Annotated in this window: 81 protein-coding genes; 54 read left to right on the top strand and 27 right to left on the bottom strand. The window is 42.8% G+C overall.

Going from position 1 to position 85,738, the window contains the following annotated elements; all coding sequences use genetic code 11:
* The first annotated feature begins 431 nt into the window (after positions 1 to 431).
* Positions 432 to 968: a gamma carbonic anhydrase family protein gene (locus EES38_RS20425; protein WP_124939076.1), complete on the top strand. Its 537-nt coding sequence runs from the start codon at positions 432 to 434 to the stop codon at positions 966 to 968.
* Between the two features lie 14 nt (positions 969 to 982).
* On the opposite strand, the gene EES38_RS20420 is transcribed toward EES38_RS20425, so the two are convergent.
* The 4 genes from EES38_RS20420 to tsaC all read right to left on the bottom strand — a co-directional run bounded on the left by EES38_RS20420 (position 983) and on the right by tsaC (position 3,627).
* Positions 983 to 1,246: a DUF1488 family protein gene (locus EES38_RS20420; RefSeq protein ID WP_124939075.1), complete on the bottom strand. Its 264-nt coding sequence runs from the start codon at positions 1,244 to 1,246 to the stop codon at positions 983 to 985.
* The gene (aroE, locus tag EES38_RS20415; protein WP_124939074.1) at positions 1,246 to 2,079 is read right to left on the bottom strand and encodes a shikimate dehydrogenase; all 834 of its coding nucleotides are present in this window, start codon (positions 2,077 to 2,079) and stop codon (positions 1,246 to 1,248) included. The genes EES38_RS20420 and aroE overlap by 1 nt, the downstream gene beginning before the upstream one ends.
* Before the next feature lie 68 nt (positions 2,080 to 2,147).
* A complete protein-coding gene (gene hemF, locus EES38_RS20410) occupies positions 2,148 to 3,065 on the bottom strand; it encodes an oxygen-dependent coproporphyrinogen oxidase (protein ID WP_124939073.1) in 918 nt (305 codons plus the stop codon).
* 4 nt (positions 3,066 to 3,069) lie between these two features.
* On the bottom strand, positions 3,070 to 3,627 hold the full coding sequence (tsaC, locus tag EES38_RS20405; RefSeq protein ID WP_124939072.1) for an L-threonylcarbamoyladenylate synthase type 1 TsaC: 558 nt from the start codon (positions 3,625 to 3,627) through the stop codon (positions 3,070 to 3,072).
* Between the two features lie 199 nt (positions 3,628 to 3,826).
* On the opposite strand from tsaC, the gene purE reads away from it, so the two are divergent.
* Both purE and EES38_RS20395 read left to right on the top strand, forming a co-directional pair.
* Positions 3,827 to 4,312 (top strand): 5-(carboxyamino)imidazole ribonucleotide mutase, encoded by a 486-nt coding sequence (purE, locus tag EES38_RS20400; RefSeq protein WP_124939071.1) that lies wholly within the window; start codon positions 3,827 to 3,829, stop codon positions 4,310 to 4,312.
* Positions 4,313 to 4,315: 3 nt separating this feature from the next.
* Complete coding sequence (locus EES38_RS20395; protein ID WP_124939070.1) at positions 4,316 to 5,452, top strand: 5-(carboxyamino)imidazole ribonucleotide synthase; 1,137 nt, start codon at positions 4,316 to 4,318, stop codon at positions 5,450 to 5,452.
* 33 nt (positions 5,453 to 5,485) lie between these two features.
* Here EES38_RS20395 and EES38_RS20390 read toward each other — a convergent pair whose 3' ends face one another.
* Genes EES38_RS20390 through dprA form a run of 3 tightly spaced genes read right to left on the bottom strand, consistent with a single transcriptional unit; the run spans position 5,486 to position 7,685 of the window.
* Positions 5,486 to 6,085, bottom strand: a complete 600-nt coding sequence (locus tag EES38_RS20390) for a DNA topoisomerase family protein (RefSeq protein WP_124939069.1) — start codon at positions 6,083 to 6,085, stop codon at positions 5,486 to 5,488.
* A 5-nt stretch (positions 6,086 to 6,090) separates the two neighbouring features.
* Positions 6,091 to 6,567: a DUF494 family protein gene (locus EES38_RS20385; protein WP_124939068.1), complete on the bottom strand. Its 477-nt coding sequence runs from the start codon at positions 6,565 to 6,567 to the stop codon at positions 6,091 to 6,093.
* Between the two features lie 2 nt (positions 6,568 to 6,569).
* Positions 6,570 to 7,685 (bottom strand): DNA-processing protein DprA, encoded by a 1,116-nt coding sequence (gene dprA, locus EES38_RS20380; RefSeq protein ID WP_124939067.1) that lies wholly within the window; start codon positions 7,683 to 7,685, stop codon positions 6,570 to 6,572.
* A gap of 253 nt (positions 7,686 to 7,938) precedes the next feature.
* On the opposite strand from dprA, the gene def reads away from it, so the two are divergent.
* The 5 genes from def (at position 7,939) to EES38_RS20355 (ending at position 13,645) form a co-directional block, all read left to right on the top strand.
* Entirely contained in the window at positions 7,939 to 8,451 is a 513-nt protein-coding gene (def, locus tag EES38_RS20375) for a peptide deformylase (RefSeq protein WP_124939066.1), read from the top strand.
* Between the two features lie 15 nt (positions 8,452 to 8,466).
* The gene (gene fmt / locus EES38_RS20370) at positions 8,467 to 9,414 is read left to right on the top strand and encodes a methionyl-tRNA formyltransferase (RefSeq protein ID WP_124939065.1); all 948 of its coding nucleotides are present in this window, start codon (positions 8,467 to 8,469) and stop codon (positions 9,412 to 9,414) included.
* A 63-nt stretch (positions 9,415 to 9,477) separates the two neighbouring features.
* Positions 9,478 to 10,758, top strand: coding sequence for a 16S rRNA (cytosine(967)-C(5))-methyltransferase RsmB (gene rsmB, locus EES38_RS20365; RefSeq protein ID WP_124939064.1), 1,281 nt, complete (start codon positions 9,478 to 9,480; stop codon positions 10,756 to 10,758).
* Positions 10,759 to 10,808: 50 nt separating this feature from the next.
* The gene (gene trkA, locus EES38_RS20360) at positions 10,809 to 12,185 is read left to right on the top strand and encodes a Trk system potassium transporter TrkA (protein ID WP_124939063.1); all 1,377 of its coding nucleotides are present in this window, start codon (positions 10,809 to 10,811) and stop codon (positions 12,183 to 12,185) included.
* Positions 12,186 to 12,199: 14 nt separating this feature from the next.
* Positions 12,200 to 13,645, top strand: coding sequence for a TrkH family potassium uptake protein (locus tag EES38_RS20355; RefSeq protein ID WP_124939062.1), 1,446 nt, complete (start codon positions 12,200 to 12,202; stop codon positions 13,643 to 13,645).
* 51 nt (positions 13,646 to 13,696) lie between these two features.
* Here the strand turns inward: EES38_RS20355 and EES38_RS20350 are convergent, their stop codons facing one another.
* A complete protein-coding gene (locus EES38_RS20350) occupies positions 13,697 to 14,488 on the bottom strand; it encodes a sporulation protein (protein ID WP_124939061.1) in 792 nt (263 codons plus the stop codon).
* A 588-nt stretch (positions 14,489 to 15,076) separates the two neighbouring features.
* Here EES38_RS20350 and EES38_RS20345 point away from each other — a divergent pair.
* From EES38_RS20345 to EES38_RS20335, 3 genes are all read left to right on the top strand, one after another.
* A complete protein-coding gene (locus EES38_RS20345; RefSeq protein WP_124939060.1) occupies positions 15,077 to 15,343 on the top strand; it encodes a YihD family protein in 267 nt (88 codons plus the stop codon).
* Between the two features lie 103 nt (positions 15,344 to 15,446).
* Positions 15,447 to 16,430 (top strand): serine/threonine protein kinase, encoded by a 984-nt coding sequence (locus EES38_RS20340; RefSeq protein ID WP_124939059.1) that lies wholly within the window; start codon positions 15,447 to 15,449, stop codon positions 16,428 to 16,430.
* 29 nt (positions 16,431 to 16,459) lie between these two features.
* Positions 16,460 to 17,059: a thiol:disulfide interchange protein DsbA/DsbL gene (locus EES38_RS20335; RefSeq protein WP_124939058.1), complete on the top strand. Its 600-nt coding sequence runs from the start codon at positions 16,460 to 16,462 to the stop codon at positions 17,057 to 17,059.
* 35 nt (positions 17,060 to 17,094) lie between these two features.
* Here the strand turns inward: EES38_RS20335 and yihG are convergent, their stop codons facing one another.
* Together yihG and EES38_RS20325 are read right to left on the bottom strand one after the other, a co-directional pair.
* Positions 17,095 to 17,982: a 1-acylglycerol-3-phosphate O-acyltransferase, YihG family gene (gene yihG / locus EES38_RS20330; protein ID WP_124939080.1), complete on the bottom strand. Its 888-nt coding sequence runs from the start codon at positions 17,980 to 17,982 to the stop codon at positions 17,095 to 17,097.
* A gap of 93 nt (positions 17,983 to 18,075) precedes the next feature.
* Entirely contained in the window at positions 18,076 to 19,602 is a 1,527-nt protein-coding gene (locus EES38_RS20325) for a YifB family Mg chelatase-like AAA ATPase (protein WP_124939057.1), read from the bottom strand.
* A 478-nt stretch (positions 19,603 to 20,080) separates the two neighbouring features.
* Here EES38_RS20325 and ilvG point away from each other — a divergent pair, with 478 nt between their 5' ends.
* The 4 genes from ilvG to ilvA are packed head-to-tail and all read left to right on the top strand — an operon-like array spanning position 20,081 to position 25,416.
* On the top strand, positions 20,081 to 21,727 hold the full coding sequence (ilvG, locus tag EES38_RS20320; RefSeq protein ID WP_124939056.1) for an acetolactate synthase 2 catalytic subunit: 1,647 nt from the start codon (positions 20,081 to 20,083) through the stop codon (positions 21,725 to 21,727).
* Between the two features lie 11 nt (positions 21,728 to 21,738).
* Positions 21,739 to 22,023, top strand: a complete 285-nt coding sequence (gene ilvM, locus EES38_RS20315; RefSeq protein ID WP_124939055.1) for an acetolactate synthase 2 small subunit — start codon at positions 21,739 to 21,741, stop codon at positions 22,021 to 22,023.
* Positions 22,024 to 22,041: 18 nt separating this feature from the next.
* On the top strand, positions 22,042 to 23,883 hold the full coding sequence (ilvD, locus tag EES38_RS20310; protein WP_124939054.1) for a dihydroxy-acid dehydratase: 1,842 nt from the start codon (positions 22,042 to 22,044) through the stop codon (positions 23,881 to 23,883).
* A gap of 3 nt (positions 23,884 to 23,886) precedes the next feature.
* Entirely contained in the window at positions 23,887 to 25,416 is a 1,530-nt protein-coding gene (gene ilvA / locus EES38_RS20305; RefSeq protein WP_124939053.1) for a threonine ammonia-lyase, biosynthetic, read from the top strand.
* 47 nt (positions 25,417 to 25,463) lie between these two features.
* Here the strand turns inward: ilvA and EES38_RS20300 are convergent, their stop codons facing one another.
* From EES38_RS20300 to EES38_RS20290, 3 genes are all read right to left on the bottom strand, one after another.
* Positions 25,464 to 26,177, bottom strand: a complete 714-nt coding sequence (locus EES38_RS20300) for a 3'-5' exonuclease (protein ID WP_124939052.1) — start codon at positions 26,175 to 26,177, stop codon at positions 25,464 to 25,466.
* Position 26,178: 1 nt separating this feature from the next.
* Positions 26,179 to 28,032 (bottom strand): DUF294 nucleotidyltransferase-like domain-containing protein, encoded by a 1,854-nt coding sequence (locus tag EES38_RS20295; RefSeq protein ID WP_124939051.1) that lies wholly within the window; start codon positions 28,030 to 28,032, stop codon positions 26,179 to 26,181.
* Positions 28,033 to 28,098: 66 nt separating this feature from the next.
* Positions 28,099 to 29,733: a sodium/sugar symporter gene (locus EES38_RS20290; protein ID WP_243694236.1), complete on the bottom strand. Its 1,635-nt coding sequence runs from the start codon at positions 29,731 to 29,733 to the stop codon at positions 28,099 to 28,101.
* Between the two features lie 452 nt (positions 29,734 to 30,185).
* Here EES38_RS20290 and EES38_RS20285 point away from each other — a divergent pair, with 452 nt between their 5' ends.
* The gene (locus tag EES38_RS20285) at positions 30,186 to 31,190 is read left to right on the top strand and encodes a substrate-binding domain-containing protein (RefSeq protein WP_124939050.1); all 1,005 of its coding nucleotides are present in this window, start codon (positions 30,186 to 30,188) and stop codon (positions 31,188 to 31,190) included.
* A 13-nt stretch (positions 31,191 to 31,203) separates the two neighbouring features.
* Here EES38_RS20285 and galM read toward each other — a convergent pair whose 3' ends face one another.
* From galM to galE, 4 genes are read right to left on the bottom strand one after another with little or no spacing between them, the layout of a single operon-like run.
* Positions 31,204 to 32,274, bottom strand: coding sequence for a galactose-1-epimerase (gene galM, locus EES38_RS20280; protein ID WP_243694235.1), 1,071 nt, complete (start codon positions 32,272 to 32,274; stop codon positions 31,204 to 31,206).
* Positions 32,275 to 32,291: 17 nt separating this feature from the next.
* A complete protein-coding gene (galK, locus tag EES38_RS20275; RefSeq protein WP_124939049.1) occupies positions 32,292 to 33,446 on the bottom strand; it encodes a galactokinase in 1,155 nt (384 codons plus the stop codon).
* A 33-nt stretch (positions 33,447 to 33,479) separates the two neighbouring features.
* On the bottom strand, positions 33,480 to 34,532 hold the full coding sequence (locus EES38_RS20270) for a UDP-glucose--hexose-1-phosphate uridylyltransferase (protein ID WP_124939048.1): 1,053 nt from the start codon (positions 34,530 to 34,532) through the stop codon (positions 33,480 to 33,482).
* Between the two features lie 23 nt (positions 34,533 to 34,555).
* Positions 34,556 to 35,575: a UDP-glucose 4-epimerase GalE gene (gene galE, locus EES38_RS20265; protein ID WP_124939077.1), complete on the bottom strand. Its 1,020-nt coding sequence runs from the start codon at positions 35,573 to 35,575 to the stop codon at positions 34,556 to 34,558.
* A 598-nt stretch (positions 35,576 to 36,173) separates the two neighbouring features.
* On the opposite strand from galE, the gene tusA reads away from it, so the two are divergent.
* Positions 36,174 to 36,428, top strand: coding sequence for a sulfurtransferase TusA (gene tusA, locus EES38_RS20255; protein ID WP_124939046.1), 255 nt, complete (start codon positions 36,174 to 36,176; stop codon positions 36,426 to 36,428).
* A gap of 10 nt (positions 36,429 to 36,438) precedes the next feature.
* Here the strand turns inward: tusA and EES38_RS20250 are convergent, their stop codons facing one another.
* Both EES38_RS20250 and EES38_RS20245 read right to left on the bottom strand, forming a co-directional pair.
* Positions 36,439 to 36,690 (bottom strand): hypothetical protein, encoded by a 252-nt coding sequence (locus EES38_RS20250; RefSeq protein WP_124939045.1) that lies wholly within the window; start codon positions 36,688 to 36,690, stop codon positions 36,439 to 36,441.
* 133 nt (positions 36,691 to 36,823) lie between these two features.
* Complete coding sequence (locus EES38_RS20245; protein ID WP_124939044.1) at positions 36,824 to 37,378, bottom strand: TMEM165/GDT1 family protein; 555 nt, start codon at positions 37,376 to 37,378, stop codon at positions 36,824 to 36,826.
* Positions 37,379 to 37,797: 419 nt separating this feature from the next.
* On the opposite strand from EES38_RS20245, the gene glyQ reads away from it, so the two are divergent.
* From glyQ to EES38_RS20230, 3 genes are all read left to right on the top strand, one after another.
* Positions 37,798 to 38,718 (top strand): glycine--tRNA ligase subunit alpha, encoded by a 921-nt coding sequence (glyQ, locus tag EES38_RS20240; protein ID WP_124939043.1) that lies wholly within the window; start codon positions 37,798 to 37,800, stop codon positions 38,716 to 38,718.
* Between the two features lie 12 nt (positions 38,719 to 38,730).
* Complete coding sequence (gene glyS / locus EES38_RS20235) at positions 38,731 to 40,797, top strand: glycine--tRNA ligase subunit beta (RefSeq protein ID WP_124939042.1); 2,067 nt, start codon at positions 38,731 to 38,733, stop codon at positions 40,795 to 40,797.
* 205 nt (positions 40,798 to 41,002) lie between these two features.
* Positions 41,003 to 42,256 (top strand): valine--pyruvate transaminase, encoded by a 1,254-nt coding sequence (locus EES38_RS20230; RefSeq protein ID WP_124939041.1) that lies wholly within the window; start codon positions 41,003 to 41,005, stop codon positions 42,254 to 42,256.
* A gap of 60 nt (positions 42,257 to 42,316) precedes the next feature.
* Here the strand turns inward: EES38_RS20230 and EES38_RS20225 are convergent, their stop codons facing one another.
* Complete coding sequence (locus EES38_RS20225) at positions 42,317 to 42,760, bottom strand: Hsp20 family protein (RefSeq protein WP_124939040.1); 444 nt, start codon at positions 42,758 to 42,760, stop codon at positions 42,317 to 42,319.
* 307 nt (positions 42,761 to 43,067) lie between these two features.
* On the opposite strand from EES38_RS20225, the gene EES38_RS20220 reads away from it, so the two are divergent.
* Entirely contained in the window at positions 43,068 to 43,916 is an 849-nt protein-coding gene (locus tag EES38_RS20220; RefSeq protein WP_124939039.1) for a helix-turn-helix domain-containing protein, read from the top strand.
* A gap of 26 nt (positions 43,917 to 43,942) precedes the next feature.
* Here EES38_RS20220 and EES38_RS20215 read toward each other — a convergent pair whose 3' ends face one another.
* The 6 genes from EES38_RS20215 to dnaA form a co-directional block, all read right to left on the bottom strand.
* Positions 43,943 to 45,055 (bottom strand): succinylglutamate desuccinylase/aspartoacylase family protein, encoded by a 1,113-nt coding sequence (locus EES38_RS20215; RefSeq protein ID WP_124939038.1) that lies wholly within the window; start codon positions 45,053 to 45,055, stop codon positions 43,943 to 43,945.
* A gap of 59 nt (positions 45,056 to 45,114) precedes the next feature.
* Positions 45,115 to 45,888 carry a transporter substrate-binding domain-containing protein gene (locus EES38_RS20210; RefSeq protein WP_124939037.1) on the bottom strand — a complete coding sequence of 258 codons (774 nt, stop codon included), beginning with the start codon at positions 45,886 to 45,888 and terminating at the stop codon, positions 45,115 to 45,117.
* Positions 45,889 to 46,077: 189 nt separating this feature from the next.
* Positions 46,078 to 48,495, bottom strand: a complete 2,418-nt coding sequence (gene gyrB, locus EES38_RS20205) for a DNA topoisomerase (ATP-hydrolyzing) subunit B (RefSeq protein ID WP_124939036.1) — start codon at positions 48,493 to 48,495, stop codon at positions 46,078 to 46,080.
* A gap of 18 nt (positions 48,496 to 48,513) precedes the next feature.
* Entirely contained in the window at positions 48,514 to 49,593 is a 1,080-nt protein-coding gene (gene recF / locus EES38_RS20200) for a DNA replication/repair protein RecF (protein WP_124939035.1), read from the bottom strand.
* Between the two features lie 7 nt (positions 49,594 to 49,600).
* Positions 49,601 to 50,701, bottom strand: a complete 1,101-nt coding sequence (gene dnaN, locus EES38_RS20195; RefSeq protein ID WP_124939034.1) for a DNA polymerase III subunit beta — start codon at positions 50,699 to 50,701, stop codon at positions 49,601 to 49,603.
* A gap of 52 nt (positions 50,702 to 50,753) precedes the next feature.
* Positions 50,754 to 52,163, bottom strand: a complete 1,410-nt coding sequence (gene dnaA, locus EES38_RS20190; protein WP_124939033.1) for a chromosomal replication initiator protein DnaA — start codon at positions 52,161 to 52,163, stop codon at positions 50,754 to 50,756.
* Positions 52,164 to 52,469: 306 nt separating this feature from the next.
* On the opposite strand from dnaA, the gene EES38_RS20185 reads away from it, so the two are divergent.
* The 30 genes from EES38_RS20185 to glmU all read left to right on the top strand — a co-directional run bounded on the left by EES38_RS20185 (position 52,470) and on the right by glmU (position 80,214).
* On the top strand, positions 52,470 to 53,219 hold the full coding sequence (locus EES38_RS20185) for an amino acid ABC transporter substrate-binding protein (protein ID WP_124939032.1): 750 nt from the start codon (positions 52,470 to 52,472) through the stop codon (positions 53,217 to 53,219).
* 92 nt (positions 53,220 to 53,311) lie between these two features.
* Positions 53,312 to 53,983: an amino acid ABC transporter permease gene (locus EES38_RS20180; protein WP_124939031.1), complete on the top strand. Its 672-nt coding sequence runs from the start codon at positions 53,312 to 53,314 to the stop codon at positions 53,981 to 53,983.
* Positions 53,980 to 54,720 carry an amino acid ABC transporter ATP-binding protein gene (locus tag EES38_RS20175; RefSeq protein WP_124939030.1) on the top strand — a complete coding sequence of 247 codons (741 nt, stop codon included), beginning with the start codon at positions 53,980 to 53,982 and terminating at the stop codon, positions 54,718 to 54,720. Before EES38_RS20180 ends, EES38_RS20175 begins: the two co-directional genes overlap by 4 nt.
* Positions 54,721 to 54,955: 235 nt before the next feature.
* The gene (gene rpmH / locus EES38_RS20170; protein ID WP_005378825.1) at positions 54,956 to 55,090 is read left to right on the top strand and encodes a 50S ribosomal protein L34; all 135 of its coding nucleotides are present in this window, start codon (positions 54,956 to 54,958) and stop codon (positions 55,088 to 55,090) included.
* Between the two features lie 46 nt (positions 55,091 to 55,136).
* Entirely contained in the window at positions 55,137 to 55,460 is a 324-nt protein-coding gene (gene rnpA / locus EES38_RS20165; protein WP_243694234.1) for a ribonuclease P protein component, read from the top strand.
* Positions 55,427 to 55,684, top strand: a complete 258-nt coding sequence (gene yidD, locus EES38_RS20160; RefSeq protein ID WP_124939028.1) for a membrane protein insertion efficiency factor YidD — start codon at positions 55,427 to 55,429, stop codon at positions 55,682 to 55,684. The genes rnpA and yidD overlap by 34 nt, the downstream gene beginning before the upstream one ends.
* A 2-nt stretch (positions 55,685 to 55,686) precedes the next feature.
* Entirely contained in the window at positions 55,687 to 57,315 is a 1,629-nt protein-coding gene (yidC, locus tag EES38_RS20155) for a membrane protein insertase YidC (RefSeq protein ID WP_124939027.1), read from the top strand.
* 92 nt (positions 57,316 to 57,407) lie between these two features.
* Entirely contained in the window at positions 57,408 to 58,769 is a 1,362-nt protein-coding gene (mnmE, locus tag EES38_RS20150; RefSeq protein ID WP_124939026.1) for a tRNA uridine-5-carboxymethylaminomethyl(34) synthesis GTPase MnmE, read from the top strand.
* 224 nt (positions 58,770 to 58,993) lie between these two features.
* A complete protein-coding gene (locus tag EES38_RS20145; protein ID WP_124939025.1) occupies positions 58,994 to 60,919 on the top strand; it encodes an FTR1 family iron permease in 1,926 nt (641 codons plus the stop codon).
* Positions 60,920 to 60,930: 11 nt separating this feature from the next.
* Positions 60,931 to 61,446 carry an iron transporter gene (locus tag EES38_RS20140; protein ID WP_124939024.1) on the top strand — a complete coding sequence of 172 codons (516 nt, stop codon included), beginning with the start codon at positions 60,931 to 60,933 and terminating at the stop codon, positions 61,444 to 61,446.
* Between the two features lie 59 nt (positions 61,447 to 61,505).
* Positions 61,506 to 62,888 carry a Fe-S-containing protein gene (locus tag EES38_RS20135; protein WP_166434315.1) on the top strand — a complete coding sequence of 461 codons (1,383 nt, stop codon included), beginning with the start codon at positions 61,506 to 61,508 and terminating at the stop codon, positions 62,886 to 62,888.
* Positions 62,888 to 64,159 carry an ABC transporter permease gene (locus EES38_RS20130; RefSeq protein ID WP_124939022.1) on the top strand — a complete coding sequence of 424 codons (1,272 nt, stop codon included), beginning with the start codon at positions 62,888 to 62,890 and terminating at the stop codon, positions 64,157 to 64,159. Before EES38_RS20135 ends, EES38_RS20130 begins: the two co-directional genes overlap by 1 nt.
* Positions 64,149 to 65,279, top strand: a complete 1,131-nt coding sequence (locus tag EES38_RS20125; protein WP_124939021.1) for an ABC transporter permease — start codon at positions 64,149 to 64,151, stop codon at positions 65,277 to 65,279. Before EES38_RS20130 ends, EES38_RS20125 begins: the two co-directional genes overlap by 11 nt.
* Before the next feature lie 2 nt (positions 65,280 to 65,281).
* On the top strand, positions 65,282 to 65,959 hold the full coding sequence (locus tag EES38_RS20120; RefSeq protein ID WP_124939020.1) for an ABC transporter ATP-binding protein: 678 nt from the start codon (positions 65,282 to 65,284) through the stop codon (positions 65,957 to 65,959).
* The gene (locus EES38_RS20115; RefSeq protein ID WP_166434314.1) at positions 65,943 to 66,440 is read left to right on the top strand and encodes a TlpA family protein disulfide reductase; all 498 of its coding nucleotides are present in this window, start codon (positions 65,943 to 65,945) and stop codon (positions 66,438 to 66,440) included. Before EES38_RS20120 ends, EES38_RS20115 begins: the two co-directional genes overlap by 17 nt.
* Positions 66,441 to 66,562: 122 nt before the next feature.
* Positions 66,563 to 67,003 (top strand): FMN-binding protein MioC, encoded by a 441-nt coding sequence (mioC, locus tag EES38_RS20110; RefSeq protein ID WP_124939018.1) that lies wholly within the window; start codon positions 66,563 to 66,565, stop codon positions 67,001 to 67,003.
* A gap of 436 nt (positions 67,004 to 67,439) precedes the next feature.
* Positions 67,440 to 69,335: a tRNA uridine-5-carboxymethylaminomethyl(34) synthesis enzyme MnmG gene (gene mnmG, locus EES38_RS20105; RefSeq protein ID WP_124939017.1), complete on the top strand. Its 1,896-nt coding sequence runs from the start codon at positions 67,440 to 67,442 to the stop codon at positions 69,333 to 69,335.
* Entirely contained in the window at positions 69,335 to 69,967 is a 633-nt protein-coding gene (rsmG, locus tag EES38_RS20100; protein WP_124939016.1) for a 16S rRNA (guanine(527)-N(7))-methyltransferase RsmG, read from the top strand. The genes mnmG and rsmG overlap by 1 nt, the downstream gene beginning before the upstream one ends.
* Positions 69,968 to 69,982: 15 nt before the next feature.
* Positions 69,983 to 70,756 (top strand): ParA family protein, encoded by a 774-nt coding sequence (locus tag EES38_RS20095; RefSeq protein ID WP_124939015.1) that lies wholly within the window; start codon positions 69,983 to 69,985, stop codon positions 70,754 to 70,756.
* Between the two features lie 26 nt (positions 70,757 to 70,782).
* A complete protein-coding gene (locus EES38_RS20090) occupies positions 70,783 to 71,676 on the top strand; it encodes a ParB/RepB/Spo0J family partition protein (RefSeq protein ID WP_124939014.1) in 894 nt (297 codons plus the stop codon).
* Between the two features lie 156 nt (positions 71,677 to 71,832).
* The gene (locus EES38_RS20085) at positions 71,833 to 72,198 is read left to right on the top strand and encodes an ATP synthase subunit I (protein ID WP_124939013.1); all 366 of its coding nucleotides are present in this window, start codon (positions 71,833 to 71,835) and stop codon (positions 72,196 to 72,198) included.
* A 12-nt stretch (positions 72,199 to 72,210) separates the two neighbouring features.
* Complete coding sequence (atpB, locus tag EES38_RS20080) at positions 72,211 to 72,984, top strand: F0F1 ATP synthase subunit A (RefSeq protein WP_124939012.1); 774 nt, start codon at positions 72,211 to 72,213, stop codon at positions 72,982 to 72,984.
* Positions 72,985 to 73,032: 48 nt separating this feature from the next.
* Complete coding sequence (gene atpE, locus EES38_RS20075; RefSeq protein ID WP_124939011.1) at positions 73,033 to 73,275, top strand: F0F1 ATP synthase subunit C; 243 nt, start codon at positions 73,033 to 73,035, stop codon at positions 73,273 to 73,275.
* A 63-nt stretch (positions 73,276 to 73,338) separates the two neighbouring features.
* Positions 73,339 to 73,809 carry a F0F1 ATP synthase subunit B gene (gene atpF, locus EES38_RS20070; RefSeq protein ID WP_124939010.1) on the top strand — a complete coding sequence of 157 codons (471 nt, stop codon included), beginning with the start codon at positions 73,339 to 73,341 and terminating at the stop codon, positions 73,807 to 73,809.
* A 12-nt stretch (positions 73,810 to 73,821) separates the two neighbouring features.
* The gene (atpH, locus tag EES38_RS20065) at positions 73,822 to 74,355 is read left to right on the top strand and encodes a F0F1 ATP synthase subunit delta (RefSeq protein WP_124939009.1); all 534 of its coding nucleotides are present in this window, start codon (positions 73,822 to 73,824) and stop codon (positions 74,353 to 74,355) included.
* A gap of 13 nt (positions 74,356 to 74,368) precedes the next feature.
* Positions 74,369 to 75,910, top strand: coding sequence for a F0F1 ATP synthase subunit alpha (atpA, locus tag EES38_RS20060; protein ID WP_124939008.1), 1,542 nt, complete (start codon positions 74,369 to 74,371; stop codon positions 75,908 to 75,910).
* A 43-nt stretch (positions 75,911 to 75,953) separates the two neighbouring features.
* Complete coding sequence (gene atpG, locus EES38_RS20055) at positions 75,954 to 76,823, top strand: F0F1 ATP synthase subunit gamma (RefSeq protein ID WP_124939007.1); 870 nt, start codon at positions 75,954 to 75,956, stop codon at positions 76,821 to 76,823.
* Between the two features lie 34 nt (positions 76,824 to 76,857).
* On the top strand, positions 76,858 to 78,261 hold the full coding sequence (gene atpD, locus EES38_RS20050; RefSeq protein ID WP_124939006.1) for a F0F1 ATP synthase subunit beta: 1,404 nt from the start codon (positions 76,858 to 76,860) through the stop codon (positions 78,259 to 78,261).
* 18 nt (positions 78,262 to 78,279) lie between these two features.
* The gene (locus EES38_RS20045; protein ID WP_124939005.1) at positions 78,280 to 78,702 is read left to right on the top strand and encodes a F0F1 ATP synthase subunit epsilon; all 423 of its coding nucleotides are present in this window, start codon (positions 78,280 to 78,282) and stop codon (positions 78,700 to 78,702) included.
* A gap of 147 nt (positions 78,703 to 78,849) precedes the next feature.
* The gene (glmU, locus tag EES38_RS20040; RefSeq protein ID WP_124939004.1) at positions 78,850 to 80,214 is read left to right on the top strand and encodes a bifunctional UDP-N-acetylglucosamine diphosphorylase/glucosamine-1-phosphate N-acetyltransferase GlmU; all 1,365 of its coding nucleotides are present in this window, start codon (positions 78,850 to 78,852) and stop codon (positions 80,212 to 80,214) included.
* Positions 80,215 to 80,248: 34 nt separating this feature from the next.
* On the opposite strand, the gene EES38_RS20035 is transcribed toward glmU, so the two are convergent.
* Complete coding sequence (locus EES38_RS20035) at positions 80,249 to 82,426, bottom strand: 3-hydroxyacyl-CoA dehydrogenase NAD-binding domain-containing protein (protein WP_124939003.1); 2,178 nt, start codon at positions 82,424 to 82,426, stop codon at positions 80,249 to 80,251.
* A 186-nt stretch (positions 82,427 to 82,612) separates the two neighbouring features.
* Between EES38_RS20035 and EES38_RS20030 the strand changes: the two genes are divergently transcribed.
* Genes EES38_RS20030 through hemG form a run of 3 tightly spaced genes read left to right on the top strand, consistent with a single transcriptional unit; the run spans position 82,613 to position 85,262 of the window.
* Positions 82,613 to 83,251 (top strand): YigZ family protein, encoded by a 639-nt coding sequence (locus EES38_RS20030; RefSeq protein WP_124939002.1) that lies wholly within the window; start codon positions 82,613 to 82,615, stop codon positions 83,249 to 83,251.
* Between the two features lie 16 nt (positions 83,252 to 83,267).
* Complete coding sequence (locus tag EES38_RS20025) at positions 83,268 to 84,725, top strand: TrkH family potassium uptake protein (protein WP_124939001.1); 1,458 nt, start codon at positions 83,268 to 83,270, stop codon at positions 84,723 to 84,725.
* Between the two features lie 9 nt (positions 84,726 to 84,734).
* Complete coding sequence (gene hemG, locus EES38_RS20020; protein WP_124939000.1) at positions 84,735 to 85,262, top strand: menaquinone-dependent protoporphyrinogen IX dehydrogenase; 528 nt, start codon at positions 84,735 to 84,737, stop codon at positions 85,260 to 85,262.
* Positions 85,263 to 85,738 lie beyond the last annotated feature (476 nt).

Raw genomic sequence — 85,738 nt, 5'->3', positions numbered from 1 at the left:
AATGTTGAATTGACTGTGCCAAATAATCTTTCTTAAAAAGAAATCTTATTCGATTTGGTCACTCGTATCATTGATAAAATCTTTTGGATGTTTATCCGACGAGTGCCCACACAGATTGATAGGTTTATATTGTTAAAGAGCTTCTCTTTAGTGATAACTCACTGAAGAGGCGGTCATTCTAGCGAGATAATTGTGAGTGTCAAACACTTTTTACAACTTTTAATTTCGCCTGAGACCTTGCTGATACTGCCTTCACGTTTCTTTCGAAGCGTTGCCGTGTCAGCGAGGGGGCATTATAGAGATCGATTTCACGTTGGCAAGCCCTTTTTGTTATTTTTTTGGATTTTTTTATCAATAGCTCGTTTTTTATGCGCCTTTTCCATTTTCGATCAAACTACGCTTTAATAATGAGCAAAAAACAAGGAAAACCAATGAACCAATTACGTCCTTATAAAGGAATTGCCCCGATACTAGGTGAACGAGTCTACGTTGACAGTACTTCTGTTCTGGTGGGAGATATTATCATCGGAGATGATTCTAGTATCTGGCCCCTTGTCGCAGCACGAGGTGATGTGAACCACATTCGAATTGGGACACGAACCAATGTTCAAGATGGTAGCGTTTTGCATGTCACCCACAAAAATGCTTCAAATCCTGATGGGTACCCTTTGATTATCGGAGACGATGTCACGATCGGGCATAAAGTTATGTTACATGGATGCACTATTAAAAATCGGGTACTCGTTGGAATGGGAGCAATAGTCTTAGACGGTGTAACGATAGAGGACGAAGTGATGGTTGGTGCTGGTAGTCTGGTTCCGCCAAACAAAACACTGGAAAGTGGTTATTTATATGTAGGTAGTCCCGCCAGAAAAGCACGTCCGTTAAGCGAGACAGAACGTGCTTTCCTCGCTAAGTCTGCAGATAACTACGTCAAGACAAAGAATGACTATATAGAAGAAGGTTAATCTTCAGACACTGATTATTTAATCTCAATCCGACCATCAGGGCTGAAGAGATCATCTTCAATCATGTCTTCAGCCAACTCTTCTAAATCAAATCGATGTTGCTCAAAAGCATTCAAGACGGAATCATCACCAGATAATGCCTTGTCTGACAACTTACCTAAATACTCAACCGAGACAGTACATTCGATCAAAGCTCCCTGACTCTGAGCAGAAAATATAACTAACTGATTTTCGGAATCGAAGTTCTGAATATCAGGAAATAAAATCGATTGATTCATTACAACCCTTCTAAATTACGTCTGAGCTCACTGAGAATTTGTTTCGTTCCAGGACGATATCCGCGCCAAACCATATAGCTTTCCGCCGCTTGCCCCACCAGCATACCCAAACCATCGTAAGCATGTGCACAACCATTTTTGACAGCCCACTGATTGAATACAGTCAAACCTTTGCCATACATCATGTCATAGGAGACACTACGGTCAGTAAAAATAGTCGGGCTCACTTTGGGTAACTCTCCACCTAAACTGGCTGACGTCGAATTAATGATTACATCATACTTATCGACTACTTCATCTAAAGGTAATGCAGCCACTTCACCAAATGACGTAAACAAAGACGCAACCTGTTGCGCTTTTGCAAAAGTACGGTTAGTTATAGTGATACTGCTTGGACCTTGATCCAACAGCGGCTTAATAACCCCACGAGCAGCACCTCCAGCACCGATAATAAGCACTTTGGCTCCTTTTAGCGGAACACGGTGCAGTAACAAGTCTTGAACCAAACCTTCACCATCCGTGTTATCCCCCAGCACACCGCCATCATCGAGTTTTTTTAGCGTGTTGACTGCTCCAGCCAGTTTCGCTCGCTCGGTAAGCTGATCAGCAAACTGAAATGCATCTTCTTTAAATGGAACCGTGACGTTACATCCCCGTCCACCTTGAGCAAAAAACTCTGTCACCGATTGACGAAATCCATCTATCGGTGCTAGCTCTGCTGTGTATTCCATATGTTGATTTGTCTGCCGCGCAAACAGTGTATGAATATAGGGCGATTTACTGTGACCGATTGGATTACCGAATACGGCATATTTATCAACTAACTCAGACATATCCTTGCCTCAAAACTTCTCTTTATGTTCTATTCCTGTATTGACCCTAACACCAGCAACTATGACTGTCACCAATCACGAGGGACTAAATAATCTTGCAATTTTGCCTCTGGACTTCCCGCTTCTGGCTGATATTGATATTCCCAGCGTACAAGAGGTGGCATAGACATTAAAATAGACTCCGTTCGCCCACCACTCTGCAGCCCAAACAATGTGCCACGGTCGTAGACAAGATTAAATTCAACGTATCGACCTCTTCGATATAGCTGAAACTCTCTTTCCCTCTCTCCATATTCCAGCGACTTACGCTTTTCAACGATTGGAGCATACGCTTCAATATATCCGTTTCCCACAGCCTTGATGTAGTCGAAACATGTAGAAAATTCCCATTGGTTCAAATCATCAAAAAATAAACCACCTACGCCACGAGTTTCTTCTCTATGAGGAAGATAAAAGTAGCTATCACACCATTCTTTATGTTCCTGATACACGCTCTCACCAAACGGCGCACAAAGTGCTTTCGCTTTTTCGTGCCAGAACGCACAGTCTTCATCAAAAGGATAAAATGGCGTTAAATCAAAACCACCGCCAAACCACCAGATGGGTTCTTCGCCTTCTTTTTCTGCGATGAAAAACCTTACATTGGCATGAGATGTCGGGACATAAGGATTTTTGGGATGAATAACTAGAGAGACGCCCATAGCTTCAAAAGAGCGCCCGGCTAATTCAGGTCGATGAGCTGTTGCCGAAGCTGGCATCGAACGTCCTGTAACGTGGGAGAAATTGACGCCGCCCTGTTCAAAGACATGACCATCTTTCAGAACACGAGAACGCCCACCACCACCTAAACGCTCTCCAGGTTCTCGATGCCATGCATCTTCAATAAAGGTGGCTTCACTACCATCTACTATTTCTAATTTGCTGCAAATACGATCTTGTAAATCTAGTAAAAAAGCTTTTACTGAGTTTTTATCTATTACTGTCATTAATCTATCCTTTTCTCAGTACTGCTAATGTTCGTGCATCACGAATTTCACTTGGTTTTAAACGTCCACCAGTCATACCATCTAAAACAACAGCGAGTTTATCCCCTAACTGATCCTGAACTTCTTTTGTAGTCATGCATGAAGGCTGCCCAGATAAATTCGCGCTGGTTGACGTAATCGGCTTACCAAAAGCATCGCAAAGCTCTTGTACCAAGGGATGATCTGTCACACGAACCGCTATCGTATCAAATTGACCACTCAACCATGAGGATACCTGGCAACTTGCGGGCATAATCCAAGTGACGGGGCCAGGCCAGCTTTGTTTAACATGAACAATCTGTTCCTCTGATAGCTGACTTTCATCGATGTAGGGTAATAACTGCTCATAGTGAGTTGCAATAAGAATCAGCCCTTTTTCAACCGGTCTTTGCTTGATGTGTAATAATTTCTCGATCGCGTCGGGATTATCGGGATCACACCCAACACCAAAAACGCCCTCGGTTGGATAACCAATGACTTCACCCCGCCTTAAAGCAGCGACCGCCTGTTCAAAATTATTCACAACACTTCCTCGGACTTTACTATTCTTGTGGGCATAGTTTACAAATTATCATTCATGAAACCTAAATCTATTTCAGCTTAAAAAGCATCAATACAATTTCAGGGCTGACGCAAACGTTTTTCTTTGCTAATTTTCCCCGTATAATGCGCCAAAAATTGAACATGAATACTACGAAACACTCAAGTGAAGGAGTTTGGAGATGAAAGTCGGAATCATTATGGGTTCTAAATCCGATTGGCCAACAATGAAACTTGCCGCCGAGATGCTAGACCAATTTGGCGTTGAGTACGAAACAAAAGTGGTTTCTGCGCACAGAACTCCTCAACTTCTCGCAGACTATGCTTCAAGTGCGAAAGAACGTGGAATCAGTGTCATTATTGCCGGTGCTGGAGGTGCAGCCCATCTACCAGGTATGACTGCAGCATTCACCAGTATTCCTGTTCTCGGTGTACCAGTGCAGTCACGAGCACTAAAAGGCATGGATTCTTTACTTTCGATAGTGCAGATGCCAAAAGGAATTGCAGTCGGTACCTTAGCTATTGGTGAAGCCGGTGCTGCAAATGCGGGTATTCTTGCTGCTCAAATCATTGGTATTCATGATCAGACTGTCATGGCTAAAGTAGAAGCATTCCGTACAGAACAAACCGACACTGTTCTGGCAAACCCAGATCCTTCTGAGGAGTAATACATGCACGTATTGGTACTCGGTGCAGGCCAATTGGCAAGAATGATGTCACTGGCGGGTGCACCTCTAAATATTACTACCAGCGCATTTGATGTCGTTTCGGGAAATGTCGTTCATCCGCTGACTCAAGTCGTTATCGGTCAAGGTCTTGAAAATGCCATTGCAGAAGCCGATGTTATTACCGCAGAGTTTGAACATATTCCTCATGATATTCTGGCGATCTGTGAAAAAAGTGGCAAGTTCCTACCTAGTACTGAAGCGATAAAAGCAGGTGGTGACCGTCGTTTAGAAAAAGCTCTTCTCGATAATGCCAATGTCAAAAACGCGAAATACTTTGTCATCAATACTCGCCAAGACTTCGATGATGCGATCCGCCACGTTGGTATTCCGATGGTGCTAAAGAGTGCTTTAGGCGGTTACGATGGGAAAGGTCAATGGCGACTTAAATCTCTCGACGATGTCAATAGTATTTGGAATGAGATGGAACAATGTATCGCCGCCTCTAACAACCAAGCAATTGTCGCCGAACAATTTGTTCCTTTTGACCGCGAAGTGTCTTTGGTTGGTGCCCGAGGTAAAAACGGTAGTGTCGTCGTTTACCCACTCGCAGAAAACATTCATGTGAATGGTGTGCTAAGCCTTTCAACCGCCATTGACGATACGGAACTTCAGTCACAGGCAAAAGAGATGTTTACTTCTGTCGCCAATAGTCTGGACTATGTTGGTGTTCTTGCTCTTGAGTTTTTTGATGTGGAAGGAACGCTTCTCGTCAATGAAATTGCACCACGAGTACATAATTCAGGTCACTGGACACAACAAGGTGCTGAGACTTGTCAATTTGAGAATCATCTTCGTGCGGTATGTGGTATGCCTCTTGGCAGTACCAAACTCATTCGTCCAACTTGCATGATCAATATTCTTGGTGAAGATACTCTACCTGACGCGATTTTAGCGACCGAAGGATGCCATGTGCACTGGTATGGTAAGAGTAAACGCCCGGGGCGGAAGATGGGACATATCAATGTGAGCGCCGATTACAGCGCAGAGCTGCAACGCCTGATGTGTTCCCTGGCAGAGGTGTTAGATGAAAGCGCTTATCCGGCAATTCATGAGTTTGCTGCTAACCTAAAAAAAGCCTAATTTAAAAATAGCGTGATAATTCACGCTATTTTTTCATTCCTTGTCGTCTAGATCTTGTTCGACTTCCTGCACATGACCACATTTGCGATTTGCACACACCACTTTGGTTCCTGAAGCGAGCTTCTTCTCATATAATAAAGGAAATCCACATAGCTCACATTGGCCAGTTTTTGGCATAAAATTAAGTGCAAACTTACATTTAGGATACTGATCACAAGCCCAAAATTGTTTACCAAATCTAGATTTTCGCTCGACTAAATGACCTTTTCCACACTCAGGGCAAACATGACTTTCCTGATTAGACGATTTCTCTTCTTTAGACTCCAGTGGTTCAATATGATGGCATTCAGGGTAGTGACTGCAACCAATAAACATACCGTACTTGCCTTGACGCAAAACAAGCTCATTACCACATTCAGGACAAGCAACGCCTAACTGTTTAATGATATGACCATCGTTTTGATGCAAAGGTTGCATAAAGTCGCAAGAGGGATAATTAATACATCCCAGAAAAGCACCACGCTTACCGTAGCGCATTTCAAGCTTACCACCGCATTTAGGGCAGTCAGAACGTGTATCGAGGGCATGTTCATGAGCCGAAAATAACGTTTTATCGATTTGCTTTTTACTCATGGAGATTAGTGGAGAATACCCTGCTCTTTAGTGTACAACCATTCTTCCATAACAGTGTAAGCACTCTCATTTCCAGGGACGTTGAATAGAACCATCAAGATAATCCATTTTAGATCGTCTAATTCAAACTGATTGGTTTCTAAACCCATGACTCGATCAATCACCATTTCACGCGTTTCTGGGGTTAACACTTTGATTTGCTCTAAAAAGAGGAGAAAACCACGACATTCCACATCAATACGATAAATTTCATCTTGCGTGTACATACGCATCGCAGTTGTCGCACTTGTTTCTAAAGCGGAGTGCGCATCCGCTTTTTGTAAGGCCGCTAACTCTTCAAGCCAATTGAGTGCTTTAAAGATATCTTTTTGATGGAAGCCGGCTCTTAACAGCTCATCTTCAAGTTCATCTTGATCAACTTGTAACTCAGCATCGCTATGGATGTAAGTTTCGAATAGATACATTAGGATATCCATCATCATAGCTAGCCCCTCCCATTACGAATATAGCCACCAGACACAGCAACAACGAGCCCTTTTAATTCCAGTTCCAGAAGTTGTACTGTGACTTCTTCCACTGGTATATGGGTCCGACTTGCTAAAATATCAACTGGTGTCGCCTCTTCTCCTACGTTAGCTAACAGTTGAGCAAATGGCAATTGTTCTTGACCATTATTTAGCGAGCTCGTTGCTATTTTCTCCATTTTATCGACATTATCTCGCCAAGTAAGCAAATGTTTTATTTCATCGATAATATGATCGGCATTTTGCACTAGACAGGCACCAGAACGAATCAACTCATTGCTCCCCCGAGCGTTTAGCTGATGGATGGGACCCGGTATGACAAACACGTCGCGGTTTTGCTCGAGAGCATATCGAGCAGAGATAAGAGAGCCACTTTTTTCCGCCGCTTCAACCACTAATACACCATAAGACAGTCCACTGATGATACGATTACGCCTTGGGAAATACTCGCTTCTCGCTTTCACGTCTGGTGCGAATTCAGAAACAACAGCGCCTTGGTGACGAATACGTTCGGCCAAATGGCGATGGCATTTAGGATAAAGGTGTTCAAATCCACACCCGAGTACAGCAATCGTTTCTCCATTTGCTTTTAATGCACCATCGTGTGCATAGCCATCAACCCCCATGGCGAGTCCACTTGTAACAACAAACTGCTTATGACACAAGGACTGAGCAAAATCAAAAGCATTTTGTTGTCCATAACGAGTCGCGTGTCGGCTACCGACAATCGCAATTTGTGGCTTGAGCAATGTTGTAACTTGCCCTTGAACAAATAATGTCGGAGGAGGAGAAGATATTTCTTTTAATAATGGCGGATAGACATCGTCTAGATAGGTAATGACTGAATGGTCAGAAGCTTGCTCTCGCCAACGTAAACATTTATCGACATAAAGATTATCAACTGAACTCAACCTAGCTGCTTGTTGTGCTGAAAATTTAAGCTGAATCCAATCATTAAGCTTAAATTCCTGTAGTTCTTTCAACGAATAATTCTGGAGTAACCGAGTAATCGTTTTGATACCAACCTTTGGTGTTGAGCATAACGTTAGCCAAAAAGATAAAGTGGAAGCATCCATAACTCGGTACTCGTGAACAGAAATGTTATTAACAACAAAATGAGGTTCCACAACACAGAAGAAAGTGGTAACCCACAGAAAGATAAAATAAAAAATCAGTATAAAGCCGTACTCAAGCCCCCCATTTTTCTGCCACGATTAAGAATCAATACTATTTATCGGTTCAGAATGCTGTCATTTAGGATCTAAAATGTCTAGAATTGACTCAATAACTGTTTTGTTGTTTCGACACATTTCAACATCTTGAGTGTATATGGCTGTTTTAGAAGTATTAACTTTCCCCGATGATCGCCTTCGTACAGTAGCAAAACCTGTAGAAGCCGTGACTCCTGAAATTCAAAAAATCGTTGATGACATGATTGATACTATGTACGACGAAGAAGGTATTGGCCTGGCGGCAACGCAGGTTGATATACACCAACGTATTGTCGTGATTGATATCTCTGATACACGTAATCAACCTTTGGTTCTGATTAATCCAGAAATCACAGAGAAGCGTGGAGAAGATGGTATTGAGGAAGGCTGTCTTTCTGTTCCTGGAGCTCGAGCGTTAGTACCTCGTGCTGCTGAAGTAACAGTAAAGGCGCTTAACCGTGATGGTAATGAGTACACATTTGAAGCGGATGACCTGCTGGCTATTTGCGTTCAACACGAGCTTGATCACCTTGAAGGAAAACTCTTCGTTGACTATTTATCGCCATTAAAGCGCAAGCGTATCAAAGATAAGCTCGAAAAAATAAAACGCTTTAACGAGAAAAGTAAATAGAAAGTGAGGTAAACCTTGAGTCAATCATTACGAATTGTCTTCGCAGGTACTCCAGATTTCGCCGCCCGACACTTGGCGGCGTTGTTGTCTTCGGAGCATGAAGTCATTGCAGTTTATACTCAACCAGATCGTCCCGCAGGACGAGGCAAAAAACTGACTGCGAGTCCGGTAAAGAACATTGCACTGGAGCACAACCTTCCTGTCTTCCAACCAGAGAATTTTAAATCTGATGAAGCGAAGCAAGCTTTGAAAGATCTAAATGCAGATATCATGGTTGTAGTCGCGTATGGATTGCTGTTACCTAAAGCCGTTTTAGATACACCCAAACTAGGTTGTATTAATGTGCACGGTTCAATCTTGCCTCGCTGGCGCGGTGCTGCTCCTATTCAGCGCTCAATTTGGGCTGGAGATAAAGAGACTGGTGTCACTATTATGCAGATGGATGTCGGCTTAGATACGGGAGACATGCTAAGTATAGCGAAAACACCAATAATGGCTGATGACACCAGTGATTCAATGTATCAGAAGTTAGCGGAACTCGGGCCTCAGGCTCTTATTCGCTGTCTTGATGATATCGCGAGTGGCAATATCTCCCCGGTAAAACAAGATGATGCTCACGCAAATTACGCACAGAAGCTAAGCAAACAGGAAGCTCAAATCGACTGGAATTCAGATGCTGCCTTTATCGAACGCTGTGTGAGAGCATTCAACCCATGGCCTATGAGTTATTTTCAGGTTGAAGACAATAACGTCAAGGTATGGAAAGCTCATATTGCGCCTGAAGACACAGATAAACAGCCAGGTACTGTTCTCAGAGCCGAAAAATCGGGTATTGCTGTTGCAACAGGTCAAGGTGTTTTGGTTCTAGAAACCTTACAAATACCAGGAAAGAAAGCGCTGTCTGTACAAGACATTTTAAATGCCCGGGCTGATTGGTTTTCTGTCGGAAAAGTACTTTCATAATACAACTTCTTACAAGGCCAAATTCGGCCTTGTTTACTTATTTATACTGTTTTAGGTTCAAACATGAATGTTCGCGCAGCCGCTGCAAATGTGATTTTTCAGGTCGTGGATAAAGGGTTGTCGTTATCTTCAGCTCTACCAGATGCTCAAAAGGATGTTTCTCCACGAGATCATGCTTTACTTCAGGAAATTTGCTTCGGCGTTCTTCGTTACCTTCCTCGACTAGAGTCCATCGTGCATGAACTAATGGACAAACCCTTAAAAGGTAAACAACGAGTTTTTCACCACCTTATTTTAGTAGGCCTTTATCAAATACTGTTCATGCGTATTCCTGATCATGCCGCGGTTGGGGAAACTGTTGAGGCAACTAAGGCACTAAAAGGACCGAAACTGCGTGGACTTATTAACGCGGTACTCCGTAATTTTCAACGTAACCAAGATCAGTTAGTTGAACAAGCCACTAGCCATGATGCAGGAAAATATGGCCATCCTAGCTGGCTACTCAAATTACTCAAGAGTGCCTATCCAGAGCAATGGATAAATATTGTTGAAGCGAATAATCAAAAAGCACCGATGTGGCTTAGGGTGAATCATCAACATACCAGTGCCTCTCAGTATCAGGCATTGTTAAGCGAGCAAAATGTTGACTCATATCTAAATGCTGAAACAGCTAACGCTTTAAAATTAGCCTCTCCCTGTGATGTGCAGGCTTTACCCGGGTTTACCGAGGGCAAAGTTTCTGTACAGGATGCAGCAGCGCAACTTTCTGTAGAGTATCTGGCACCTCAGGAAGGCGATTTGATTCTTGACTGCTGCGCAGCACCGGGTGGCAAAACGGCACATATTTTAGAACGACAACCCAAAGCTCGTGTTGTTGCCATTGACTTTGATGCTACTCGTTTGAAGCGCGTGAATGATAACCTACAACGTCTGAATCTAAAGGCTGAGGTGATTGAAGGCGACGCGCGCTATCCGGAGCAATGGTGGCACGGTGATAAATTTGATCGCATTCTTCTAGACGCCCCCTGTTCTGCAACAGGTGTGATTCGACGCCATCCAGATATTAAATGGCTACGCCGAGCAGAAGATATTGAACAGTTAGCCGTTCTGCAGAAAGAGATTCTTCAAGCAATGTGGTGTCAACTAAAAGCGGGCGGAACGCTGGTATACGCTACTTGTTCCATCACACCACAGGAAAATAAAGATCAGATTCTCCAATTTTTAGCTAATACTCCAGACGCTATATTGGTAGACTCAGACCCATCATCTCCTGGAAGGCAAATTCTTCCAGGAGAAAATGATATGGATGGGTTCTATTACGCGGTCTTAAAAAAGCAAGCATAGAAAGAGTAAGATCGAAAACGCAATTGTGAGTTCAATGTAGAGAAAATGGTATGAAAATCATCATTCTTGGTGCAGGTCAGGTTGGCGGTACGCTTGCAGAAAATCTCGTGGGTGAGAACAACGACATTACGATAGTCGATAAAAGTAGCGAGCGTTTAAGAGAGCTTCAGGACAAGTACGACCTTAGGGTGGTTACAGGTCATGCAAGCTACCCCGATGTGTTACGTGAAGCCGGTGCTCAAGATGCGGATATGTTGGTTGCCGTCACCAATACGGATGAAACAAATATGGCGGCTTGTCAGGTTGCCTATACCTTATTCAATACACCGAACCGCGTTGCCCGAATTCGATCCCCTCAATATCTGGCCGAGAAAGAAGCGCTATTTCAGACTGGCGCGATACCAGTTGACCACTTAATTGCGCCAGAAGAACTGGTTACCAGTTACATTGAACGCCTAATACACTACCCGGGCGCATTACAGGTAGTTAGCTTCGCTGATGAAAAAGTCAGCCTTGTGGCAGTAAAAGCCTATTATGGTGGACCATTAGTTGGAAACGCGTTATCAGCACTAAGCGAACATATGCCGCACATTGATACGCGAGTCGCGGCTATTTTCCGTCAGGGCAGACCGATTCGTCCTCAAGGTACAACGATCATTGAAGCTGATGATGAAGTTTTCTTCGTTGCCGCGAGTAATCATATCCGTTCAGTCATGAGTGAATTACAGAGACTGGAAAAACCTTACCGTCGTATCATGATTGTCGGTGGAGGTAACATCGGAGCCAGTTTAGCTAAACGCCTAGAACATTCTTATAGTGTTAAACTCATCGAGCGTAATTATCAAAGAGCTGAACAACTCTCAGAAGAACTTGAAAATACCATCGTATTTTGTGGTGATGCAGCAGACCAAGAGCTACTGACTGAAGAGAACATCGAACAGGTCGATGTGTTTATCTCTTTAACCAACGAAGATGAAACCAACATCATGTCAGCAATGTTGGCGAAACGTCTCGGTGCCAAAAAAGTGATGGTCCTCATCCAACGAGGAGCCTACGTTGATCTGGTTCAGGGCGGTGTTATTGATGTGGCAATATCTCCACAGCAAGCAACAATCTCAGAGCTTCTGACCCACGTACGCCGCGCAGATATTGTCAATGTATCTTCTCTTCGGCGCGGTGCTGCAGAGGCGATTGAAGCGATTGCTCACGGTGATGAAACAACCTCTAAAGTGGTTGGACGTTCCGTTGGAGAACTCAAACTGCCTCCCGGTACGACCATCGGTGCTATTGTCCGAGGTGATGAAGTGCTTATCGCGCATGATAAAACCGTTATTGCTCAGGATGACCACGTTGTTATGTTCCTAGTAAATAAAAAATATGTCCCTGACGTTGAAGCACTCTTTCAACCGAGCCCATTCTTTTTGTAGACGCCTCAGTTGTTATGTTAAACCTCAAACCTATCTTATTCGTTCTCGGACTCGTATTATCAAAGTTGGCCTTATTCATGTATGTGCCAACTCTGCTGTCTTTTTTTAGCGGCACACCCGGATTCCTCGATTTTGCCAAATCAGTCATTATCACTCATTTGGCGTCATTCATTCTTCTCTCTCTGGGACGCTCAGCTAAATTTAAACTTAACGTACGAGACATGTTTCTGATAACCAGCTTAGTCTGGAGTATCGCCAGTATTTTTGCCGCTTTGCCGTTCGTCTTTATCAATCATATCACCTTCACCGATGCCTACTTTGAAACCATGTCAGGTATTACCACTACTGGCTCAACGGTATTGAGTGGTCTCGATAATATGGCGCCAAGCATTTTACTGTGGCGTTCTATTTTACAATGGCTCGGGGGGGTGGGATTTATCGTGATGGCGGTAGCCATTCTACCGATGCTTAATGTTGGTGGTATGAAGCTGTTCCAAACTGAATCTTCTGATTGGTCAGATAAAAGTAGTCCCAGAGCCAAAACCGTCGCGAAAAACATCGTGGCTGTCTATTTTGTTTTGACCATGCTGTGCTGTATTGGCTACATGCTGACCGGCATGACCTTTTTTGAAGCAATAAACCACTCGTTTACTACACTCTCTACTGGCGGTTATTCAACCTCTGACGGTTCCATGAATCATTTCTCTAATGGTGCACATTGGGTAGCGATCGTATTTATGTTCCTTGGCGGACTGCCATTTCTCCTTTTCGTTACTGCGATTCGTAAAAAGAGAGCGAGAGAAATTTATCTTGATGCTCAGGTTCGTGGATTCTTCTTTATTTTCATTATCGCCAGTGGCGTGATTGCTGCGTGGCTGCATTTTCATAATGATTACGCAACAATAGATGCTCTGCGCGTGTCGATGTTCAATATCATCTCCGTTATCACAACCACTGGTTTTGGATTGGATGACTTTACTGCCTGGGGAGCACTGCCTAGCGTTATTTTTGCCTTTATAATGATGGTCGGAGCTTGTTCAGGTTCCACTGCTGGTGGGATCAAAATCTTCCGTTTCCAAATCGCAATCACACTACTCAACAAACAAATAATGAAGTTAATTCATCCCAACGGGGTCTTTGTTCATCGTTATAACCAACGTCCTGTCACCGATGACATTATTAGTTCAGTGGTTGCATTTGGCATCACTTTCTTCCTAACCATCATTGTCATTGCAGGCGCTCTGAGTGCAATGGGGCTGGATCCGATGACCAGCGTTTCTGGTGCCATTACTGCGGTTTCGAATGTAGGACCAGGAATGGGTAATATCATCGGCCCTACAGGGAACTTTGAGTCATTACCAACAGCGGCTAAATGGATATTAAGTTTTGGTATGTTGATGGGCAGGTTAGAAATATTGACGATTATCGTCCTCTTTTTCCCTGCATTCTGGCGACGCTAGTACTAAGAAAGACGATGACTGACTGAGAAAAGTCAGTCATGACGAATAACCTCAGGACGTCTCATCAAGGTAACTGAGCACCTTATCTCCGACTTCTCCAATTGGTGTAGAAAGTGGAATTTCTAAATACCGCTTCAACTCTCCTTTGCCTAACATGTTAGCCAACATTCCACCAACACCTTTTGCAGCTCGATCCACCTCAAACCAGAGTTTTAATTTATCCGCTTCCCGGCACGCAATAATTTCTAGCTCTCTCCATCGACCGTGAAATGGTCCAGTCGTAGGAACAAACTCGAATTCCTGAACGAACGGCAACGAGAAACCTTTCGCCTCTTCACATTCTACCTGACGCAGACGTAATCCCTGCTCTTCGAATGCAGAGAAAACCGCATCTAAAAGAGGATCGGGTCTCACGGTAAGAATATCGGTATCACGAGGATCAATTGCCAGAGAAATATCCAAACCGGTCTCAAGCCAAACTTTAGTATCGCCAACCGTGATCGGCATGTTCCACGGTAAATTGAATTCGACTGTAAAGTCTCTTGTTTCGCCCGGCTCAATCCTAAACGCATAAGGTAATGACCAACTGGCAAGTGTATGTGTTTTATGGACACGGCGCTTGTAGCCATTATCGCGATCTTTATTAGGAGGAAGCTCCTCACCAATATAACGAGCACACAACCGCATCTCAATATTATCAATATCTTGCATGGTGGAACCACCGTAAACATGTACGACAATACTCGCCTTTTCTCCAGGATAAAGCACTTCCTGCTGCAGAACCGAGTCTACCTTTGCAGAGCCAATGCCAAACGTAGAGAGGGTTTTTTTGATAAATGACATACACGCCTCCTTAGTGATTAATCTCATACTAAACAGGTTTATGAGATAAACTCAATTACCAGAGTGTCAGATTCGAAAAATTCTCGCAAAGATTGAACAGATCTCTATCGATTTTCATATATGTTGATGGTATTCTAACCATTGTGAGTATGAAACCATACTCTAGCCCTGGATGATTATTCGGAACGGCATATATGCCAATACGAGGCGCGCTTCAATAGAAGTTAAACTCAATAGTTATTCTAGGTCATGTATAAGGAAAGGGATTGGTTCGACCGTTAGGTAAACATAGAGAGTAAATGCACCCGACTGCAGTAAGATGTTCGCACACCCACGGGAGTGCTTCGCGCCGCCGTTGCAGCTTTGCAACACAAAAGTTACACAAAAAAACTGCAGCAGCAGAAAGCCCAGTTGAAAGACACGTTAATTCTACGTCGATTTCACATAAGACTTCCGAAGCTGCATAAACGACAAAGCGCAGTCTCAAACACTGCGCTTTTTCAATTCTTGCCGAAAGAAACTCATTGGTATTTGCCGCTCATTTTGGTAGCTTTATAAGAAACCATTATAAATGTGTGGAGAAAACCAATGAAATGTCATCGTGTAGAAGAGTTACTCGCCCTTCTCGAGCCGGAATGGCATAAAGATTCAGAACTGAATTTAATCCAGTTTATCATTAAGCTCGCTAATGAAGCTGGCTATCAAGGCCAATTAGAAGAACTTACCGACGATATCCTCATCTACCATCTTAAAATGCGCAATAGCGCCAAAGACGCCGTCATTCCCGGAATCAAAAAAGATTATGAGGAAGACTTCAAAACAGCTATTTTAAGAGCGCGTGGCATCATAGACTAATCGTCTCAGCCAGATTTCGTTCTGGCTGGATTACCATTCTGCTTCAATCCGTTATACTGTCGATTCTTAGCACTTAAATCCACTATTCCTGTTAAGGATCACTATGACTCAGTCTCATTTTCACTTTGATAGTCTGACCCCCGATCTCCTTTGGTATGCGTTAGAGAGTATCGGAATCAGAGCCGAATCAGGTTTTTTAGCTCTAAATAGCTATGAGAACCGAGTCTACCAATTTACCGATGAAGATAGACGCCGCTTTGTTACGAAGTTCTATCGACCAAATCGTTGGTCACGAGAGCAGATACTGGAGGAACACCAGTTTACGCAGGAATTGGCAGAGCAAGAAATCCCGGTAGTATCACCACTGAATATTAATGGCAGTACTCTTCACCACTATGGTGACTTCTTATTTGCGGTGTTCCCAAGTATGGGTGGACGTCAATTTGAAGTGGATAATTTTGATCACCTAGAATGGGTTGGACGATATCTTGGTCGTATTCATAAAGCAGGCCTGAGTAAATCATTTTCTCATCGACCAACGATTGCGCTTCAGGAATATCTTTACGACTCGAAAGCAACATTGGAAAACTCTTCGTTCATTCCTATGCATTTGGAGCGCAGTTTCTTTAGCGATTTGAACCTTCTGATCGAGCGAATCGAGCTAAACTGGACAAGTGACTATCAAACTATACGCCTTCACGGTGACTGCCATCCAGGGAATATTCTGTGGCGTGATGAGCCTATATTTGTCGATTTTGATGATTCCAGAAATGGTCCTGCAGTGCAAGATCTCTGGATGCTACTAAGCGGAGAACGCCATGAAAAGATCACTCAATTGGATGTTTTACTTGAAGGTTACCAAGAGTTTTGCGATTTTAATCACTCAGAATTGAAACTTATTGAGCCATTACGTGGTCTGAGAATGGTGCACTATATGGCATGGTTAGCGAAGCGCTGGAACGATCCAGCGTTTCCTATTGCTTTCCCATGGTTCAATGATCCGAAGTATTGGGAAGGACAAGTTCTGGCAATAAAAGAGCAAATAGCCGCTCTTAACGAACCACCCCTAACCCTAATGCCTTGTTGATAGTTAGGGATATCAAAACGGAGTTCATAATGAAAAAACTGTTGGCAATTTTTGCAACAATCTTAGTTAGCCTATCTGCTCATGCAGCCAATTTTAAAGAAGGTTCAGACTACAAAGTTCTGGATCGACCTCATTCAGAGCAACCAGTCGTTAACGAGTTCTTTTCTTTTTACTGCCCGCACTGCTACCAGTTTGAAGGCATCGCAAAACAGCTAAAGGAACATCTCGCAGGCAAAGCTGAGTTCACCAAAAGTCACGTGTCGTTTATGGGCGGCAATATGGGTGAAGAAATGGCCAAGGCATATGCAACTATGGTATCACTCAATATTGAAGATAAAATGATTCCGGTTATGTTCGACCAAATTCATGTTAAACGTGCTGCCCCTAAAAATGACGAAGAATTAAAACAAATCTTTGTCGCTCACGGAGTGGACGCGAAAGCATTTGATGATGCTTTCAACAGTTTCGCTGTAGATTCCATGGCTCGTCGTTTTAGTAAAGACTTTGAAGACAGTGGTCTAACAGGTGTGCCATCCGTTGTCGTCAATAATAAATATCTTGCGACGCCACAGAATGTCAAAACTATCGATGACTACTTTGAACTCATTGATTACTTACTGACTAAGTAATTCCTAATATAAAAAAGGAGCTTAAGGCTCCTTTTTTATTCACTCTTTTTATAGATAGTTGCCAGAAAGTCATCTTTCTCCTGCCAAACATCTCCCAGCCACTTTTGAAACTGGCGCTTATAAGGTTTGTCGTTGAAGTAATCGCCTGTCACCTGCTCGTTGACCGGGATCTCGCGAATATTAACGACGATTCGTCGCATACGTCCCATCAGCAAATCACGAAATGGTTTTTCTGCATTGTCCGGATAGGCAAGTGTTACATCGATAATACTATCGAATTGCTCTCCCATAGCCGCTAGCGTATACGCAATTCCACCCGATTTCGGTGATAAAAGATACTGATACGAAGAACGTCCTTTCTTTCGCTTTTCTACTGTAAATCTTGTGCCTTCAACGTAATTCACTACCGTCGTAGGATGGTCTTTGAATTTTGCACAGGAACGTCTGGTGGTAGCCAAGTCCTGACCTCGCTTCTCTGGATGACGGATAAGATACTCTCGCGAGTAACGTCGCATGAACGGCATATCTAACGCCCAACATCCCATTCCAACAAAAGGAACATACAAAAGCTGTTGCTTAAGGAAAAACTTTGGCATCGGCACACGATTTTTAAATACACAACAAAGCACAACGATATCAGTCCAACTAAGATGGTTACTGATCATCAGATACCATCCCCGCCGGTTTAAACCCTCGCCACCTCGAATATCCCACTGTACTCGATTAGTCAAAGTCAGAATGCCTAAGTTAATGGTTGCCCATACCCACATAAAGTAATTGGCACCACGAGTAGCGAAATCGCGCAAACCTTTAACGGGTAGCAGTACTTTAACGATGGCACACAAACATATCAGTAAAGAACAGAGTGCCGTATTCAATAGCACCAACACAATATTGAAAGGAAAAAGTAGATAACCGAGCATAACGAAAGTAGCAATATTCCAAGCAACCAAAACTGGGCTGCATTATACAAATAACATGAGGATATAACATAACCAGTTATCTCATTAGTTTATCTAAATCATCTGGTTTGTGATTTCCCTTAATAAACGATCCATTGCTCGATAGCCAAGAGCTTCCGCTAAATGACGTCGGGATATGTGTTCCTCACTCGCCAGATCAGCAATCGTGCGAGCGACTTTGATAATCCGGTGATACGCGCGAATAGACAAACCCAGAGTATGTAAGGCATTTTCGAGAAACTCTGCATCTTCTGGAACAAGGGGACAATAAGTTTCTATTTCTCGGCTTCCCAGTAACGCATTAATTTTCTTACTGCGTTGCAGCATCCGTTCTCGAGCGGAAAGCACTCTCGCTTTCACTTGCGCCGTGGTTTCTCCACGCTCCCCTCCCTGAGATAGCGTGCCCTTGGGTAAGGCTGGAATTTCTATCGACATATCGAATCGGTCCAACAATGGTCCTGATAGCCGTCCTAAATAACGTAGAATCATCTGTGGATTGGTTCTTGACTGCTCCCCTTCATAATATCCGGTAGGACTAGGATTCAAGGCACCAACTAGTTGAAATCGCGCGGGGAAACGGGTCTTACCCTGAGCTCTAGAAATAATGATTTCGCCTGACTCAAGCGGTTCACGTAGGGAATCGAGGACTTTTCTCTCAAATTCGGGCATTTCATCAAGAAACAATAAGCCATTGTGCGCCAGTGAGATCTCACCAGGCCTCGGGATTGACCCTCCACCAACAAGTGCCGCCATAGAACTTGAATGATGAGGTGCTCTGAACGGTCTATTTTTCCAATTTTTCTGATTGATATCTTGTTGAACGAGCGACGCAACAGCAGCTGTTTCCATCGCTTCATCGTCACTCATATCCGGTAATAGGTCGCACATTCTTGAAGCCAACATGGTTTTTCCTGTTCCTGGAGGTCCAAGAAATAGAACATTGTGTCCACCAGCAGCGGCAATTTCTAACGCTCTTTTTCCTTGCTGCTGCCCGATAATATCCTGAAGATCTCGCTCAGGGTTAACATCAGACTCAGCGACAGGAGGTTCACGATGAAGTCCAAGTGTATATTCTCCAAATAGGGCTCGACACACCTGAATCAGAGATTCAGCGGATTTGTGCTGCTCCGGCCCTACTAATGCTGACTGATCGCCATTCTCCTTCGGCACAATAAGACATCGCGATAACTTACTTGCCGCCAACGCAGCAGGGATGACACCTTTTACGGGGCGTAGTTCTCCTGACAATGCCAACTCACCGAGAAACTCATACTCTGACAGCTTATCTTCCGGAAGTTGTTCTGAGGCTGCTAATATGCCCAGAGCAATCGGTAAATCAAAACGCCCGCCTTCTTTAGGCAAATCAGCGGGAGCTAAGTTGACCGTGATACGTTTTGACGGGAATTCAAAGCCAGAGTGAATAATCGCACTTCTCACCCGATCTCTTGATTCCTTTACCGTTGTTTCGGGTAACCCAACTAGATTAAATCCCGGCATTCCCCGACTGATGTATACCTCGACAGTCACTTCCGGTGCTTCCACCCCAACCGTCGCCCGACTATGGACTATAGCTAAACTCATCTTTGACCTTTGTTATTGATTACAAAGCATTCACATGCGATATAAATGTGAGTTATTCGTTAGGTATACAGATATAACGGCTTGTTGGAATGCAATAATATGAAAAAAGAATGAGTTTTTACTTGTCATCTAACAGATATATGTGATACCACTAGGGACGGAGAATATTTCATCACATATAACACAATTTTCGTATTATGATTAAAAACGTCCTATCTCTGATTAGCCTGATTATCGTCGTGGTCATTATTGATTCCGCGCGGGGGCTAATGGACGAAAAATAAACAAAAGATTCTAAAAACCCCCGCACTGAAAAGTCCGGGGGTTTTTTTTACAGTAATACAAAATACAGACTATAAAAGCGCTAACCACTCTGAAAGAGTTAAAAGCAGGAAGAATGGGAGTAGCACATAATGTGCAAACACAACGCAACACAATATAATCGCAGCACGATGTATCGCTGCACGGGAGGGTTACGATGAATGGAGCACAGCTCGTCGTAGCAGCGCTGAAGCAACAAGGTATCAAAACAATTTTTGGTTATCCTGGTGGCGCTATCATGCCTATCTACGATGCCCTTTATGACGGCGGTGTAGAGCATATTTTATGTCGTCACGAACAAGGTGCTGCTATGGCGGCGATTGGTATGGCTAGAGCGACTCAGGATGTCGCGGTCTGTATGGCAACATCAGGTCCAGGTGCGACAAACTTAGTCACAGGTCTTGCAGATGCTTTCCTTGATTCAGTTCCACTAGTCGCGATAACAGGGCAGGTTGCCAGCCCACTGATCGGTACCGATGCATTTCAGGAAATGGACGTTATCGGTATGTCACTCTCCTGTACCAAACACAGTTACCTCGTTACCGATATTAACGAATTAGCACCCACACTTGCCGAAGCATTTGAAGTGGCAAAAACAGGTCGCCCAGGTCCGGTTATCGTTGATATCGCTAAAGATGTACAACTTGCCCAAGCTCCTGTTACCAATCTACCATCATTTACTCCACCAGCTATTCCAACCGTCAACTCGCAAGAACTTGAAAAAGCTCAGCAAATGTTGAGTGCCGCTAAACGCCCTGTTTTATACGTTGGTGGTGGTGTTCAACTGGCTCATGCAACGGATACTGTACGTGAATTTCTGCGTCTAAACCCAATGCCTTCGGTTAGTACCCTGAAAGGGCTTGGCACAATTGATCGACATAATCCGTACTATCTTGGCATGCTTGGAATGCACGGTACCAAAGCGGCAAACTTGGTTGTTCAGGAAAGCGATCTTCTGATCGCTGTAGGTGCTCGCTTTGATGACCGAGTAACAGGAAAGCTGGATACGTTTGCGCCACACGCAAAAATAATTCATATCGATATCGATGCGGCTGAATTTAATAAATTACGTCGAGCAAATGCGGCACTGCGTGGCGACGTGAATGTTATTCTTCCTCAGTTAGAGATGAATCATGATATTTCACCATGGAATCACCACAGTGAAAGCTTGAGAGATGGATTTAAATGGCGTTATGATCACCCGGGTCAACCTATCTACGCTCCATTACTGCTAAAACAACTCTCAGATATGATGCCTGACAGCTCAGTAGTATCGACAGATGTGGGTCAACACCAAATGTGGGCTGCGCAACATATACAGCCAAGAGATCCACAGAATTTTATTTCATCAGCAGGTCTGGGCACGATGGGATTCGGTTTACCTGCAGCGATGGGGGCAGCAGTTGCCCGCCCAGATGATCAGTCAATTCTGATCTCTGGTGATGGCTCGTTCATGATGAATGTTCAAGAACTTGGCACACTAAAACGTCGCCAAATCCCGGTTAAAATGGTGCTATTAAACAACCAAAGACTGGGCATGGTACGTCAATGGCAATCGTTGTTCTTTGATGGCCGCCATAGTGAGACCATTCTGGATGATAACCCCGACTTTGTGATGCTGGCACAGGCCTTTGGTATTCCAGGAAAAACCATCACAACGAAAGCTGAGGTGGAACCTGCACTAAAAGAGATGCTAGAAAGTAAAACTGCCTATATGCTTCACGTCGTTATCGATGAAGAAGAAAATGTATGGCCTCTCGTACCACCAGGCGCGTCAAATAATGACATGTTGGAAAACACCTAGGAGAAACAGTAATGGATAGATATCTTCTCGACATCAAAGCTGACGACAAGCCCGTTCTCCTAGAACGAGTACTTCGTGTTGTGAGACACCGCGGATTCGTAATCAAACAAGTTGCGGCGACCCAAAATCATGCCAGCAAAATCGCGAGTGTCGAAATTATCGTAGATAGTGACAGACCTATCTCGACATTAATTAATCAGATTGAAAAATTATGGGATGTTCAGACTGTTGATGTAACCAAAATCAATAGTAATGAATTACCCAACAATAATTTGCAGCAAAAAATTTGCGCTTAAGGATAAGGATTTAAAAGAATGCCTAAATATCGTTCGGCAACGACAACCCATGGACGCAACATGGCTGGTGCACGCGCATTGTGGCGTGCAACCGGCGTAAAAGATGATGACTTTGGTAAGCCAATCATCGCCGTAGTGAACTCATTCACACAGTTTGTTCCTGGTCACGTGCACCTTAAAGACCTCGGCCAGCTTGTCGCACAAGAAATTGAAGCGGCAGGTGGTATCGCAAAAGAATTCAATACCATCGCAGTAGATGATGGTATCGCCATGGGCCACGGCGGTATGCTTTACTCGCTTCCATCACGTGAGCTTATCGCGGACTCAGTTGAATACATGGTTAATGCCCACTGTGCAGATGCAATGGTATGTATTTCCAACTGTGACAAAATTACTCCGGGAATGCTGATGGCGTCTATGCGTCTGAATATCCCTGTCATTTTTGTTTCTGGTGGCCCAATGGAAGCAGGTAAAACCAAGCTTTCTGACCAAATCATCAAGCTAGACTTGGTTGATGCTATGATTCAGGGTGCGGATCCAAAAGTTTCTGATGAACAAAGTGAGCAAGTGGAACGTTCAGCATGTCCAACATGTGGTTCATGTTCAGGTATGTTTACCGCTAACTCAATGAACTGTCTAACAGAAGCTTTAGGTCTATCTCAACCAGGTAACGGTTCTTTACTAGCAACTCACGCCGATCGTAAAACCTTATTCGTTAACGCAGGTAAACGTATTGTTGAATTAACAAAACGCTACTATGAGCAAGATGATGCAACCGCTCTACCTCGCAACATAGCGACTAAAGATGCCTTCGAAAACGCGATGGCACTTGATATCGCTATGGGTGGCTCAACCAATACGGTTTTACACCTTCTTGCTGCGGCACAAGAAGGCGAAGTTGATTTTACGATGGAAGATATCGACCGCATGTCTCGTCGTGTTCCTCACCTATGTAAAGTGGCACCATCCACTCAGAAATACCACATGGAAGACGTGCACCGTGCCGGTGGCGTAATGGGGATTCTTGGTGAACTAAACCGTGCAGGCTTAATTCATAATGAGACTCGCACTGTGCTGGGTCTGTCTATGGATGAGCAGCTAGCGCAATACGATGTCACACTCACTGACTCTCAAGAAATCAAAGATTTCTACCGCGCAGGTCCTGCAGGTATCCGTACTACTCAGGCCTTCTCTCAAGACTGTCGCTGGGACACATTAGATGACGACCGTAAAGAAGGCTGTATCCGTACTAAAGAAAACGCTTATAGTCAGGACGGGGGACTTGCTGTTCTAACTGGTAATATCGCACTGGACGGATGTATCGTTAAAACCGCTGGCGTTGATGCAAGCATTCTTAAATTCCAAGGACCCGCAATTGTCTTTGAAAGTCAGGAAGATGCCGTCGACGGTATTCTCGGCGGCAAAGTAAAAGCTGGCCATGTCGTGATTATTCGTTATGAAGGACCAAAAGGTGGTCCGGGTATGCAAGAGATGCTCTACCCTACAACGTATCTAAAATCGATGGGCATTGGTAAAGAGTGTGCTCTATTAACCGATGGTCGCTTCTCTGGTGGTACATCCGGTCTATCTATCGGCCACGCGTCTCCTGAAGCCGCAAATGGTGGTGCGATTGGTCTGGTTAAAGACAATGATATCATCACTATTGATATCCCAGGACGCAGCATCACTCTTGATGTGTCCGACGAAGAACTCGCTCAGCGTCGCGCAAAACAAGACGAATTAGGCTGGAAACCAGCTAATCGCCAACGTGAAGTGTCATTCGCTCTGAAAGCGTATGCCAGCATGGCAACCAGTGCTGACAAAGGCGCAGTAAGAGATAAATCTAAGCTAGAGGGCTAGCTTATGACTGAACAAATCAAAACCGGCGCAGATTACCTGCGCCAGGTCTTACGAGCTCCCGTCTATGAAGTGGCTAACGTCACTCCACTACAAGATATGCCAACGCTGTCAGAACGCATTGGTAACCGAGTTCAATTGAAGCGCGAAGATCGCCAGCCAGTCCACTCTTTTAAACTAAGAGGGGCTTACAATATGGTTTCATCTTTGACGGAAGACCAGAAAAAAGCAGGTGTGATAGCAGCATCAGCTGGTAACCATGCTCAGGGTATGGCTCTGTCTGGTACACGTTTAGGTATTAAAACAACGATTGTAATGCCGAAAACAACCCCAGCAATCAAAGTCGATGCTGTACGTGGTTTTGGCGGCGAAGTGGTTCTGTATGGTTCCAACTTCGATGAAGCAAAAGCAGAAGCAGAGCGACTTGCGAAAGAATACAACTACACCTTCGTTCCCCCATTCGATCATCCTCTAGTCATTGCAGGTCAGGGGACGATTGGCATGGAAATGCTACAGCAAAATGGTCATCTGGATTACATATTTCTTCCTGTCGGCGGTGGCGGTCTCGCTGCTGGTGTCGCTGTACTGGTGAAACAACTGATGCCTGAAGTTCAGGTCATCGCGGTAGAACCAGAAGACTCTTGCTGCCTGAAAGCGGCTCTCGATGCTGGTGAACCTGTTGTTCTCGACCAAGTCAGTATGTTTGCAGATGGTGTTGCCGTAAAACGGATTGGTGATGAAACATTCCGTCTTTGCCAGCAGTATATTGATGGCCACATTTGTGTCTCCAGCGACGAAATCTGTGCCGCAGTAAAAGATATTTTTGAGGATACCCGCGCCATTGCTGAACCTTCAGGTGCATTAGCCTTAGCTGGTCTGAAAAAGTTTGCTCAGGTGAATGAACTTAAAGGCAAACAACTGGGTACCGTGCTGTCTGGTGCAAATACGAACTTCCATGGTTTGCGCTATGTATCTGAACGATGCGAGCTGGGTGAAAAGCGTGAAGGCTTATTGGCTGTCACTATCCCAGAACGTAAAGGTGCATTCTTCGAATTCTGTCAGATCGTTGGTGGTCGTGCGGTAACCGAGTTCAATTACCGTTACAACAGCGATGAGTTGGCCAATATTTTCGTTGGTCTACGGTTGATGGGTGGCAAGGAAGAGCTTAATCAGATCATTCAGGACCTGCGTAAAGCAGGCTATCCGGTAGTCGACCTCTCAGGTGACGAAATGGCGAAACAGCACATTCGTTATATGATTGGTGGTAAACCATCGAAGAAACTCAAAGAACGTTTGTATGCTTTTGAATTTCCTGAATATCCAGGTGCTCTGCTGAAATTCCTCAGCACACTAGGAACCCATTGGAATATCAGTCTCTTCAATTACCGTAACCACGGTGCAGACTACGGTCGAGTACTATGTGGTTTTGAATTGAATGATGATGATTTGTCTCGTTTCTCCGCTCACTTAGTCGAGCTTGGCTATAGCTACAAAGACGAAACCAACAACCCTGCGTATCAGTTTTTCCTTTCCTAACGCAAAATATCGAGTAAAGGCAATGTGTTCAGCATTGCCTTTCATTTTTAAGAAACCAAATCGTATACCTTACCAAAACAAGACGGATCCTTGCCAAACACAATCTTCATCTGCGCTAAAAACAGCTCCGCGGTTGCAATCGCATCGACGAGTGCATTGTGAGCTGTATACGTCGGTAATCCGTACCTTTCTCGGGTCGAGCTTAAGCGCCAATCATGCTCAGACAAAGAACGCTTTAATAGTTGGTAGCGGGCCTTTTCAATATGAAGCGTATCCAGCCACAATATAGGTAGCGGAGGGATTTGATAATGCTGCTGAATGTAGTGATTGAAAAATTGCTCTTCGATAACCGTTCCGTGGACCAATAGCAGTTTATTTTGCATGATGTGGCACAAGCGAGCAAAAGCGTCATCTTCAGAAATTCCGTTCTGAGACAGCTCCTGAGGAAGTAACTGATGAATTTTTATACTTTCGGAAACGGGTGAATGCCCATCAGGATTGATGAGTAGGTGACGTGCAGTTTCCAGCTTAATAACACCAGTTTCTATCACGACCCACCCCATACTTAAGATTCGATCTTGTTGTGCTGAAAAGCCAGTTGTCTCAAAATCCAGCGCCAAGATATCCAACTGCCAAATATCCGTATCCAGATCTAACTCAGGCTTGAGTGCCATAGGCTTAAGATAGTCAGGTAATGACTCATGTGGATACAGCTTACGTTGATTAAGCCATTTTTGGGTTGGAGATTGAAACCAAGCCATGCTAAACACCAAACTTCATTTTGATTGCATCTTGAAAGCCACTAATAATACGAAATGCATCTTTGAGATGCTGGCGGTCGAAACTGCTAATATCATTAGGATCCAGTTCGTTAGATACCTCTCTACCACTGCGCAGACAGTTAAGGTGATGTCCATATCGGAGCTGATTCAGAAAGCGGTAGGTGCCGAGTAAGTCCATCGCCGAATGCTCATTGATGGCATCGTTTTCTCTGGCAAAACGAATTCGATCCTCTGTGTTTAATGTATGACCGCCATTGAACAACGTATATATCCTGGCTAAATCGACTAAACTCCCAATTGCAGCCTTCTTAATGTTTAGGATGCGCTCATTATTCCCATTTTTAGACAGCACGACATTATTGAAAATGCCCAAAGGCGGTCGCACGCGCAGAGTATTCCTAACCAGAGCAACCATTAATCCACGATTACCAGTAACCTGCTTGAGTCGAAATGCGTCTAACTGCTGAAAAAGCGCTTCATCGCCATACACAGGTCGAATATCAAGAAAAACCGTCAGATTTAGCAACATTTCATACTCAGGATTCATAGCCCATTTTCGATAATATTGCTGCCAGACGTTAAGGCTCTGGCACCACCGAGGTACAGCAGCCATAAATCGACCACTGCATAAGCTGTACCCACAGCGATCCAACCCTTTACAGACATACATAGCAAAATGATGGAAATAGGCTTTATCGCTTTCTGTAGCATCATCTGCGAGCACTAACGCATTATCCTGATCCGAGCCAAGATGAATCTCATTTCGCGCATGAGAACCCGCAGCCATCCATAAATAAGAGCAGGGTGGAGTACCAAACACAAGCTCGGCTAACGCAATTAGCCTCTTAGTAAATGCATCGTAAATCATACTCATAACCTGACCAATAATTTGTGCAGGTATGTCGCTTTCCGCCATTGCTTCAAATATTGCCTGTCGCTCAAGGACTAAATCAGCTAGAGCATCAATATTCACGGCATGACTCACCTTTTCAATCAAGAAAACCGCCTGAATACTGTGTTTATGAATAAGCTGCTGTGGTGTAATCAGCCCTACAACGCGATCGTGGTTATCCAATACTGGGATATTTTGAATTTTATATTGCATCATCAACTGCATTGCTGCGAGAACCAACTCGTCATCGTGAACAGTATGAGGATTGTTTGTCATCACTGTTGTAATCGGTAATGAAGTATCAACTCCCAATGCCACAACGCGCTTGGTCATGTCTTTATCGGTCACCATTCCGAGTAGCTCATCTCCATCGACGATAACGCAACAGGAACATGCTTTTTCATGGCGCATAAGAAACGCCACCTCACGAATGGTCATATTCGCTGTAGCAATCGCAATATTATGGCTGGCGATGTTACCAATATTTTGAAAGAAAACGCCCTTTTCTCTTTGAGAGTACTTAACGGTTACGCTGGAGTTCAAACGCTGACTCGCACTAAGCGCAAGTTGCTCTGCCACAAGAGGAAAATCAGCCACACAACGAAGTACCGCAATATAATCCAGACGGTAGAGAAGAGTGTTTTCGATCGCATTGACCTGATAAGCATCCCCCTCAGGACTCCCCAAACTAAAACCAAAGATGTCATTGGCTCCCTGGCGTGAACGAAGAGTCCCATCCATCAGTCTTTGCTCTACGGCCCCGCTCCGGACTAGATATAAGTAATGTTTTTCATCTCTGTTGGTCTGTAAGCAGTCGCCATTGGCTAAATAAAGAATGTCACACTCTGCTGCTATCGCATCGAGAATGTCTTCCGAAAGCAGATGAAACGGTTCGATTAACTTTAAAAATGACACCACATTAGGGAGTAACGTATCGTCCATAGGTATGCTCCGCCTTTTTGAAAAACAAAAAAAGCCCCTCGAAGGGGCTTTTCACAGAATGGTCAATTACCAGAACAATGTATATAGCACCGCCAGAACAACCATGATGCCATAAGATGCAATATTAAAACCTTTATCTGTCGCAAACATCGTTGCCGTCAGGCTAATACCTTTAGGATCGTCATCATTCTCTGACGAGCTTAAACTGGTGAAAGCAATCACAGCCATGGTCACCAACAGGGTGTACAGCATCTGATCCATAAATGGCATATTCAGTGGCATAAACTTAAGGAATAGTGCGAACGGAATAGAAACAATCACACCCGTGATAGCCCCTTTACTGGTGGTTTTCTTCCAGAAAAGTCCCATCAGGAACACCGCCAGAATGCCAGGACTTACAAGCCCCGTATATTCTTGAATATATTGGAATGCCTGACCAATATTGCCGAGCATTGGCGCGACCAAACAAGCAATAACAAGCGCTGTAATTGCCGCAATACGACCGACATTAACTAGCTTGTAATCCCCCGCTTGTGGTGCAATGTATTCTTTGTAAATGTCCATCGTAAAGATCGTTGCCGTAGAGTTCAGCATAGATGCAAGTGACGATACGATCGCAGCCGCCAGCGCCGCAAACACTATACCTTTAATTCCAACAGGCAGGAATTGCGTCAACCAAGGGTACGCTTTATCAGCGTGAGCCGCACTTGGCATATTATTCATTGCCGCATCGCTTAATCCTGCCATCAAATCGGGATTAGAAGTGATGACATACGCAGCAATACCAGGTAAAACAACCAAAAACGGTACAATCATTTTTAGAAAAGCAGCAAACACGATTCCTTTCTGCGCTTCAGGTACCGACTTCGCCGCAAGCGTTCTCTGAATAATATATTGGTTAAAGCCCCAGTAATAAAGGTTAGCCACCCAAAGACCTCCAACTAAAACCGCAATCCCTGGTAGGTTCATATATTGAGGATTGCTCTGATCCAGAATCATTTCAAAGTGGTCAGGTGCCGCCGCAACCATTTTGGATAAACCCGAGAACCAACCATCCGTACCGCCGATAAAGTCCACAGCCATATAAGTCGTCAGGAAACCACCGAGAACAAGGAAAAATACCTGAATAACATCGGTCCATACCACAGCAGACAATCCACCATAGATAGAATAAACCAGTGCAAATAACGCTAAACCAATAATTGAGTACATCAGAGGAATACCCAAAATTGTTTGTAGCGCTAATCCACCGAGATACAGCACAGAAGTGAGATTGACAAAAATGTACAGTGCGATCCAAAAGACGGCTAAAATTGTTTTTAGTTTTTTGTTGAAACGTTTTTCGACAAACTCAGGAATAGTATAAATTCCTTTGTCGATAAAGATTGGTAGGAAGTATTTACCCACAATAATTAACGTAATTGCAGACATCCATTCATAAGAAGCAATGGCCAATCCAATAGAATAGCCAGAACCAGACATGCCAATAAATTGCTCAGCAGAGATATTCGCAGCAATTAGAGAAGCACCGACCGCCCACCAAGGCAATGATTTACCAGCGAGAAAGTAATCCTCGGTACTTTTTTGTGCGCCCTTTTTATCTCGAGAGACCCAGAGCCCTACCCCAATAATAATGGCGACATAAATGGCAAACACCATTATGTCTATCGCACCTAAACCGTGTTCTATATTCGACATCATTTTGTTCCCGTTGTTTTATGATTTTTGTCGCTCAATTGTAAACGTTTCCATTATTGGATAATGTAATCATGGTCACATCTCGATAAACGCGTTCTGATACACAACCTTTAATCGAGATATTTCCTTTAAAAATGAGAACACCATCGAAGTAATGAAGCAAACCAACATTTGTAAACGATTTCAATCAGATCTTAATCACTATAATTTGTACAACAAAAACATAAATTTATAATGAGTAATTTATTTAAAATTCTAGTTATTAAATGAAAATTGATGATTTTTTCAAAAATGAAACAAAAAAATGAAAACAATTACATTTTTATACGTTCTTTGAGGAGAATCCGACTAGAACAATCAGTATTTTTACGTTTTAGCGCACAGTTACACAATGGAAACGCAAACACTTACAGTAGATAGATTATACTGATGGCGATTCAGAAATGAGGTAGAGCATGTCGACAATTAAAGATGTTGCTAAAGAGGCTGGCGTCTCTATTGCAACAGTATCTCGCGTTATTAATAAGTCCCCACAAGCCAGTCAGGCAGCTATCAAATCGGTGACGGAAGCGATGGGTAAGTTAGGCTATCGCCCTAATGCAGCGGCAAAAGCTCTCGTGAGTCAAAATACCAATACCGTTGGTGTTCTGGTTGGCGACGTATCCGATCCCTTTTTCGGCTCGCTTATTAAAGCCATTGATACCGTTGCACACAAACATGGCAAACATACGTTAATCGGCAATGGTCATCATGATGAGAAACAAGAACGTGAAGCGATTGAGCTGTTGATAAATAACCGATGCGATGCGTTTGTCATTCATTCAAAAGCACTACCCGATGAAGAGTTAATTGCTTACGCCAACGAAGTTAAAAGTATGGTTCTGATTAACCGCCATATTGATGCTATCGCAGATCGCTGTATTTCTCTGGATAATTTTAAAGGAGCATACCTCGCCACTCAGTATTTAATTCGACATGGCCACACCAAGATTGCTTATGCGAGCTCTAATCATGATATTGAGGATACAGCAGAACGGATTGAAGGTTATAAAGCAGCCCTTAGGGATAATGGCATCGAGTTACCAGGAAGCTATATCGATTATGGTTCACCAAGTGGTGAAGGTGGTGAGGAAGCGATGACGAATCTTCTCACTAAATCCGTCGATATGACGGGTATTGTTTGTTACAACGATAATATGGCGGCAGGTATTCTATCCATGGCACATGACAATGGTATCGCAGTACCAGAAAAGCTATCGATCATTGGTTTTGATGATGTTCTGATTGCTCGCTATGTGTATCCTCGCCTGACAACCGTTCGCTATCCAATAGAAATGATGGCCGAAAAAGCGATTACGTTAGCGTTAAAACTGGCAAACGATGAATATGTAGAACCAGAACAGCTGCGATTCTCCCCCACTGTCGTTAGGAGAGAATCTGTGGTAAAGCTAGCCGAATAATAGGCTCGTAGATTTACTTGACGTTGAAAGTATACGTTGTTTTATGTTTATACGGCTCGTTAGCAGCCGTAACCCCCATCCACTCTCCCCACTCAGGATGATTAGGTCCATCAGGTAAATATTGTGTCTCTAACGCAACCGCTGAGTAATTTTCATATTCACCTTCAGGTCCAACGACGCCTTGTAGAAAATTGGCCGTATAAACCTGAACAGCAGGCTTGGTTGTCTTAACCGTCATTTCTAAGCATCCATCAGGGCTCAACAAGGAAATAGCAACGCTTTCTCCATCAGTTTTACTTGGCTCAAGAAGGAAAGCGTGATCAATTCCCCCCGCGATTTTCTGGTCGTCATCCTCCAGGAAACCTTCACCAATCTTTTTACCTGAAGAAAAGTCAAAAACGGTACCTTTGGTTACCTTCAGTTCTCCAGTCGGTAACATGTCGGACTCTGTAGGTAAATAATGAGTAGCATCCATTGTTAAAGAATGCTCAAGACAGCTGGTGAGCACATCAGTACCAGATAAATTAAAGTAGGCATGATTGGTTAAGTTGATCGGACAATCTTTATCAACTGATGCATTATAGTGAATCTCAACAGCGTTATTCTCAGTCAAAACATACTGAACAGTAGCAACAAGTTTACCTGGAAATCCTTGATCACCATCGGCAGAGGTTAAACCAAACGTCACTTTCTGATTCGCTTGATCAATCACTTCCCATCTACGTTTATCAAATCCTTCGATACCACCATGCAGTGCATTAGTGCCTTCATTTTTGGTAACCTGAAATGAAGCGTCATGAATAGAGAAGACTCCGTCTTTTAAACGGTTAGCGAATCGACCCACAACAGCACCTAAAAAAGCAGTCTGTTTTGTATGCTCATCCATATTTTTTGAACGCAGTAAGACTTCACGTTGAGTTCCATTAACGGGAACAGTACAACTTAGCCAAGTGGCACCAATATCCATAAAAGTGGCACTCATCCCATTCGAGTTGGTCAAGTGAATGACTTTTGCAATACCATCATCGTAAGATGGCGACTGTGTCATAGCCTTTGTAATAGATTCACATACAGAGAGGGTCATGTCTTCGCTTCCTTATATTATTTGACCAAGCCAGCTCCATCATGAGCGTGACAAACGTAAATGGTCTCTTTTAATCCGGTTAGTGACTGATATTTTTCGGTGACTGCGGCTTTTACATCATTCACCATGGCGTTTGGAACTAATGCAACGACACAACCACCGAAGCCGCCACCTGTCATTCTCACACCGCCCTGCACACCAATCACGTCTTTCACAATATCTACCAGCGTATCAATTTCTTTTACTGTAATCTCAAAGTCATCTCTCATAGATTGATGAGATTCAGCCATTAATTTTCCCATAACAATCATATCGCCACTACGTAGCGCATCAGCAGCTTCTAATGTTCTGGCATTTTCAGTGATGATGTGTCGTGCACGTTTCGCAACAACATCCGTTAACTCGTGATTACGCAACTCAAACTGTTCAATCGTCAGGTCACGCAAAGCTTTCACCCCAAAATGTAATGCAGCTTCTTCGCATTGAGCGCGTCGAACGTTGTACTCGCTGTCAACCAGACCGCGCTTTTTATTTGAGTTGATGATGACGACAGACATATCGGTAGGCATGCTTACCGCAGATGTTTCTAAACTACGACAATCAATCAGTAGTGCATGATTTTTCTGACCTTCTGCTGAAATTAACTGATCCATTATTCCGCAATTACAGCCAACGAACTGGTTTTCGGCTTGTTGCCCATTTAATGCTAATTCAGCCTGAGTCACTGGCAAGTCATAAAGTTCTTTAAGCGTCTGTCCAATAACGACTTCTAATGCAGCTGACGAACTTAGCCCTGCACCTTGAGGAACGTTACCACTGACCGAAATATCAGCACCGCCGAATTCAAATCCTCGAAGACGAAGAAACTTCACAACACCACGGATATAATTTGCCCACATGGCATCGGTCTTAAATTCGATCTCTTTAGTAAAATCAAATTCATCAATAGCGTTATCATAATCGGCTGCAACGACACGAATGATAGTATCATCGCGCTTTGCTGCAGCCACATTAACCTGATAATCGATCGCACAAGGCAGGACAAAACCATCGTTATAATCGGTATGTTCACCAATCAAGTTAACACGCCCCGGTGCCTGAACTAGATGAGTAGGCTGATAGCCAAGCGTATCAATAAAAGCAGTTTGGACTGTCTGTAAAAGATTCATCATTATGTTCTCATTATCTATGAGCCACAGGGGCTATTATTGTTCTTTGTAGTGGATATCACTTAAGCTGCGTAAACGCCCAGCCGCCTGTTCAGCAGTAAGGTCACGTTGCGTCTCTGCCAACATTTCATATCCAACCATGAATTTGCGTACCGTTGCGCTACGAAGTAATGGTGGATAGAACAGAGCATGCAACTGCCAATGCTCAATATCGGTATCATCTTGGAAAAATGGGGCGTAATGCCACCCCATTGAATACGGGAAAGAACACTGAAACAGATTGTCGTATCGGCTGGTCAACTTTTTCATTGCCACAGCAAGATCGGATTTTTGTTCTTCACTCAATTCACTCATTCTTCGGACATGAGCTTTAGGTAGTAGCATGGTTTCAAATGGCCAGGCCGCCCAATAAGGAACGACTGCCAGCCAATGTTTGGTTTCAACAACAGTCCGTTCACCGCTATTGAGTTCTTCATTAACATAATCAACCAGCAGATTAGTCCCTGACGTTTGGTAATAATCCCTTAAGTTGCGGTCTTTTCGCTCGATCTCGTTTGGAAGGAAGCTGTTAGCCCATATTTGGCCATGTGGGTGAGGCTGAGAACATCCCATTGCTTCCCCCTTATTTTCAAATGCCTGAACCCATATGTAATCTTTACCCAGTTCTTCGATTTGCTGATTCCAGGTATCAATCACGCCACGAATCTGACTGAGAGACAACTCGGGTAGCGTTTTACTGTGATCCGGTGAAAAGCAGATTACCCGGCTAAGACCACGAGCACTTTCACTACGAAATAACGAGCTTCGCAATGGTGGTGCGTCCGGAGTATCTGGTTTCAAAGCAGCAAAATCATTACTGAAAACGAATGTCCCTTGATAATCGGGATTCTTATCGCCAGAAATACGCGTATTAGTAGGACAGAGAAAACATTTTTCATCATATTGAGGAACGACATGCACGGACGGTTTCTCATCTTGGCCACTCCATGGCCGCTTAGCTCTATGAGGCGACACGAGAACCCACTGCCCGGTTAAGGGGTTAAAGCGACGATGAGGATCATCAATAGGATTAAAAGTACGGCTAGACATAATGACTTCACTCACTTAAAAATTTAATTAGCTACATATCCATTGGGATTATTCGATTGCCAATTCCAGCTATCACGAGCCATATCGGATAACGTTCGGGTCGCCTTCCAATCCAGTTCCTGTTCTGCTTTATCGGTACTGGCCCAACACTGTGCAATATCGCCAGGACGACGAGGACAGATTTCATAAGGGATGGGCTTATTACAGGCAGATGCGAAGGCATTAATCATTTCCAGCACACTGGTACCTTTACCTGTACCAAGATTAAATACATGCAGACCGTGCAGTTGGCTAATCTTTAGTAACGCAGCCACATGACCGTCAGCAAGGTCGAGTACATGGATGTAATCTCGTACACCTGTACCGTCATGTGTAGGATAATCTGCACCAAATACTGAGACTTTGTCTCTGCGCCCCACTGCAACCTGAGCAATAAATGGCATGAGATTATTAGGAGTGCCTTTTGGATCTTCGCCCATCGTTCCAGAAGGATGAGCCCCCACCGGATTAAAATAACGCAGTAGGGTTACACTCCAGCTAGCGTCTGATAACACAAGGTCGGACAGACATTTTTCAACCATCCATTTCGATGAGCCATAAGGGTTCGTTGTGTTTCCTGTTGGAGAATGTTCATAAAGAGGAACAGTAGCGGGATCACCGTAAACTGTGGCTGAAGAGCTGAAAATAATCGACTTAACCTGAGCTCGTTGCATGGCTCGTAGTAACACCAAGGTACCATTGACATTATTATCGTAGTACTCCACTGGCATTGAGACCGATTCCCCAACGGATTTCAAACCAGCAAAATGAATTACTGCCGATATAGATTGCGATCTAAACACGTTATCGAGAAAATCTTCATCCCGAATGTCACCCTCAAAAAAAACAGGACGAACCCCACAGAGCTGTTCGATTCGATTCAACACTTCAATATTGGCATTGCAAAGATTATCCACAATAACAGGCGTCATGCCAGACAGCACCATTTGTACACATGTATGGCTGCCGATGTAGCCCAATCCACCGGTCACTAAAATATTCACATTACGCCCCTGTTTTGTATAAAGCAGATCTCGATTAACGAATGCTCCAAGTCTAACAATCAAACGAGGTAATAATCTGTGATCAACAACCCACATTGTAAACGTTTCCATTTATATGAAAATATGAACCTTTCAATTAAAATCGATTAAATAGAGGAATAAAAAGAAAACGTTTACAGATAAAGATAAAAAAATCCCGCATACAAGTTGCGGGGAAGCCCAAGAAAATAGTAGGTGATATTGATTGGAGCGTAGTTAAAACAGAATGCTCAATTCAGTCAGTTTATTAAGGGTTCTGATTGTCTTCACAAACATCCCGCCAAAACTTAACCTCTAGAGCGATTCCTAAAATAGAAGCCAATAATCCAAAGATGGGAAGTAACGAGAGTACATGCTCAGTGCGAAAGAGAAGCGCACAGAGGCAGATAAAACTGAGACATGAATAAATAGTTACTCTATCTATTGATTGCATACCAGTCACTCCCGTTAACATCTTATTAACCAAATTAAAACAAAATGAAGTTAATTCCAAGAGGTTATTGAATATTTTTTCTTCGTAAGTATTATCTAGCTCTTGTTAGCAACAATGAGACGACTCATGAGCATTGATCCCAGTAAAGCGACTCAAACTTTAAATGCAGAAGGTTTGCGCTGCCCTGAACCGGTAATGATGGTAAGAAAAACTATCCGAGGTATGAACGATGGAGATGCGCTACTTGTCATTGCTGATGACCCATCAACTACCAGAGACATCCCCAGTTTCTGTCGTTTTATGGATCACCAACTGGCAGAGAGCCAGACCACTGAACTACCTTACGAATATTTAATCGTTAAAGGCGTTACAAAGTCTTAACATTTAGCCGTTATTCATTTTGATTAATTTTATGCTGGAGCGCCTCAACTTGTTTTTTGAGGGCTCTGATATCGTTGTGCATTGGAATTAAGTGTTGAGTACGGATCCAAGCTTCAACGGTTAAACCCGTGAGAATAATCGCTCCGACCACCATTGGTACCCACATATCAGTCAGGACCATACCGAGAACGGTTAAAGCCAGGCCAAACGTAAACAAATAACTTTGTTGTTTAGGTGTCATCCCCATGTAACGAGCTAACATAACGAGTTGCCTCCGGTCATTGACTACTAAAAAACTAGCATATTTTTCAGTGTGGAAGGCTGAATTTGGTCACGGAACTCAAGAAATAATAAAGCTGCTCAAAAATGAGCAGCTTTAATCATTGAAAGGGGCACTAGAATATAGCGGCACCAATAGCGAGAGCGAGGAACAATACCGCCGTAACTCGACGAATGAGAACTAATGGTAGTTTATCAGCGGACAGTTTGCCGATAATAACAACAGGAACATTGGCCAAAAGCATGCCAATTGTTGTACCTAATACAACCCATTCAAGTCCGTTAGAGTATTGGGCACCCAGAATCGATGTTGCGATCTGCGTTTTATCACCAACCTCTGCAATAAAGAAAGCGACAAAGCTAGCGATAAAAGGGCTTTTACTAACTAACTTATCATCGTCATCCATCTTATCAGGTATCAATACCCATCCCGCCATCAACAAAAAGCTGACGACAACAACCCACTTAAGAATTTCAGGAGAGAGATACTCTGCAACTTCAACGCCGATCCAGGCCGCTAACGCGTGGTTTACAATTGTTGCCAAAAATATAGCAAAAATAATAGGAACAGGGCGACGATACCGGCTCGCTAACATCAAAGATAAAAGTTGGGTTTTATCTCCAATTTCTGCCAGTGCCACTGTTGTAATTGAAATAGCTAAAATGCTCACGACATGCTTCTCTGAGGCGGGTTAATTATGACGATAGACAAACTCCACGCCCCACCTCGGTAACATGGTGTTTGTCTAAGGTCTTGCAAAACTGAACAAATATAGGATTTCAGTCTCGAACGCCACGGTGATTTTGCACCAACTGTGTTGACGAACGAACGATTTAGAAAAATTAAACCGTATGCTACTCCCCAAAGACCCAACGATTCTATAGAGCAAATGCAATGATCTCAAGCAAAATTAGCAAAATTGCGCTGAAATAACGATAACTCCTGAGTTTCAAACCGGTTCTTATTTATTAAAAGAAACTTTTTGTCCAGTAATTAAACAAGATTTCCACTACTCCGGAGAGCAATAACTCGGTATACTTCATTGTTATTTTTATTCATTCATTACAAAAGAATCGCGCGAACCCGACTATGCAAAAATACGACGTAAAAACCTTTCAGGGTATGATCCTCGCGCTGCAGGATTATTGGGCCCAACAAGGCTGTACTATTGTTCAACCGTTGGATATGGAAGTGGGTGCGGGTACTTCTCACCCGATGACCTGTCTGCGAGCAATTGGTCCAGAGCCAATTGCTACGGCTTATGTTCAACCATCCAGACGCCCTACTGACGGCCGCTATGGCGAAAACCCAAACCGCCTACAACACTATTACCAGTTTCAGGTCATTATCAAACCATCTCCAGACAATATTCAGGAGCTCTACCTAGGCTCACTTAAAGTTCTCGGTATTGACCCAACTGTACACGATATCCGATTCGTTGAAGACAACTGGGAAAACCCAACACTGGGTGCCTGGGGTCTTGGCTGGGAAGTTTGGCTAAACGGCATGGAAGTAACACAGTTTACTTACTTCCAACAAGTCGGTGGTCTGGAGTGTAAACCAGTAACTGGTGAGATCACTTACGGTATTGAACGTTTAGCAATGTATATTCAGGGTGTCGATTCTGTTTATGACCTAGTTTGGACTGACGGACCACTGGGCAAAGTCACTTATGGGGATATCTACCACCAGAACGAAGTGGAGCAGTCGACTTACAACTTTGAACACGCTGACGTCGATTTCCTATTTGGTTTCTTCGATCAGTGCGAAAAAGAGTGTAAGCACCTTATCTCTCTGGAAAAACCACTTCCACTACCTGCTTATGAACGTATTTTGAAAGCGGGTCATGCATTTAACTTACTGGATGCTCGTAAAGCTATCTCAGTAACAGAAAGACAACGTTATATTCTTCGTATTCGCGATCTAACAAAATCTGTTGCCGAAGCTTACTACGCATCCCGTGAAGCGTTGGGCTTCCCAATGTGCAAAAAGCAAGACGAACAAGCATAAGGGGAAGATAACATGGCTAAAGAATTTTTAATTGAGTTGGGTACGGAAGAACTTCCACCAACACAACTGCGTACTCTCGCAGAAGCATTTGCAACTAACTTTGAATCTGAGCTTAAAGCCGCAGAGTTGTCACACGAAGGCGTAAAATGGTACGCCACACCACGCCGTCTTGCGTTAAAAGTCGCGCAACTTGCTGAGTGCCAACAAGACAAAGTAGTTGAAAAACGTGGACCTGCAATCTCAGTTGCCTTCGACGAACAAGGTAATCCAACCAAAGCGGCACAAGGCTGGGCTCGTGGTAATGGTATTACTGTTGAACAAGCTGAGCGTTTGGTAACCGATAAAGGTGAGTGGCTTCTTTTTAAAGAAGAAGTGAAAGGTCAGCCAGTTCAAGACATCGTTGTTGAGCTTGCAGCCAAAGCGCTTTCCAATCTACCCATTGCAAAACCAATGCGTTGGGGTGATAAAGAAACTCAGTTTATCCGTCCAGTAAAAACTCTGACCATCCTTTTGGGTGAAGAACTTATCTCTGGTGAAATTCTAGGGGTAGCGTCAGCAAGAACTATTCGTGGACACCGCTTTATGGGTGAGCCTGAGTTTGAGATTACGTCAGCAGACGAATATCCATCCATTCTTGAGTCTCGCGGTAAAGTGATTGCGGATTACGATGCTCGTAAAGCAACAATCATTGCTGACTCGCAAAAAGCAGCCCAAGCTCTTGGTGGTAAGGCAGACCTTGAAGACGATTTGGTCGAAGAAGTGGCCTCTCTGGTTGAATGGCCAGTCGTACTCACTGCTAAATTTGAAGAAAAATTCCTGGCAGTTCCTTCAGAAGCCTTGGTTTATACCATGAAAGGCGACCAGAAGTACTTCCCTATCTATGACGACAATAAACAACTTCTACCAAACTTCATCTTTGTCTCTAATATCGAATCTAAAGAACCTCGATTCGTTATTGAAGGTAACGAAAAAGTGGTTCGTCCTCGTCTAGCTGATGCAGAATTCTTCTTCAATACCGACCGTAAGAGCGCACTTGTCGATCGTTTACCGTTGCTTGAAAACGCAGTTTTCCAAAAGCAGCTCGGTACAATCAAAGACAAAACCGATCGTATCACTGAGCTTGCAGCGTATATTGCTGACAACATTGGTGCTGATGTTGAGAAATCAAAACGTGCTGGTTTGCTCGCCAAATGTGACTTAATGACCAACATGGTGTTTGAGTTTACAGAAACTCAGGGTGTCATGGGTATGCACTACGCTCGTCATGATGGTGAAGATGAACAAGTTGCGGTTGCTTTATATGAACAATATATGCCTCGCTTTGCTGGCGATGTTCTACCAAGCAACGGCGTATCATCCGCACTTTCAATGGCTGACAAACTGGATACTATCGTTGGTATTTTTGGTATCGGACAAGCGCCAAAAGGATCTGACCCATTTGCGTTACGTCGTGCATCTTTAGGTGTACTGCGTATTATCGTTGAATATGGCTATCATCTTGATCTTGTTGATTTAATTGCTAAAGCAAAATCTCTGTTTGGTGACAAATTATCAAACAAAGACGTTGAAACTGACGTACTTGAATTCATGTTAGGACGTTTCCGTGCTTGGTATCAAGATGAAGGCTTTAGTGTTGACATCATTCAGGCGGTTCTTGCTCGTCACCCAACGAAACCAACTGATTTCGACCAACGTGTAAAAGCGGTATCTCACTTCCGTGGGCTGGATGAAGCAGAATCCTTAGCAGCAGCAAACAAACGTGTAGGTAACATTCTTGCGAAATTCGAAGGTAACCTTGCTGATGACGTCGATCTTACATTGCTTCAGGAAGCTCAGGAAAAATCGCTGGCGGAAGAAGTGGCGGTAATGACGGAAGCTCTTGAACCAACGTTTGCTGCAGGTAATTATCAGGATGCATTGGCGAAACTTGCCTCGCTGCGTGAACCTGTTGATGCTTTCTTTGATAACGTAATGGTAATGGCAGACGACGAAGCGTTGAAGAAAAACCGTCTGACTCTGCTGAATAATCTGAGAAATCTATTCTTAGAAATCGCTGATATCTCATTGCTACAGAAATAAGTAGATTATCAACACCAACTCAGTAAAAGCTCGACCTCATGGTCGGGCTTTTTTTTTCAACAAATTCAAAGCATATTCAAAAAGGATAAAATAAACACTTTCTAAACCAAATTCATTCATGTATGTTTTTCATTCAGCAAAAAATGCGAAAAAATATCCATTTTTATTTTTAATTCGAGAATAATCACTATCTAGGTAGTCAGTAATGCAGTTTTCTTCTTTTGGTGAAAAATTTAACCGTTATTCGGGCATAACCCAACTAATGGATGACTTAAACGATGGTCTGAGAACACCAGGTGCCATCATGCTCGGTGGGGGTAACCCAGCAGCCATTCCTGAAATGCTGCAATACTTTGAGCGAGCGAGTCAGGATCTTCTTGCCAGCGGAGATTTAGTATCAGCAATTGCCAACTATGACGGCCCTCAGGGAAAAGACGCATTTCTACGCTCATTAGCGGCACTCTTTCGTGAAAACTATGGCTGGGATATCAGCGAAAAAAATATCAGCCTGACTAACGGTAGCCAAAGTGGCTTCTTCTATCTGTTTAATCTGCTCGCTGGGAAACAACAAGATGGCTCACACAAGAAGATTTTATTACCACTGACACCTGAATATATCGGCTACGCAGATGCCGGCATCGATGAAGATATTTTCGTGTCTTTTAAACCAGAAATCGAATTACTCGATAACCGTCAGTTCAAATACCATGTCGATTTCAATCAACTTGAAATCGATGACTCTGTTGCGGCTATCTGTGCTTCACGCCCAACAAACCCAACAGGTAATGTTCTCACCAATGATGAAGTGTTGCACCTTGATAAACTAGCGAGAGAACATAATATCCCTCTGATCATTGATAATGCCTACGGCTTACCGTTTCCTAATATCATTTTTAGTGATGAAAAACCTTTCTGGAATGACAATACCATTCTGTGTATGAGCCTATCTAAGATCGGTTTACCTGGCGTACGCTGTGGTATCGTTATTGCCAATGAGCAAATTACCCAGGCAATGAGCAATATCAACGGTATTATTAGTCTCTCACCCGGTAGTATTGGTCCTGCTTTCGCTAACTATATGATTGAGAAAGGTGATCTACTAAAGCTCAGCTCCGAAGTCGTGAAGCCGTTTTATTACCAAAAAGCACAGCAAGCGGTATCGTGGCTACAGGAAGCAATTCCGGATCCACGCTTTCGAATTCATAAGCCGGAAGGCGCAATATTCTTATGGCTATGGTTTGATGAACTACCGATTGCGACCAAAGAGCTCTATGCAAGACTCAAACAACGTGGTGTGCTGTTAATACCCGGCGAATACTTCTTCTTTGGACAACAGGATCAGGACTGGCAACATACCAGGCAGTGTATCCGCATGAACTATGTGCAGGATGATGAAACAATGAAGCGTGGAATTGAGATAATTGCTGAGGAAGTCAGAAAGGCCTACGACGAACAGTAATCTTCCATTAAAAAGAGCGCCTTAAGGCGCTCTTCACTACTTTATTTTATGCTGACCAACTTATTCTTTGCTTTCCAACAAATTTTTTGTGTTGATGGCAATTTTACGAGGTTGCATCGCTTCCGGAATTTCTCTTTCCAGATCAACATGCAAAAGACCATTTTCCATTTCAGCACCAACAACTTTAACGTAGTCAGCTAACTGGAATTTACGCTCGAAATCGCGTTCAGCTATACCTTGATATACGTAGGTTTTTTCTACGTCATCTGCTTTGCGTTCACCACGAACAATCAACGTATTTTCTTGTTGAGTAATCTCGATATCTTTATCACCAAAGCCAGCTACAGCCATTGTGATACGATACTCGTTTTCACTTTTCTGTTCGATGTTGTACGGAGGGTAACCCGCAGAGTTACTTTTAGTTGTTGCCGCCTCCATCATATTGAAAAGACGATCAAAACCAATAGCGTTGCGGTATAAAGGAGTGAAATCTACAGTTCTCATATAACTATCCTCTTAATGTAAGCAATAGTAAGATGACATTCATTCTTGCGACCTGAACTCATCCAATTATTTTTCATTTTAGAAATGCAGCTACCTCATTCGAGCGTAACCACCATTTCTGGCCAAGGGCCCTTACGGCATCCCTTTCATTTACATATATAAGGTCAACAAATTCGCTTTCAAGGGCTTTTTTCAAATTTTTTCCGTTTATTTTTTATGCATGATTCAGAAGATAGTATTTGATATTCGTAAGAAAAAACTCATAGACTATGACCAATCTCATTCCCAATATTGTTGATGTTTCCTTATGACCGATAATTCAATCCCGCACAACCTTAAACTCCTTTGCAGTTACATAGGGAACGTATCGGAATGCAGTAGACAAATTGGAATTAACCGTCAACAATTTACTAAATACCTCAGTGGGAAAAGCACCCCATCAGTTAAAAACCTACGAAAAATCTGTGATTTTTTTGGTGTTGATGATGATGAGCTAACCCTACCAACCGAGACCTTTCGTCAGCTAATATCCTCACGGGCCAACATAAAAAAATCGCGTAAAGCACTAGATAATTCACCGCAAGGTGACAGGCACGCAAAATTACTTGAGGGTATGATCAATCAATCGGAAGCCGATTTAGAACGGTATCTTGGCGACTATTTTTACTACTATATGACACCGTCCTACGATGGTCATATCAGTAAAGGATTTGCTCGGCTCTACATGAAAGATGGCATCGGATATTCGCACTTCTATGAACGAGCAAAACCAGAACAGGCTATGCAAGACTACTCTGAGGTTGGGAAATTTGCTGGTTTAGTCTTTGTGTTAGGGGAAAGAATCCAGATTGTCGATTACGGCGTACATTGTCAGAGAGCTCTGTCTCACACCATCCTTTATGGTGCGGCAAAAGGCCGTTACGATTTACTATCCGGAATAACACTCGGTATTCAGGGCAGAAATTCCCGAATTCCTTTCTCTGCACGCATTGTTTTCGAGAAGACATCAAATCAAACATCACTGCGAAATAAGCTAAATAGTATTGGTCTCTTCCCAATCGATAGTGGCGACATTTCTCCCGCAATCGTCAAACGTCTAAAAACCCCCAGTGAAATCGCTAACCCTGATATATTTACAGCCAGTGAGAACTTCTGACGCAGTGATATCAGGGCTAACCTTATTTAAGGTGCGAGTAAGTAACCACTTCGGACTTTCTTCTTACCCGCAACATGAGCAACTAGCATACCGGCAGTGGCCATTCTACGGTTAGTTCGCGAAAAGAGAATTCCGGGCTGACTAGCTCTAATTTCTTCAATTGTGTCCGTTATAGGATCAATAATTTCACTAATAAGCTGATTCTCTCTCACATGCTCACCCGGGGTTAGATAGTGAACGACCAACCCTCCCATCGTACTTTTCAGTGGTTCAACGGCATCAAGATCACTAGCTTGGGCTGTCGATGATGGTAAATCAAACGGTTGCTTGATAACGCCAAGAGAGGAAAGATAAGTCAAAATAGCATAAGCATCATGTTCCGCGTCCTCATGATACACATCGGACTGTCCTTTTAATTCCAGAGTAACGGAATAGCAGGATGACTCTCCTAATGCAAAACCAAAATACTCTCTGAGACGTTTCCACGTCATATCAAAACAGGAATCAAATGGATTACCACCGGTATCATCAGCCAGCATATTTACCGATGACTGTAATGCTCTTGCTAATGGCTCTATCGCAGGCCATGAATAATAAGTGCTGTAAGTATGCGTAATCGCTTCAAAATCACAATGAAGATCAAGAATAATGTCTGCATCACAGCAGAGTAACTGCAAAGCTTTTTGCTGTGACTGATATTCTGTTGCAACGCTGATTGAAGCAATCGATTCACGTAATGCCTGCTTAACCAACTGACCATTATGTTGTGAATCCTCACTCAAATTACCATCCAGGCGAGCGACCACATCATCAAAAGGATCGTAGTAGCCACGATTAAAATTATGCCCATTCTCCATCTCGTAACGCCCGAGATGAACGTCCATAAGGTGTTGATTTTGTCCTATCGGATTGGCAACCGGAACCAAAACTACCTCACCTTGAATATCCCCTTGTAGTTCTAGTTCCTTCAACGCCTGTTTTAGTTTCCACACCACAAGCATCCCTGGTAACTCATCTGCGTGAAGAGAAGACTGAATATAGATTTTCTTTCCTTGCCCCTTAGAGCCAAAGTGAAAACTGTCGATACAACGCTGAGTTCCAGGAACAGGAGAAATTAAAGGCGATTTATTATGCTGCATAATACTCTCATATAGACAAAGGGCTGCTATTAAGCAGCCCTAATCGATAAATTTAGCGACTACTTTTTGTATAAATTCAGGTCACCAAAGTATTGGCGCTGGATACGGTCATACGTCCCATCGGCGTGGATTTTTTCTAATCCATCGTTAATCAGGTCAATCATTTCCTGATCACCTTTACGAATCGCAATAGCAGAGTCGGCTGGTAGTAATTTATCTACCACTTTTGTATTCACAAACTGCTTATGCTTACCGCCATCAATAAAATCAAACTGCGCCTGGAGCATATCCTGGAATGACGCATCAATACGTCCATTGATTAAATCTGCGTAGACTTGATCTTGATCTTGATAAGTTTGCACTTGAACGCCATGCGCTTCGAATCGTTCACGAACGAAGTGTTCTTGCATAGTACCCTGCTGTACACCAACCACTTTTCCTTTAAGTGATTCCGCTGTTGGTTCAAGGTTTAACTGTTTACGACTGAGCATAGACGAAAAACCAGACCAGACTAGATCAGAGAAAGCGACTTCTTTCTTGCGTTTCTCGGTAATACCAAGTGACGAGAAAATCGCGTCAATTTTATCGACTTTCAGACTTGGAAACAGACCATCGAAGCTGGTTGGAAACCATTCACATTTTTTCTGCACTTTCTCACAAATAGCATTTCCAAGATCAATTTCAAAACCAGCCAGCGACCCATCTGGTTTTTTGTATTCAAAAGGTGGATAAGTAGCATCTACACCAAATCGGATAGTATCTGTTTGCGCCCAAAGAGAGGTAGAACCGAACACTGCCGAAAGTAAAATGAACGCTTTGGTACATTTTTTCATTTTTAGCTTCCCTGTTTTATTATCGTTAAGTGTTCACTCTACTGAGGCATAATCAGTAAGTCTATGGAATCAGTAGCGCCACACTGAAGCACTATGATGCCAAGTTGCGTCATAATGCGTCACTCATATATTCTAGACAAAAAAAACCACTCGTTAGAGTGGCTTTTCAATCAATGTTAGTACGATAAACTAAACATCAAGGTTAGCAACGCGCAGAGCATTCTCTTCGATAAACGCACGACGCGGTTCAACCTGATCACCCATAAGCGTAGTAAATAGCTCGTCCGCACCAACCGCATCTTCAATCGTAACCTGCATCATACGGCGAGTTTCTGGGTCCATAGTGGTTTCCCAAAGCTGATCAGGGTTCATTTCCCCTAGACCTTTGTATCGCTGAGTAGAAAGTCCACGACGTGATTCCTTGATTAACCAATCCACTGCTTCAACGAATGTTTTAACCGGTTGAGTTCTTTCACCACGTTTGATGTAAGCACCGTCTTCGATTAATCCATCAAGGTCTTCGTAAAGAGCCGCTAGCTGGCCATATTCTTTCGAATTGAAGAAATCGACACTCAAATAGTACTCATGAACAACACCGTGTGTACGAACTTTAATCTTAGGAACAAACAACTGATGCTCTTCGTTAAATTCGACAGAGAAGTCATACTGACTTGCGCCCACCTCTTTTGCATTCAACTGTTCAACTAAGCGCTTAGTCCATGCAGCGACATCCGCTTCGTTTTCACCTTCAGCACGGCTTAAACGAGGAATATAGATCAGCTCGTTCATTAGAGCGTAAGGATAACGGCGACTCATTCGCTCGATCAGTTTAATACCAGAGTTATATTTCTGAACTAACGTTTCAAGCGACTGACCAGAAAGAGGTGGCGCACTTGGATTAACATGCAAAGATGAACCATCAAGAGCGATAGCAATCTGATACTGCGTCATCGCTTCTTCATCTTTGATGTACTGCTCCTGCTTACCTTTTTTCACTTTGTACAAAGGAGGCTGAGCAATATACACGTAACCACGCTCAATAAGCTCAGGCATTTGACGGTAAAAGAAGGTTAATAACAGAGTACGAATGTGCGAACCATCGACGTCCGCATCCGTCATGATGATGATATTGTGATAACGCAGTTTGTCTGGGTTATATTCATCACGACCAATACCACAGCCAAGTGCGGTAATTAGAGTTGCAACCTCTTGAGAAGAAAGCATTTTATCAAAGCGTGCTTTTTCCACGTTGAGAATTTTACCTTTCAATGGAAGAATGGCCTGATTCTTACGGTTGCGTCCCTGTTTTGCTGAACCACCTGCAGAGTCACCCTCCACAATATACAGTTCAGAAAGTGCCGGATCCTTTTCCTGACAGTCAGCCAGCTTACCCGGTAAACCTGCAAGGTCTAGAGCACCTTTACGACGAGTCATTTCACGAGCTTTACGCGCCGCTTCACGCGCACGTGCGGCATCAATAATTTTCGAACAAACGATTTTTGCTTCGTTCGGATGTTCAGCAAGGAAATCTGTTAGCTTCTCACCCATCGCCGACTCAACCGCAGCTTTGACTTCGGATGAAACCAGTTTGTCTTTTGTCTGGCTAGAGAACTTAGGATCTGGCACTTTAACCGAAACAACAGCGGTCAGGCCTTCACGAGCATCATCACCCGATGTCGCCGTCTTTGCTTTTTTCGAGTAGCCTTCTTTATCCATGTAGTTATTCAACGTACGAGTCAGTGCTCCACGGAAACCCGCTAAGTGAGTACCACCATCTCGTTGAGGTATGTTATTGGTAAAGCAGTAAATATTCTCTTGGAAACCATCATTCCACTGCATTGCCACTTCAACAGAAATTCCGTCTTCACGATCAACGTTAAAATGGAAAACTTTATCATGGATAGGTGTTTTATTGCGATTCAGGTGAGTAACGAATGCGCTAATACCACCTTCATACATGTAATGAGCTTGCTTGTCTTTTTCACGCTCATCAAACAAATTGATTGAGACGCCTGAGTTTAGGAAAGACAGTTCGCGCAAACGCTTAGCAAGAATCTCGTACTCAAATTCAGTATTCGTAAACGTTTCGTTGCTAGGCCAGAAACGAATCATTGTTCCTGACTTTTCAGTTTGACCGACAACTTCAAGTGGTTTTTCAGGAACACCGTGACGGTACGTTTGAGTATGGATCGAGCCATTACGGTTAATAGTAAGAACGACTTTCTCTGATAGTGCGTTTACAACAGAAACACCCACACCATGCAGACCACCTGACACTTTATATGAGTTATCATCAAACTTACCACCAGCATGCAATACCGTCATAATAACTTCGGCTGCAGACACTTGTTCTTCTTCGTGAAGTTCAGTTGGAATACCACGACCATCATCCTGTACAGAAACAGAATTGTCCTCATGAATCGTTACGATGATATCTTTACAGTAACCCGCTAACGCTTCATCTATCGAGTTATCCACCACCTCAAATACCATGTGATGCAAGCCGGTTCCATCGTCAGTGTCACCAATGTACATTCCTGGACGCTTACGTACGGCGTCAAGCCCCTTCAGTACTTTAATACTCGATGAATCGTAATTATTCGACATGAGTTGCTCTCTCAATATTTATCCTTGCTCAATCGCACCATGTTCCACATGGAACAATTTACTGTCAGCTTCACGCATATCGCTCACCTGACCTTCAGTAATCGAGCTTACAAAAACTTGTGCACCCGTTTGTTTCAAACAGGTCGCCAACCTTTGTCGACGTTGACTATCTAACTCTGATGCAAAATCATCGATCAGATAGATACATTGCTTTCCGGTTAAGGAAGTCAAATGTTGCCCTTGGGCAACTCTCAATGCACACACCATCAACTTGAGTTGACCTCGTGACAGAACGTCCTCTACGGGCGTACTGTTCACCTTAATTCTTAAATCGGCTTTATTGGGGCCACTAAATGTGTAACCAACAGCACAATCTCTTTCAAAACTTCTTTCCAGAAGATCTTGATATTCCGTTTCTTTTTCCCAACCGCGGTAGTACTTTAACGCAATATCGAACTCGGGTAAAAAGTTGTTGCAAATTGGTCGAGCATGTTCTGTTAATTGCTCGATATAAGCTTGCCGCCACTCATCTAACTGTGCAGCTAACTGACTTAACTCTTTATCCCAAAAACTCAATTCTCGATACGAAGTCGCTGTCTTGAGTAACGCATTTCGCTGTTTATTCAAACGACGAAATCGTATCCAAACATCATAAAATTGAGGTTGAGTATGAAACACCCCCCAATCGATAAATGCTCTGCGCTGCTTGGGACCATCTGTTAGCAATTCAAACCCATCAGGATGAATCAGTTGCAAAGGCATTACTTGGGCTAACTGGGATAGCTTTTGTCCAGATTGACCGCCTATTTTAACCTCAGTTGAGCCATCGCGCTGCTTATTAATGCCAATCGGTACTTCAAATTGATCTGAGTTCAAATATTTGCCATGAACAAACAATTCTGAACTGTCATTTTGAATCACTCTTCCCGTCAAAGCGCTACGAAAAGAACGTCCATGACCGAGCATATAAATAGCTTCAAGAACGCTGGTTTTACCGCTGCCATTAGGTCCAATAAGAAAGTTAAAGCCTGATGATAATGTCATATCACAGGCTTTAATATTTCGAAACTGATGGACCATCAAACGGGATAAAGGCATACAATGACTACAAGCGTATTGGCATTACCACATACATTGCACTGTCATCATCCACATTCTCGATTAATGCGCTTGCATTTGGATCCGACATGGTGATTTTGACCTTTTCGCAACGAAGTGTATTTAAAACATCCAATACGTAACTTACGTTAAATCCGATCTCAATTTCTGAGCCTTCAAACTCAACGTCGAGAATTTCTTCCGCTTCTTCCTGTTCAGGGTTATTCGCAGTGATCCGCATTTCGGGACCATCAATGTTTAAACGAACCCCTCTGAATTTTTCGTTTGATAATATCGCAGCTCGCGTAAAAGCCTGACGAAGTATATCACATTCAGCGATCAAGGTTTTGTTGGTATTTTGTGGTAGTACACGACGATAGTCAGGGAATCGGCCATCAATCAATTTTGAAGTAAACACAAACTGATTAACCCGGGCCCGAATATTCGAACTGCCGATTTCAAGAGTGACTTGCTCTTCCGGTTGATCAAGTAGCTTAACTAGCTCTTGGATACCTTTTCGCGGCACGATAATCTGATTATTTGCTAGGGCTTCAGGTAACGTCGTTAAACTCACCGCCATGCGGTGACCATCAGTAGCCACAGCTCGCAAAGTCGTATCTTCAATATCAAGCAACATGCCATTAAGGAAATAGCGAACGTCTTGGTTCGCCATCGAAAATTGTGTTTTCTCTATCAACGCTTTCAGATCAGACTGAGGCACACTTAATGTGATATCACTTTGCCAATCTTCAATATTAGGAAAATCATCAGCAGGCAGTGTAGCGAGAGAGAAACGGCTGCGACTAGAATGAATATTAAGGCGATCACTGTCCAATACGACTGAAATCTCAGCGCTGTCAGGCAAGCCTCGACAAATATCAAGAAATTTTCTTGCCGGAACGGTTATCTGACCAGATTCACAATCACTCTCCAAATCAATTTGAGCAATCAGCTCAACTTCGAGATCGGTTGCGGTAATAGAAAGAACCTGATTTTCTACTTTAAGTAACAGGTTACCTAAAATAGGTAGTGTTGCACGACCACCAATGGTTCCTGAAACCTGTTGGAGCGGCTTAATAAACTGACTTCTTGTTATCGTAAATTTCATAGTGAGGTCTTATTACTGCCTGATTAATATTCTTGTTTACTATACCGTTTTTTTAGGAAGAAAGTGTGCGAATTAAGTTTGAATAATCTTCTTTTATATCGTGACTTTCTTCTCTTAGCTGTTCAATTTTACGACAGGCATGCAACACTGTTGTGTGGTCACGACCACCAAATGCGTCACCGATTTCAGGCAAGCTGTGGTTAGTCAATTCCTTGGCCAAAGCCATCGCTAATTGACGAGGGCGAGCAACAGAACGGGAGCGACGTTTTGACAACAGATCAGCTACTTTAATTTTATAATATTCTGCAACGGTTTTTTGAATATTGTCGATAGTAACGAGTTTTTCCTGTAACGCCAGTAAATCACGTAGTGCTTCACGCACAAAATCAATCGTAATCGGGCGTCCGGTAAAATTGGCGTTGGCAATAACACGGTTTAATGCACCTTCAAGCTCACGAACATTTGAACGCAAACGCTTAGCAATGAAGAAAGCAACTTCATCGGCAAGATGTATCTGGTGATCCTCGGCCTTTTTCATCAAGATAGCGACTCGGGTTTCCAATTCAGGAGGTTCGATCGCAACCGTAAGTCCCCACCCAAAACGAGATTTGAGGCGGTCCTCTACCCCACTGATTTCTTTCGGATATCGATCTGAGGTCAGAATTATTTGTTGGTTGCCTTCTAAAAGCGCATTAAAGGTGTGAAAAAACTCTTCCTGAGAACGCTCTTTATTGGCAAAAAATTGAATATCATCGATCAATAACGCATCAACGCTTCTGTAGTAACGTTTAAATTCTTCGATAGCGTTATTTTGTAGGGCTTTAACCATGTCCTGAACAAACCGTTCAGAATGCATATAAACCACTTTTGCATTGGGATTATTATCAACAATCGCATTACCAACCGCATGCAGCAAGTGAGTTTTACCCAAACCGGTCCCACCGTAAACAAACAGAGGGTTGTAGGCCGCACCTGGATTATCAGAAACCTGCTTTGCCGCAGCAAGCCCGAGTTGGTTGGACTTACCTTCAACAAAGTTATCAAATTTATGTTTCGGGTTAACATTAGAGCGATAGTTCATCGATGCTGAGGCAGCATCGTTATTATCCCAAGTTTTACTTACCGATTTTCTTGCCTGCAATTGCGCAGGCGCAGATGACTCTGCCGCAACATCGGCTGGCGTTCTGATCGGTTCAACTTTTGGCGCAGCCGTTTGACGACGACTACCGACTTCAAAACGCAAACTCGGTATATCACTACCACAATGCTCTTGCAGTAGTCGGTTAATGCTATGGAAGTATTTATCCCTAACCCAATCTAAAACAAAGCGATTTGGTGCAAACAAAGTGAGAGTATTGTCATTGAGTTCAGCTTGCAACGGTCTAACCCACATGCTGAATTCTGTTGCTGGTAGCTCTTCTTGAAGCTGTTGCAGGCATTGCAACCATAGCGAAGATGACACGGTTCCCTCACTCTAAGTAAATGATCGATAAAGAAAGGCGATTTTACCTGTTGATAACTAAGATCTCCAGCAATAGATCGAAGATCTATTCACATTGATCCAAGTTATTCACAATTTTTTTAGCTTTTTTTCAAAGATCATCACAATTTGGTTATAAATTACCCACAATTTTTTCCACATATACAAAGATCAAGCAAAGTTATCCCCAAAAGGTAATTTGTCAGTTATGATCAATAACAGATAGTTATTTATTCTTATTGATAGAATTATAATAAAATTAATTCCTGTTCTTATATGGAGAAATACATGAATAAGTGGTTTAAAGTTGCTGTTGCTCTATTAGCATTGACAACAATGAGTATTCAAGCGGCTACAGAAGTAAAAGTCGGAATGTCTGGTCGCTACTTCCCGTTTACATTTGTTAAGCAAGATAAGCTTCAAGGTTTTGAAGTCGACGTTTGGAATGAAATTGGTAAACGTAACGATTACGACGTGAAATTCGTGACTTCCAACTTCGCCGGTTTGTTTGGTCTGTTAGAGACAGGCCGTATCGATACAATTTCTAACCAAATTACCGTTACGGATGCCCGCAAGGCGAAATACTTGTTCTCAGATCCTTACGTCATCGATGGCGCTCAACTGGCTGTTCGTAAAGGTAACGACGACATCAAGTCGTTAGAAGATCTGAAAGGAAAATCGGTTGCTGTGAATCTGGGTTCAAACTTTGAGCAGCTACTGCGTAAATACGACACGAACAATGAAATTGATATCAAGACGTATGATTCGAGCTTTGAGCAGGATGTCGCATTAGGTCGTGTGGACGCTTTTGTCATGGACCGCCTATCTATTCTGGAAGTGATAAATAAATCAGGTCTTCCTCTACAACTGGCAGGTAAACCTTTTGAAACCATCGAAAATGCTTGGCCATTCCTTAATAATGAGAAAGGTAAAACATTACGTGACCAAGTTAATACCACTCTGGCTGCAATGAAAGAAGATGGAACGTTGTCTAAGATTTCCATCAAATGGTTTGGTTCTGACATTACTAAAGAGTAATAAAAACGTCCTAGAATAAATACCGTAGCCCACTATCGATACACGATAGTGGGTTTTCATTTTATACCATCATCACACCAACCGGGTAGACTATGAGTTTTGACTTCGAATACATGCTTGGGTTGATGCCGATTCTATTTAAATATCTCGGTACAACTATGGAGCTGGCCTGCTGGGGAATGATTTTCTCAATCATTCTTTCTGTCATTTTGGCAAATATACGGATTTTTAAAATTCCAGTACTCGATCAACTTTGCCAGCTATACATTAGTTTCTTTAGGGGTACACCTCTTCTGGTTCAGCTTTTTCTTCTTTACTATGGGTTACCGCAAATTTTCCCTTTCTTGATTGGTCTTAACGCATTCAGCGCCACCATCCTAGGTTTGACTCTGCATTTTGCGGCTTATATGGCCGAAACCATTCGTGCCGCCATTATCAGCGTCGATCGCAGTCAGATGGAAGCCAGCCTATCAGTCGGTATGACCACCAGCCAATCGATGAGAAGAATTATTTTGCCACAAGCAAGTCGTATCGCATTGCCTTCATTAATGAATTACTTTATCGATATGATTAAGTCGACGTCTCTAGCATTTACTTTGGGAGTCGCCGAAATCATGGCGAAAGCACAGATGGAGGCCTCATCTACCTTTAAATTTTTTGAAGCGTTCTTGGCGGTCGCACTTATTTATTGGGGGCTCGTTGTCATTCTTACACGTGTACAAACCTGGGCTGAAACCAAACTGAATAAGGCGTATTCGAGATGATAAAAATTGAAAATATCCATAAACGATTTGGTGATTCGGAGATACTTAAAGGTATCGACCTAGAAATAAAGCAGGGTGAAATCATTGTCATTATTGGCTCAAGTGGCACTGGGAAATCAACACTTTTACGTTGTATCAACTTCCTTGAGCAGGCAGATAAAGGCAGGATTTCTATAGGTGAAGTCTCTGTAGACAGTGAATTACCATCGAAATCCGCAATCTTAGCTTTAAGAAGAAAGACAGGCTTTGTTTTTCAAAATTATGCATTATTTGCTCATCTCACAGCAAAACAGAATATCGCTGAAGGATTGATCACAGTTCGTGGCTGGAAAAAAGAAGATGCTTATAAAAAATCAAAAAGTATTTTGGACAGCATAGGACTGGGTGATAAAGCCGATCAATATCCTGCTTCCCTGTCAGGTGGCCAACAACAACGAGTGGGAATAGGTCGAGCCATGGCGCTTAAGCCTGAACTACTGCTGTTTGACGAACCTACATCCGCGTTGGATCCTGAATGGGTCGGCGAGGTATTAGCGTTAATGAAGCGTCTGGCAAAAGATCATCAAACCATGCTGGTTGTGACACATGAAATGCAATTTGCCCGTGAAGTGGCAGATAGAGTGATCTTTATGGCGGAAGGACACATTGTCGAGCAGGGTTCTCCACAAGATATATTTAATAATCCACAGGATATTAGATTAAAGAAATTTTTAAATCAGGTCGGGATCGAGCAATGATCCTTGAGATTTTGCGTTTTGCGCGTATAATCGCTCGACCAAAATTGGCAGCTCTGTTGCATGCAAATGTGGCTTAGCATAGCCAGGGAATCATTGACACTTAATGTGTCTGTGATTACAATTCCGCCTCTTTGTTGAGAGGCGTCGGAATGTGCTTCTCTATATTATAGAAGGTACCGAACCCACGCCGGGTTTGAATTGAACCTAAAAACTACTGATCAGTAAGGTAAATACAATGAAACGCACTTTTCAACCTACAGTTCTAAAGCGCAAACGCACTCACGGTTTCCGTGCACGCATGGCGACTAAGAACGGTCGTAAAGTAATTAATGCACGTCGTGCAAAAGGCCGTGCGCGTCTTTCAAAATAATCGATGATTCATTTTGGATAAGTACGCTTTTTATCGGGAGTTACGTTTGTTAACTCCCGAGCACTATCAAAACGTCTTCCAGCAAGCTCATAGTGCTGGTTCACCTCATTTCACCATTATTGCTCGCACAAATACCCTCTCTCATCCGAGACTCGGTCTTGCCGTCCCGAAAAAGCAAATTAAAACAGCCGTAGGCAGAAATCGTTTTAAACGACTCGCTCGCGAAAGTTTTCGTCTGAAACAGCATGAACTTCCTAGCAAAGACTTTGTTGTTATTGCGAAGAAAAGTGCTCAGGGATTGAGTAATGAAGAAATGTTTAAACTGTTTGATAAGTTATGGCTGCGCCTATCTCGCCCTTCACGTGGTTAGCCATCGGTCTGGTTTATTTCTACCGTTGGATAATTAGTCCGTTAATCGGACCTCGATGTCGTTTTACGCCAACCTGTTCTCAATATGCGCTAGAAGCATTGAAAGCTCACGGTTTTGTAAAAGGGTGTTGGTTAACAGGCAAACGTCTATTAAAATGCCACCCTCTTAATGAGGGAGGGTATGATCCCGTTCCACCAAACCATAAACAAAACAGAGATAAATAACGATGGATTCTCAACGTAATATTCTGTTAATCGCATTGGCTCTGGTTTCTTTCTTACTATTCCAACAGTGGCAAGTAGCGAAGAATCCGGCACCTGAAGCGGTAGAACAGACTCAAACTGACAGCTCTGCACCTGCTTCAAATGGTTCTGTTGAATTGGCTAGTCCAGCAACAGCACAACAAGCTGCCGGTAAAATCATTACAATCGATACAGATGTGCTAGCAGTAAAAATTAACACTGTTGGCGGTGATGTTGTTTCCGCTAAATTGAAAAAGTATGACGAAACGTTAAATTCAGATAATCCGTTCGTACTTTTGAAAGACACTAAAGATCATCAATTTATCGCACAAAGTGGTTTGATTGGACCTCAAGGCGTTGACCGTAGCAATGGTCGTCCAACTTATCTTGTTGCACAAGACCAGTACACTTTGACTCAAGGACAAGATGAGTTAAGCGTACCTTTTACTTATCAAGCAAATGGTATCACTTATACAAAAACGTTCGTATTTAAACGTAATAGCTACGCTATTGATATGGACTACAAAGTGGATAACCAATCAGGTCAAAATGCCGAAGTGGGTATGTATGCACACTTACGTCAGACCCTACTTGAGTCAACAGGTAGCCTAGCGATGCCAACATACCGCGGCGGAGCGTTCTCTACTGAAGATACTCGCTATAAAAAATTCAGCTTTGATGATATGCAAGAGCACAACCTCAATGAGACGTTAACGAACGGTCAAGGTTGGGCGGCAATGATTCAACACTATTTCGCCGTTGCGTGGATTCCTCGCAGTGCACCAGAAACCAAACTGTTCTCTCGCGTTGTTGGCGACAGTGGAGATATTGGTATTCAGGAACCAAACAAAACCATCGCAAATGGTCAAACAGCAACATTTGATGCCACCTTGTGGGTTGGTCCAAAACTTCAGGATCAAATGGCCGCAACAGCGCCAAACCTGGATCTTGTAGTTGACTACGGATGGTTATGGTTTATCGCAAAACCATTACACTCTTTACTATCATTCCTACAATCGTTCATTGGTAACTGGGGCTTCTCCATTATCTGTCTGACATTTATCGTTCGTGGTGCAATGTATCCACTGACAAAAGCTCAGTACACATCAATGGCGAAAATGCGCATGCTTCAGCCTAAGATTCAGGCAATGAAAGAGCGTATTGGTGATGACCGTCAACGCATGAGTCAAGAAATGATGGCTCTGTATAAAGAAGAAAAAGTAAACCCACTGGGTGGCTGCTTACCTATTGTTCTGCAAATGCCAATCTTTATCTCTTTATACTGGGCATTGATGGAGTCCGTTGAACTACGTCACTCTCCATTCATCTTATGGATTCACGACTTATCAGCTCAGGATCCATACTTCATCCTACCAATCTTGATGGGTGCAAGTATGTTTATGATTCAGAAAATGAGTCCGACTACCGTAACGGATCCGATGCAGCAAAAAATCATGATGTTCATGCCTGTTGCATTCAGTGTGTTCTTCTTCTTTTTCCCTTCAGGTCTGGTTCTATACTACTTTGTATCGAACGTCGTGACTCTGGTTCAGCAGACTCTTATTTACAAGTCTCTGGAGAAAAAAGGGTTACACACTAAAGTGAAGAAGTAACCGTTAATTAAGGATGAAAGGCGGCCAAATGGTCGCCTTTTTGTTTTTCATTGCTACAATGACGCAAAGTCCACCGTTCTATTTGATTTGATATGACTACAGACACCATAGTTGCCCAAGCTACGCCTCCCGGACGAGGAGGTGTTGGTATTATTCGAGTATCCGGCCCAAAAGCAGCCGACGTCGCGCTCACAGTAACAGGCAAAACACTTCGTCCTCGTTATGCTGAATACCTTCCTTTTACAGACGAAGATGGAACTCAGTTGGATCAGGGAATAGCAATCTACTTCCCAAACCCACACTCCTTTACGGGAGAGGATGTGCTTGAACTGCAAGGGCATGGTGGTCCGGTAGTAATGGATATGCTGATTAAACGTATTCTTGCTATACCTGGTATACGAACAGCCAAACCAGGCGAGTTTTCTGAACGCGCATTTTTGAATGACAAGCTCGATCTGGCGCAAGCAGAAGCGATTGCTGATTTGATTGATGCAAGCTCAGAGCAAGCAGCGCGCTCAGCACTAAAATCGTTACAAGGGAAGTTTTCGGAAAAAGTAAACTCACTGGTTGAGTCTCTGATCCATCTGCGTATTTACGTCGAAGCCGCCATTGATTTCCCCGAAGAAGAAATTGATTTTCTTGCTGATGGCAAAGTATCAGGTGACTTACAAGCAATTATTAATGAACTTGAAGGCGTCAGAAAAGAAGCCAGTCAGGGTGCGATTATGCGTGAAGGCATGAAAGTCGTTATCGCTGGTCGCCCAAACGCGGGAAAATCAAGTCTGCTCAATGCGCTTTCTGGTAAAGATTCGGCCATCGTGACGGATATTGCAGGAACCACTCGAGATGTTCTTAGAGAACATATTCACATTGATGGCATGCCGCTGCACATCATCGATACCGCAGGCCTGAGAGAGGCTTCTGATGAAGTAGAGCGAATTGGTATTGAGCGTGCTTGGGATGAAATAAAACAAGCAGACCGTGTTCTGTTTATGGTCGATGGAACCACCACAGATGCCATCGACCCCAAAGATATCTGGCCTGATTTTGTTGACCGATTACCTGACTCTATGGGCATGACTATCATCCGTAATAAAGCGGACCAAACTCATGAAGAAATGGGAATTTGTCATGTTAATACTCCAACACTGATTCGCCTGTCAGCCAAAACAGGCCAAGGTGTTGAAGCTCTCAGAACACATTTAAAAGAGTGTATGGGCTTCCAGGGAAACCAAGAAGGCAGCTTTATGGCGCGTCGTCGACACTTAGATGCGCTTGATAAAGCGGCTGAGCACCTTCAGATAGGGCAAGCTCAATTGGAAGGTTATATGGCAGGAGAAATATTGGCCGAGGAACTGCGTTTATCTCAGCAACACCTGAATGAAATTACCGGTGAATTCAGCTCTGATGATCTTTTAGGAAGAATATTTTCCTCCTTCTGCATCGGAAAATAGCCTTTCCCATCGGAACCAAAATAACATAACGCAGTGATTTTACTGCGTTATTTATCAAACTACCCCATTTGTAACAAAATATTACAAATTGCAATAGCTAATTTTGCAAAATCACATCCCATTTTTACCGTTTCCTTAATTGTAACAAAACCTAAAATACGAGAAACAATGGTAATCGTTATCATTCATATTTCTGATATTTTCATTTTTAACGGTAAAAACGGATGTCATCGCTCAAAATACGATTTGTAATCATACTCAGTATCCTATTCGCACCTGCATTGGTTTTTGCTCAATCAACCGACTATCAGGCGCAGGTAAACGAACTTACTCAACGTTTGGATAAAGTCGTTTCTCTTTATAAGAATGGTCATCAGCAAGAAGCGAAAACTACAGTACAAATGGCGTATTTTGAGGTTTTCGAGGGAATAGAAGGCCCAATCCGTATCAATTACTCTCAACAGTATAGCTATAAGTTAGAAGCTCAATTTGGTGATATTCGTAAAGCCATTACGCAAGGAAATTCAGTCCCGGATGTCGAGAACAAAGTTTCCGCTCTACAAGATGAGCTCAATACGCTTCCAGAAAAGCTCGCAGAGGGGCATCAGCTCGTCGCGGAGTCACGCAACAGTACCGATAATAACGTTGTACCTTATTGGCAAGACACCTTGCAGAGTATTGATGATCTCTTGGCTGACGCAGTCTACAGCTATCGCACAGGGAATGCTCAACAGGCTCATGACGACATTCAGAAGGCTCAATTTACCGGCTATAAAAATTCCGAACTGGAAACTGCAATCAGACTGAACGTTTCGGCACAAAAAGCTTCTGAATATAATGACTCTTTTAAAAAGTTACTGACACTGGTTAAGTCTGAAGACAATTTAGTCGAAATAGGATACGAAACCACCTCTCTAGTACAAGATTTATCTGATGATTTGGCCAAGCTCCCGGCCTCTTCATCTCCACATACAGCACAGTCTACATCGCCAGCAGAATCAGAACAAAGTTCAGACACTGATTGGCATAATGTTCAGTCCACTATCATGAGCAAGTTGAAAGACGCTGTTGCTGAATACAAAAAAACGAATCCGCAACGGGCAATAGCCGACGTACAAGATGTCTATTTTGATCATTTTGAAGCCAGCGGAATGGAAAACAGTATCGGTGCCAGAGATAGCGCTTTCAAAACAACACTAGAAGGTTACTTTACTCGTCTGGTCAGCTTAATGAATGCTGGTCAATCTGAAGACAAGTTGACTGAGCAACTCGACAAACTGAATCAAGATCTCGATAAAGCCGTATCCATGCTAACTGACACCCAACAACAAAGTTTTTGGGCTCTGCTTTTGGCAAGCTTTACGATCATCGTGCGTGAAGGACTGGAAGCGTTATTGATCGTTGCTGCGATTGTCTCTTACTTAGTCAAAAATAAACATGAAGATAAGCTTTACGTTATCAAAAACTCCGTATGGGTGGGTCTGGGAGCCAGTCTGATCACAGCCGCGCTATTTCAATGGATCTTCGAAAATGCTGGCGCAAGCAGAGAAATGCTCGAAGGCGTCACCATGCTCATTGCTGTGTTTATTTTATTCTCTATGAGCTACTGGTTACTTGCCAAGGTAGAAGCAAACCGTTGGAAATTGTATCTGGAGAACAAGCTATCTCACTCTATTACCAAAGGGTCGTTGTACGGCCTGTGGCTGGCAAGTTTCCTCGCCGTTTATCGTGAAGGTGCCGAAACAGTACTATTTTATTACGCTTTAGGTAGCAACGGCTCCCATCAAGCACTACTTGCTATCTTCGCTGGCTTAGCGATCGGGATTGTTGTTCTGGCCATTTGCTACTTCATTATGCGTTATAGCGTCGTACGTTTACCGTTAAAACCATTCTTTATGTTTACAGGTAGCTTCATGTATCTGATGGCGTTCTCCTTCTCAGGGAATGGCGTTCTTGAATTGATAGAAGCGAAGTTATTCCAACCAACTCTGATAAATTCTTTTCCAGAAATTAGCTGGCTAGGCATCCACCCTTATATTGAGACACTCGTGCCTCAAGTCATTTTGCTGGTGGCCGCCTTAATCGCACTGTGGGTAATGAAAAGACCTAATACAACACTAAATACAATATCGAATACTCCATCAAATTAAGGGAATTAAGTATGAAAAAAACATTACTTGTTGCTGCACTTACTACAGCAGCAGTCGCTCCAGCGGTATTTGCAGGTGAACATCCTGCGGGAGATACTGTTGAAATGAACGGTATGGAAATTGCGGCGGTTTATCTACAGCCAATCAACATGGAACCAAGAGGTATGGGACTACCAGCCTCAAAAGCTGAAGTACATTTAGAAGCTGATATTCACGCACTTTCAGGCAACAAAAATGGTTTCGGTGCTGGTGAGTGGATTCCTTATTTAACTGTCAATTATAAGCTTACCAATACGGATACCGGAAAAAGTGAAGAAGGCACATTTATGCCAATGGTTGCATCAGATGGTCCTCATTATGGTGCCAATATAAATATGCTAGGAGTAGGTAACTACAAACTAACATTCCATATTGACCCACCCTCAAAAGGTGGAATGTATCGTCATACAGACGAAGAAACTGGTGTTGGCCGTTGGTTCAAACCTTTCGATGCAGACTACAGTTTCAAATACGTTGGTCTGAACTAATTACATTTATCTCTGGGTAGAGAGAACGTCTTTCTACCCTACTTTCTTAGATGGTTAATATGAGCTTTTACCTCTACTCTGTCCTCAGTCATTTTCTCGTTCCAACATTATTGTTTGCTTGTCTTTCTTGGCAGGCCCATACCAATCCGAATAAAACCTTATTTTATACATCTGTTATCAGCATTGTTCTTGGAATTATTGCCTACCAGAACATTCCTCAGACGCAAACACTAGCTCTGGGAAAAAACGGACTCGATTTTGTTTGTATTGTTCTGGCTCTGCTCTATGCCTTTATATTTGGGTTAACCGAAAAATCATTACGATTCGTATTCGGTATAATATTGCTTCTCACCAGTTATAATTGGACCGATCAAGCTGAACTGTCGATGTTAACAGCAACAAATGTTATCAATACAACACTGATACTAAATATAACCAGTATTGTATTTGGCTTTATTCTTTTAGCCTTGATTTTCTTTGTTGCACAGTACATCACCAAACAAAGTCCGAAACCGTCTCAACTCATCAGCCTACTTTTAGTTCTGGTGATGTTGGTCCCGATAAGTGGTGCTATCGTATTATCGATGATGAAGTTACAAATCATCGACCTCACTCCTTGGCGTTTGAGTTATGTATCAAAGGTAACCAACTTTCAGTGGGTCGCAGCCTACGCTGCATTGGTTCTGACCGGGTTACATTTGATCACCTTTACACGCTCGATACTCCTGCCGCAAAAGCAGTTTATCGCTAAGCAGAAACAACCTATCCAAAAACGCAAATCAACAGCTGTATATCAGCATCACCGCCGTTTTGGCCGTTCTCATGGAATACTGATAGTCGTTACCTTATTTAGTCTTTTGTACTGGGATCTAATTGCGTCTCGTCCTGAGTCTTTATCGGCTGCAACAAAAGTGGAAGTGAGTGCAGATCACCAGGTACATATCAACATTGATAAAAACGATCTACTCGACGGCAACTTACATCGTTTCGCCTGGGTTGCTGATGATGGAAAAGTCGTACGATTTTTTATCATTAATCGATATCCAGGGCAGAATAAATTGGCCGTTGTTTTTGATGCATGTCTACTTTGTGGTGACCAAGGCTATATCCAAAAAGGTAATCAAGTTATTTGTCTTGCCTGCGGGGTACATATTTTTATTCCTTCTATCGGGAAAATGGGAGGCTGCAACCCTATCCCTATCAATGACTGGTCGCAGGACCAGCAGGATGTCATTATCGCTAAAACGGTACTAGAAACGGGTCTTCCTTACTTTTCAACGATAGAAGAGTTGGACGTACAAGATCCGATAACCGGAGCAAAATTAAAAAACACCACAGCCAAACATAAGTACGATTTTGGTGGGAAAACCTATTTCTTCTCTTCGGATAAAAGCTACGAACAATTTCGTGATAATCCAGAGAAATACGTGGGAGACAAATAATGTTTTGGATATTACTAATTCAATCTTGGAAACATGCTTCCCGCCGGAAAGTGATTGCAATTACGACCATCTTTCTTGCTGCCAGCCTCATCTCAGCGCTGCTTGCTATTTCGATTGGCATAGGTGACAAAATGTCGAAAGAGATGAAGAGCTACGGTGCCAACATCGAAATAGAACCAGCAGGAAAAATGGCACTGCCAACTGCACTCGTCGGTAATATAGATATGGAAAACGAGTCTTTTATCGCTGAGTCTGAATTACCCAATATTAAAGATATCTTCTGGCGTAACAATATCATGGGTTTTGCTCCTTTTGTTCGAGGTAAAATAGACGTAAAAGGAAGCTTGATACCTATCACTGGCACTTTCTTTGACAAAGCGATTCCGGTACCTGACGAAGACGACTATCGAACGGGTAATAAACACATTTCAAGTTACTGGCATGTCGATGGAAAGTGGCCTGTTGATAAAGAAAATCAGGTGTTGATTGGTAAACGACTCGCCCATCAAAACCACTGGCAACAGGGACAATCACTGATTCTCAACGGCAATGGTCATACTATCAATGTTACCGTCAGTGGCTTATTAAGTAATGGTACTCAAGACGACAACGCCATAATAGCGCCGCTAACAATAGCACAGACCTTACTGAATAAAACCGGCAAAGTGGATTCAGTGAAAGTTTCTGCTCTAACAGTTCCAGAAAATGCATTGTCAAAAAAAGCGCGAGAAGATCTGGAATCCCTAGATGCCGATGAATATGACCGGTGGTTCTGTACGGCCTACGTTTCATCCATATCTCATCAGCTAGAGCAAGCTATGACCAATTCTGTTGTCAAACCACTTTGGCAGGTCGCGGCTTCGGAAGGCCAAGTGATTAATAAAATTCAAACTCTGCTTTTTGTAGTTACTCTGGCAGCGCTGATTGCAGCAGCTATGGGAATTGCATCACTGATGACCAATAGTATTTTAGAACGCTCAAAAGAAATTGGGTTAATGAAAGCTCTAGGGGCATTTAACTACCAGATTCATTGGTTATTTTATCTTGAGGCTACTCTGTGTGGTGTTCTGGGAGGACTACTGGGCTGCATTTCCGGCTGGATTTTGTCCTATATCATGGGATACGCTCTTTTTGGTTCTCCCATCAGTTACAACTGGATAGTGATTCCCTGCGTATTACTAGTCTCTGTTTCTATTGCATTAGTGGGTACCTGGTTTCCAGCCAGAAAAATAGCCAAGCTTTATCCTATAGAGGTGCTTTATGGCCGCTAATACATCGATGTTGAGTCTCATGATCTATCGCTCTTTAAGGCTTAGGTTCCAACAAGTCTTTGTTGTATTCGCAGCTCTCTGCGTCGGAGCGGCAATCATTACAGCTATGGCCGGCGTTTATTTCGATATCAATACCAAAATGAGTCAGGAACTACGAACCTTCGGAGCGAACTTTTTTATTGGTCCGGGAAAAGAAGGCGAATTAAAACAGGCTCAATATCAATCAATTATCAATAAAATCCCAGAGAAGGACTTAGTGGCACAGAGTCCATATCTTTACGGAGTCGCACGACTTGAACTCGAAAAAGTCGTTCTGATGGGAGTCGATTTTTCTCAGTTTCAAAAGCTGAGTCCCTATTGGCAAGTTGATGGACAATGGATCGGGGTGAGCTTTGATACACGTAATGCACTTATCGGTAAAACACTCGCCAAACGTCTCGAGTTAAAGGTAGGTGATAGCGTCGTTTTAACACAAAATAATCACAAGCACTCACTCAAGATCAAGGGGATAATTGAATCTGGGGAAGCCAGTGACAACTATCTCATTGTCAATTTGTCTCTGGCGCAACAGTGGCTCGACAAACCTGGTCTGCTCAATTATGCCATGCTTAGTATCGACAACGATCACCATCAGGTAACGGACATTGCAAAAAATCTACAACAACAATTCCCGCAATTAGAAATCAGACCGATAAGAAAAATATCAGCCTCCGAAGGTAAAGTGCTGAATAAAATTAAAGGCCTGATGGGCGTTGTGGCCTTTGTCATTCTGGTTCTATCAACCCTGTGCGTCAATACCACGCTGACAGCCATGATTCAGGAAAGACGCTATGAAATAGCCTTGCAAAAAGCGTTGGGCGCGACACACAAAAGTATTCGTCAGCAAATATTGATTGAAACGATCGTTATCGCTCTCGTCGCTATATTAGTTGGGTTGATCCTGGGGTATGTATTGGCCCAACTACTCGGTCACGCCGTTTTTCACTCAAGTATCGATCTTCGTATTCAAGTATTCCCGATTACTTTAATTCTCTCTTTGGGAGCGGCCTTTATCGCGGCCATCATTCCAACCAGACAAACATCCACAATTCAGCCTGCAAGTGTGCTTAAAGGAGAATAACCATGTCGTACGCCATCGAAACTAAGCACCTGGTTAAACGCTTTGATAGTGTTATCGCGTTAGACAATATCAGTATTCAGATAAAGAAAGGGGAATTTGTTGCCATCATGGGTTCATCTGGATCAGGAAAGACGACGCTAATGAATATTCTTAGCTGTCTCGACACAACAACAGAAGGACAAGTAATTCTGGATGGTACAGATGCCGCTCAGCTTAATGAAGAAGGTCGTAGAGCGTTTCGCGCGGATAAAATAGGGTTGGTTTTTCAGCAGTTTCACCTTATTCCTTACCTTTCAGCTTTAGAAAATGTCATGCTGGCACAGCATTATCACAGCGTTACAGACAAAGAAGCGGCAGAGAAGGTCCTAAAGCAGGTTGGCTTAGGTCATAGGATTGATCACTTACCCAAACAATTATCTGGCGGCGAGCAACAACGCGTCTGTATTGCTCGCGCTCTAGTTAATGAGCCTCCTATCATTTTTGCTGACGAGCCAACTGGTAACCTAGATGAAGAGAATGAGCGCTTAATTCTTTCTCTTCTGCAAGATCTGCATAAAAACGGCAGAACGATCGTAATGGTGACTCACAATCCGGAGTTAGGGCAATATACCGATCGAATCATCAGACTCCAGCATGGAAAATACATCAGTGAGGAAACACCACATGCGCTTGAAAGTTAGATCATTGAATATTGGGTTATGTTTATTTTCTGTCTTGTTTCTTTTGGCGGGCTGTAAAGATGAAGTTGTCGCTTTATCCAAGCCAGCTCCTAGTATCGCTGTATTTAATAACAGCCAAGAAGAAGTGACCCTCAGCCAGTTCAGCAAGACTCCTGTTCTCATTGATTTTTGGTCTGTTGGATGCGGCCCGTGTATGGCAATGATGCCCGAGTTAGAAAAGCTGCAACAGCAATACCATGGAAAGTTGGTTGTCTTAGGTATTAATACGGATCAAACGGATGTGGATCTGGATAAATACGCCAAGAAGCTGAACGTGTCATTTCCATTAGTACAGGATCAACTCAATATTACCAAAGAACGCTATAACGTCATTGGTACTCCTACCTCTTTTTTGATCGATAGTAAGGGAACCGTTCATGCTATTCATGAAGGCTACCTCAACCTCAACTCACTTCAATCTTGGATCCAAGGCGTCCTGTAATCGCCAAAATATCTATCAGATTAACAACTCTTAATACGAATTCTCTGGATGATTTTCTAATTTCGGAGGATTCATATATTCTTGCATTACAACTCAGATACCTATGGTAAGTAAGGAATAAAATGATTCATATCATCACAGGCAGCACGTTAGGTAGTGCCGAGTACGTTGGCGATCACCTCAATGAATTACTTGAAGATAAAGGCCTAGAAACGTTGATACATAACCAGCCTGATATCAATGAGATACCAGCAGAAGGAATATGGCTTTTGGTGACATCCACACATGGTGCTGGTGATTATCCTGAAAATATTCAACCTTTTATTGATGCCATACAATTAACTCCTCCAAGAACGGATAAGCTTAGCTTTGCTGTTGTTGGCATAGGCGATTCAAGTTATGACACATTTTGTTTTGCTGGTATTCATGCCTATGAATTACTCGAAGGAATAGGTGCGACTCCGTTAACTGAGGAGTGTATTAAAATAGATGTAATAGAGCACCCTGTTCCTGAAGATGCTGCCGGAGAGTGGCTTTCAAATAATATCCACATATTTGAATGATCATATAGCAAAACGCTAAAGGGCAGTTATCTGCCCTTTTTCAATATATTATCCACAGATTAAGAACTAATGTGTATAACTATACAGTTATCCGGTTAATATCCATTAGTTATCCAAAGAACAACTTTGATGATCAACTAGGGTTGTGAATAAGTAGCTATTTTGATCTCAGGAAATCCTCGATCTGATCAAAGCATGATCACAAGATTCGATCTTAAAAAGATCCATGATCTTATTGATCATTTTCTTGTTATCCACAGAGATCGCCGATCCTAATAATAGATCTAATAAAAGATCTATATAAAGATCTTATATATTTATATTACTGAACAATCTTGTTAAAAATCACAAAAGCGATTTTCTAGCCATCAGAAAGAAGGTAGAATACGCGTCCTTTAACTTTGTACATCCTTAAATGAATATCTGAGGTCGGTTCATGCTATATCACGAAACATTTGACGTCATCGTCGTAGGTGGCGGTCATGCAGGAACGGAAGCCGCTCTCGCCTCCGCTCGTTCGGGACAGAAGACTTTATTACTAACGCACAATATTGATACTTTAGGACAGATGTCCTGCAACCCAGCTATTGGTGGTATTGGTAAAGGACACTTAGTGAAAGAAGTGGATGCTCTGGGTGGATTAATGGCTGAAGCAATTGACCATGCAGGTATTCAATTCAGAACATTGAACGCATCTAAAGGACCTGCGGTTCGAGCTACTCGAGCTCAGGCAGATCGTGCATTGTACAAAGCGTACGTGAGAAGCAAATTAGAAAATACGCCTAATCTGACACTATTTCAGCAAGCGGCTGATGATCTTATTGTTGAAAATGATCATGCAGTGGGTGTTGTCACTCAAATGGGGCTTAAATTCCGCTCCAAATCGGTTGTATTGACTGTTGGTACGTTTTTAGGGGGTAAGATCCATATTGGTATGGAAAACTACTCTGGTGGCCGTGCAGGCGATCCACCGTCTATCGCTTTAGCTCAACGATTAAGAGAGTTACCATTCCGAGTTGATCGTTTGAAAACAGGAACCCCACCACGTATTGATGCCAATAGTGTTGATTTTTCTGTATTAGAAGTACAACACGGTGATAATCCAGCTCCAGTGATGTCCTTTTTAGGTTCTCGCGATCAGCATCCTCGCCAGATCCCTTGCTATATCACGCATACTAATGAAAAAACGCATGACGTCATTCGCAATAATTTGGATCGTAGTCCAATGTACGCTGGTGTTATCGAAGGTATTGGTCCTAGATATTGCCCTTCTATTGAAGACAAAGTGATGCGTTTTGCGGATAAAAACAGCCACCAGATTTTTATTGAACCTGAAGGACTGAATACTACCGAACTCTATCCAAACGGTATATCAACCAGTTTGCCATTTGACGTTCAAGTTAAAATTGTTCAGTCAATGAAAGGATTCGAGAATGCACATATTGTGCGTCCTGGTTATGCAATTGAGTACGATTTTTTCGATCCCAGAGATCTTAAACAAACCTATGAAACTAAACACGTTCATGGCCTATTCTTTGCGGGACAAATTAACGGTACTACGGGTTATGAAGAAGCGGCCGCCCAAGGATTAATGGCAGGGATTAACGCAAGTCTTTATGCTCAGGGTAAAGATGGCTGGAACCCTCGTCGTGACCAAGCATACATGGGTGTTTTGATTGATGATCTTTCAACACTTGGAACGAAAGAACCTTACCGTATGTTCACTTCTCGTGCAGAGTATCGTCTGTTACTACGTGAAGACAATGCGGATCTTCGTTTAACCGAAAAAGGACGTGAGTTAGGGTTAGTTGATGACATCCGTTGGGAGCGATTCAACCAAAAAGTTGAAAACATTGAGAAAGAACGCCAACGTCTACGTGAAACGTGGATCAACCCAACTTCTGAGGGGGTTGTGTCTCTCAATGAAGTATTAAAAACACCGATTTCAAGAGAAGCGAATGGTGAAGATCTGCTTCGTCGCCCTGAAATGACCTATGACTCATTGATGACGATCGATAAATTTGCTCCGGCAATTGAAGATCATCAAGCTGCTGAGCAAGTCGAAATTCAGGTAAAATACGAAGGATATATTTCGAGACAACAAGATGAAATCGAAAAATCGTTGCGTCACGAAAATACGAAATTGCCTTTGGATATTGATTACAAGAACGTCAAGGGTTTATCAAATGAGGTTGTTCTTAAACTCAATAATGCTAAGCCTGAAACAGTAGGAATTGCATCACGCATCTCTGGCGTGACGCCTGCGGCAATATCAATACTGCTCGTGTATCTTAAAAAACAAGGTATTCTCAAAAAAGGAGAAGCGGCGTAATGGATGCTTTACGAGCTAAACTCGATGCGTTAATTGCCCAAACATCTCTTGAAGTATCAGATGAGCAACGTATCCAGTTAGTTGGCTACGTTGCCATGTTGAATAAATGGAACAAAGCCTATAATTTAACGTCTGTCCGTGATCCTATGGAAATGTTAGTTCGCCATATCATGGACAGTATTGTGGTGAGCCCTTTTGTGTCGGGTCATAAATTTATCGACGTGGGTACTGGACCTGGATTGCCAGGAATTCCATTGGCCATTATGAATCCAGACAAAGAGTTTCATTTGTTAGATAGTTTGGGTAAACGTATCCGTTTTATTAAGCAAGTGTTACATGAGCTTAAAATTCATAATGTTACGACACTACAATATCGGGTTGAAGAGTATCAACCTGAAGAAAAATACGATGCAGTGATTAGTAGAGCATTTGCATCTATGACAGATATGGTAAATTGGTGCGAGCATCTCCCAAAGGATGATTCGGGAGTTTTTCTGGCATTAAAAGGACAAATGCCAAATGATGAGATAACGCAGCTTCCAGATTGGTGTTCTGTGACGGATATCAAACCTTTAGCAGTTCCTGAGTTGAAAGGAGAGCGTCATCTTGTAATTTTATCGCGTAAGGGATAACAAGCGAGGCGTACCGTGGGTAAAATAGTAGCAATTGCCAACCAGAAAGGTGGTGTAGGTAAAACAACAACGTGTGTCAATCTTGCTGCATCAATGGCTGCAACTAAGCGCAACGTATTGGTTATTGATTTAGACCCGCAAGGGAACGCAACAATGGCGAGTGGAGTTGATAAATATCAGGTCGATTACACAGCCTATGACCTTTTAGTCGAAGATTTACCTTTCGATGATGTCGTGTGCAAAAAGACAGCAGGACATTATCATTTAATTGCAGCAAATGGTGATGTAACGGCCGCTGAAATTAAGTTAATGGAAGTATTTGCTCGCGAAGTTCGGCTAAAAAATGCGATTGAATCTGTTCGTGATAACTATGATTTCATCTTTATCGATTGTCCTCCAGCTTTAAACCTTCTTACAATCAATGCCATGGCCGCTGCAGATTCTGTTTTGGTTCCTATGCAATGTGAGTATTTCGCATTGGAGGGATTGACGGCGTTGATGGACACTATCAGTAAATTGGCTGCTGTAGTAAACAGCAACCTAAAAATTGAAGGGTTGTTACGCACCATGTTCGATCCTCGAAACCGCCTGTCTAATGAGGTTTCTGATCAATTGAAAAAACACTTTGGCGACAAAGTGTATCGAACCGTTATTCCTCGCAATGTTCGTTTGGCTGAAGCTCCCAGCCATGGCAAACCAGCCATGTATTACGACAAATATTCGGTAGGCGCTAAAGCGTATTTAGCTCTTGCCGGAGAAATGCTTCGTCGAGACGAAATACTAGCCTAACATCAAAAAATAGGAATTCACTGAACATGTCTAAACGCGGTTTAGGAAAAGGGTTGGATGCTTTGTTGTCCACAAGCTCAATGGCAAGAGAAAAGCAGCAGTTGGCTACACACAGCCAAAGTTTATCCTCTGATGGTGAGCTTGCTGATATATCCATTAATCAGTTAAAACCCGGCGTATACCAGCCACGAAAGGATATGTCTCCTGAGGCATTGGAAGAACTGTCCGCATCAATACAATCTCAAGGTATCATCCAACCTATCGTAATTCGTTCTCTTGGCAATGATACTTATGAAATTATTGCCGGTGAACGCCGCTGGAGAGCGGCAAGACATGCTGGATTGTCTCAGGTTCCATGTTTGATAAAGAATGTTGATGATCGTTCTGCTATCGCGATGGCTCTGATTGAAAATATTCAGCGTGAAGATCTCAATGCAATCGAAGAAGCACAAGCACTTCATCGACTACAAGGTGAATTATCTCTAACACACCAACAAGTTGCTGATGTCATTGGAAAATCGCGTGCAACCGTTAGCAATTTATTGAGATTAAATCAGCTTGATGAAAAAGTGAAAACTCTCGTTGCAGAAAAATTGCTTGATATGGGGCATGCTCGCGCGTTATTGATGTTAGAAGGCGATGCTCAGGTATCCATTGCAGAACAAGTTGCTAAGAAACAAATGACGGTTAGACAAACCGAGCAGCTTGTTAAAAAAACGCTTGCACCAAAAGAGGTCAAGCCGAAACCTGTTGTAACCAATCATGCATTGCAATTATCAGATAGATTGGGTGAAATACTGCGTGCGAAGGTTTCTGTCGAATTATCGACCAAGGGACAAGGTAAAATCACCATTAATGTGGATGATGAAGAACAACTTGAAGGAATGCTTCAAGCTTTGGCGCAAAAACTTGAATCTTAACTTGCACAAAAATTGGAATTATTAGATCATTTTCGGAATCTATGTTTTACAATTCATGGTTTTTTGTGATGCGTCTAGAGGAATTGTAGATTCGGCTTTATTTTAAAAGAGTAAAGGCGGATGTATAATCGGCGTGTAGTTAACGGATGGTAACTTATGTTAAATAAATGGTTTTTTCTGTCTTTTTTAGGACAGTTAGGCATTTTTATATTAATAGGGGTTGCTGTTAATTATTTGCTGGGAGAGAAAAGTGGCATGTCCGCTTTTCTAGGGGGACTTGCGTACATTGTACCTTCCTTACTAGCTAACATATACATGCATAAGTCGGCGAATAATGATATGCCTTATTCGACGGTGAGCAGAGCGTATATGAGCAATATTTACAAGTTACTAATGACCGCTGGTGTTATCGTTTTCATTTTTAAGGAAATGGATGTTAATGCCGGGGCGTTTATTGTCTGTTATTGCGTGGCTAGTGTGGTGAATGTCGTAATGTCATTTTTATCAATCAACCGTGAATAGATAGGATATTCGATGTCTGGTTCAGGTGAAACCACTCAAGAATATATCGGTCACCATCTGCACTTTCTAAGTTCAGGTGATGGATTTTGGAGTATCAATATTGACTCCATGTTCTTCTCCGTGCTTTTAGGTGTCTTAATGCTTTGGATTTTCCGCCGCGTTGCGAAAAACGCGACGACGGAAGTTCCTGGCAAGCTACAATGTTTCGTCGAGATGATCGTCGAATTTGTAGACGGAACGGTTAAAGATGTATTCAGCGGAAAAAGTGCGTTAATTGCTCCATTAGCGATAACCATTTTCGGATGGGTGTTCCTGATGAATTTAATGGACTTGATCCCGGTAGATTTCCTTCCACATGTCGCTGGCATGTTAGGAATTCCTTATCTTCGTGTCGTACCTTCTGCCGATGTTAATATAACAATGTCGATGTCGTTGGGCGTATTCTTATTGATCTTGTTCTACAGCTTTAAGATCAAAGGTCCTTTAGGATTCGCGAAAGAGCTAACTTTACAACCCTTTAATCACTGGGCATTCATTCCAATCAACTTGATTTTGGAAGGGGTGACATTGATTTCGAAGCCAGTATCTCTAGGTCTTCGTTTGTTCGGTAACATGTATGCAGGTGAGTTGATCTTCATCTTGATTGCAGGTCTGTTACCTTGGTGGTCACAGTGGATTTTGTCCGTTCCTTGGGCTATTTTCCACATATTAATCATCACTTTACAAGCATTTATCTTCATGGTACTGACGATAGTTTATTTATCTCAAGCATCAGAAGAACACTAATTTAAATTTATTAACATAAAACTCAATTAGTATAATTTGGAGTCAATAATGGAAAACTTGAACATGGACCTGCTGTATCTTGCAGCGGCAATCATGATGGGCTTGGCGGCAATCGGTGCGGCTATCGGTATTGGTATGCTTGGTGGTAAATACCTTGAAGGTGCAGCTCGTCAACCAGATCTAATCCCACTAATTCGTACTCAGTTCTTCATCGTTATGGGTCTTGTTGACGCAATTCCTATGATTGCTGTGGGTCTTGGCCTGTACGTAATGTTTGCGGTTGCTGGATAAGTATTAAATTGCACTAAAGTTGTTGGTGTTTTTTTTAATTTGCAAACATAGAAGGAGTCTGCGGTGAATATTAACGCAACTCTGTTAGGTCAAGCGATTGCCTTTGTAATCTTTGTTTGGTTCTGCATGAAATATGTATGGCCACCATTGATGGCAGCAATTGAAGAGCGTCAGAAAAAAATTGCTGATGGTTTATCTGCTGCTGAAAGAGCTGAAAAAGACCTTGATCTAGCTAAAGCGAACGCTGCAGAGCGTTTGAAAGAAGCAAAACGTACGGCTTCTGAACTCGTTGAACAAGCGAACAAGCGCAAGCTACAAATTCTTGAAGAAGCTCGCGAAGAAGCTGTAGTTGAACGTGAAAAATTAGTTTCTCAAGCTGAAACTGAAATCGAATCGATGCGTATTAAAGCTCGTGACGATCTACGTAAACAGGTAGCAGCTCTTGCTGTAGCTGGCGCAGAGAAAATCCTTGAGCGTTCTATCGATAAAGATGCGCACAAAGATATTCTCGATAACATAACTGCAAAACTTTAATAGGGGGGGCGCATGTCTGAGTTGACAACAATCGCACGCCCCTATGCTAAAGCAGCATTTGACTTTGCAGTAGAAAAAGGACAACTCGCTCAATGGGGTGAGATGTTAGCTTTCTCTGCTGAGGTAGCCAAAAACGAACAGATCCATGAGCTATTAAACAGCTCCATGGCAGCCGAAAAACTGGCTGATATTTTTGTTACAGTTTGCGGTGATCAGTTTGATGAATTTGGTCAGAACTTTTTAAGAGTAATGGCTGAGAATGGTCGTTTATTGGCCCTTCCTGATGTCTTTGAACAGTTCTTGGTTCTGAAAACAGAACATGAGAAGACAGTAGCGGTCACTGTGACCTCTGCTACTGAGCTTTCTGAAGAACAGAAGAAAGAGATCAGCAACAAACTGGAACAGCGTTTATCGCGCAAAGTACAGCTGAATTGCAGTATAGATGAGACCCTACTTGGTGGGGTTGTAATTCGAGCCGGAGATTTAGTCATCGATGACTCAGTGCGAGGTCGTTTGAACCGCATGAGCGATGCACTACAGTCTTGATGGGGATTGGAGCATGCAACTTAATTCCACGGAAATTAGCGATCTAATCAAACAGCGTATTGAATCATTCAACGTTGTTAGTGAAGCTCGTAATGAAGGTACTATCATTTCGGTAAGTGATGGTATTATTCGCATTCACGGTCTATCTGACGTGATGCAAGGTGAAATGATTGAATTACCGGGTGGCCGTTATGCACTAGCACTTAACCTTGAGCGTGACTCGGTTGGTGCGGTTGTAATGGGCCCATACGCTGACCTTAAGGAAGGCACAAAAGTAACAGGTACAGGTCGTATCCTTGAAGTTCCTGTTGGTCCTGAGCTACTTGGTCGTGTTGTTAACACACTAGGTGAGCCTATTGATGGTAAAGGTCCTATTGAGGCGAAACTGACTTCTCCTGTAGAAGTGATTGCACCTGGTGTAATCGATCGTCAATCAGTAGATCAACCTGTTCAAACTGGTTATAAGTCAGTTGACTCAATGATCCCAATCGGTCGTGGTCAGCGTGAGCTTATCATCGGTGACCGCCAGACTGGTAAAACAGCAATGGCGATCGATGCTATCATCAACCAAAAAGATTCTGGTATCTACTCAATCTACGTTGCGATTGGCCAAAAGGCATCAACTATCGCTAACGTGGTTCGTAAGCTAGAAGAGCACGGTGCACTTAAAAACACTATCGTAGTGGTTGCATCAGCTTCTGAATCGGCTGCGTTGCAATACCTAGCGCCTTACGCTGGTTGTGCAATGGGTGAATACTTCCGCGATCGCGGTGAAGATGCACTGATTGTTTATGATGATCTATCTAAACAAGCTGTAGCGTATCGTCAGATTTCTCTACTTCTAAAACGCCCACCAGGCCGTGAAGCATTCCCAGGTGACGTATTCTACTTACACTCTCGTTTACTAGAGCGTGCTGCTCGTGTAAATGCGAACTACGTAGAAAACTTTACTAAAGGTGAAGTGAAAGGTCAGACTGGTTCTTTGACGGCTCTGCCTATCATCGAAACTCAGGCTGGTGACGTATCGGCATTCGTACCAACAAACGTAATCTCGATTACAGATGGTCAGATCTTCCTACAAACTGAACTGTTCAATGCTGGCGTTCGTCCTGCTGTTGACCCAGGTATTTCAGTATCTCGTGTAGGTGGTGCAGCGCAAACTAAGATCGTTAAGAAGCTGTCTGGTGGTATTCGTACCGCTCTTGCACAGTATCGTGAACTCGCAGCTTTCGCTCAGTTCTCTTCTGATCTTGACGACGCAACCAAAGCTCAGCTAGACCACGGTCAGAAAGTAACTGAACTAATGAAGCAGAAACAATATGCTCCTATGTCAGTATTTGACCAAGCGCTAGTAATCTTTGCTGCAGAGCGTGGTTTCTTGAAAGACATCGAAATCAGCAAATTGCTTGATTTTGAAGCCGCTCTACTATCGTTTGCTCATACTCAATACACTGATCTAGTAGCTGAGATCAACAAGACTGGTGCTTATAACGACGACATCGAAGCTCAACTTAAGAAGCTCGTTGAAGACTTTAAAGCAACCCAAACTTGGTAATGAAGTCGGTGGCTTTATAGCCACCAACTAATGGAGAGTGACGATGGCCGGCGCAAAAGAGATACGTAATAAAATCGCGAGTGTGAAAAGCACTCAGAAAATTACGAAAGCAATGGAAATGGTAGCCGCTTCAAAAATGCGTCGCAGTCAAGAAGCGATGGAAGCGACTCGTCCATATGCGGAAACAATGCGTAAAGTGATCGGTCACGTAGCAAACGCGAATCTAGAGTATCGTCATCCTTACCTAGAAGAGCGTGAAGCTAAAAGAGTTGGTTATATCATCGTTTCTTCAGACCGCGGTCTATGTGGTGGTTTAAACATTAATGTGTTTAAAAAAGCTATTAGTGACATGAAAGTATGGTCTGACAAAGGAGCTAGTGTTGAAATTGCTGTAGTGGGTTCGAAAGCGGCTGCTTTCTTCAAAAGCTACGGTGCTAAGATTTCAGCACAGGTATCAGGTTTAGGTGATTCTCCTGAACTTGATGACCTTATCGGTTCTGTAAGCGTCATGCTTAAGAAATATGATGAAGGTGAGTTGGATCGCCTATACGTTGTGTTTAACCGTTTTGTTAACACAATGGTTCAACAACCAACGATCGATCAATTACTACCATTGCCAAAATCTGACAGCGACGAGATGAGCCAGCATAAACATGCTTGGGATTATCTTTATGAGCCAGAGCCTAAGCCACTACTGGATACGCTATTAAAGCGATATGTAGAGTCTCAGGTATATCAAGGTGTAGTAGAGAACCTAGCATGTGAGCAGGCAGCACGAATGATTGCCATGAAAGCTGCAACTGATAATGCTGGTAATTTGATAGATGATTTAGAGCTTGTGTATAACAAAGAACGTCAGTTCGCAATTACACAAGAACTAACTGAAATCGTCTCGGGTGCCGCTGCGGTATAGCATTGGTATAACGAAATAGTTTAGAGGATTAACGATGGCTACAGGTAAGATCGTACAGATCATCGGTGCGGTAGTCGACGTAGAGTTCCCTCAGAGCGAAGTTCCTTCAGTATACGATGCTCTGAAAGTAGTCGATGCAAAAGAACGTCTAGTTCTTGAAGTACAACAACAGCTTGGTGGTGGTGTTGTACGTTGTATCGTAATGGGTAGCTCTGATGGTTTACGTCGTGGATTAGCAGTAGAAAATACTGGTTCTCCAATATCAGTACCAGTAGGTACTAAAACCTTAGGTCGTATCATGAACGTTTTAGGTGATGCGATTGACGAGCGTGGCGATATCGGTGCTGAAGAGGTTTACTCAATTCACCGTGCAGCCCCAAGTTACGAAGATCAGTCTAACTCGACTGAACTTTTAGAAACTGGTGTTAAAGTAATCGACTTGATTTGTCCATTCGCTAAGGGTGGTAAAATCGGTCTATTCGGTGGTGCTGGTGTAGGTAAGACCGTTAACATGATGGAACTTATCAACAACATCGCGATTCAACACTCTGGTTTGTCTGTATTTGCTGGTGTAGGTGAGCGTACTCGTGAGGGTAACGATTTCTACTTCGAAATGCAGGAAGCTGGTGTTGTTAACATCGAAAAGCCAGAAGAATCAAAAGTAGCAATGGTTTATGGTCAGATGAACGAGCCACCGGGCAACCGTCTGCGTGTTGCGTTGACTGGTCTGACTATGGCTGAGAAGTTCCGTGACGAAGGTCGTGATGTACTTCTGTTTATCGATAACATTTACCGTTATACCCTTGCGGGAACAGAGGTTTCGGCCCTACTAGGTCGTATGCCATCTGCGGTAGGTTATCAGCCAACGCTAGCGGAAGAAATGGGTGTTCTTCAAGAACGTATCACGTCAACTAAATCTGGTTCTATCACGTCTATCCAGGCGGTATATGTACCAGCCGATGACTTGACTGACCCATCTCCAGCGACAACGTTTGCTCACTTGGATGCAACAGTGGTACTTAACCGTAATATCGCTTCTATGGGTCTTTACCCTGCGATTGACCCACTTGATTCTACATCTCGTCAGCTTGATCCACTTGTTGTTGGTCAGGATCACTATGATGTAGCTCGTGGTGTTCAGTCTACTCTGCAGCGTTATAAAGAGTTGAAAGATATCATCGCTATCCTAGGTATGGACGAACTATCAGAAGATGATAAGTTGGTCGTTGCACGTGCTCGTAAGATTGAACGTTTCTTAACTCAGCCTTATCACGTTGCAGAAGTATTTACTGGTCAGCCTGGTTGCTACGTTTCTCTTAAAGAGACTCTACGCGGCTTTAAAGGTCTGCTATCTGGTGAATACGATGACGTTCCTGAGCAAGCGTTCATGTACTGCGGTACTATCGACGAAGCTCTAGAAAACGCTAAGAAGCTATAAGGCTGACTAGGAGGCGATATGGCATCTATACCCTTTCACCTTGATGTTGTTAGTGCTGAGAAGAAAATCTTTTCAGGTCTAGTAGAAACATTTTCGGTGACTGGTAGTGAAGGTGAGCTTGGTATTTACCATGGTCACACTCCACTGCTGACCGCGATTAAGCCTGGTATGGTGCGTATTGTGAAACAGCACGGCCACGAAGAAATTATTTATGTTTCTGGTGGTATTGTGGAAATTCAGCCAGGTACTTCGACAGTACTTGCTGATACAGCCATTCGTGGTGAAGAACTAGACGCAGCGAAGGCAGAAGAAGCCAAACGTTATGCTGAAGAAAATATTAAGCATCAGCAGGGCGGTATGGACTATGCTCAAGCGGCCAAAGAGCTAGCTAAAGCAATTGCTCAGCTACGAGTTATTGAGCTAGTGAAAAAACGTCGTTAGTTTTAACGAGGTTTAATTTACTAAGTAAAAAGGTGGCGTAATGCCACCTTTTTTGATCTCTAGGAAAAAAAGCCCAAGCATTCATTAACTATTATCCAATTAAAAGCTAGAATCGATGACAGTCTGAATCGTTTAAAAGGTTAAAGCATGAAATTCAGTGCTGTTATTCTTGCTGCGGGGAAGGGAACCCGCATGTATTCTCAGCTTCCTAAAGTTCTTCACACTCTAGCGGGCAAGCCAATGGTGAAGCATGTTATTGATACATGTCACTCTCTTAATGTTGATAACATTCATCTGGTCTATGGTCATGGTGGGGATGTAATGAAGTCCACTCTGACTGCTGAGCATGTCAATTGGGTTCTTCAAAATGAGCAGCTCGGTACGGGCCATGCTGTCGATCAGGCCTCGTCACTTTTCGCTGATGATGAGAAAATCATTGTTCTTTACGGTGATGTTCCTCTGATTTCTAATAACACTATTCAAGGGCTTCTCGAATCGCATATAGATGGCGGTATTGCATTATTGACGGTTGTACTTGATAACCCAATGGGATATGGCCGAATTGTGCGCAAGCATGGCAACGTGATTGCTATTGTTGAACAGAAAGATGCAACAGAAGACCAGCTTGCCATTAATGAAGTCAATACAGGTGTTCTTGTTGCCTCTGGAAAAGATCTTAAACGCTGGCTGGCGAATTTAGATAACAATAATGCTCAGGGAGAATATTATCTCACGGATATTATTGCTGCTGCTCACAGTGAAGGCGGCGTTATTACGGCTGTTCATCCAGAGAAAGCAATGGAAGTGGAAGGAGTCAATGACAGACTTCAGTTAGCTCGTTTAGAAAGAGCATATCAATCTTCTCTTGCAGAACAGCTATTAGTTCAGGGTGTGATGCTACGCGATCCAAGCCGCTTTGATCTTCGTGGTGAGTTACAATGCGGTCTGGACGTGGAAATTGATGCCAATGTCATTATTGAGGGTAAAGTGACACTTGGAAATAATGTCACTATTGGTGCTGGCAGTGTTCTGATCGATTGCGAAATTGATGACAATACATTGGTTCGTCCATACAGTGTTATTGAGGGCGCCACAGTGGGTGAAGACTGTACTGTAGGACCATTTACCCGCTTGAGACCTGGAGCTGAAATGCTCAATGACGCTCATGTTGGTAACTTTGTAGAAGTAAAAAATGCGCGAATCGGGGAAGGTTCAAAAGCCAATCACCTCACCTATGTAGGTGATGCTGAGATTGGCAAACGCGTCAATCTTGGCGCTGGTACTATCACGTGTAACTATGATGGTGCGAATAAACACAAAACGGTCATTGGCGATGATGTGTTTGTTGGATCGGATACTCAGCTAATCGCTCCCGTGAAGGTTGCTGATGGCGTTACCATTGGTGCTGGCTCCACAATTAGTCGTGACATTAATGAAACAGGTCAGTTGGTTTTAACCCGCGCTAAAGAACGTCGTATTGACGGCTGGGCTCGCCCGGTTAAGAAAAAATAGAAATTAGCAGCGCCTTTCGGCGCTGTTTGTTTTTTTAGGGTACGGATATGCTCATACATGTCCGTCTTAAATCTGCGATTTGTTTTGTAGAGCGAGGGTAAAATGCCATACGTTCTAGAGACATTTTTTTCAGTAAAGCTGGTGGTTCATAAATAGCACCATAACTTGTAAGAGCCTGAGTTACTTGTATGTAACGAGATACACCCATTTGATCGATTAAATGAAATACCCCAGCTTGGAAAGATGGAAATCCAATACCATGTACTAATGCTGCATCACCTTCTTCTGGTGTTAATATGACTTCTTCTTCCAGACAACGTACGACTTCATTCATCATCGGGAACATCATACGATCTATAATTTCTTGTGGGAGCATCGCTTTAAGTTGTGTCTGTTTATTCTGTTCGATAATAGAAAGTGTGTTATCGCTGTCTTGCCGATAGGTATAAAAGCCATTTTGTGTCTTTTGGCCTAATTTACCTTGCTTAATTAAACTCTCCAGTATGTTGTTTTCCACCAGAGAAAGTCTAGGGTGATTAAGGGTCTTATAGGCTTGATAAACCGAATCGAGTCCGATCTTATCCAGTATTTTCCCAGGCCCACAGTGCCAGCCAAATTCTCTTTCCATCACGAAATCGATATCGGTGATACGGACGCCTTCTGAAACTAGATTGCAATAGGTAATCAGATACGTAACCAATATTCTGTGAATAAAGAAGCCCGGCTTATCATTCACAACAATTGGGATTTTTCCTAATGATTCAGTAAATTGTATGGCTTGCTTAATGGTATTGTCGGACGTTTTACTTCCCTTGATAATTTCAACAAGTGAGACACGAGTAGTAGGGTATAGAAAGTGGATACCGCAAAACTGTTCGGGTCTTGCCAGTTCTTGAGCTAATACGTCGATAGAAATGTCGGAAGAGTAGCTCGCTAAGATTGCTGTCGGATTGATACTGTCCTCAACTAAACGCAAGTCTTTCGGCTTGTCATGTTGTTTATGCGTCAATACATCGATAACGACGTCACAATGACTGAAGTTCTCTAAACCAGTATTTATGTCGATATTCGATTCTATTTCACTTTGTTTTTCAGCTGTTAGGTTGTGGTTATCAATATTAAGTTGTACCACTTTGTTTATGTAATGCCGACTCTCTTCTATGACGGATTCCGACAGATCGTTAAGGTAGCACTGGCCATGATGATCAGCGACGAGCAGCGCGATTTGGGTCCCCATTATATCAGCGCCTAACACTCCTATTTTTGTTGGATATGCATTGAGAGAGCCGCTGGTCATTGATCTGTTGTGGGCTTTTACAAATTGATCATTCAGGTAGACTCTGACTAGTGCCTTAGCTTGACTGGTTGTGGCCAATTCAAGAAAATCTGAGCGCTCTACATCTAAAGCTTGCTGAATCGATAGAGAGTGTGACTTCTCTATAGACCTTATTAACTTTTTAACAGCAGGATAGTGAGTACTTACAATATCTTTTTCTAATTTTGATATAGAGTTTTGTAGTAGCTCATCTTGCTTAGGTACAATGACGAGAGATGTCTGCTTTTTGTGTCGTCTTTTTTTCCATTCACTAGGATTGTTAATGGCTTCTTTAAGAGTTGATAGAGCTGCTTCCGCTAGGAATGATTCACTCACCACTTCATCGACAAGACCTATTTTTTTACAGCATGACGCGGAGAGAATCGAGCCCCGTGCCATAATATTCGTCGCTCTTTCCAAACCGATTAATCTAGGTAGCCTTACTGTTCCACCAAATCCAGGCATTATGCCGAGTTTTGTTTCTGGTAAGCCAATAAATGCCTGATTATCGGCAACTCGGTAGTCACTCGCTAAGATAAACTCACACCCACCGCCCAGAGCATAACCATTGATAGCAGAAACAGTCGGTACGGGTAGGTTCTCAAATTTCGAGAATAACTGGTTCGCGTATGAGAGCCATAGTGATAACTCTTTCTGTGGGAGCTCAAATAGTGATAGAAATTCGTTAATATCGGCGCCAAGGATGAAATGATTTTTATCTGAGGTAAAAATGACACCATGCAGTGGAACCATTGACTGGATAATATGCAGTGCCTTTTTCAGAGACTTAAGTGTACCTACGTCTAATAAGTTCGCAGATAGGGAGGAACAGAAAACCAATTCAATGATACCCGGTTCTATTTCTCTTACTTCTAATGTTTTAGAACGAAACTTCATCGCTTATTGTCTCCCTGAAAAACGAACAATTCCATACCAACGATAACTCAATACAGTTTGGTCATAAGTCGGTCATTGCGCCAATTTATGCATTCAATACGTAAACCTTTTTTGAGCTATAACACTAATCGGATGGGGTCGTGTTACACTGAGCAGAATTTCTGCATAGTCTACAAATAATACACAATGAATATAGAGCCCTACTTGATTCCTAAATCGCCTGTTATTTTTGAGGAAGAAATCAAAAAAAGTCTGTTTATTACTTATTTGGCTCACACACCGTCAGTTGAAGAGGCGAAAGCGTTTGTGGAAAGAATAAAAACACAGCATTCTGACGCGAGACATAATTGTTGGGCGTTTGCAGCTGGCCGACCTACTGATTCAATGCTTTGGGGATTTAGCGATGATGGAGAACCTTCAGGAACCGCGGGAAAACCCATGCTAGCTCAGCTATCGGGTTCAGCAGTTGGTGAAATTACTGCGGTTGTCACTCGTTATTTTGGGGGTATAAAACTTGGAACAGGTGGTTTAGTTAAAGCTTATGGTGGTGGCGTTCAGCAGGCTCTCAAACAACTTGAAACAATTGAAAAGAAAATAACAACACAATTAATGTTAACGTTGGACTATTCGTTTCTACCCACACTGCAATCGATAATGACGCAATATTTGGCGAAAGAACTTAACTCTGAGTACACTGAAAATGTGATGTTAGTTGTTGAGTTGGAAGTTAATCTCGTTGATGAGTTTACGCAAACTATCATTAATAGAAGTGGCGCAAAGGTATTAGTTTCACCGAGCGATCCCCAAATTACAAATAATAAGTAGCAAGTCGTTTAATAACATGCAATTTCGCTCAATTATCCGCATTGTTGGTTTATTGCTAGCACTCTTTAGTGTGTCTATGCTGGCTCCTTCACTGGTTGCTCTGATATACCGGGACGGCGGAGGTGTACCCTTTGTTACTACATTTATCTTATTATTCGCTGCGGGTCTTGCTTGTTGGTTTCCAAATCGCTATCAAAAGCGAGAACTGAAGGCTCGTGATGGATTTCTCATTGTTGTTTTGTTTTGGGTCGTTATTGGTAGTGCGGGGTCTTTACCTTTCTTTTTAACCGATAACCCTAAAGTATCGATTACCGATGCCTTTTTTGAATCCTTTTCTGCTTTAACGACCACTGGCGCAACGGTCATCGTTGGGTTAGATAATCTGCCCAAAGCAGTACTCTTTTACCGGCAGTTCTTACAATGGTTTGGGGGAATGGGGATCATCGTATTAGCTGTAGCAATATTACCAATGTTAGGTATCGGTGGTATGCAGCTATATCGAGCAGAAATCCCGGGACCGGTGAAGGATACGAAAGTCACTCCGAGAATTGCAGAAACAGCCAAAATACTGTGGTATATCTATTTATCTCTCACGATAATGTGTGCGCTAGCGTTTTGGTTTGCTGGTATGACTGCGTTCGATGCTATCTGTCACAGCTTTTCGACGATAGCTATCGGCGGGTTCTCTACTCATGATGCCAGTATGGGGTACTTTAACAGTTATGCAATTAATTTAATCACTGTCTTTTTTCTATTGGTATCCGCCTGTAATTTTACGCTTCACTATGCGGCTTTTGCTAGTGGAGGTATTCACCCTAAATATTATTGGAAAGATCGTGAGTTCAGGGCTTTTATCGTTATTCAGGTGATACTGTTTGTTATCTGTTTTCTGTTACTAGTTCGCCACAATAATAGTTTATCGACAATGGATGCTATTGATCAGGCTCTATTTCAGACGGTTTCAATCTCTACTACGGCAGGTTTTACCACTACAGGGTTTTCTCAATGGCCGCTATTTCTTCCCGTGCTTTTGTTGTTTTCCTCATTTATTGGAGGTTGTGCTGGGTCGACTGGTGGTGGACTTAAGGTGATTCGAGTCCTTTTGTTGTCGATCCAGGGGATTCGTGAGATGAAACGCTTAATACATCCTCGTGCAATATACCCAATAAAACTCGGAGATAGCGCGCTACCTCAACGTGTTGTTGATGCGGTATGGGGCTTTTTCTCTGCTTATGCTTTGGTTTTTGTCATTTGTATGTTGGCCTTGATGGCCACCGGTATGGAAGAGCTCAGCGCATTTTCTGCAGTCGCAGCAACCTTAAATAACCTCGGCCCGGGTTTAGGGGATGTAGCCGTTCATTTTCGTGATGTGAATGACACGGCAAAATGGATCCTAATTTTATCCATGTTATTTGGCCGCCTAGAAATATTTACATTGTTAGTTTTATTCACCCCCACATTTTGGCGTAGCTAAGGAGTTAGTGTGTCTAGAGTACTGTTCTTATATTCGACCCGAGAAGGTCAAACTAAAAAGATACTTCAAAGTATTGAGGAACGGATGGAACACGTTAAGTGTGACTATTTTGACATACATGAGCTACCACAAATCGATTTTTCGCATTATCAAAAAGTACTGGTGGGTGCATCAATTCGCTATGGCCGCCTAAATAAAAAGCTCTATGAGTTTGTAGATCAGAACCTGCAGCAGTTGAAGAGTAGTAATTCTGCTTTCATTTGTGTCAATCTCACTGCCAGAAAAGAAGATGAAGGAAAAGACACGCCGGAAGGTAGCGTTTATGTGAAAACCTTTTTATCCAAGTCTCCTTGGCAGCCTGAGTTAATTGGCGTGTTCGCTGGTGCTTTGCGTTATCCTCAATATCGCTGGTTTGATAAAATGATGATCAAATTCATCATGAAAATGACTGGGGGAGAAACGGATACAACAAAAGAAATTGAATATACCAATTGGAAGAAAGTTAAAATTTTTGGTGATAAATTTAAAAATATGTAAACAAACCCTTTGATTTGCTAGCTTTTTATACGGTTAACATAAAAAAGTAATAAAACTGAAAAAAACTGTTGCCAATTCATTATCCCCGCCTATAATGCGCCTCACTGACACGGTACTGCGGAACGCAAAACAGTGTTAGTGAGAGGTGAATATCCTATCCAAAAATAATTTCGAAAAGTGTTTGACACCGGATTTGAAATCGATAGAATAGCCCTCCGTTTTCGAGTAAGTCTCGAAAACAATGCTCTTTAACAATATAAACCTATCAATCTGTGTGGGCACTCGTCGGATAAACATCCAAAAGATTTTATCAATGATACGAGTGACCAATCGAATAAGATTTCTTTTTAAGAAAGATTATTTGGCACAGTCAATTCAACATTACATTACTTTTAATTAAGTAGTGCATGTTATCAGTATTCATTGAGCCGACACTTCGGTGTCACAAAAAACTTTAATTGAAGAGTTTGATCATG

Origin of the sequence: Vibrio viridaestus, assembly GCF_003856525.1 — a bacterium.
GTDB lineage: Bacteria > Pseudomonadota > Gammaproteobacteria > Enterobacterales > Vibrionaceae > Vibrio > Vibrio viridaestus.
The sequence above is the reverse complement of the archived record's forward strand: the minus strand, read 5'-3'. Positions and strand labels throughout refer to the sequence as shown.

Coding starts and splice junctions, on each gene's coding strand:
- EES38_RS20425 (WP_124939076.1), top strand. CDS start 432: ATGAACCAATTACGTCCTTATAAAGGAATTGCCCCGATACTAGGTGAA.
- EES38_RS20420 (WP_124939075.1), bottom strand. CDS start 1,246: ATGAATCAATCGATTTTATTTCCTGATATTCAGAACTTCGATTCCGAA.
- aroE (WP_124939074.1), bottom strand. CDS start 2,079: ATGTCTGAGTTAGTTGATAAATATGCCGTATTCGGTAATCCAATCGGT.
- hemF (WP_124939073.1), bottom strand. CDS start 3,065: ATGACAGTAATAGATAAAAACTCAGTAAAAGCTTTTTTACTAGATTTA.
- purE (WP_124939071.1), top strand. CDS start 3,827: ATGAAAGTCGGAATCATTATGGGTTCTAAATCCGATTGGCCAACAATG.
- EES38_RS20395 (WP_124939070.1), top strand. CDS start 4,316: ATGCACGTATTGGTACTCGGTGCAGGCCAATTGGCAAGAATGATGTCA.
- EES38_RS20390 (WP_124939069.1), bottom strand. CDS start 6,085: ATGAGTAAAAAGCAAATCGATAAAACGTTATTTTCGGCTCATGAACAT.
- EES38_RS20385 (WP_124939068.1), bottom strand. CDS start 6,567: ATGATGATGGATATCCTAATGTATCTATTCGAAACTTACATCCATAGC.
- dprA (WP_124939067.1), bottom strand. CDS start 7,685: ATGGATGCTTCCACTTTATCTTTTTGGCTAACGTTATGCTCAACACCA.
- def (WP_124939066.1), top strand. CDS start 7,939: ATGGCTGTTTTAGAAGTATTAACTTTCCCCGATGATCGCCTTCGTACA.
- rsmB (WP_124939064.1), top strand. CDS start 9,478: ATGAATGTTCGCGCAGCCGCTGCAAATGTGATTTTTCAGGTCGTGGAT.
- trkA (WP_124939063.1), top strand. CDS start 10,809: ATGAAAATCATCATTCTTGGTGCAGGTCAGGTTGGCGGTACGCTTGCA.
- EES38_RS20355 (WP_124939062.1), top strand. CDS start 12,200: ATGTTAAACCTCAAACCTATCTTATTCGTTCTCGGACTCGTATTATCA.
- EES38_RS20350 (WP_124939061.1), bottom strand. CDS start 14,488: ATGTCATTTATCAAAAAAACCCTCTCTACGTTTGGCATTGGCTCTGCA.
- EES38_RS20345 (WP_124939060.1), top strand. CDS start 15,077: ATGAAATGTCATCGTGTAGAAGAGTTACTCGCCCTTCTCGAGCCGGAA.
- EES38_RS20340 (WP_124939059.1), top strand. CDS start 15,447: ATGACTCAGTCTCATTTTCACTTTGATAGTCTGACCCCCGATCTCCTT.
- EES38_RS20335 (WP_124939058.1), top strand. CDS start 16,460: ATGAAAAAACTGTTGGCAATTTTTGCAACAATCTTAGTTAGCCTATCT.
- yihG (WP_124939080.1), bottom strand. CDS start 17,982: ATGCTCGGTTATCTACTTTTTCCTTTCAATATTGTGTTGGTGCTATTG.
- EES38_RS20325 (WP_124939057.1), bottom strand. CDS start 19,602: ATGAGTTTAGCTATAGTCCATAGTCGGGCGACGGTTGGGGTGGAAGCA.
- ilvG (WP_124939056.1), top strand. CDS start 20,081: ATGAATGGAGCACAGCTCGTCGTAGCAGCGCTGAAGCAACAAGGTATC.
- ilvM (WP_124939055.1), top strand. CDS start 21,739: ATGGATAGATATCTTCTCGACATCAAAGCTGACGACAAGCCCGTTCTC.
- ilvD (WP_124939054.1), top strand. CDS start 22,042: ATGCCTAAATATCGTTCGGCAACGACAACCCATGGACGCAACATGGCT.
- ilvA (WP_124939053.1), top strand. CDS start 23,887: ATGACTGAACAAATCAAAACCGGCGCAGATTACCTGCGCCAGGTCTTA.
- EES38_RS20300 (WP_124939052.1), bottom strand. CDS start 26,177: ATGGCTTGGTTTCAATCTCCAACCCAAAAATGGCTTAATCAACGTAAG.
- EES38_RS20295 (WP_124939051.1), bottom strand. CDS start 28,032: ATGGACGATACGTTACTCCCTAATGTGGTGTCATTTTTAAAGTTAATC.
- EES38_RS20290 (WP_243694236.1), bottom strand. CDS start 29,733: ATGATGTCGAATATAGAACACGGTTTAGGTGCGATAGACATAATGGTG.
- EES38_RS20285 (WP_124939050.1), top strand. CDS start 30,186: ATGTCGACAATTAAAGATGTTGCTAAAGAGGCTGGCGTCTCTATTGCA.
- galM (WP_243694235.1), bottom strand. CDS start 32,274: ATGACCCTCTCTGTATGTGAATCTATTACAAAGGCTATGACACAGTCG.
- galK (WP_124939049.1), bottom strand. CDS start 33,446: ATGATGAATCTTTTACAGACAGTCCAAACTGCTTTTATTGATACGCTT.
- EES38_RS20270 (WP_124939048.1), bottom strand. CDS start 34,532: ATGTCTAGCCGTACTTTTAATCCTATTGATGATCCTCATCGTCGCTTT.
- tusA (WP_124939046.1), top strand. CDS start 36,174: ATGAGCATTGATCCCAGTAAAGCGACTCAAACTTTAAATGCAGAAGGT.
- EES38_RS20250 (WP_124939045.1), bottom strand. CDS start 36,690: ATGTTAGCTCGTTACATGGGGATGACACCTAAACAACAAAGTTATTTG.
- glyQ (WP_124939043.1), top strand. CDS start 37,798: ATGCAAAAATACGACGTAAAAACCTTTCAGGGTATGATCCTCGCGCTG.
- glyS (WP_124939042.1), top strand. CDS start 38,731: ATGGCTAAAGAATTTTTAATTGAGTTGGGTACGGAAGAACTTCCACCA.
- EES38_RS20230 (WP_124939041.1), top strand. CDS start 41,003: ATGCAGTTTTCTTCTTTTGGTGAAAAATTTAACCGTTATTCGGGCATA.
- EES38_RS20225 (WP_124939040.1), bottom strand. CDS start 42,760: ATGAGAACTGTAGATTTCACTCCTTTATACCGCAACGCTATTGGTTTT.
- EES38_RS20220 (WP_124939039.1), top strand. CDS start 43,068: ATGACCGATAATTCAATCCCGCACAACCTTAAACTCCTTTGCAGTTAC.
- EES38_RS20215 (WP_124939038.1), bottom strand. CDS start 45,055: ATGCAGCATAATAAATCGCCTTTAATTTCTCCTGTTCCTGGAACTCAG.
- EES38_RS20210 (WP_124939037.1), bottom strand. CDS start 45,888: ATGAAAAAATGTACCAAAGCGTTCATTTTACTTTCGGCAGTGTTCGGT.
- gyrB (WP_124939036.1), bottom strand. CDS start 48,495: ATGTCGAATAATTACGATTCATCGAGTATTAAAGTACTGAAGGGGCTT.
- recF (WP_124939035.1), bottom strand. CDS start 49,593: ATGCCTTTATCCCGTTTGATGGTCCATCAGTTTCGAAATATTAAAGCC.
- dnaN (WP_124939034.1), bottom strand. CDS start 50,701: ATGAAATTTACGATAACAAGAAGTCAGTTTATTAAGCCGCTCCAACAG.
- EES38_RS20185 (WP_124939032.1), top strand. CDS start 52,470: ATGAATAAGTGGTTTAAAGTTGCTGTTGCTCTATTAGCATTGACAACA.
- EES38_RS20180 (WP_124939031.1), top strand. CDS start 53,312: ATGAGTTTTGACTTCGAATACATGCTTGGGTTGATGCCGATTCTATTT.
- EES38_RS20175 (WP_124939030.1), top strand. CDS start 53,980: ATGATAAAAATTGAAAATATCCATAAACGATTTGGTGATTCGGAGATA.
- rpmH (WP_005378825.1), top strand. CDS start 54,956: ATGAAACGCACTTTTCAACCTACAGTTCTAAAGCGCAAACGCACTCAC.
- yidD (WP_124939028.1), top strand. CDS start 55,427: ATGGCTGCGCCTATCTCGCCCTTCACGTGGTTAGCCATCGGTCTGGTT.
- yidC (WP_124939027.1), top strand. CDS start 55,687: ATGGATTCTCAACGTAATATTCTGTTAATCGCATTGGCTCTGGTTTCT.
- mnmE (WP_124939026.1), top strand. CDS start 57,408: ATGACTACAGACACCATAGTTGCCCAAGCTACGCCTCCCGGACGAGGA.
- EES38_RS20145 (WP_124939025.1), top strand. CDS start 58,994: ATGTCATCGCTCAAAATACGATTTGTAATCATACTCAGTATCCTATTC.
- EES38_RS20140 (WP_124939024.1), top strand. CDS start 60,931: ATGAAAAAAACATTACTTGTTGCTGCACTTACTACAGCAGCAGTCGCT.
- EES38_RS20135 (WP_166434315.1), top strand. CDS start 61,506: ATGAGCTTTTACCTCTACTCTGTCCTCAGTCATTTTCTCGTTCCAACA.
- EES38_RS20130 (WP_124939022.1), top strand. CDS start 62,888: ATGTTTTGGATATTACTAATTCAATCTTGGAAACATGCTTCCCGCCGG.
- EES38_RS20125 (WP_124939021.1), top strand. CDS start 64,149: ATGGCCGCTAATACATCGATGTTGAGTCTCATGATCTATCGCTCTTTA.
- EES38_RS20120 (WP_124939020.1), top strand. CDS start 65,282: ATGTCGTACGCCATCGAAACTAAGCACCTGGTTAAACGCTTTGATAGT.
- EES38_RS20115 (WP_166434314.1), top strand. CDS start 65,943: ATGCGCTTGAAAGTTAGATCATTGAATATTGGGTTATGTTTATTTTCT.
- mioC (WP_124939018.1), top strand. CDS start 66,563: ATGATTCATATCATCACAGGCAGCACGTTAGGTAGTGCCGAGTACGTT.
- mnmG (WP_124939017.1), top strand. CDS start 67,440: ATGCTATATCACGAAACATTTGACGTCATCGTCGTAGGTGGCGGTCAT.
- rsmG (WP_124939016.1), top strand. CDS start 69,335: ATGGATGCTTTACGAGCTAAACTCGATGCGTTAATTGCCCAAACATCT.
- EES38_RS20090 (WP_124939014.1), top strand. CDS start 70,783: ATGTCTAAACGCGGTTTAGGAAAAGGGTTGGATGCTTTGTTGTCCACA.
- EES38_RS20085 (WP_124939013.1), top strand. CDS start 71,833: ATGTTAAATAAATGGTTTTTTCTGTCTTTTTTAGGACAGTTAGGCATT.
- atpB (WP_124939012.1), top strand. CDS start 72,211: ATGTCTGGTTCAGGTGAAACCACTCAAGAATATATCGGTCACCATCTG.
- atpE (WP_124939011.1), top strand. CDS start 73,033: ATGGAAAACTTGAACATGGACCTGCTGTATCTTGCAGCGGCAATCATG.
- atpH (WP_124939009.1), top strand. CDS start 73,822: ATGTCTGAGTTGACAACAATCGCACGCCCCTATGCTAAAGCAGCATTT.
- atpA (WP_124939008.1), top strand. CDS start 74,369: ATGCAACTTAATTCCACGGAAATTAGCGATCTAATCAAACAGCGTATT.
- atpG (WP_124939007.1), top strand. CDS start 75,954: ATGGCCGGCGCAAAAGAGATACGTAATAAAATCGCGAGTGTGAAAAGC.
- atpD (WP_124939006.1), top strand. CDS start 76,858: ATGGCTACAGGTAAGATCGTACAGATCATCGGTGCGGTAGTCGACGTA.
- EES38_RS20045 (WP_124939005.1), top strand. CDS start 78,280: ATGGCATCTATACCCTTTCACCTTGATGTTGTTAGTGCTGAGAAGAAA.
- glmU (WP_124939004.1), top strand. CDS start 78,850: ATGAAATTCAGTGCTGTTATTCTTGCTGCGGGGAAGGGAACCCGCATG.
- EES38_RS20035 (WP_124939003.1), bottom strand. CDS start 82,426: ATGAAGTTTCGTTCTAAAACATTAGAAGTAAGAGAAATAGAACCGGGT.
- EES38_RS20030 (WP_124939002.1), top strand. CDS start 82,613: ATGAATATAGAGCCCTACTTGATTCCTAAATCGCCTGTTATTTTTGAG.
- EES38_RS20025 (WP_124939001.1), top strand. CDS start 83,268: ATGCAATTTCGCTCAATTATCCGCATTGTTGGTTTATTGCTAGCACTC.